Source organism: Corynebacterium sp. c3Ub_189, assembly GCF_039907195.1.
In the GTDB taxonomy this organism is placed as follows: Bacteria; Actinomycetota; Actinomycetes; order Mycobacteriales; family Mycobacteriaceae; genus Corynebacterium.
The window spans coordinates 1-115,343 of record NZ_JASBOF010000006.1 but is presented as its reverse complement, the minus strand read 5'-3'; the positions used below and the strand labels follow the sequence as shown (position 1 = coordinate 115,343).

Here is a 115,343-nt window from a genome sequence, read left to right as displayed (position 1 = left end):
CTCAGGGTCGATGTCATAGATGGTGATGTCCTCAATTCCCATAACGCCGCGGAAGCCAAGTGCCTGGAACTCGGACTGGGAGCCGGCTCCAACCATGGCCATGCGCTTGGAATCCTTGCGCGCCAAGTGCTTTGCCACCATGGCGGACGTCGCGGCGGTACGCAGGGCAGTAAGCAGCGTCATCTCGGCTTCGAAGGTGGGGTAACCATTGTCGACGTCGGCAAGCACGCCAAAGGCAGTGACGGTCTGGAAACCGCGAGCCGGGTTGGAGGGGTGACCGTTGACGTACTTGAAGGAGTACTCCTTGCCATTGGAGGTAGGCATGAGCTCGATAACGCCGAACGGGGTGTGGGAGGCAACGCGCGGAATCTTGTCGAAGCGCTCCCACTCGCGGTAGTCGGCCTCGAGGTAGTCCACCATTCCGGTAATGATGTTTTCTACGCCTTCGCGCTGAATCCAGCGCGCCATATTCTCTACATCTACGAACTTAACTGCGTGGTTCATAAAAGTTCCTTTCTATTTCTTTGGGTGAAGGTCTGTTTGCGGTGCGGCCGGGAAGCTGGAGGTTGGCAGGTGCTTGGCCTTCTTCTCTTCCGCGATGGCGCGAATGCGGTCGCGCCATGCGTACCACATTGCCATAAAGACCGGAACGAGGAGCAGGGTCGACGCAAGTGCAAAAGTACCGATTGGATAATCAAAGGCCATCAAGATAATGACTAGGCCAATGAAGATGAGCACTGCCCAGTCTCCGCCTTCGCCAAACGGCGAGCGGTATCCCGGTCGGGTGTAGCTTCCACTCTTAGCCAGGCGCACAAATTTGAGGTGCGAGAGCGCAACTGCCGCCCAGGACGCCAATGTACCCAAGGCTGCCAGGTTGAGCACGATTTCAAACGCCATCTCCGGCACCACATAGTTGAGGAAAACGCCTACCAAGCCCACCATGGCCGCCATGACGATGCCTCCGTAGGGCACGCCAGACTTGGACATTCGAGCGCCAAACTTCGGGCCGGAGCCGGAAGTGGACATGTTGTACATAATGCGGCCGGTGGAATACAGGCCGGCGTTGAGCGAGGAAATCGCAGCGGTGATAACGACAAGCTGGAAAATCGGGGCCGCCGCACCTACACCGAGGGACTCAAAGAAGGTCACAAATGGCGATACGTCAGCGACGTAATTGGTGTACGGCAGCACGAGCGTAAGCAGCAGCACGGAACCGAAGTAGAAAATCAGGATGCGCAGCAGCACGTTGTTGACTGCACGCGGAATGTGCTTTTCTACGTTCTTGGTCTCGCCGGAGGTGGTGCCGACAAGCTCAATGCCGGCATAGGCGAAGACGACGCCTTGGATGACGATCACGGCAGGCATCAAGCCATTAGGCAGCCAGCCGCCGGTATCAGAAATGAGGCTAAAGCCGGTCGGATCGCCACTCGGGTGGCCAAAGATGAGGACGCCGATGGCCACAAACATGAAGATGAGCAGCGCGACGATCTTAATCAAGGAGAACCAGTACTCCAGCTCGCCGAAGATCTTCACCGAGAGCATATTGAACAGGAGGATGCCGCAGATGACCACGAGCGCAAGTGTCCACTGCGGGACGGAGTCGAGCCACGACGTGTACTGACTAAACCACTTTATGTAGATGGCGACGGCTGTGCCATCCGCCACAAGGGTCATGGCCCAGTTTCCCCAGTACAACCAGCCGGTGACGAAAGCGGTCTTCTCGCCATAAAACTCGCGAGCATAAGACACGAATGAGCCGGAGCTGGGGCGATAGACGATGAGCTCGCCAAGTGAACGCAAGATGATGTAGCCAAAGAAGCCACATACGAGGTACAGCACGGCGAGGAAGGGGCCCGCGTCTTGCAGGCGGCTGCCGGTGCCCAGGAGAAGGCCAGTACCGATTGCGGAACCGATGGCGATCATCTGTAACTGGCGATTGCCCATTCCCTTTTGCAGGCCGTGGTCTTCCGAGGCGTAGACCGCCTTTTCATTCTCGTGTGGCCCATCTGGGGACGGGGGAGAATTTACTGTCATAGGAGAGATCGTCCTTTCATTACGGTGAACGAGTCTGTTAGGTCACATTCCCTGCAAGAATACTAACGCACCACACTGTTACCCATGTCACCGGTACCCCCATTGTGTTCAACAACGCAGTTGAAGGGTTGGGAATGGGGGTCAATCTCCCACCCCCGCAGCGAGACAAAAAAGAACCGCATGGCCAAAGACGATGCGGTTTTTAAAGCGCACTGAGAATTAGCGCAGCGGCTTCTGTGCCCACGCGCGAGCAGCCGCGGCACGCTCACGGACAGTCTCGCGCTGCTCAGCCACACGGACACCAGCGGTGCCGCCCTTGGTGGCACGAGAGGCCACTGCCCCGTCGATAGTGAGTACTTCACGGACGCTAGGCTTCAGCCGCTTGTCGACGTCCGCCAATTCCTCATCGGTGAGCTCCACCAGGTCAACTCCCCGCTCCTCAGCGATGCGCACGCAGGCGCCGGACGCTTCGTGCGCCTCACGGAAAGGAACGCCTTGGCGGACCATCCATTCGGCCAAGTCGGTAGCCAGCGTGAACCCGCGCGGGGCAAGTTCGCGCATGCGGTCCTCGTGGAAAGTCAGCGTGGACACCAGCCCCGTCATTGCCGGCAGCAGCAGGTTAAGCTGCGCCACCGAATCAACGATGGGCTCCTTATCTTCCTGCAGGTCGCGGTTATAGGCCAGCGGCTGTGCCTTTAGCGTGGACAGGAGACCGGTGAGGTTACCAATAAGGCGGCCGGTCTTGCCGCGGGTAAGCTCTGGCACGTCCGGATTTTTCTTTTGCGGCATGATGGACGAGCCGGTCGACCATGCATCATCGAGCGTGACGTAGCCGTATTCGGGCGTGCACCAGTAGATAATCTCTTCCGAAAGTCGGGACATGTCGACGGCAATCTGCGCCAAGACAAATGCCGTTTCAGAGGCGAAGTCACGAGCCGCAGTACCATCCAAGGAGTTCTCAGCGGCGGCATCAAAGCCGAGCTCTTCCGCAATGGCTTCCGGATCTAGCTGCAAAGAGGAGCCGGCTAGAGCGCCGGAACCGTAGGGCGATACAGCCAAGCGCTTATCCAGGTCCTGCAGACGCTCAATATCGCGCAGAAGTGGCTGCGCATGGCCCAGTAGCTCATGCGCCAAAAGAACTGGCTGTGCCGCCTGCGAGTGAGTTTTGCCCGGCATAATGGCGTCCGGATGTGCTGCTGCCTGATCAGCCAAGGCATCCACCAAGTCGCTCACCTGAGCCGCGGTATCGCGAATGGCATCGCGCACCCACATGCGAAACAGCGTCGCGACCTGGTCATTACGGGAACGGCCGGCGCGCAGGCGACCGCCTACCTCTGGACCCACAATCTCGATGAGCCCGCGCTCCATCGCACCGTGGACGTCCTCGTCCGTGGGCGCTGGGCGGAACTCACCGGAGGCCACTTTCTCCCCTAGCTCGGTGAGACCGGAGAGCATCGTGTCCAAGTCGACGTCGGAAAGCAAGCCAGCTTTGTGCAGCACCTTGGCATGCGCCTTGGAGGCTAGTACGTCATATGGTGCCAGCACCCAGTCAAAGTGAGTAGATACAGAGAGGGCAAACATCGCCTCAGATGGACCACCCGAGAAGCGGCCGCCCCATAGGGCACCCTCATTAGTCTTATGCGGTTCCATGTGCTCCTACTTCTGCGCGCTCGTAGGGAAACCGCCGTCGCGGTCGCGCTGGTTGGAGATCTGGGTGGACAGGCCGTGTAGCTGCACAAAGCCCTTAGCAGCGGTCTGATCGAAGGTATCGCCAGTGTCATAAGTAGCCAAGTCAAAGGAGTACAGCGACTGGCCGGAACGGCGGCCGGTGACTGTGGCGGTACCGGCATGCATGCTCAGGCGAATATCACCGGTGACGTTTTCCTGGGACTCCTCAACGAAGGCATCCAGAGAACGCTTCAGCGGCGAGTGCCAGAGACCGTCATAGACCTCCTCGGACCAGCGGGCATCGGTCAAGCGCTTGTAGCGAGCCAACTCGCGCTCCACGGTGACATCCTCCAGCGCCTCGTGGGCCTGGATGAGGACCATAGCGCCTGGAGCCTCATAGACCTCACGGGACTTAATGCCTACCAAGCGGTCCTCCACCATATCCAGACGGCCAATACCCTGCGCACCAGCGCGGCGGTTGACCTCTTCAATAATCTGCAGCGGGGACATCTTCTGGCCATCGACCGCCGCCGGGATGCCCTTCTCAAAGGAGATGATGATTTCATCCGGGGCATTACCCAGGCCCGGGTCCTCGGTATAGGCGTAGAGATCCTTTGTTGGCGGGTTCCACAGATCCTCAAGAAAACCGGTCTCTACCGCGCGGCCCCACAGGTTCTGATCGATGGAAAATGGCGAGGAAGCGGACTGCTCAATCGGCAGGTTAATCTCTTCCGCGAAGGCAATGGCCTTATCGCGGGTCCAGGCATAATCGCGTGCAGGGGCGATGATTTCGAGGGAAGGATCCTGGGCGCGGAAGGAAACCTCGAAGCGTACCTGATCATTACCCTTGCCGGTGCAACCGTGGGAGACGTGGGTTCCGCCGAATTCCTGGGCTGCTTTCACCAAGTGCTTGGTAATGAGGGGGCGAGAAATAGCCGATACCAGCGGGTACTGCTTCATGTACATGCCGTTTGCCTTGATGGTGGGAACGCAGTATTCCTCCGCAAACTCATCCTTGGCGTCGATAACGATGGACTCTACGGCACCGCAGTCAAGTGCACGCTGGCGAACCGATTCCATATCTTCGCCGCCCTGGCCCAAGTCCAGGGAAACGGCGACTACGTCACCACCGGTCATTTTTGCCAGGTATGGGATGGCAACGGAAGTATCAAGGCCACCAGAGTAAGCCAAGACTACGCGTGCGGACATGGTTAATCTCCTTGTTCTATTGGAAACAATTCATCTAAGTACATAATATACGATGGTGGTCTGGATTGCCACCACCGCCGTCTAAATATTCCGCGTGGTAAGTGTCACTGCCAGATCTGCTCCCGTGACGCCCTCGCGCGCCAAGACGAAGATGGTGTCATCGCCGGCGATGCAACCAATGACATCGTGTAGGCCCACCCTGTCAATAAAGCTGGCAAGGTACTGGGCCGCACCGGCTGGGGTGCGCAGCATGGCTATATTGCCGGAAGAATCATGGGAAACCACGAGCTCATCGAGCATGCGGCGCAGCTTTTCACGGGGACCGCCCACCTGGTCTTCAAATTGCTCCAGCTCACCGCCGACCACGTAGTAGGAACGGCCACCATCGCGCTTTACCTTCTTCGCTCCCAACTCATCCAAGTCACGGGACAAAGTGGCTTGCGTGATGTCGATGCCGTCTGCGAGAAGAAGCTCGGATAGTTGCACCTGGCTGGTGACGCGATTGCGATCTAAAATCTCCAAGATCTTGGCCTGCCGAGCATTGCGGGTGGTCGGGGTGTTCATTACTTAGTTGGTCTCCTTATTTATTTCGAGCAACCAGACAAGAAGCGCTTTCTGCGCATGCAGGCGGTTTTCCGCTTCATCAAAGACGCGCGACTGTGGTCCATCAATTACCTCAGCCGTGACCTCATTTCCACGGTACGCCGGCAAACAATGTAAGAATATTGCATCCTTATGCGCCTTGCTCATTATGGTCGAATCAACCTGATATGGCAGAAACGGCGTACGCCTATCGCGGCCATCGTTTTCCTGCCCCATAGAGATCCAAGTATCTGTGATGACTACGTCTGCGCCTTCAACTTCATCGACGTCATCAGTAATGGTGATGTTGCCCCGCTTGCGCGCGCGGTCGACGAATTCCTGCCGCGGCTGGAATCCTTCGGGCGCGATAATAGAGACGTCCATGCCGGCCGTGGCGAAACCAATCATGTAGGAGTTAGCCATATTATTATCACCATCGCCCAGGTAGACGGCCTTTTTACCTTCAAGGTCACCCAAATTCTCGCGACAGGTCAGCAGGTCAGCCAAAATCTGGCAGGGATGCAGGTCGTCAGAAAGCGCATTCACCAGAGGAACGGTAGCAGTCTCCGCCATCTGGAGGAGATTGTCATGGTCAAAGGTGCGCCACACGATTGCCTCCACGTACCGCGAAAGCACCGCGGCCGTGTCTTGGTAGGACTCCCCTTTGCCCATCTGAGTCGTAGAAGTATCGACGGTAATGCCCTTGCCGCCCATATTCGCTACTGCGGTTTCAAAGGAAAAACGGGTCCGCGTAGACGTTTTATCAAAGAGCACCGCCACGGTCTTAGGCCCCTCTAGTGGGCGCTCTGCAAAGGGATCCTTCTTGAGCCTTTCAGCTAGATCCAAAACGGTTGCTTGTTCTTGTGGGCTGAGATCGTCGTCAGCCAGAAAGTGTCGCAGGCTCATGCCAGTTCCTCTACTATCGTCCGGAGTGTTGTCAGTGCTGTGTCTAGTTCATCGTGGGAAATAACCAAGGGTGGGGTGACGCGGAGTACATTCTCACTGGGCGCGTTGAGGATGAGCCCCTGTGCAAGCCCATCGCGCACGACCTGCTTAGCCACCGGTTTTGCTAATACAATGCCGAGCATCAGACCGCGGCCGCGTACGCGTTCTACAAGCGGCAGTTTTTCAATCTCTTGCCGCAGATAGTCACCCTTACGGGTAACTTCCGCAAGAAAGTCCGCATCCACGGTGTCAAGTACTACGTTTGCTGCAGCACAGGCCACGGGGTTTCCGCCAAAGGTGGTGCCATGGGAGCCAGGTTTAAACAAATCCTTGGCGCGACCTCGGGCAATGGTCGCACCGATGGGTACTCCGGCGCCCAAACCCTTTGCCATAGTGATGACATCCGGTTGAACGCCTTCTACCTCGTGGGCGAAAAAGGTACCCGTACGGCCCACGCCCGTCTGCACTTCATCCACCATGAGCAAAATGCCGTATTCATCGCACAGCTCGCTTACCTTCTGCATGAATCCCGCAGGGGCCGGAATGACGCCGGTCTCTCCCTGAATGGGCTCAAGGATGATAGCCGCAGTATCGGTGGGATCTTGCTCTACCACCTGACGCAGGTAGTTCGCGTCCCCGAACGGGTAGAATTCGACCCCGCCCGGTAGTGGGTGGAAGGCGCGCTGCTTATCGGGCTGGCCGGTCAGGGCAAGCGCACCCATGGTGCGGCCATGGAAGCCGTGTTCTGCCGCGAGGATTCGGCGCCTGCCAGTCAAGCGGGCAAGCTTAAATGCGGCCTCGTTCGCTTCGGCGCCAGAGTTGCAGAAGAAGACGCGGGCACCGCTATCCCCTACCCGCCTAATCAACTTCTCCCCGGCGTCGAGCACCGGCTGCGTGGCAAAGAGGTTCGAGGTATGCGCCAAGGTGCGGGCCTGGTGCGAAACCGCCTGCGCCACCTGCTCATTGCCATAGCCCAAAGAATTGACAGCAATCCCAGCGAGAAGGTCGATATAGCTCTTCCCCTCCTCATCAGTCAGCGTTGCTCCTTGGCCGGAGACGAAGCCTATCGGTGGCGTGCCGTAGGTATCTACAATCGTCTCCGACCACCGTGTGGTCAAGCTCGGTGGCTTGTTCATGCTGCATCGTCCTTCCTGAAGATGGTCCCTTCGGGGTAGTCGTGTTTGTCATAGTCATCTGGCAGCACCATGGTTCCGACGCCGCCAGGGGTAAATAGTTCTAAAAGCACCGAGTGACCAATCCGGCCATCAATAACGTGGGCGGCCGATACCCCAGCTTTTACCGCCTTAAGGCAGGACTCCATTTTGGGAATCATGCCGGAGTCCAAGTGCGGCAATAGATGGGATAGCCGGCCACATTCAATCTTTGATACCAAGGACTCACGGTTCGGCCAGTCCGTATATAGCCCTTCTACGTTGGTAAGGATGATTAATCGCTCAGCCCCAATCGCGCTGGCCAAGGCGCCAGCCGCACTATCGGCGTTGATGTTATAAATAGCGCCATCCTCTCCCGGTGCAATGGTCGAGACCACAGGGATGCGTCCGGCCTGGATAATATCCATGACGGCTGCAGGGTTGACCTCTACGATGTCGCCGACCATGCCAATATCGGTAGGTTGTCCATCGATCTCCACCAGCCGTTTCGTAGCCCGAAATAGTCCTGCATCTTCTCCTGAGGTCCCCACTGCATAAGGACCATGGGAATTGATGAGGTTGACCAATCCGCGGCCCACCTGCCCAAACAGCACCATGCGCACGACGTCCATGACTTCCGGCGGGGTCACGCGGAAGCCGCCTCGAAACTCCCCTTCAATGCCGAGCTTCTGCAGCATAGAGTTGATCTGTGGCCCGCCACCGTGGACCACCACGGGATGGACACCGACGGTGCGCAAAAAGACCATATCCGCCGCAAAGGCCGCCTTGAGCTCCTCATCCACCATGGCATTTCCGCCATATTTCACCACCACTATGGTGTCCCGATAGTGCTGGAGCCACGGCAGTGCATCTGCCAAGACAGTGGCCCGCTCGTGGTCCCTAAGTCCGTTAATCATTCTCATCTCCTCCCTAGGAGCTATACGCCGAATTGATTTCCACGTAGGCATGGGAGAGATCCGTCGTGCGCACGAATGCCGACCCCGCGCCTCCCGTGCCCAGATCCACGCGAACATCAATATCGGCGCCGCTCAGGTCCACCTCGCGTGCCCCCGGCGTGCCCGTTGATGCTAAACAGACCGGCTGGTCATTGAAATAAACGGAGATGTTGTCCGGATCCATTTCTGCGTCTGCCATTCCCACAGCGGCGAGGACACGTCCCCAATTAGGATCGGAACCAAACATGGCGCACTTAAATAGGTTGTCGCGGCCCAAGGTGCGCGCGGCATTGAGGGCCTGATCATCCGTGGCCGTGCCCTCTACCGTGATTGTGACGCGCTTAGTCACGCCTTCCGCATCCGCTTGCAATTGGTCCGCAATGTCCGCGCACACCGCGAGCACCGCCGCGTCAAGGTCTTCTTGGCTGGGTGCAATCCCCGATGCCCCAGAGGCCATGAGGATTACCGTGTCATTGGTGGAGGTAGACCCATCTACGTCGAGGGTGTTAAAAGTCTTGGCCGCGGCCTTGTCTAGGGCGCTGTGGAGTGCGGGAGCACTCGCGGCGGCGTCGGTAGTAAGGCATACCAGCATCGTTGCGAGAGAAGGAGCCATCATGCCTACTCCCTTGCCCATGGCCCCTACCGACCAGCCGTCCGTAGTATAGGTGGCTTCTTTGGTCACGGTATCGGTGGTCATAATGGCTGCGGCTGCCGCGTGTGCGTGTTCCGCACTCGTGCCAAGGCCCTTCACTACGTCGGCCGCACCAGCCAACACCTTGTGCATTGGCATGGGCTCACCGATAAGTCCCGTCGAACAGGCGGCAATGTCTCCCTCGGGAAGGCGCAGGGAGTGAGCGACCTCGGCTACCAGCGCAGCGGCGTCCTTGTCGCCCTGCGCACCATTGCACGCATTGGCGTTTCCAGAATTGAAGATGACCGCAGCCAATTGACCATCGCTGATCGCCTTGTGGGAGAGTTTCACCGGCGAGGCCACCACGCGGTTACGGGTAAAGACTGCCGCCGCGTCGAAGCGAGGTCCGTTATTGACCACCAAAGCCATATCGGGCGTGCCGGAGGGCTTAATCCCCGCTGTAGTTGCGCCGGCGCTAAAGCCGGCGGGGCCGGTGATCCCAGCTGTACTCATTGTATTCTCCTAGTGTTATGGGGCTACGGCCGCTTGCGGCAGGCCCGAGGTTTCATCCCAGTCAAGTGCCAGGTTCATGCATTGCAACGCGGCGCCAGCCGTTCCCTTGCACAGGTTGTCTAGCGCTGATGTGACAACGAGCCGTTGGGCGCGTTCGTCCACGTGAGCTTGGATATGGACCATGTTGGTGCCCACGACGTTCTGGGTTTCGGGTTGCTGCCCGGTGGCAAGGACGTGGCAAAAGGGCTCTTGGGCATAAAAGTCACGGAATGCTGTCTCCACGTCACGCTTGCCGACGCCCCCTTTAAGCCCCGCCGTAGTCGTCGCCAAAATCCCACGGGGCAAGGGCGCGAGAACCGGTGTAAAGCTAACGGAGAGCTTCTCCTTGGCAAAAGGCTGCAGGTTTTGCAGGATCTCTGGGGTGTGTCGGTGCGTCCCGCCAGGCTTATATGCTTTGAGGTTTCCCATGGTCTCCGCGCCAAGCTGCGCTACAGAAGCTTTCTTCCCGGCACCAGAGACTCCGGTGATAGCAATGACCGAAAGGTTCGGCTCAACGAGCTTGTGCGCCACGGCCGGCAGAACCCCAAGCGTGACCGCCGTAGGAAAACATCCCGGTACTGCTATTCGGTGAGCACGCCGCAGCGCTTCTCTATTGCCGGGCACCTCCGGAATTCCATAGGGCCAGCTTCCGGCATAGTCGCCGCCGTAGAAAGCATCCCAGTCGGACTTGCTACGAAGGCGAAAATCGGCGGCACAATCGATCACGGTGGTCTGCTGGCCTAGTTGTTGGGCGATGTCAGCAGAGTACCCGTGCGGTAGGCCGAAAAAGACAACATCATGCCCACGGAGATTTTCAACGGTCGTCTCTTCAATAACGCGACCCGCCAACTGAGGCAAGTGCGGCATGAGCTCACCTACCGTCTTCCCAGCGGTGGAATGCGCTGTGAGTGCACCAATGCGCAGGCGCCCACAAAGATAGGCCGGGTGAGATAGCAACAAGCGAAGGATCTCGCTTCCCGCGTATCCGGTGGCGCCTGCTATTGCTACTGAAATCGTCATAAGCGAGACTATAGCAATAAATACACTCGGCCGTATGTTATTCACACAAAAAGTGGAAATACCCTGGTTATTGCATCTCCAATAATGAAAAATGTATGAAAAAAAGGGGCGGTGAGCTAAATCTCACCGCCCCTTCCTAGGGCCTAGCTATGCGCGCATCTCTGCGCCCAAGCGCTGCTTAGCCAGCTCCGCTGCCGCCGTGCGGTGCTCATTGACTTCCTCATCGGTCAACGTGCGATCCGCTGCACGGAACAGCAGCTGGAAGGCCAGGGACTTCTTGCCCTCGCCCAATTGCTCGCCACGGAAAATGTCGAAGAGCTCAACGGACTCGATGAGCTCTCCCGCTCCCTCTTCCACCGTGGCGCGGACGCGCTCGGCTGGGACGTCTTCATCCACCACGAGCGCAATGTCCTGGTGCAACGCTGGGAAGGAGGACAATACCGGCGCCGGGAACTTCTCTTCCAATGGCATAGCGGTAACGTCCAGTTCCATAGCGCAGGTACGCGCCGGCAAGTTCAGCGCCTCCAAAACCTGCGGGTGAAGCTCACCGGCATGGCCCAGAACGATGTCAGTGCCAGCCACCTTCACGGCAGCACAACGGCCCGGATGCCAGGGAAGAGCCTGCGCTGCCTCCAGCTCGATATCCACACCGGCGGCGCGGGCGACCTGGCGGGCGGATTCGATAGCGTCGGCATAGCTATATGCGCGACCCTCGCCCCACGGTCCCTCATGCTCAATATTGCCGGTGGCCACCGTTGCAACGTGCAGCGGTTGCTCAGGAAGAGTATCCAGAAGTTCGCAAACAACCTGCTCAGAAGGTCGTTGCTCTACGGAAGGCATGGGCGATGCCTCAGCGCGCTTAAACGCCACCTGCTGCAGCCCGTACAGAGCAAGGTCGCTGCGGCCGCGAGCAACATTGCGCCCGATGGCCTCCAGCATGTTCGGGAGCAGAGTCGTGGACAAGATGGCCTTATCTGCCTCAAGCGGATTCTGCACCTCTACAGTGCGGCGGCGAGGATCATCCTTGTCCAGGCCCCACACATCAAAGGTGTCGTTCGCCACGAACGGGGCCGGCAATACCTCTGCATAACCGGCATAGGCCAAGCCGTGACCAATAGCGCGGCGACGCTTCTGCGCTGGGGTGAGACCGCGACCGCCGGCCGGAGTAGGTAGGACGGTAGGAATGTCCTCCAAGCCCTCAAGACGTAGGACTTCCTCAATGAGGTCAACATCCATAGAGATATCGGTGCGCCACGATGCAGGCGTTACCTGCAGCATGTCGCCCTCATCGGCGACAGTGCAGCCGACTTCCTCAAGGCGGGAAATCACGGTCTCACGGGGGTAGTCAACGCCGGCATACTCGCTGGCCTTTGCGGTGCGCAGGGCAATGGGCTCGCGCTTGGCGACGTCCCCGATTAGCGTCCGGCCTTCCTCAATGGTGCCGCCCGCCAGCTGCTGCAAGAGCGCACATGCGGTGTCTAGAGCGACCTCGACAATCGCAGGGTCCACGCCGCGCTCGAAGCGGCGGGAGGACTCGGACGACAACTTATGGCGGCGGGAGGTGCGCGCCACGGTGATCGGATCCCAGATAGCGGATTCGAAGACCACATCAGTGGTCTCCGCGGAGATTTCGGAGGTGGTACCGCCCATGACACCGGCCAGCGACTGGATGCCGTTGTCATCGCAGATGACCACATCTTCTGCAGAAAGCTCACGCTTTACGTGATCCAAGGTCTCAAACTTCTCGCCTTCGTCCGCATTACGGACAACGAGACTTCCTTGGATAACGTTGGCGTCAAATGCATGCATCGGGGCACCCAAAAGCAACATCACATAGTTAGTAATGTCCGTGGGCAGGTTCACGCTGCGCTGGCCGCAGAGCATGAGCTCGCGCTCCAGCCAGAACGGGGTGCGCGCCTGCGGGTCGATGCCAGAGACCTTGCGCAGGCCGAAACGCTGCGCCTTGGTCGCGGGGTCTAGAGTGACGTCGATAAGCGAGCCCTGCGCCTCCGGAACAGCAGAGGTATCAATGCCAGCAACCGACGGCTCCTCGGCAATATCGGCAAATTCCAGATCGAAAGCCGAGGCAATCTCACGACTCAAACCGCGCGCGGACAGGGCGTAGCCGCGATCCGGGGTGATGTTGACGTCAAAGTCGGTATCGTGCAGCCCAATAATCGGGCGAGCGTCCTCGCCCACCTTATCGGCGACGTCATCGCCCAAGACGATGATGCCGTTCGCTTGTGCACCTAGACCGAGCTCAGCGCCGGAGCATAGCATGCCATTGGAGATGTGGTCGTAGGTCTCGCGAGCCGCAATTTTGAAGCCACCTGGCAGTTCCGATCCAGGAAGAGCTACGACGACATAGTCATTCAGGCGGAAGTTGCGGGCACCGCAAATGATTCCCTGCAGCTCGCCCGTACCATTAGCCTGGCCCACGTTGACTTGGCAGTAGCGGATGGGCTTTTTGAACTGAGTAAGTTCCTCGATCTCTACCACCTGGCCGATGACCAGCGGACCGGTGCTCTCCGGAACGGCAGCATAACCTTCGGTTTCAAAACCGACGCGCACGAATCCGGAGTCCATATCGGCAGCGGAAACATTCCAACCAGGATTCTTAGCGCCCAGGATGCGGGTGACCCAGTCTTGGGAAATAAGCATTAGTGTGTCTATCCTTTCTGGGTTTTAAGCCTGCACGCCAAACGGCAGGGTGAAGCGGACATCGCCTTCGACCATGTCGCGCATATCGGTCAAGCCATTGCGGAACTGCAGCGTGCGCTCGAGGCCCATACCGAAGGCAAAGCCCGTGTATTCCTCTGGGTCAACGCCTACGGCGCGCAGCACATTGGGATTCACCATGCCGCAGCCGCCCCACTCGATCCAGCCGGCCCCGCCCTTCTTATTAGGGAACCACACATCAACCTCGGCAGAGGGCTCAGTGAACGGGAAGTAATTCACGCGCATGCGCGTCGTGGTCTCCGGGCCGAACAGCACCTTGGCCAAGTGCTCAAGGGTGCCGCGCAGGTGAGCCATGGTCAGGCCCTTATCCACGGCCAAACCCTCTACCTGGTGGAAAACCGGGGTATGGGTGGCATCCAGTTCATCGGTGCGGAATACGCGACCTGGGCAAGCGATATACAGCGGCACATCGCGCTCCAGCATCGTGCGCACCTGTACCGGAGAGGTGTGCGTGCGTAGCACCTGCTTAGAGCCCTCGCCGGAGACGTGGAACGTATCCTGCAGGGTACGTGCTGGGTGATCGGGCTTAAAGTTCAGGGCGTCGAAGTTAAAGTACTCCGCCTCAACCTCGGGGCCATCCGCGATTTCCCAGCCCATGCCGACGAAAATATCCGCAATGCGTTCCGACAATGCGGTAATCGGGTGAAGGGCACCAGTCTGAGTGCGGGTGGTAGGGATCGTGACATCTACAGTCTCTGCTCGCAATTGCTCTTCGCGAGCCTTCTGCTCCAAGACGTCCTTAACCTGGGCAAAGCGCTTTTCCATCTTCCCGCGGGCCATGTTGACAGCCTTGCCAGCGCTCTTGCGCTGATCCTTGGGCAACTGCCCCAAAGACTGGCGCGCCTGCGGAATATAGCCGCCATCTCCTAGGTGCTCGCGGCGGGCTGCAGCAAGCTCATCGAGCGTTTCGGCTGCGTCGAAGGCTGCGATAGCCTTATCGGCCGCGGCCCCGAGAGCCTCTTCGGTCAATTCGATCTGCGGTGTATCGGACACGTACTTCGTACCTTCTTCTCGCGCGAAAACTAACGCGTGCAATCTTACTCTGTCCCGGCTAGTCCAACCGCCCCAGGGACCCCCTTTTCATTCGGGGTTCTGCTTAACTGTGCTCTTGGGCCTTTGCTGACTCATAGAGACAGATACTTGCGGCGGTCGCTAGGTTGAGTGACTCTGCGCGCCCGCGTAGCGGAATACGCACCCGCATGTCGGCTTCTTCCAGTAGCTCCCCCAACCCATGGGCCTCGTTGCCAAAAAGCCACGCCGTTGGCTGTGATAGATCTGCCTCTGCGAGGTCTACTTCCCCATCGGCGGCCGTCGCCACAATCTGCATGCCCGATTTACGCAGCTGCCCCAAAACGTCTTTGATATTGGGATCCCGCGCTACCGGGACATGAAAGAGCGAACCGGCTGAAGCGCGCGCTACCTTGCAGCTGAGCGGATCGACCGTCTCGCCCGCAAAAATTACTCCATCCGCGCCCATGGCGTCGGAAGTTCTAATCAACGTGCCTGCGTTGCCCGGCTCCGAGGTGAGCACGGGAACAGAAACCAAACTTGGCTTGCCGTTAAGGATTTTACCCGCGGACCACAGCACTGGCTTGCATAGCGCGAAAAGCCCCGTGGTGGTGGCGGTATCAGATAAATGCTTAGCCGCCCTATCGGTGATGGGATGTACGTAGACCCCCATGTATCCACACGCGGTAATAATGTCACCGAAGCGCTCTGCTGCCTTTTCAGTGACGAAAACATCGACAGCAGCGCCAGTAGACACTGCGGCATCTACGGCGTTTTCTCCCTCAATCAGGAATTGCTTCGCCTTTTTCCGGTTAGCCGCGCGGTGCAGCTTGGCTGCGTTAACAATGCGCGGAGTGCGTTCAGTAAAGGCAGAGTCAAAATCCAAATTCATGGCTCCTACCCTACCTACTAGTTGCCTCGCCCCAGACTCAGCCCCAGCTGCGTAGGCAAAACAAAAAATCCTGTTGCCGGTAGGGCAACAGGATCACAATGTTCGGTGCTACTTAGCTAGTGGCACGCCGCGGGCGTCCTTATCGTAATCACCGGCGCCGGCAATGCTCATGATGAACTCAATGAAGACCCAGATTCCGACGATGGCCCAAAACGCGAATCCGAGCAAAAACCAGAAAGTAGCCCAGCCCAGGATATTAAGCACCAGCTGCGCTACGCCGAAGGTCGTGCGGCCGGTATAGAAGTTATGCGCGCCAAAGGAGCCCAAGAAGAAGCACAGAAGCAAAGTAGCGATCCAAGACTTTTGCTGTCCCTGCGCCACATACTGCTGCTGCACCGGATAGGAACCCATATTCGGTTGTGGTGCATAGCCTTGGTTGTATTGCGGCTGGTAACCGGCCTGCTGGTTATAGGGGTTGTACTGCTGGCCCTGGTTGTTGTCATAGGACTGGCCAGAATACTCGCCGTTTTCTGGCTGGTAGCCGCCATTCGGGTTTGTCACAGGAAATCTGCTCCTCGGTCTCGGGGTCACTCGGGGTCTGGACTCAATGTAACATGCGAGTCCGAGATCACTGGACAGATAGATGCAAAACGAACAAAGCCCGCTTCGCCCGGCACATAAGCCGGAGAAACGGGCGTTGTATTCCTAGTAATTAGGCAGCCTTAGGAGCGTTAACGTCCTCAGGCAGGGCAGCCTTAGCAGCCTCGCACAGTGCGGAGAATGCCTCGAAGTCATTGACAGCAAGCTCAGCGAGGATCTTACGGTCAACCTCGATCTCAGCCAGGCGCAGGCCGTGGATGAGACGGTTGTAAGTGATGTCGTTCATGCGGGCAGCAGCGTTGATGCGCTGGATCCACAGCTTACGGAACTCAGACTTACGAGCGCGACGATCGCGGTAAGCGTAAGTCATGGAGTGCAGCCACTGCTCCTTCGCCTTACGGTACAGGCGGGAACGCTGGCCGCGGTAGCCCTTAGCGGACTTCAGAATCGCGCGACGCTTCTTCTTTGCGTTAACTGAGCGCTTTACTCGTGCCACAGTGATACTTCCTTAATTCAGATTGTGATGGCGGATGTGGGTTGATTCGGCGCTATTATGCGCGGCCGAGCAGGCGCTTGACGCGCTTGGTGTCAGGCTGTGCGACTGCCTCGGTGCCCTTCAGGCGACGGGTACGCTTGGACGGCTTGCCCTCCAGCAGGTGGCGGCGGCCAGCCTGCTCACGGCGCAGCTTGCCGGAACCGGTCACCTTGATACGCTTTGCGGTGCCCTTGTGGGTCTTCTGCTTCATGAGTATTAAGTCCTTAAATCCTACGTGGAATCTGGTCTACTTCTTGCCCTTGCGAACCGGACCCAAAACCATGGTCATATTGCGACCATCCTGCTTGGGGCGGGACTCAACAACGCCAACTTCAGCGACGTCATCAGCCAAACGCTCCAAGAGGCGGAAACCCAGCTCCGGACGCGATTGCTCACGACCACGGAACATGATGGTCACCTTGACCTTGGATCCCTTCTCGAGGAAGCGAACTACGTTACCCTTCTTGGTCTCATAATCGTGATCATCGATCTTCGGGCGGAACTTCTGTTCCTTAACCACGGTCTGCTGCTGGTTCTTACGGGCTTCGCGAGCCTTCTGAGCCTGCTCGTACTTGAACTTGCCGTAGTCCATGATCTTGGCCACTGGGGGCTTTGCCTTCGGGGCTACCTCAACCAAGTCAAGGTCAGCCTCGTACGCAAGCTTGCGAGCATCATCGGTACGGACGATGCCCACCTGTTCACCACCGGGGCCTACCAAACGGACCTCGGGTACTCGGATACGCTCATTGATGCGAGCTTCAGCGCTGATTGTGGTTCTCCTCGATTAGGGGGTGTATGAGTAAGTAGTTCACCTACCGGGACCACAAACGAATCAAACCCGGTCTGCCAAAGACAGCCGGGAGTTCTCACAGTGCCAAGCACAAGTGCTTGGTTACCTTTACCTTTATCCTACGAAACATGTTCGCGGCATCGGGTGGGAGAGACTCCGCTTGTGACCCACGAACCTTGAAAAGGCGTCATGGGCGGTAGTGGCTTTGAGGATAGCAGTTTCTACCCTTTCCACCAAATCGCAACTCGCCTAGCGATCCTTGCATTGGGCTGCTGGCTCAATGTTTCCCTTCTCTACCTCAGCATCAACAATGTCGACCAGCTGATGTGCAAGGTCCTTTACTGCAGGTTCGGCTTTGGGATAGTCCTCGCCATCGGTAACCACAGATAACGCGACGCCGATGCGCTTGCCGGCCACCTCGTGGACGCCAAATTGGCGGTAGGTGTACTCATTGTCGTCCTCATCCAAGCCCCAGCCGCTCTTGGCGCGGGTTCGCTTCTCTTTCGACAGGCCAATCTTCTGCCAAGCCACAATGTCTTTGAGCACCTTGTGGACGTAGTCCGCCTCCTCAATGCAGGGCAATTCAGCACCGAAGACTGCTTGGTCTTTCAATGACCACGTGGAGTAGCCGAAGGCGGTGTCATGGATATCCGCGTGCGATCCATAGTCTTCGAGCAATTCCTCGACTGCCTTATCGGCGGAGCCTTCGCGCCATTGCACCTGGGACCACAAGGAGTAGGCGGCATCGTTATCGGATTCCTTGATTGCCAAGTCAACCAGGCTTTTATCCGCGCCGTCTTTCAGCGCCGCGATGGCGATTGGCACCTTAATGGTGGACCAGACAGGGCCCTTGCCCTTATCGCCCACCGCAATGGTGTCATCGCCGGCCGAAATAGCGACCCCCACCTTGGCGTGGTACTTCCTTGCGGAATTGTCTACTGCACGGTCAAGCTGAGTGCGCACTGAGTCCGGGTCAGGTGCCGGAGAGCTAGTCGACGGCGCTGGGACGTTCTCAGTTTCAGGATCGCCGGAGCAGGCGCTCACCGTAAACAGGGTGAGCGCTGCCAGCAGGCTAACGCCGAGGCGGCATCTATTCACAGTGTCCCTACTTCAACATGTCCTTTAGGTACCTTCCGGTATAGGAGCCTTCCACCTGCGCAACATCTTCCGGGGTGCCCTGCGCGACTACGGTGCCGCCGCCGGCTCCTCCTTCCGGCCCCATATCTACAATCCAGTCCGCAGCCTTGATGACATCGAGGTTGTGCTCGATGACGAGCACCGAATTTCCCTTGTCTACGAGGCCTTGGATAACCAACATCAGCTTGCGGATGTCCTCAAAGTGCAGACCAGTAGTCGGCTCGTCCAAGATGTAGATGGTCCTGCCGTTGGTGCGCTTTTGCAGCTCCGAGGCGAGCTTAACGCGTTGCGCCTCACCGCCAGACAGCGTGGTAGCGGCTTGGCCGAGGCGAACGTAGCCCAAGCCGACGTCGACAAGCGTGGCAAGGTAGCGGTGAATCGAGTTGATGGGCTCGAAGAAGTCCGCTGCCTCAGAAATTGGCATGTCAAGAACCTCGGCGATGTTCTTTCCCTTGTAGTGCACTTCCAGGGTCTCGCGGTTATAGCGAGCGCCCTCACACACCTCACATGGGACATACACGTCCGGCAGGAAGTTCATTTCGATCTTGATGGTGCCATCGCCTTGACATGCCTCGCAGCGTCCACCCTTGACGTTGAAGGAGAAGCGGCCGGCCTTGTAGCCGCGAACCTTGGCCTCCTGGGTTTCGGCAAAAAGGTTACGGATCTTGTCAAAGACGCCCGTATAGGTAGCCGGGTTGGAACGCGGGGTACGCCCAATCGGGCTCTGGTCTACCTGGACCAGCTTATCAAGGTGCTCCACGCCCTCGACTCGCTTGGCACGGCCGGGGACCTGGCGGGCACGGTTGAGCTTATTGGCCAAGGTCTTGGCCAAAATCTCATTGACCACGGTGGATTTACCCGAGCCGGAAACGCCGGTAATGCACGCCAGCACTCCCAGCGGGATTTCGACGTTTATGCCCTTGAGGTTATTCTCGCGTGCCCCCACGACTTTCAGGGTGCGGTCCTTGTCGATTTCGCGGCGATGATCCGGGACGGCGAGCACCTTTTTGCCAGATAGATACTGGCCAGTAAGTGATTGCTCTACCTTTTCAATTCCCGCCGGTTCGCCTTGGTAGACCACCTCGCCACCGTATTCACCGGCACGCGGGCCCACATCGACAAGCCAATCAGACTCCCGAATGGTGTCTTCATCATGCTCGACCACAATGAGGGTATTGCCAATATCGCGCAAACGCTGCAGGGTCTTAATAAGGCGCTGGTTATCGCGTTGGTGCAAACCAATGGAAGGCTCATCGAGCACGTACAGAACGCCGGCCAAACCGGAACCAATCTGCGTGGCTAGGCGAATACGCTGTGCCTCGCCGCCCGAAAGCGTGGACGCGCCGCGATCCAGGGTCAGGTAATTCAGGCCGACGTCCAGAAGGAAGCGCAGCCGGGCCTGGGTTTCCTTGAGTACCGCACCGGCAATGATTTCCTCGCGGTGCCCCAGCACCAAGGAGTCCAAGAATTCGGAGGCGTCTTCAATCGAAAGCGCACATAGACCCGCAATGGACTGCTCACCGTGAGTAGTAGAAGCCAGGCGGACGGCCAAGATCTCCGGCTTCAAGCGCGTGCCCTTACAGGTGCTGCACGGCACGCGGCGGGTGTATTGCAGCAGGCGATCCTTTTGGGACTGCGAATCGGTCGTTTCCAACTTGCGGTGAATGAAACCGGTCGCACCCTCAAACGGCGCGGTCCAATTGCGCTGCCGCCCGTAGCGGTTCTTGTACCGAACCTGCACCTCCTCATCCGTGCCATAGACGAGTGCATGGCGCTGTTCCTTGGTCAATTCACTCACTGGGGTCTTAGGGTCAAAGCCCATTGCCTTACCCAGACCCTCCACTAGCTTGACAAAGTAGCGGGAGTTGGGAGAGGAGTGCCACGGCTGAATCGCATCAACCGCCGGCGCATCCGGATCCGGGATAAGCAGGTCAACATCGACTTCCAGCTTGGTACCCAAACCATCACACACCGGGCAAGAACCAAACGGGGCATTGAAGGAAAAGGCACGGGGTTCATACTCTTCAATGGTCAACGTGTGGCCATTAGGGCAGGCGGCCTTCTCCGAGTACGTGTGGGTGAGCTCTTCCCTATCCACAAACTCGATGGTGACTAGGCCATCCGCTAGGCGCAGAGCCGTTTCCACCGAATCCGTTAAGCGTTGCTTCTGCGAGGCTTTGACCTGCAGGCGGTCAACCACTACCTCAATATTGTGCTTGATCTGCTTCTTGAGCTTGGGAGGATCGCTGAGCTGATGGGTCTCTCCATCCACTCGCACGCGGGAATAACCCTGAGCCGACAGGTCTTGGAAAAGATCCACAAACTCGCCTTTGCGCTTACGCACTACCGGTGCAAGCACCTGGAATTTCAGCTTTTCTTCCAGATCCAGCACCGCATCCACAATCTGCTGCGGCGTTTGGCGCTCAATCACCGCATCGCACTTTGGGCAGTGCGGCGTACCAGCACGGGAAAAGAGCAAGCGCAGGTAGTCGTAGATCTCCGTGATCGTGCCCACCGTAGAACGTGGATTATGGTTGGTGGATTTTTGATCAATGGACACCGCGGGTGACAGGCCATCAATAAATTCCACGTTGGGCTTATCCATCTGCCCTAAGAACATGCGGGCATAAGAGCTCAAGGATTCCACGTAGCGGCGCTGGCCTTCAGCGAAGATGGTGTCAAAGGCCAGTGAAGATTTACCGGAGCCGGATAGGCCGGTAAAAACAACCATTTTATCGCGGGGGATATCGATATCCACGCCCTTGAGGTTGTGCTCGCGGGCACCGCGCACCACCAAACGATCAGCCACTGTGCTCAGACCTCCAGTACTAGGGATTGCAATCTTCCCTCGAATGTACCCGTAGGCTAGGACACATGACTAACGAGCTTCAGCTACATCAGATTTCCGTGTCTGAAATGGACAACAACTGCTACCTCCTCCAGGTGGGCGAAGAGGGCTTGCTTGTCGACGCCGCCGATGACGCCCCCGCAATCCTCGACATAGCCCGCAAAGCCGGCGTGAAAACCACCGCGGTGCTTACTACCCACCGCCACTGGGACCACGTGCGCGCACTCGAGGAGATTTTGTCCGAAACGGGTGCCACTCACTACGCCTCCTTCCTTGATTCCCCCGCCATCCCGGCCAAGGTAGACGTGGAGCTGCGCGAGGGCGATTCCATCGAGTTCGCGGGTCTTCAGCTGCCCGTCATCATCTTGCGCGGCCATACCCCCGGCGGGGCGGCTCTGGTTGCAAGCATCGATGGCGTCACCAACCTCTTCGTAGGCGATTCCCTCTTCCCCGGCGGCTTGGGCAAGACCACCTCTGAGGGCGACTTCGTACGCCTATATAAGGACGTCACCGCGCGCATCTTTGATGAGTTCCCCGACAATACGATCGTGCGCCCGGGACACGGCAAGTCCACGACCTTGGGCGAGGAGCGCCCCAAGCTTGGTGACTGGTGGGAACGCCGCTGGTGATCCAACGGCGAATTTCCGCGTACAATGGTCTAGCACACGATAGGTCTAGAACAACGAGCTAAGGAGCTTTAAGGACTATGATTCGCAAGCTTGCCCGCCCCATGCTGGCATCCGTATTTGTATGGGAAGGCGTAGACAACCTGCGCAACGCGTCCGAGCATGTCAAGGAAACCGAGGGTTTCCTCAAGACCGTGCGCAAGGCCGTTCCTTCTGAGTACCAGGGCTACATCCCCAATGACCCAGAACTAGTTACCCGCGCCATTGGCGGCGCTAAGGTAGGCGCCGGCTCCACCTTGGCTCTGGGCAAGGCACCGCGCACTTCCGCTGCGGTACTGGCCGCCGCTACCCTGCCCAACTTGATTGGCAAGAACAACTTCTGGGCTGCGGACAATAAGGAAGACAAGGAATCCCGCCGCAACGGATTCGTTACCAATACCGCTTTGCTCGGCGCCCTGTTTATCGCTACCCAGGACACCGAGGGCAAGCCTTCCCTGCGTTGGCGCGCACAGAAGGCCGGCAAGCGCACGAATAAGAAGATTCAGCAGGCACTGCCTACCAAGTCTGAGTCCGAGCAGAAGCGCGAAGAGCTCTCTGCCCGTGCTAACGAGCTGTCTTCCAAGGCCGGCGACTGGATCAATGAGACCTCTGCCAAGGCACAGGCTTATGTAGACGACAACAAGGATGACTGGCAGTCCACCGGCCGCGGTCTGCTGGATACTGCAAAGTCCTATGTTGACGATGCCAAGACCTACGTAGAGGACAACAAGGACGATTGGCAGGAGTCTGGCCGCGGCTTGCTGGGCAACGCCAAGTCCTTCATCGAGGACTCGGTCGACAACGCCAAGACGTACGTTGAAGACAATAAGGGTGACTGGCTCGAGACCGCACAGGCTAATCGCGAGATCGCCCGTACCCGTGCTGTGAAGGCAGCTACCAAGGCTCAGGCACGTGCCGACAAGGCCGTCGCCAAGCTGGATGGCGCCAAGTCCAAGCGCGCAAACAAGAAGGCCTCCAAGCACGCTGACAAGCTGCAGCAGGAGGCAAATAAGAAGATTGAGGCAGCTATCAAGAAGCTGGAAAAGCGCTCTAAGTAGCCACATCTTCCTTGGCCGAGTATCTCGGCGATGACTCAACGGCCCAGCCTTATGCTGGGCCGTTGTTCTTTGTCACAGCAGGGTCTAAACTCATCTCTCCCCCTCGCCGGACAGCGTGCCCGGCACCTTCCACCCCATCAACGTCCAATCACCAAGGAGTCACGTGAACTCAGCATCCCAAAAGCACGCGGCGGCCGCAGGTTCCTCGGAGCGCGAAGCCATCGCTACGGAGCAAGATTATGTGGACGGCCTTTTCGCCCGCCTCGACGATGAGGTGGCTGCAGCAAATGAACGGCTCAATGAGGTGCAGGCGGACGTTGATCCCTCCACCCCGGACGCGGATGCTTTGGTGCGCCGCGAAACGGAATACCACGGGCTCCAAGCCAAGCTGGATCGTCTCAATGTGGCCCAAATGGGTTTGGTCTTTGGCCGCATCGACATCGATGCCCCAGGGGACAATCCCACCTCGGAAGGCCTAGATCGCCGCTACATCGGCCGCATGGGACTCGATGCGCGTGAAGATGACTATCGCACGCTCCTTCTAGATTGGCGTGCCCCCATGGCACGGCCCTTCTATCTCGCTACCACCGCCCAACCAGAAGGCGTACACACCCGCCGCCAAATCCGGACCAAAGGGCGCACCGTTACCGGCATTCATGATGAGGTTCTGTCCGGCCCTGGCGTGCGTGAAGAAGAGACCGGCGTAGCGAGCGAATCCGCTCTCTATCACGCTATGCAGCGAGCCCGCACGGGCCACATGGCCTCCATTGTGGAGACCATTCAGCGGGAGCAGGACGAGATTATCCGCGATAACACCCGCGGCGTGATGGTGGTAGAAGGCGGCCCCGGCACCGGTAAGACCGCAGTTGCGCTGCACCGCGTTGCGTATCTGCTCTATACCCACCGCGAGCTGCTTTCTGCCACGGGCGTACTCATCGTTGGTCCCAATAGCAGCTTCTTGGACTATATTTCGCGCGTGCTCCCCGAACTGGGCGAGACCGGCGTGGTGCTCTCAACCATTGGCGGACTCTTCCCTGGAATTGAACCAAGCCACGAGGAAGACCTCGTGGCTCGGGAAATCAAGGGTAGCGACGCCATGGTGGAAATCCTCTCCGCCGCGGTCAAGGACTACCAGCTGCTTCCCGACGCCCCCCGTGAGCTAGCAGTCGACGGCCTTACCCTAAGCGTCACACCACACATGGTGAAAAGCGCCCGTACACGTGCACGGCGCTCGCGAAAGCCACACAATGAGGCGCGTGGTGCCTTCATTGAGCACCTCGTAGAAGACCTAGCCCAGCAGATGGCAGACACGGTAGGTGCCGATCCGCTTGGCGGAAAGAATCTTCTTTCGCGCGCCGATGTCGATCAGTTCCACGATGACCTTGCTGAGGACGCAGCCGTCACTGCCTTGATCGATGAGTTTTGGCCCGAACTACACCCCACAGATGTACTTGCTGCTCTAGTCTCCTCGCGCGAGCGCATCGCTTCTGCCGCGCACGGATATGACGAAGAAACCCAAGAAGCGCTCTACCGGGCAGAGGGACGAGCATGGACGGATTCGGATGCGGCCTTGTTAGACGAGCTTGCCGTCCTCATCGGCCTGCCCAACCCTGAAGAAAAGAAGGCAGCCGATGATGCCGCGTGGCGCGAGCAGGTGGCGGATGCGGAAGACGCATTGGATATCTTGTCCTCCTCCGAGTCCACAGATAATGACGATGACATGTTTGAAGCAGAAATCCTCTCTGCCCACGATGTCATCGACGCCGAAACCTTGGCGCACCGCCAGGAGGTACGCGATAAACGCACCACTGCCCAACGCGCCCGCGAAGACCATACATGGGCTTATGGTCACATCATCGTGGACGAAGCCCAGGAATTAACTCCTATGGAGTGGCGAATGCTCTTCCGCCGCTGTCCATCACGGTGGATGACTTTGGTGGGTGATACCTCCCAGACCGGCTCCCCGGCAGGTGTTGATGACTGGGGCGAGGCCCTCGAGCCTTTCGTGGCTCAACGATTCCGTCACCACTTCTTAACCGTCAACTATCGCACCCCACAGCCCATTACGGAATTGGCCAATGGACTTTTGGAAATGATTAACCCTGATGCCATCCCGGCGACAGCCATCCGTGATGGAGTGCAGGTGCGCCGGCTTGAGCAGGGTACCTACACCCCTGGAGTGCACAGCGAAGAGGACGGCAGGCTCACAGCGGTTATTGACGCCGCCACGGCGGAGCGCTATAAGGGCCTGGAGTTTGATCACGTGATTGTGCTCGATCCGCAGCGCATCGTGGATGCCTCCCCACAGGGATTGCAGAACCTCTATGTCTGCATCACTCGTGCCACCCAATCGCTCACGCTCGTCGGTGACTGCGGCGAAGTTCTTTAGGCTCCCGTAAGCTTTGTGCCATGGCCTTATCTGACATCATGCGCAAAGCTGAAAGCTCACTAAACTCCTTTACTTTGAAGCGCTCTCAACGGCGTGGATGGCAGCCCCTGATCGTGGGATATACCGGTTATGGCACCACCGATCAGGTGAGAATCTTCGGCCGCGTACTCATGCATGATCCTGATGAAGGCAAGAGGGATACGTGGGGTGAGCGCGGCTACCAGCAGTTTCTTACCATTCAAGTAGGACACCACGACGTTTCGGTAACTATTGGGGAAAAGACTGTCGCCGGCACCACCGATCGAAACGGATACATTGACTTACTAGTCCATGACCACGAATTAGAGCCTGGATGGCATACGGCAACAATCGAGGCCGCAAACGCGAATGCCGTGGAAGTCCAACTACTTATCGTTGATCCGGCGGCCAAGATCGGCATCGTTAGCGATATCGATGACACGGTGCTTGTCACGTGGCTGCCCCGCGCGCTAACGGCGGCGTGGAATTCCTGGGCCAAGCGCCCTAGTAAGCGACAGGCCGTTCCCGGAATGGCCGAATTCTATGCTCAGCTGCAGCAGCGCTTCCCCCAAGCCCCAGTGTTTTATCTTTCTACAGGCGCTTGGAATACCTTTGGCTCGCTCAAGAAATTCCTGTCCCACCATGGTTTCCCCGCGGGTCCCATGCTGCTGACGGACTGGGGCCCTACGGAAACGGGGCTTTTCCGCAGTGGTCAGGAGCACAAGCGTGTTCAGCTGCGCAATCTACTCATCGCCTACCCGGATATGCAATGGATTCTCATTGGCGATGACGGACAACATGATCCATTGACCTACGGCGATGTGGCTAATGAGCATCCGGACCGGATTCACTCTGTGCTTATCCGCAATCTGAGCCCGCAGGAGCAGTTGCTCTCCCACGGCTCCCTTAGCCCTTTGGCCGATGCCAATGAGGAGGGCCACTTCTCTATCCCCTTGATTCAGGGCGCAAACGGCAACGCCATTGCCGCCGCATTCAACGCTGCACACCCTACGGAGTAAGCTGCGCTTAACGACGAAACCCGCCTTGGTCTTTTCAAAGCAAGACCAAGGCGGGTTTTAATTGCCGTTCTTAGCTGACGGTGTGAACAATCATTACGTCGCAGTCGGACTGGCGAGCAACGTCTGCCGGCACGGAGCCCAGCAGGCGGCCGGTGAGAGAGTTGATGCCGCGGTTGCCCACGATGAGTAGGTCAGCATCGTTGTCGTTGACGATGGACATCAGGGCCTGTACCGGGGTGCCCGGGCGAACAGCGGTTTCGACCTTGGAAGCACCGAACTTCTCAGCGTGTGCCTTAGCGTCCTTGAGGTTTGCCTCGGCCTTCTCATCGCCCAAGATGGTTACGGAATCCTGGCGCAGGGTCTTGGAAGCCTGCTCCTGGTTCTCGTAGTAAGCACAACCGATAATCAGAGTGGAATCGAATGCGGCGGCGATCTTAGCTGCTCGCTCTACAGCGAGGAGAGAAGACTTAGAACCGTCAGTACCGACAACGATCGTGTTGTAGTCGCTCATGATGACCTTTCTTTGTGGGTGTGTACCCAGAGTGTTTATTTAGCCTACAAAGGCTTTACTGCCAGTGTAACAACGAAAAATGTTTAACGTTTCTCGCTGGTATTAACTACGACGACGTCTACCTTTGACTTGTGGGTTAGTTCTGTTGGCACAGAACCGAAGACTCGACCACGAACGGAGTTCACGCCGCGGTTGCCCACCACGAACAGGTCCACATCATAGTCCTGGCCTACCTCCAACAAGGCTTTTACTGGGTCTCCAGATTTGCCTACGATTTCAATGTGTTCCGCACCCTCCGACTCGGCGATACGGGTGGCATTGGTCAGGTAGGTACCGGCCATGTCCTCACTTACAACGGGCAGACCGGCTTCGTCGCCCCGCGGAGCACCAAGCATGGATCCAGCGTGGTTATAAAAGGCTGAAATGATAATCAGCTTGGCGTCGTACGCCCGTGCCATGGACGCCGCAGCGCGGACCGCGCGCAGGGAGGTTTCAGAGCCATCGGTGCCGACGGCAATGTTTTTATAAGTAAGCATTATTCTCCTTGCAGTTGAACTATTCCACAGTGACAACTAAACGGCGCTTCTGGCACTTATCCAGTATAACTAGCGCAGCTCTTGAGAGAAGCACCCGCGGAGCCATTCATCACTTTCAGGGGGAGAAAACTAAATTCCCGCTTCCTTCAATCCACGCAATTCCTTCTTTAGATCAGCGATTTCATCACGTAGTCGACCAGCCAACTCGAATTTGAGCTCGCGCGCGGCAGCCCCCATTTGGGCCGAGAGGTCGTCGATAAGCGCCTGCACCTCATCGGTAGCCATGCTGGAAATATCCCGCTTCTCCACCACTGCAGAGGGATCGGAGTTGGACTCCTCTTCCCCGCCGTCTTCATAGACCTGGTCAAGAATATCGGCAATCTTCTTTCGCAAAGGCTGCGGGTCAATGCCGTGTTCCTTGTTATAGGCAATCTGCTTTTCGCGGCGTCGCTCCGTCTCCTCGATTGCCTCTTGCATCGAATCGGTGATTTTATCGGCATACATAATCACCTCGCCAGAGACGTTACGGGCAGCACGGCCAATGGTCTGGATGAGCGACGTGGTAGAGCGCAAGAAACCTTCCTTGTCCGCATCCAAGATGGCAACGAGCGATACCTCGGGGAGGTCAAGGCCCTCACGCAGAAGGTTAATGCCCACCAGCACATCAAACTCACCCAAGCGCAATTGCCGCAAAAGCTCGACGCGCTGCAAGGTATCGATATCCGAGTGCAGGTAGCGCACCTTAATGCCTTGCTCCAGGAGGTAATCGGTGAGGTCTTCTGCCATGCGCTTGGTCAGCGTGGTCACCAGTACGCGCTCTTGCTGCGAAATGCGGGTGCGTACCTCATCGATAAGATCATCAATCTGGCCCTTAGTGGGTTTGACGGTAACCTTCGGATCCACCAGACCAGTTGGGCGAATAACCTGCTCCACGTATTCACCGTCCGAGGACGTAAGTTCGAAGTCACCCGGGGTGGCGGACATGTAGACGGTTTGTCCCACGCGTTGTTCAAACTCATCAAAGGTCAGCGGGCGGTTATCCACTGCGGAGGGCAGCCGGAAACCGAATTCCACCAGGTTGCGCTTGCGGGACATATCGCCCTCGAACATGCCGCCAATCTGTGGGACAGTGACGTGAGACTCGTCAATAATGGTGAGAAAATCCTCGGGGAAGTAATCCAGTAGCGTTGCCGGTGCGGAGCCGGCTGGGCGGCCATCTACGTGGCGGGAGTAGTTCTCGATGCCGGAGCAAAAACCTACCTGCTCGATCATTTCTAGATCGTATTCGGTGCGCATGCGAAGCCGTTGTGCCTCCAGCAGTTTGCCGCGGTTTTCCAGATCCTCCAGGCGCTCGGCCAATTCCTCTTTGATGGCAGCCACAGCTTTTTCCATGCGTTCGGGCCCTGCCACGTAGTGGGTCGCGGGGAAGATGCGCACCTCGTCTACTTCCTCGATGACATCACCAGTGACGGGGTGAATGTAGTAAAGGGAATCGATATCATCGCCGAAGAATTCAATGCGCACCGCGCGCTCCTCATAAGCCGGAATGATATCGACCGTGTCACCCTTGGCGCGGAAGGTACCGCGGGTAAATCCCACGTCATTGCGTTCGTATTGGATATCCACCAGCAAACGGAGGAAGCGGTCACGATCCAGCTCCTCGTCCACGGAAATGATGACTGAGCGATCCAAGTAGGACTGCGGGGTACCCAAGCCATAAATGCAGGACACGGAGGACACAACCACCACATCCCGGCGGGACAGCAGCGCCGAGGTGGCCGAGTGGCGCAGGCGCTCTACGTCCTCGTTGATGGACGAGTCCTTTTCAATATAGGTATCCGTCTGCGCAATATAAGCCTCTGGCTGGTAGTAGTCATAATAAGACACGAAGTACTCCACCGCGTTATGCGGCAGGAGCTGGCGCAGCTCGTTCGCTAGCTGCGCTGCCAGGGTCTTATTTGGTGCCATCACCAGCGTGGGGCGCTGCTGTTTTTCAATCAACCAAGCGGCAGTAGCGGATTTACCAGTACCGGTAGCACCCATGAGTACTACATCGCGCTCATCGCGGTTGAGGCGTTCGTTGAGCTCTGCAATAGCAGCGGGCTGGTCGCCGGCCGGTTCGTATTCAGAGACAACCTGAAACTCACCTGGGGTGCGCTCGACCTCGCTGACGACGCGGTGCTCGGAATCTGGAATAAGAGGATGTTCAGCAGCAAAAGCCATGCCCACTACTCTACTGCTTATATGGCGCGGCTAGCTATGTTCACGGCAAGGAGTCCTGCGCGGTGCGCAGCCACTCTTCCAGCTCGCCGGTGGTCTCCCACAGCGCATAGACAGAAGACGTCTCTGGGCACATTGCACTATTAATGCGGCGACGCAACCATGCTTTAGACTGCGGTGTATACAGGGGTGCAAGTTCCTCGCGGTGAATGCCTTCCGGCAGTGCATCAGCCTTCAGCTTTAACAGAGCGCCCAGCGCGATCATGGTTTCCGCGTCATCAGAGTCTAAGGGCTCCACGGCGCATGACTTCTGAAAGGCTGTGAGATCGAAAGAACCATCACGCAGGCTAGCGAGCAGTTCTCGCGCAGCGTGATTATCAAAAGGTCCAGTATCCCACGTTCCCACGGCGAGTAGCTTAAGACGCGAAAGTTAACACAACTTCTAAACTGCGTAAACTCTAACCGCCCAACGGTTAAAGTTTGGGTGACTCCGCATCTAAGAGTCCGCTTCTATGCGGTCCATGACCTCGGCCGCTCGCGCGCGCAACTGCTCCAACGTCCCATTGTTGTCAATGACGTGCGTAGCCGCGGCCAATCGCACCTCATCAGGTACCTGCGCTGCAATGCGACGGCGCGCGTCTTCCTCTTCCAACCCGCGTGAAGCTACGAGACGACGGACGCGCTCTTCTACCGCCACGTCCACCACGATGACGTAGTCCATGTCTTTGTCTAAGCCATTATCTACCAAAAGCGGCATATCGTAAACCGCAAAATCATAGCCATCTTCACGTGCCGCCGCGAATTGGCGCTGCGTTTCCGCTTGGATGCGTGGATGGGTAATGGAATTCAACAACTCGGTGCGTTCGTTGTCCGCAAAGGCTCGCCGAGCCAATTCCTTGCGGTTAAGGCTGCCATCTGCCAGCAAAATATCTTCTCCAAATGCTGACGCCAGCTCCGCTAACGCAGGCCGCCCGGGCTTGACGACGTCGCGCGCAATGCTATCGGCATCGACCACTTCCCATCCGCGTTCGCGGCAGATCCTCGCGACTGTTGACTTGCCACTGCCAATACCACCTGTAAGCCCAATGAGTTTCATGGCAGCCACCCTACGCGAAAAGGAACCCCACCATACGCGATGATGTGAGGTTCCTCTGTCGCTATAGGTGTCAGCGATCCCTTATTCCGCTGCTTCCTCTGGCTTCGGTGGAATGCGGAGCAAATCATCATTCAGGGTAACCTGGCCGGCTTCGCCGGAGACCGCGCCGAACTTAGTGGCGTTAGTGACCACAACTGGAGTAATCAAGTTATAGCCCTTGGAACGAATGAACTCTGGGTCAAAGCTAATCAATTTGTCGCCTGCGGATATGCGTTGCTTCTTTTCCACGTGCACATCGAAGCCTTCGCCTCCCAGCTCAACGGTATCGAGACCTACGTGAATGAGTAGCTGCACGCCATTGTCGAGGCTTAGGCCTACCGCATGGCCGGACTTTTGAACGGTGAGCACCTTGCCGTCGGCAGGCGCATAGACGGTATTGCCAGTTGGCAGCACAGCCATGCCAGGTCCCAGCTTTGCTCCAGCAAAGATCGGATCCGGAACCTCCGAAAGATCTACTGCCTCGCCTTCCAGAGGGGAATCCAGCACGATGTCGTCCTTGCCAGCCTGCTTGGCGGCAACACCAGTAGCAGCAGCGCCCGCAGCGCTGGCAGCAACTGCGCCACCCGCATTCGAGGACTCTTCCTTCCCAGCATTGGTGGGCTTAAACTCCGAACGAGCAGCTACGTCCTCCACAGATTCGCCCTGTTCGCGGGCGATGCGCTCCAAGTCTGCCTGCTTTTCCTCTGCAGTGCGGTAGCCGAAGAACAAGGTCAGGAAGAAAGAGGTAAGGAACGCAGCCGTGATACCAAGTACGTAACCCAGCTGCGGGGTCATAGCGCCAGTGGTCAACGCAGAGGTAAAGACGAAGGCCTCAGCGCGGACATCGAAGAGACCGATGATGGCGCCGCCTATCGCACAACCTGGCAGCAACCGGTAGTAGCTGCGGCGGAAGCGCAACAAGATACCGTAGAGGGAAGGCTCCGACACGCCACCAAGCATGCCCGCAGCGAAGGCACCGATAGAAACCTGGCGCATGGCATTGTTCTTCTCCCTGAAGGAGATAACCATGACCGCGCCTACGACGCCGAAGCAAGCGAAATTCCATGCGCCCATCGGGCCCTGAATGAAGTCGTAGCCGTAGGTTGCGATGTTCTGAATCATGATGACGTTCAGCGGCCAGTGCAAGCCCATCGGAACGAGGAACGGGTACAGCAGCGGAATAACGATAGCCAGGATGAACGGCGAGAAATCATTGATCTGGTACAGGATCCAGGAAATGCCGTTTCCCACGCCAATGCCGAACGGGCCGAGTAAGAAGGCCGTTGCCGGAATCATAATGAGCAGAGAGAAGAACGGCACGAAGACCATATGAACCGCGCTAGGAATAATCTTCTTTAGCCCCTTTTCCACCCAGTACAGGCCGATTGCGGCCAAAATGGGCGGGAAAACCTGGGAACCATAAGAGTTAATAACCAGCGGCAGGCCAAATACGTTGACCGTATCGCCTTGCTCACCCAGCGACATAAATTCAGGAGTCAGCAGAGCTGCGGGAATAGCCGCGGAGACCCACATATTCGCACCCAACTTTTGGGCCGCGGTCGCACCGACCATCACCGGCAAGAAGTAGAAGACCGACTGGTACATGGCGTGAGCCAAGCGGAAGCCTTCCGGCTGCTCCTCCAGCGGAGCGCGGAAATCCTGAATGTGCGCGGTGTCTGCCAGGATCAGCAACATGATGATGAGCGAGGCACCAAGCAACGCCCACAAAACAGGGCGGAACGTATCAGAAAGGAACTCGAAGCAGTAATCCACCCAGTCGTACTTACCGCGAACCCCGTCATATTCCTTCTTCGAGGACGCCTCTTTGTCGCCGGAGGAATGCACACCGGGCTGTTTGATGATCTCGTTGTAGTAGTCAGCAACGCCGCCGCCCATGACTACCTGGTAGCCGTGAGCGCCCTGCGGCACGGTGCCAAGCACCGCTGGATCGCTATCGAGCTTTTCTTGATCAACTCTCCCCGCATCAGCAAGTTGAAAGCGCAAGCGCGTCGCACAGTGCGTCAGCGACGTGATGTTGTCGGCGCCGCCAATACTTTCAACGATGTGGGCGGAAGTGTCCTTGATAGATGCCACTTCTTACTCCTCAATTCGATACCACTTATAACCAGTACTGCACTGGCTATAACGTCACCTTTGAGTATAAGAAGATTCCCACATGAACAAAAGCCCGTTTTGTGGACTTGCCAGGAAGTTTTTCTATTTGTCTTTACTTCGTCGCTGGTCAACCACCTAGCGGCATTAAACAATCTGGCAAACGTTTGCACAAATTGTCTATAAGATCACAAAAGCCGCGCCCACCTCATCTAGGTGATGAAGTGGGCGCGGCGGTGAGCAAAGCCCTAAGGCTTAGCGGAAACTAAGCGGAAGCTTTAGTTGCCAGCCAGCTTATCGCGCAGTGCGGCGAGCTGCTCGTCGGAAGCCAGGGAGCCGCCAACCTCTGCCTGAGTCTCGGATGCCGGAGCTGCATCGGAGGAATCAGAGGAGTAGTTGGAGGACTCTGCAGACTCAGCAGCCTCAGCGGCTGCGGCGCGGTTGCGCTCGATCTGAGCGGTGTGCAGGTTGAAGCGACGCTCGGACTCTGCGTAGCGTGCTTCCCAAGCCTGACGCTGCTCGTCGAAGCCTTCCTTCCACTCGTTGGTCTCAGGGTCGAAGCCCTCAGGGAAGACGTAGTTGCCCTGCTCGTCGTAGGAGTCAGCCATGCCGTACTTGGACGGATCGAACTCTTCGGTGTAGTCCTCGTCTGCCTGCTTAACGGACAGAGAGATACGACGACGCTCGAGATCGATGTCGATGACCTTGACCATAACTTCCTGGCCAACGGTGACAACCTGATCCGGAACCTCGACGTGGCGCTGAGCCAGCTCGGAGATGTGAACCAGGCCCTCGATGCCCTCCTCGACGCGAACGAAGGCGCCGAACGGAACGAGCTTGGTGACCTTGCCCGGAACGATCTGGCCCACAGCGTGGGTACGGGCGAATACGCGCCACGGATCTTCCTGGGTAGCCTTCAGGGACAGGGAAACGCGCTCGCGGTCCAGATCGACGTCCAGAACCTCAACGGTTACCTCGTCACCAACGGTGACAACCTCAGATGGGTGGTCGATGTGCTTCCAAGACAGCTCGGAAACGTGAACCAGGCCGTCGACACCGCCGAGATCGACGAAGGCGCCGAAGTTGACGATGGAGGAAACAACGCCCTTGCGGACCTGGCCCTTCTGCAGCTGGTGCAGGAACTCGGAGCGAACCTCGGACTGGGTCTGCTCGAGGTATGCACGGCGGGAGAGGACAACGTTGTTGCGCTGCTTGTCCAGCTCGATGATCTTTGCTTCCAGCTCCTGGCCGATGTACGGCTCCAGGTCACGGACGCGACGCATCTCAACGAGGGATGCAGGCAGGAAGCCACGCAGGCCGATATCCAGAATGAGGCCGCCCTTGACAACCTCGATAACGGTACCGGTAACAGGCTCTTCCTTGGCCTGCAGCTCCTCGATGGCGCCCCATGCACGCTCGTACTGCGCACGCTTCTTGGACAGGATCAGACGACCTTCCTTGTCCTCCTTGGTGAGAACAAGTGCGTCAACCTCATCGCCGACCTCAACAACCTCGTCCGGGTTGACGTCGTGCTTGATGGACAGCTCGCGGGAAGGGATAACACCTTCGGTCTTGTATCCGATGTCCAGCAGTACCTCGTCGTGGTCAACCTTGACGACAGTACCCTCGACAATGTCACCATCGTTGAAGTACTTGATGGTGGCGTCTACAGCTGCGAGGAAGTCCTCTGCGGTTCCGATATCGTTAATCGCAACCTGCGGGGTGTTAGAAGATGGCATATTGAAAAATGCTCCGAATAAATGTAGGAAATCGAAATTGGACAACTGCGCGTCTCTCGAAAAAAGCTTGCTAAGCTGCACAAATGCAGCTAAAAAGAGAAATAATCGATCCCGCCTCGTGATTGCTTAAAGCCTTCCTACAGGGGCTTAGAACAACCCGCGGCATAGACACGCCCGTTTAACACTACATCTGTCCAGCTAAAAGGGCAAATACGCGGACCAACTATTTCGCAAAGGAATTTCTTCCACCGTGACTTCCCCCTCGCACGCAAACCAGGCCTACTGGGATAGCGACGCCGCCAACTACCACGCCGAGCACCCCGACTACCTATCTTCCTTTTACTGGTGCCCAGAAATGCTGCACGAAGACCAAGCGCACTTGCTAGGCGACGTCTCGGCTTCCTCCGTCCTCGAAATTGGCTGCGGCTCCGCCCCGTGCACCGAATGGCTGCAGTCGCGCGCACACTTCGCCACCGGCTTCGATATCTCCCGCGGCATGCTTAACCACGCTGCACCCGGACTCCCCTTAACGCAGGCCGATGCACTGTCACTCCCCTACGCCACCGGCTCCTTCGACGCCGCATTTTCGGCGTTCGGAGCCTTTCCCTTCCTTGCCAACCTTGACTTAGCCTTAGGTGAAGTCTCCCGCGTTCTTAAACCATCCGGTCGCTTTGTCCTTTCGGCCAACCACCCGATGCGCTGGATTTTCCCCGACGACCCCACCGATCTCACCGCCGGTATCAGCTATTTCAACCGCGCCTATGTGGAACAAGACCGCGATGGCAACCTCACCTATGCGGAGTTCCACCGCACCATCGCCGACTGGTTTAAGGCCTTACAGGGCGAAGGCCCCTACCTGATAGAGGACATCATCGAGCCCGAATGGCCAAGGGAGCTCACCACTACGTGGGGCCAATGGTCACCACAGCGAGGCGAAATCTTTCCCGGCACGATTATTTTCGTCTGCCGCAATTCCCGCTAACCTATAGACATGGTTTTGGACCGGATTGGCTTATTGATACGACGTGGCATTGCCTGGTGGATTGATAGTTTCCTAGCCGCTGCCATCGTCATGGTAATGCGATGGGTAGTAAACGCGGTAGCCGACCATCCACTCACGGGAGAGACCTTAGAACTCTATAATGCCATTGCCGCCGCCGTGGTCTTTTACGCCTATCGAGTATGGGTGGAAGCCACGAAATCCACCTCGCTAGGTAAATGGTCCCTGCAGCTAGAAATCATTGCTACCCACCCAGGATTCTTCACCGCTTGCCTGCGCAATTCCTGGCTATTGCTAACAATGCTTACGCTGACAGGCTGGCCCGGAGTCATGCCGCTACTTTTAGCAATTCTCAGCATAAGCATGCTCGCTTTTGGTCAAACCCCTTTCGACATGCTGGCCAATTGCCTAGTGGAGCGCCGACCTCAGATGGATACGCCTTCTTTGCGTGGCCAGAGGTAATAAGCAAGTGCGAAAATAACCAACGCGGCAAACATCCACGCGGACGGAAAGAGAAACGCAAGCGCCGTGGATACGACCATCACCCCAGCAGCCGTTAATCTCCTAACCTTAGGGTTTGGCGCCACGCGCGCTATGATCATGGCCATCAAAAAGTAAGACCCGGCAAAAACCGGGTACGAAATTGCAGAGGCTTTATGCTCTTCAAGAAATTGGGCTAGCCCGAGGTCATTAATATCGGCTGCAAGAAGATTCACTTGAATGGCCCACAGGCTTTCAAAAAAGCGGAGATTCCATTTATTCATTTTCTCTTCCAGAGTCACTGAACAATATTTCCCTTCTTAGTTTCTCCATTTGCACGCATAAATTCCTCCGCACAGAAAAGGCTACCTAAAAAACTTAGCGCGCATTCCGCCACAGTTTCTGAACTTTCCGCTCAGCATAGCCCGGTATGCCCAAATCCTCGATAGCTTGCTTATTCCACGTCCCACAAACTTGGCTGTCCACCACAATGGCGCGGCGAAATACACCGCGGTTTCCAGGGGCAAGTATCTCGTGAACCTCTGAAGTCATTGCGAATAACCGATCTCGGTATCCCAAGATGTACTCGTCGAAAGCCCCCAACAAGAACACCGAACGCTTTCTTCGCGCCTCGGCCATATCTATTACTTCTAACGAGACAAAGTCCTGGGATTCTTCCCCACACCGCACGATATCCGGCGGAAGGTTTTCAGCTGCTGGCTTTATTAGTCTTTGCGGTAGCTTTGTCCACCAAGCAAAGTCCGGCAGCGTCGCTGGGCCATGAGTGCGGAAATACCGGACCATTAGGTCAGCGGTAGCTGCGACCTTGTCTCCATTGAAAGCTTCGTCTATCCCCGGCAGCTCCACTGGTGTGATGAGCTGCTCGGCTCCACAGTAGACGGCGTGACCGCTTTCCATTGCTACGCGCACAACGTGCCAGAAGGGCACTTCAGGCAACGCTGTGGTCGCCCGTTCCTTAAGCTCGGCACGCGAAAGCGGACGATCGATGAGCTCGGCCACCTTTGCTCGCAACTCTGCGTCCCCCTTGCGCCCTTTAGCGCACAGTTCAGTTATCCAGCCTATGTCCTTGACAGAAGCCGCGAAAAGGGTATTGCGCATGGGATATCCACGCACAATATTCCCAGCATCCGAGTGGTCTTCCGCCCGCAAAGCAAGTGAGCGCCGTATGGAATGCAGGTCTTGGCCTTGCATGACGCCGAAGGAACGGACTACTTCCTCAGCGCTCTTCCACCGCTGAACGGTTAGGCCTTGAGAGGCAAGCCTAAGGCGCGCCTTTTCTCGGCGGGAGAAAGAAACCGCGCTAGTGGGCCGCGGCATCCCAATCCTTGCCGGCACCAGCCGAGACCTCTAGAGGCACGTTGAGCTCGATGGCAGAGTCCATCTCACGCTCGAGAATCTCTCGAACCGTGTCGGCCTCACCGGGGGCGACTTCGACTACCAATTCATCGTGCACCTGAAGCAACACGCGAGACTTCATTCCATGCAGTGCGCGGTCCACGCGAATCATCGCCACCTTAATAATGTCTGCGGCAGTGCCCTGAATCGGTGCATTAAGCGCTGCGCGCTCCGCGTTCTCGCGCGCTAGGCGGTTATCGGAGTTGAGCTCTGGCAAGTAGCGGCGACGGCCAAAGAGCGTTGCCGTGTAGCCATCCTTGCGGGCTTGGACCACGACTTCATCGAGGTACTTCTTCACGCCGCCAAAGCGCTCAAAGTAGCTTTCCATGATGGACTTTGCCTCCCCCGCCGGAATGCCTAATTGCTGGGATAGACCGAAAGCGGAAAGACCGTAAACCAACCCATAGGACATGGCCTTGACTCGGCGGCGCAGCTCGGGTGTCACTTGGTCAACGGGAACGTCAAAGACTCGAGAGCCAACATAGTTGTGCAGGTCTTCGCCTTCCTTGTAGGCCTCGATGAGGCCCGGGTCAGCGGAGAGGTGCGCCATGACACGCATCTCAATCTGGGAGTAGTCCGCAGTCATGAGTTCATCGAAGCCCTCGCCCACGATGAAGGCAGAACGAATCTGGCGGCCTGCTTCGGTGCGCACGGGGATGTTTTGCAGGTTGGGTTCGGTGGATGACAAGCGGCCGGTAGAGGCCACGGTTTGGTTAAACGTGGTGTGAATGCGGCCGTCAGGCTGCACGGTCTTGATGAGACCTTCCAAGGTGGTCTTCATCTTCTGGTACTCGCGGTGTGCCAAGAGATGATCGAGGAAAGGGTGAGGGTTCTTAGCCGCGAGCTGTTCAATCTCCTTGGCCGCGGTGGAATAGCCCGTCTTCGTCTTCTTGGTCTTGGGCAGCTCAAATGTCTCAAAGAGCACGGTTTGCAACTGCTTTGGCGAGTTGAGGTTGAGCTTGTCATCGCCGGCAAGCTCGCGGGCGGCACGTTCTTGTTCGGCAACCTGCTCTACAAAGGCATCCTTTTGCGTTTCGAGAATGTCAACGTCAACGGCAATTCCGGTAGCCTCCATGCGCGCCAGAATGGTTACCAGCGGCAGCTCGAGGTCGGTATAGAGTTCGAAAGAGTCAATCTCCTGTAGCTCTGCGGTGAGCCTTTCTGCAAGCTCCATAATTGCTGCGGCCTGGTCCACTAGAGAGGAATCATCCAGCAGGGAAAGCTGTTCCGTGGCGGCGCCGAGGGTCTTTTGGAGGTGGCGCTGGTAGACGTCGGCAAGCGCGTAAGTGCGCTGACCGGGGCGTAACAGGTAAGCGGCAAGGGCCGTGTCATGAGCGATGCCTGCCAGCTCAATCCCGCGGCCGGCGAGCATATGGAAAGCGGCCTTCGCTTCGTGGAAATACTTCGGCGCATCGGAGGCCAACCACTGCGCAAGGGCCTTATCATCCTCGGCAGTAAGATCGCCCAGCTCCACTTGCAGGCCGTGGCGTTGTTGGTCCACGAAAGCAATCGCCGAAGCATCACCCTGCCCCGGGTTTCCCTCGCCTTGGACATAAACTGCAACGTGCTTACGGCCAGGCAGCCACTGAGACAATGGCTCATCGTCGATGACTGTTTCTAGCTCTTGGACTTCCTCGGCTTGCTGCGCTGCCTCAGCACCATCATTGGGAATGGCGGCGAGTACGCGATCGCGCAGGTTGGTACCGAACTCTAGGTCATCGAACTTGGCGGCAACGTCGGCGACCTTGGCTTCCTTAAACGCCAAATCGTCGGGACCGACTTCTAAGTCCATGTCCGTGATCATCTGGGTGAGCTTGCGGTTCATCTGCACCTGCTCGATGCGCTCGCGGAAGTTATTGCCCACCACGCCCTTAATTTCCTCGGCGTGCTCTACCAAGGATGCCAAGTCTCCATACTTGACAATCCACTTGGTGGCCGTCTTCTCGCCTACCTTTGGGATGCCCGGCAAATTATCGGAAGGATCGCCGCGCAGGGCGGCAAAGTCTGGGTACTGCGCGGGGGTGAGACCGTATTTTTCTTCTACCGCGGATGGGGTAAAGCGGTGGAGCGTGGATACGCCCTTCATGGGATAGAGCACCGTCGTGGACTCATTAACTAACTGCAGGTAGTCACGGTCTCCGGTGACGATGAGAGTCTCATAGTCCTGTGCCTCGGTTGCGAGAGTAGCCAGAATGTCATCGGCCTCGTAGTTCTCACGAGAGAGGGTGGTAATGCCTAGTACCTCGAGCACCTCGCGAATGAGGTCTACCTGACCCTTGAATTCCTCCGGCGCGGCCTCGCGCTGGGCCTTATAGTCCGGGAACATCTCAGTGCGGAAGGTCTTGCGCCCCACGTCGAATGCCACCGCAATGGCGTCGGGGGCCTCTTCCGCCACGATATTAGAGAGCATCGATAAGAAGCCATACACGGCATTGGTGTGCTGACCTCCTGAGGTGGAGAAATTATCCACCGGCAGGGCATAGAAGGCGCGAAAGGCCATAGAGTGGCCGTCAATGAGCAGAAGTCGAGGCTGATTAGTAGTCACCTGCCCCATCCTAGAGAAGCACGCCGACATCCGAACACCCCGGTGCAGATTTTGTGAATGACGTGGGCATTCCCCCGCTGCCCCTACCCAATTAGGAATTCGCCTAGTGCCTGCGCTACTATTTTCACAGTCAAAGGCAGTCCGCCTTTACACTGTGCGCCCCTGTAGCCCAATTGGCAGAGGCAACGGATTCAAAACCCGTCCAGTGTGAGTTCGAGTCTCACCAGGGGCACTTTTCGTAACAACCCTCTGACCGGGAACTTCCTGGTAGGGGGTTGTTTTTTCATGTTACGAAACTGCAGTCATTGCGGGTTAAACGACAAAAAGTGTGTCTGGTTCGGCGTGTCGTGGGGTTAGATCTGGCCTTTTTGGATGCCGATTGAGTGGGTGTACTCGGTATCGATACCGTTGTCGTAGAGGGCTGGTCGTCCTGTTTGGTGGTCGGCTTGGTTCTCGTTTTGGGTCAGGGTTGTTACTTTGGCGAGTTGGTCCTGGCCCCAGTTGGACTGCCTGGCGATTCGTACTGGATCGTCAGGCAGTTCCGTTTTAAGGTAGAGCCACCAATCCAGCATTCGGCGTTGTCGTTCACCTGATCTGCCGCGGTGAGTCCTGGCGAGCAGTTTGAGCTGGGCGTTGATACCGCCTTCCAGACTGTTTGTGGTGGATTTGATCCGGTCAGGTTCAAGGACTGTTTCTGGGGGCTTGAGGTAGACAAACAGCAGGTCGCTTCGCCAGAGGTGGTTGAGACTGTTGTAGGCCTTGCGCACGTTGTGGTGTGTCCACACGCGAGTCCACGTACCAGTTTTGGGGTCTTTGACCGTGGTTTTCTCATCCATCCAGGCTTGGTAGATCGTAGAGAATTCGTGCAGTTGCGTGCCCCATTTTGCCGCTTCATCCAAGGTGGTGATCCGAGTCAGTTTCAGTGCAAGTTGGTAGATGGTGCGCCCGGCATCTGTGCGCGGGCGTGAGGTGGTGTAGCGCCGCACGACGCGTTGGGCGTGGACGAGGCAGCGTTGGATTTTTGTGGTCGGCCAGCACTTTCTAATCGCGCTAAATGCTCCTTGGCCGCCGTCGATGACAGCAATCAGTGGTGCTTCGATGCGTTCGAGCAGTCGCTGGTAGTCGCGGGTGGTTTCGTGTTTGCACCAGTGCCAGGCAATGACGTGATCGATGGTGGCAGCGACGATCAAACAGCCGCCGGCGGTGTAGGTGCCGTCTAAAAACACCTGGTCGTAAACTCGTCCACAATGTGCATTGGTGGGGTTGGGCACATCAATGAGCCAGAACGGTTCAAACCGGCGTTGCAGCGTACGGGGCGAACATCCCACGCGGTGGGCAACAACATCGAGACTGGCACCGGTGGTGAGATGATCAATGAAAGCGGTAAACACCGCTGCATTGGTGATGTCGCCGCGGTGCTTCACGCTGGATGCGCCGCATTGTTTGCATCGCCATCTGGTGGTGCCTTTGCTGGTGGTGCCGTTGCGTTTCATTTCACCGCCGCAGTAGCAGCGTGGTTGGTTCTTTGGCATTGCGCCACCACACCACGGCGTACATAGCACACAGCGCTAGCCCCTTCGTGGATTTGCCGTCTGAGAGCCAGATATATGCCCCAGGAGCATATATTTTCCTGAAACCTAGAGGTTACGCCCGGGAAATCGGCAATTCCGGACACACTTTTTGTCGTTTAACCCGTCATTGCAATCATTACGATCAGGACGCTCACAAAATGTTGTCAAATGTTGTCACGGAATCAGGCCCACAGATCCGCCATTTTCGCAGACACAGACCCTAGGTCGTCGTCAAAAAGATCCGCATACGTGTTTATTGTCATGGCTGCGTCCTCGTGCCCCAGCTGCCTGCTCACCACCAAAACAGTGGCCCCGCACTGATAAGCAGAGACGCCGCGGTGTGCCGGAGTCCGTGTGGGGTGATGTGCGGGAATGTGGGGTCTTCGGACTGTAGACGCGCCACAGCTTCTGTGAACCACGATCCTGAGCTGGGCAAACGCATAGGGGTAGTTGGGTCTCCGGGGCTGTGGAATAGGTATTCTCCTGGCCCTACTGCTGCTACACGTGCTCGAAGATCGTCAGCCACAACGTCAGAGAACGCTACTGTTCTGGTTTTGCGTGTTTTTGGTGGGCCTACGACGATTTTCCCACCCACGGTAGTGGCAGAACGCCGTACGACAAGACGTCGGGTGGAAAAACTAACATCCTCGGGGGTAAGGCCAGCCAGCTCCCCGAAACGCAGCCCTGTGGTCGCCAGTACCCGCACCGCGTCCCCATGCCGAGAACACTCGTCAGCGAGGCGTCTAACCTGGTCAACAGTCAAATACACTTTTCGGGGAGGGTTTTTCTTGGGAAGCACAATCCCCTGACACGGTGATTTAGGGATATACCACCCTGACACACCCTCACCACGTAAGCTATGACTATGGGAAAGCTGATTGGGGAGCGACATGTTTCCGTCATCCTTTTTGAAGGATTCGAGGTGTTAGACGTCTTTGGGCCGGTGGAGCTTTTGAGTCAGGTTCCGGACATACGTATAAGTTTTTTAGGAAAGGAAAAAGAGCCCGTCCAGAGCACCCAGGGCGTACGTGTCTTGACAGATCTGCCTTACACAAACCTCGAGAATCCGGATATTCTCCTGATCCCCGGGGGTGCGGGGACGCGAACCCTAGTTCAAGACACCACTTTCCTGTCCTGGTTAAAGGAAACGGGACAGCGCGCCGAGATAGTGGCATCGGTCTGTACTGGTTCAGCCCTACTGGCAGCCGCGGGTCTCCTTAAAGGGCGCCGAGCAACGAGCAACAAGAGGGCATTCGGTTGGGTTTCTTCCTTGGATGATGATGTTGAATGGCAATCTCAAGCCCGCTGGGTGGAGGATGGAAAAATATGGACATCCTCGGGCGTTGCGGCGGGTTTGGACATGACTGCCTCGCTGATCCAGCACCTCTTCGGCGCAGAAGCTTTTGAAGAAGCGACCACGCTAGCGGAATATCAGCCACAAACAGACAGCACTGTCGACCCCTTCGCCCATATTTATGGCCTCATCTAGTTCACCTTATAAAAAGCCCCAGCTGGCCTACCCGACCCCCGCAGACACACCTCATCCCAAACCAGACAGTCGACGACGCCCAAGATAGACCACGGACTACGGGCAGGTGCACGAAAAACGCCCGGGCAGTGGTGTTGTTGTGCATCGTGGGAGTCATCGGTGCCGCCATCGACTTCGGCACCATGCACTTCCTTGAAACCTCCGAGGAAAACGCCCTGATCAGCCGGGCAAACAGTTACATCCTGGGCAGCCTGTTCGCCTACTACGCCAATAGCGTTGTCACTTTCTCCGGCAACCGGTCCACCACCGAGAAGCTGAGGGCCTTCATCGTCTACACCGCGTGTTTGATCAAGGCGGTGCTGGGCAACAAGCTCGCCCGTACCCCGCTGGCGGATTTCGAACACACGGTTTTACTCTCGTGGGTGATTTCGCAGGCAACAGCCACCACCCTCAACTTCATCCTGCAGAGCAAGTGGCTGTTCACCAGCGAAAACACCTCGCGGTGAGCGCATTCCGCTCCGCCAAGCCCCTGCCGAGTAAGCGATAACCCGGCAATCAACCCTCATCCTGCCCGGCAGGGCAAGGTGGGAGAAGGACTGTCGGGTTAGACGTCCATCTCGTTCGAGGTGGGAGTTCCATCCCTCTTCGTCTTCACCGTCACGGGGTGCCCACCGAACATGTACCCGTCGTCGAACTCGACGCCAATGTTTCCCCTGTGGGGAATGTTCACCGCAGTCGGAGTCAGCTTGGCGTAGACGTCCTCCACCCCAAGCTTCGGGGCGGGTGTCGGCCTCCCTTCCGCCTCGGCCACATCGTGGCGCCACCGGTTCGCGGCCGGAAGGGTGTTGTTGCAAAGTTCGGGAGACAGGAAGACCTGCGCGAAATAATCACAGCCATGGGTATCTTCTCTGGTCGTCATTTCCCCTCGTGACATCATCCTGCGGGCAGTGCGGTGGTACTGCCGCTACGGGCTCAGCTACCGCGATCTGGAAGAAATGATGATCGAGCGGGGCGTGCCAGTCGATCACACCACGATCTACCGCTGGGTCCAGAAATACGCCCCTGAGCTGGACAAGCAAACACGGCGGTCCCGGCAGGTACCCGACTGACAGGCCACTTCCTGGCGAGTGGATAAGACCTATATCCGGGTCGGCGGCAGGTGGTGCTACCTCTATCGGGCGATCACCGCCGGTGGTCAGACCCTGGACTTTTACCTCTCTCCGAAGCGGAACGTGGCCGCAGCGAAGCGTTTCCTGGCCAAGGCCCTCAGATCCAATGCATCAGCCGGGTATCCCAGAGTGATCAACACCGATAAAGCACCCTCCCTAGCCAGGGCAATCGCCGAGTTGAAGTCAGAGGGAATCTGCCCGCCAACAGTGGAACACCGGCAGGTGAAATACCTCAACAACATCCTGGAAGGCGACCATGGTCGGCTGAAGCGGATCCTCGGGCCGAAAGGCGCGTTTAAGAACCGGACATCTGCATATCGGACGTTGAAAGGGATGGAGGCGATGCACTCATTGCGGAAAGGGCAAGGCACGATGTTTGCCTACGGGCAACCGAACCCGGACGCGGTGATCGTCAACCGGGTGTTCGAGGCTGCCTGAGAACGCCGACCCGCAGCGAGCATCAGAGGATGAAGACTGGGTCGTCACGGCTCTCCGCCTGAAGTTTGCAACAGCACCATGCGGGTTAGGTACCCACACACAAACCATCAGACACTCTCATCATAGTTGTCAAATCGTTGTCACAAACCGGGTCATCGTAAATTATCCCCTGGTCAGACTATTAAATTACGACAGGCCGTGTGAGTTCGAGTCTCACCAGGGGCACAACGAGAAAAGACCTCGGTTTCCACTAAGTCAGGGAAACCGAGGTCTTTGCTTTAGCCCAGATCAGGCAGGGTTGGCAGGTGGTACTTGCGCAGCACTGCGTTGATCTGAGGGATGGAAGCCTTCAGCTGCGGTAGCGCTAGACCGATGAGTCCGGCCACGCCTGCGATGCCGAGGATTGCTCCCAAGATGGCGGGCTTCGAGCTCGTACTGGAGCTCAACTCGGAGCTTCCCATGGCAGGCTGCGTGGTATCGACCGGTTTGCCGTCCCCGTGCGCACGGGCGGTAAGCCATTCGTCCTTGCCCAGAACACCCTGGGTCAGGCGGGTCTCACCAATCCAGCCGTACCACGGGTCCTGCGGGCGCTGGTCATCAAAGCCGCCGCCCATGACCCACTGTAGGTCGCGCGGGAGAAGTCCTTCGGCACCTACCGCGTTGCGCAAGATAGGCGCGCCGTTGATGAACATCTCCACGCTATCGCTTTGTGGATCATTGACCACGGCAATGTGCATCCACTCATCCTTGGGTACTTCGTGGGACCATACGGTAGAACCGCTTCCCTGCTTTGGCTCCGCCCACCAGCGCAGCTCGCGGAGATTGGAGATACCAAACATGACGGTAGGGTCCGTGTCTTCGGAGCCGTCGACCAACTTATTGATGGCAGAGTCGCGGCTAAGCGCACTTCCCCAGCCATGTTGGGCACCATTGAAGTCCTTTGGAATCTTGACGAAGGATTCGAAAGTGTACCCCTTGGTGGTATCCACGTTATTAGCCGCCGCGCCCTTGTCGGTGCGGAACTCGGCATTTCCTACCTTGCCCGCTGGGTCGGACCAGAAGAGTGAGCCGGAATCAGAGGAAAGCGGGTGGTGATCGGAGCTATAGGTCACCCGATCACCTAACATGGCGCCAGAGCGGTGCAGGTCACTGCCGGAATCGCTGGAAACGTCGGGGATGGTGGTGCCACGGCCGGCAGGGGCGCCGTCGGCAAGCACATGCCCGTCCTTGTCTTGGGCCTGGCCCGGGCGCCAGTGGAATACCGTGTGGTCGTTCTTGGCAAAGTCATCCGCGCCCTTGGGCAGCTCATCCTCCGCGATGGTATAGGGCCTATAGCCTTCCGCGGCGATGTCGCGCGCACGCTGTGCCAGGTCCGGCTGGTGGCCCTCACCCACGGTGAAATCCGGGGAAAAGGAGGAAAAGCGCTGCTCAAAGTCGAACGGGATGGCGTAGCTATCGCCCTTGTCATCTAGGGTGAGCTTGTCGAACTGCGTCAGTTCTTCGTGCGGCTTCTGCGCCACCCACGGCGAGAGCGCGGTCATCTCCAGCTGCTTGCCGGAAAGGTCGAACTCGAGCACTCCCAGCAGACCATTTCCGCCCTGGTAGGCCATCTGATAGTCCTGCAAGATGGAAACGACGTCGTGCCCGGCATCGTTCTTATCCACTCGGTAGCCCGCGCCGTGGTGATGGCCACCCATCACCAGGAAGATCTGGTCGTTGCTCTTGATGAACGTATCCCACAGGCCCTTGCCATAGTCATCGGAATAGAAAACGTTGCCCTCCCCGTCGATGTTGAGGGCCTCATGGGTGGTCACAATGACCGGAAGATCTGGATGCTGATCAATGATGCCTTGCGCCCATGCAATGGCCTTCTCGTCGGCGCGCCACCCCAAGGCTAGGTTCAGGTATTTCTGGCCTTCTGCTTCAAAGATGTGGGCCTCGGAGTCATTATTGATGGCCGAGTAGCGCTCTTGGAAGGTCTCCGGATTAGCGGCCTTGGCGCGACCGGCGCTAAACCACTTGTCATACGGGTGAGCCGCCGCACCCTCCACGTCCATGTCGTGATTGCCGGGCAGGATGGAGTAGTTCAGATCCGAATCGTCGAGGACCTGCATGGCCTTATCGGCTACCTGCCATTCGCCCTCCACGTTCCACTGGTCTACAACGTCACCCAGGTGGGTGACGAAGTCCATGTTCAGCTCGTCTTGGTGGTCTACCAACCATTGAGTTTGGGCCAAGTAGGGTTCGCTTCCGTAGCGAGCTTGGGCCAAGTTGCCCGTCTCCGGGGTGGAATAGCGCGAATAGAACTGGGTATCCGGTAGGACGCCGATGCTAAAGCGAGAACCCTCGCTGGACGACGCCCCCTCAGCCCCAACCTCCGCAGCGCCTGCTGCCGGTACAACAACGAGGTTGCCCACCACCGCGGTTGCAGTTAGCGCTGGCAGGACAAATCGATTTTTCATAGAGAGTCCTTTAAGACTGGAAAGGAATGCTTGCACAGGGGAAATGGCGGGAATACGCGAGGGATTCTAGGGGGCGAACCTTTCAGTTAGTTGACACCCGCGTAAACAGGAGACTGAATAATAGGAAACTTATGGTTGCCTCTGAAAAAGACATCTTCTCGTGTGAGATTCCGTATAACCTGCCCCAAACTGCATAGTTGCATTGGGGTGCATTAAACTGACAGAATATTCATGAATACGGTTTTACCTCTACGGTTAGGGAGAAGATCCTCCCCTTCCGCGGTAGGTAGTCCACCGCCCTCTAATGAAAGATATGCATTACGCTTCACGGCGGTTCGCCTAGCCTCCCTCTTCGGCACTTTTCTCCCGGCTCGCTAGGCCAGTCGCCCTCCGCACCAGTCCCCTCCCAGGTAGATTTTTAATTTATGCAATACATTTTGAACGCAATCCGCGGCGCCCTCATCGGCATGGCCGAGCTTGTACCGGGCATCTCCGGTGGCACCGTGGCGCTCATCGTGGGCATTTATGAACGCGCAGTCCACAACGCCAACGATCTCATCTCCGGCCGCTTCAAGAAGGTGGAATGGAGCTTCCTCATCTCCGTAGCGATCGGCATGTTCATCGCCGTCTTCGGAATGTCCACCGTGCTTTCTAACTTCGTAGATAATCACGTATCGGCTTCCGGAGCGCTCTTTTTGGGCATGGTTGCCGTGTCCATTTTTGTACCGCTATCCATGCTTTCTAAGCAGGAGAGGCTACGCCCCTCGTCCATCATCGCGTTCGTCGTTGCCACGATTGCCATCTTCTTTATCACCGGATTCACCTCCGAACCGCACGAGAACCCCAGCCTTATTGTGGTCTTCTTCGCCGCCGCCATCGCGGTATGCGCACTCATCCTGCCTGGCATCTCCGGCTCGCTCATCCTGCTGACCATGGGCCTCTACCAGCCCATCATTGGTGCCGTTTCAGATCGTGACCTAGGCACTATCGCCGTTTTCGCGCTGGGTGCCCTGTGTGGTCTTGCGGCGTTTATCAAGGTATTGAACTTCCTGCTGGATCACCACCGCGCCCCTACGCTGATGACTATGGCAGGTTTCATGCTCGGTTCTCTGCGCGCACTGTGGCCCTGGGGAGCTGACCAAGATGCCTCTAGCGGCATCATCATCGGCATGTTCATCCTCGGTGCACTCATCGTCTCCGCCTTCATCTTCGTAGATATGAAGAAGGCCCGCGCTATAGATGAAAGGACGGCGCAAAAATAATGCCGCGCTCGTTTTCTCGCCGCGCAACTATCGCCGCGGTCCTCGTCCCCACGCTGAGCCTGGGCGCCTGCGTCACCAACGAGGAAGATTCCACTCCGGACGGCTGGGAAGAACCCCATTCCGCAATGGTGCCGGAAATTGCCGCCATGTATGACGACAACGATGGCGTCCTCACTGCCGGTACTAACCCGCCCTATGCCCCATTTCAGCTTAAGGATTCCCACGGGGCGCTCCAGGGCGTTGAACTCGATCTTGCTCGCGCCGTTGCCGGTGTCTTGGGACTCGATTTCCAGCCCATGGAACAGGACTTCTCCATGATCTTGCCCGCCGTGCAATCGGGCCAGATTGATATGGGCGCATCCGGGTTCACGGATAACCCCGAGCGCCGCAATGAATTCGACTTTGTAGATCACCTCTACGCCGGCATCCAGTGGGCCGAGCGAGTAGATGGACCTAAGAAGGTTGACCCGGATAATCCTTGCGGCTTGACCGTTGCGGTGCAGCGCACCACGGTATCTGAAACCGACGATGTGCGCCCCAAGAAGGATGCGTGCAACGGCGATCTCACAGTCTTGTCTTATGACACCGGTGACAACGCCGCGCTGGCGGTCCTCATGGGACGCGCAGATGCCCTGTCCGCAGACTCCCCAGTAACGGCGTGGGCTGTCAATCGCTCCGAAGGAAAGATGCGGCAGGTAGGCGATATGTTCCAAGCATCGCCCTATGGCTTTGCTGTACCCAAGGATTCCGATTTGGGCAAGGCCTCGGCTGCAGCACTGCAACACCTCATCGAGACCGGAGAGTATGCAGAAATTTTGTCCCGTTGGGGCATCGAGGATGGCTTAATAGACCAGGCAATGATTAATGAAAGGCCGATCAATGGTTAATGAAAATGCGGCGACGCCAGCTACGGCAGAGCCTAAGGAAAAGCCCGCCAAGATCGAGGCGCGACCTCTACGCCACCCGTGGCGCTGGGTCTTCGCCGGCCTGCTTATCGTGCTCGGCGTGTGGTTTATCATTGCTTCCGCCCGCAACGAGGCATTTGGCTGGGACACTTACTTCCAGTACCTCTTTGATAAGCGCATCGCGCTTGCTTCCTTGCACACCATCGCCATCACCATTTTGTCCATGATCATCGGCGTTGTCGGTGGTGCCATCCTTGCGGTTATGCGCATGTCCCCGAACCCGGTGCTGCGCAGCGTCTCCTGGGTATTCCTCTGGGTCTTCCGTGGCACGCCGATCTATGTACAGCTGGTGTTCTGGGGCCTGCTCTCCGCCATCTATCAATCCATCAACTTGGGCTTTACCGAGGTATCTTTGCAGACGATCCTCACTAACGCCTTCTTCCTTGCGGTGATGGGCCTGGGGCTCAATGAAGCCGCCTATATGGCCGAGATTGTGCGCTCCGGTATCACCTCCGTTCCTGAGGGCCAGAAGGAAGCCTCCAAGGCACTCGGCATGTCCTGGTGGATGACCATGCGCCGCACCGTCCTTCCGCAGGCCATGCGCATTATCATTCCGCCCACGGGCAATGAATTCATTTCCTTGCTCAAGACCTCTTCCCTCGTGGTAGCCATTCCTTATACCGAGGAAATCTTCGGCCGCACCACGGATATTTCCGCCGCCCTCTTCCAGCCCATCCCGCTGCTGCTGGTCGCAGCTTCCTGGTACCTCGTAGTTACGTCCCTGCTGATGGTGGGTCAGTACTTCCTGGAGCGCCGCTTTGAGCGCGGTGCGACCCGCGAACTTACCGGCCGCCAACTTGCTGCGCTGGCAGACGCTGAAGGCACCATCCCCCGCAACGTATCCGTGATTTCGGAGGCTAAAAACTAATGGCTACTCCCATGATTTCCGCCCAGAACGTCCATAAGTCCTTCGGACAGCTCGAGGTCCTCAAAGGCATTGACCTTGAGGTCCAGCCCGGCGAAGTGGCCTGCCTGTTGGGCCCCTCGGGCTCCGGCAAGTCCACCTTCCTGCGCTGCGTCAACCACCTTGATAAGGCAACGGCGGGCCGACTCTATGTCGACGGCGAGCTCATCGGCTACCGCGAAAAGAACGGCACCCTTTATGAGATCAGCGAAAAGGAAGCCGCAGAGCAGCGCTCCGATATCGGCATGGTCTTTCAGTCTTTCAACCTCTTCCCCCACCGCACGGTGATTGAAAACATCATCGAGGCACCGGTGCAGGTGAAAAAGATTCCGGAAGAGACCGCCCGCGCCCGCGCTATGGAGCTGCTGGAAGACGTTGGCTTGGCGTCCAAGGCCAATAACTACCCGGTACAGCTCTCTGGCGGCCAGCAACAGCGCGTTGCCATCGCTCGTGCGGTGGCCATGGACCCTAAGCTCATGCTTTTCGACGAACCTACGTCCGCCCTCGATCCAGAGCTCGTCGGCGAAGTGCTGCGCGTTATGAAGGACCTCGCAGCCGAAGGCATGACCATGCTCGTGGTCACCCACGAGATGGGTTTTGCGCGCGAGGTAGCCGATAAGGTCTTCTTTATGGACGGCGGCGTGGTCATCGAGTCCGGCAGCCCAGCTGAAGTTTTGGATAACCCGCAACAACCACGCACCAAGGACTTTTTGGCTTCACTGCTCTAAACCCAACACACTCCGCAGGGTGCCTTTAGCCCGCCGCCTTTTCAGCAAAGAGGACCGGCGGGCTTTGTTGTGGCTTACTCGTCTACGAAAGCGTCAAAATGCCCCGAATCAGTGCGCTGGCCGCGCCCACCCCGGCAACGCTCAGTGAGAGCACGCGGGCCTTTTCTCGTGGAACACGCTGGGCAATGCGGGTGCCGGCCCAAATGCCGACGAACATACCTAAGACTCCGGCGGGCCACATCACCCAAGGCAGGCCATCAAAATGCGCCGCACCGGTAAGCGTCTTGGTCGTCACGGAAAAGAATCCGCCTACGACAAAAATCGGCTGCAGCGTCGCGGCGTATACGTGCTGGGGCCACTTTGCCGCTTGGGCGTAGACGGTAATAACCGGGCCGGCAACGCCGGCCAAGGTATTGGTAAAGCCACCGAGAATACCGGCGGAGATGGCAGGGCCTTTGCCCTCCATCGGCGGGACAAATTTCTTTCCAAATGTCACTACGGCTAATGCGGCCAGAAGCGCAGCGCCCACTACGATCATGAGCCCTGCCGTGTCCATGCGCCTAATGAGCAGCGCCGCGGCCAAGGAACCGATCACCATAACTGGAGCTATTAGTCCGAACTTCTTCCAACTCACATTCTCACGCACGGAATACGTGGTCAGAATCGCATTTATGCAGGCCAGAACGTTAATGACGAGAATTCCTTCAACCGGCCCCATAATGAGCATGAGGATGGGACCGCCGATGAGACCGAGCCCCATTCCAGATACCCGTTGCAGAGTCGAACCAACAACAACGACGAGGAAAATAATCAGCGCGAGGCTCACTGACGGTATTTCTCCTTTACCGCACGACCTACAGGCTCGGGGAACATCCCCGTCACGTCGCCGCCAAACTTGGCTACCTGCTTACACAGCGAGGAGCTGATATAGCCGTACTTCTCGTCCGTGAGTAGGAAGACAGTATCGATTCCCGAAAGGCGCCGGTTCATCTGCGCCATGGGCAGCTCATATTCATAATCCAGTGAGCTACGCAGTCCCTTCACTAGGACGTCTGCCCCATGCTCCGTGGTGTAATCCACCAACAGCCCGGAACAATAATCCACTTTGATGGAAGAATCCACGCTCTGGCGGATAAGTTCCATACGCTCCTCCACGCTAAAAAGCCCAGAGGGCTTGTCGGGATTACCGGTAACCAACACAGTGACCTCATCGAACATCTGGTTAGCGCGATTGATGATATCGACGTGACCTAAGGTGACGGGGTCGAAGGATCCAGGGCAGACGGCCTTAGTCATGCTACTTTCGCTTTCCTTTCAGGGGTTTAGCCTTCGGCGTCCTCGCTGCCGGGGCGGGTATAGACCGCCATATCCATGCGGGCAATGCCAAAGGTGCGCTTCTTCAGCTTCTGGCCGGTGGGCTCAAAACCAGCAGGCCACACAGTATCCGCGGAATCAACATGGCGCTCAATTACTACCATTGCGCGGTCGGTAAGCACCGGTTCGATGGCAGCAATGAGTTCATTCACCTCGTCGAATGCGTACGGCGGGTCTGCAAGCACCAGGTCAAAGTGTTTGCGCGGGGCACTAGCCAGGTAGGTGCCTACCTTCATCTCTTGCACGAGCACGCCGGGATGCTTGACGACGCCCATGTTATGCCGGATGATCTTCACCGCATCGGCCGAAGATTCCACCAGTACTGCTTCCTCTGCCCCTCGGCTCGCCGCCTCTAGGCCCAGGGCACCAGAGCCAGCAAAAAGATCGAGCACCGAAGATCCAGCAAAGCCCCACCGTGCAGTGAGGGATGAAAAAAGCCCTTCCCGGGCGCGATCTGCGGTAGGCCGGGTTCCTTCTGCGGGCACTTTAATGGTGCGTCCGCGAGCTTCGCCGGCAATAATGCGCGTCATTTATGCTTCTCCAATCTCCATCAATAAGTCTCCGCCGACCACGTCACTAAAGTCAGAGACCATAATACGGTGGACCTTTCCTGGTCCCGGGCTTTCTACGGGAGCCTCGAGCTTCGTGGCTTCGACAGTCGCAAGCGGGACTCCGGTATCAACAGTGTCTCCCACATTCACATGGCAGCGGACGATGCCCGCGAAGGGGGCGTAAATTTTCATGCTTCTAGGTTAACCCGTCTTAGTTCTTCTCCAAGTATTCCTGTTCGCTTTCGCTCAAATTGCGCGTGAGTTTCTCAGCCAACTCGGGATTGCGCACCACCATGGCGCGCGCATCCGTGTGGGTGCGCTCCACAATGTCTTGGTCATCCGCCAAGTTCAGTAGCCGCAGTGTGCGGTGCGTTCCGGACTGCATGGTGCCCAAGATGTCGCCCTCTTGGCGCTGGCGCAAATCAAGCTCGGCCAGTTCAAAACCCGAGGAAGTTTGGGCGATCTGAGTAATACGCCGGAAGGACGGAGTGTTATCGGCTGCCGTCGTGTGCAAAAGGCAGACGGAGGCATTGCCACCTCGTCCCACACGCCCACGCAACTGGTGCAACTGGGAAACGCCGAAATGCTCGGACTCGCGAATGAGCATTACCGTGGCATTGGGGACATCCACGCCCACCTCAATGACCGTGGTAGAGACCAGGATATCTATCTCTCCCCTGGCAAATGACGTCATTACCTCGTCTTTATTGGGCATCTTCCCATGCAAAATGGCGATCCGTAGTCCCTTGAAGGGACCGTTTTCTAACTGCTGTGCAAGCTCTAGAACTCCGCCTTTGCCTTCAATGCGCGGGCAAACGATATAGGCCTGATGGCCGTGGGCAACCTCCTCGCGTATCCGCTCGAGTGCGCGCAGCACCCAGGTCGGCCGCCACTCGGCCACCACTGCTGACTGAATAGGTTTGCGACCACCGGGCAGCTCGGTCAGCGTTGATACGGCGAGGTCGCCAAAGACGGTCATCGCAATGGTGCGCGGAATCGGTGTTGCTGTCATCACCAGCACGTGGGGGCTGAGGCCTTCACGTGCCTTTAACCGCAGGCTATCGCGCTGCTCTACACCGAACCGGTGTTGCTCATCTACGACGACCAATCCAAGGTTAAAGAACTCCACGGTGTCTTGGATAATCGCATGGGTTCCAATGATGATGTCCGCGTCACCGGAGACAATCTCCAATAAAGCCTGCCGCTTGTCCGCCGTTCGCATGGAGCCGGTCAGGAGTACGACCTTGACGCCTTCGGGAACCGAGGTCCCAATGGAGGCAGCGTGTTGGGAGGCGAGTACTTCCGTCGGCGCCAGCAGTGCTGCCTGCGTTCCTGCGTCGACAGCCTGCAGCATAGCGCAGGTAGCCACCATGGTTTTGCCTGAGCCAACCTCGCCTTGCAGCAACCTCATCATGGGCAGCGGACGAGCCAGATCGTCTTCAATCTCGCTAATGACGCGACGCTGCCCTTCGGTCAGATCAAAGGGCAGATGGCTCAGCAATTCTTCGCGATAGCCGCCTAGGGTGGCCGGCATGGTAGAAGCGGTCCGGGCTTCGGCATCTCGCTGGCGCAATGCCATCACCAAACCTATGGACAGCGCCTCGTTGTATTTTAGCCGCTGAATCGCACGGTACGGGCCCGCTTTCCCGGGCTCGTGGATTTCCCGCACTGCCTTATCGAGGCTGATGATCATCTGATAATCCAGCGGTTCCGCAATCGGCGGGGTCTTAGATAGGACGTAGTGGATGGCGCCCATGATGTACCACGAGGTCACCTTGGACGTGGCTGGGTACACCGGTATCCATTCACGTTCCAAGAGGAGCTGGTCGAGCCTGCCAAACTGCGACAGGTTCCGCAGCGAGCCGGTGGCCTTTGGGCGGTGCTTCTTGCCGGATTCGGCCGCTGACTGGCGGTAATCATCCAGTTCGCCATCGGGACGGCCAAACGCATCGATCTCTACAAAGTCCGGTTGCTGCAACTGCGGCTGGTTGCGAAAGAACTTAAGCTTGCCGCTCATCATGACGCGCTGTCCGCGGTGCAACATCCGCATCACGTAATTGGCATTGAAAAAAGTCGCAACGATGCTGCCATCGAGCTGCACATTGATGATGGTGGTCTTGCCCGAATCATGGCGGGTGAATCCGGTAATGGTTCCGGTAACCGTGACGATATCGCCCTCCGCAGCGTCTCCTAGTCCGACGTCCTTGTTGTGGCGGATATAGTCTCGCGGATAGTGAGCTAAGAGCTCGCCGCAGGTTTCATACCCCAGTGCTTTGGTAATCTTCGCGGCGTCCTTCGCCGCAAGCACCTCTGTCAAAGGGCGGTTGTCCTGCCAGCCGAGCATTGCTATTCCACTCCGATTTCGGTTGCGATATCCGGTACCTTCAGTGCCATGACGTCCACGCGAAGCTGTTGAGCTAGATCCTCCTGGTCTAGGTCAAGGGCGCTTAGGACCGTGACCTGCTCGCCGCCTTCTGCCAAGAGACCGCGGCAGGTGGCAATGATTGACTGCAGGGTTTCCTGGCTGGGGTAAGCCACTCGCATGGACTTGGCAGCATCGCGCATGGCAGCAACGACGGCACCAGTATCTGGGTTATCCGGTTCATAGACGGAAATCGCAGCCAGAGCTGCAGCCAAAGACTGCGCGGGCACTACTCGCCCGGCGCTGGTCTCCGAACTCAAACCGGTAGCAAGGACGATGTCCTCCTCTTCCGCCGCAATGGGATCATCCGGTGACACAACGCTCACCCCCGCAGATGCCAGAAGATCGCTGATAGGCCCGGCCGGTGCGGCAGCAATTACCCGGCGAGCGATCGGTGCTTCGGAGGCAGATTCGGTGTGAGCAGGCAACACCTCAAGGTGCAGGTTGGATACCTTTCCTATACCAAAGGCGGTTTCAATGACCCTGCCTGCCCGCCAGGAGTGGATATGTACATTAGCGCTGTCCTCGGTGGCCCGAGCGATAACGAGGCTGTCTCCCAACGGTTCAATTGCTACCTGCAGCGTGTCTAAATCTCCCTCGAAGAAAAAGACCACTTCCAGTTCAGTTTCCGGCTCCGTTTCGGGCAGGCCTGTGTGCCCGGTGGATCCTTCGATTTCTGCGAGCAGAGACTCTAAGAGGATGACGAGGCCGGCGCCGCCAGCATCCACCACTCCTGCCTCGCGCAGGGCTGGCAATTGCGAAGGAGTGCGCTCGAGGGCCGCTTCCGCGGCAGCGATTGCGGCGCTGACAATACTGTGCAAGGTTGCGCCTGTGTGCGCTTCAGCGTCATCGGCGGCCTCAGCTGCTGCCTTCAAGACCGTGACAACTGTGCCTTCCACCGGCTCGACAATGGCTCGGTCCACCAGCTCCACGGCCTGCTGCAGGGAGCGGGCAAAGACAGCACCGTCGATAACTGAGTCCACAGTTGACTCGGCCACGCCGCGCAGAACCTGGGACAGTACCATTCCCGAGTTCCCGCGGGCACCACGCACCGCCCCGAGTGCAAGGGAGTCGGCGACATCGCCGCCATTGTCGAGCTCCGCAACCGCTGCCTCCATGGTGTGCGCCATATTCGAGCCCGTATCGGAATCCGGTACAGGAAAGACATTGAGCGCGTTGATCTCATCGCGGCGATGGGCTAATTCCCCCACGGCGCGGGTAGCCCAATTGCGCATTCCGTGGGAATCCAGCGTGCTGGGGTAGGACATGCGCAATAGTTTACAAGCGCCAGTCTATTTCCTGTGCGCCTTGGTCCCGCAAAAGGGCGTTTGCCCGGGAAAAGGGCTTCGAGCCAAAGAAGCCGCGGCTGGCAGAAAGCGGTGAGGGGTGCGGGGACTTGATACAGGGGACGTCGGGAAGAAAGCGCTCACACGCCTGCGCATCCCGGCCCCAGAGAATCGCGACCATGGGGCTGCGGTTGAGCGCGCGAATGGCAGCCTCGGTGATCTCTTCCCAGCCAATTCGGCGGTGCGAACCGGCTTGGCCTGGGGCTACGGTAAGTACTCTGTTAAGCAACAGCACTCCCTGGTCCGCCCAGGCGCTCAGGTCACCATCCTCCCGGCCGTTGATACCCAGATCATCGTGCAGCTCGCGGTAAATATTGACCAAGGAACGCGGTGGTTTCACGCCTGGACGGGTAGAAAAGGCCATGCCCATGGCGTGTCCTGGGGTGGGATAAGGGTCTTGACCCACGATGAGCACGCGGACCTCATCCAGCGGCATCTGTAACGCGCGGCAGACGTCCTCAGCCGGGGGCAAATAGTCCTGCCCCTCAAGAGCATGGGAGATCTGTGGCCATTGCTCTTCTACTACCGGCGCCAGCACCGGTTCCCAGGAAGGGTGGTAAGTGGGATGCATGGTTAAAAGCTCAGCCAGCCTTTCTGATAGCTCGGTGTCGTGCCGCCCAGCGTAACCCCGCAGCCGCGGGTTACGGTGCCAATCTTTCGGAATCCGGAGGGCGCTTCCTTTGCCGTCGTGCCGATGAGGGTGTGGTCTTCTCCACCGCTGAGTACCCATTCCCACGGGTCGCAGTCGAGTAGATCCGCGGCTTGGCACAGCAATTCTTCCGGTTGCAAGGCCTGTGGATCCAAGTCCATGTGTACGCAGGAGTGCTCGGCCATCGTCGTGCAGTCTTGAATCAGCCCGTCTGAGTTATCGGTCATGGCGGTGACCCCCGCGGCACGGGCAATGACGCCGCGGCCGGGGTTGAGCCAGGGGGCACAGTGGGCGTCGATAAGCGGCTGCAGGTGCTCATGTCCTGCAGGAAGGTTCCGGCCGAAGCGCTCCAACAAGGCCAAGCCGGCGGCCGAGTGGCCGATCTTGCCGTGCGCTACCACCTGCTGGCCGGCCCGCGCCCCGTCCAAGGTCAAGGCGGGAAGGCTGCCGCCGAGGAAGCCTACGGCCGTGATATTGATGACCAAGAGATCGGACTTCGTAAGGTCGCCGCCTACCAACTCGGCGTTATAGAAAGAGCTATGCTCCGCGATTCCCTCGGCAATGCCGCGCACGAAGGGCACCGGGGTATCGCCTGGCGCGGCGATTGCAAGGAGGGCGGCAACCGGTCGAGCACCCATAGCTTCCACATCGGCAAAGTTGCGCAAGATGGCCTTCTTGCCAATCTCGCGCGGGGAAGACCACTCGCGCAGGAAATGACGTCCCTCCACCATCAAGTCGGTGGCCGCGACGGTGCGGGAATTCGGTGGTGCACTGGGCAGTACCGCGGCATCGTCTCCATTGAGCCCACTGGAGGCCACGGAGGTAATTTCCCGGATGGCGGCGCGTTCTCCCACATCTGCGAGAGTCTGAGTTAAGTTCACCAGCTTCCTTTCGATACTATGAACCCTTATGACATCCCAATTTAACCGCACCGCGATCTTCATTTCACTTGGGTTGTCCATAGTGATGGTTCTGGCGGTCCTTTTCGGCGCAAAATACGTATTCAATAACGTCGCCAAAGCACCCGTGGCGGTCTCCCCCGTGGAGTCTAAGGAGGCAGACTCGCAAGCCTGCCGCAGCTTTATCGACGCCCTTCCGGATCAGGTCATGGATAAGCCACGTGCCGATATTGCCGAGCCCGTGCCTTCGGGCGTCGCGGCCTGGGCCACTACCTCAGACGATAAGGTCACCGTGCGCTGTGGCGTGGATATGCCTTTCCAATACACTGAGTACTCCCAGACCCAGGACCTAGAGGGCGAACAGTGGTTCCAGGTGCGCGATGCCACCCCTGGCTCGAACCTCACCACTTGGTATACGCCGCAGCGCTTCCCCATTGTCGCGGTCACTGCCTCCACTGACGCAGAGCCGGGCGAGCTTAACGACGCCCTCTCGTCCCTCGAAGAAAAGCCTGCCACCGCCCACGAGGCACCACTCAAGACGCTCAAGGCGGGCAATGACCAAATGTGCGCCGAAGTAGAAAAGGCCCTGCCCGATTCGGTGGCTGAGGGATACAACCGCCGCACGGTAGAGGAAAAGAATACCTATGTGTGGAGCGCCGATGGCCGCGAAGACATCGTCGCGCGATGCGGCGTAGCCAAGCCGGAGAACTATCGCGCCGGAGTCAAGCTCCAGCAGGTTAACGATATTCCGTGGTTCGAGGACACCACCTTGGCCCATGGCACGACCGCAGGCACGTGGTTTGCCCTCGGCCGCGAGGACTACCTGGCGCTACACGCCCCACAAGATGCCGCGCAGGCGGCACTGGTGGAAATCGGCGACGTGCTCGCAGAGCACACGACCGAAAAGTAGGCAGCGCTTAGGCCTACTTGGCTAGGGCCTGCTCGATAAGCGCCTCAAGTAGTGCCGGGTATTCCACCCCGGAAGCCGCGAGCACCTGCGGGTACATGGAGATCGGGGTAAAGCCCGGCAGGGTATTGATCTCGTTGATGTACACGGAGTCCTCGGTGACGAAGAAGTCGACTCGGGACAGGCCCTCACAGTTGAGGGCCTCGAAGGCGCGGATTGCCATGTCGCGCAGTTTCTCGGTCAACTCAGGTGCGAACGGCGCAGGGATTTCGGCGGTGACCACGTTGTCGAGGTACTTTGTGTCAAAGCCATAAAAGCCCTCGTCAGAATCATCGATACCGGCAAGCAGCGCCGGGACGGAGGCCAGCAAGGTGCCATCGGCATAGTGGAGTACGCCGATTTCTACCTCTTGGCCTACGATTTCCGGCTCCACCAGGATCTTTTCGTCATCTTCTAACGCCAGGTCGACGGCTGCGGGGAATTCTTCCCAGCTATTCACTTTGGATACGCCGATTGATGATCCGCCCCGGGCGGGCTTTACAAAGACGGGCAACCCTAGGTGCTGCTTTTCTTCCTCGCTGAGCTCGGTACGACCCTTCAGAATGACCTCGGGCGCTACTGGTAGGTCCGCGGCCGCCAGCACCTTCTTGGTAAATTCCTTATCCATACCCACCGAGGAAGCCAAGACCCCTGGGCCTACATAGGGCAGGCCGGAAAGCTCAAAGAGTCCTTGAACTGTACCGTCCTCACCAAAGGGGCCATGCAGAATGGGAAATACCACGTCGACCTCTGCGAAGAGCGTGCCGTCGGTGACGTTGTGGAACTGTCCCCTGGCATTGGGATCAAGAGAAAGGGTCAGTTCCGCACCTGGGCTGACCTCCGGCATAACGCCATCGACAATTTCTAAACCCTCAGTGGTGCCGGGCGTCCACGTGCCCTCACGGGTAATGCCGATGGGCGCCACATCGAATTTCTCTGGGTCCAGGTGGTTCATGATCGCGCCTGCGGATACGCAGGATACGGAGTGCTCAGTGCTACGGCCGCCATAGATAACGGCCACGCGGGTCTTTTCAGTCATGCCCGCAGATTTTACCCTCGACCTACTCCGACTTCTTGGACCGACCCATCAAAGCGATGATCATATCTTCCACCGCCATACCCTCGTAGCACACGCCATAAACCGCGTGCGTGATAGGCATCTCAACTCCGGCCTGCTGGGCGAGGCGATAGATGGAGTCACAGGAGTAGACGCCCTCCGCGACCTGGCCATTGGTCGCAGCCTTGGCCTCTTCAATCGTGCCGCCTTGGCCCAAGCGGTAGCCAAAGGTGCGGTTGCGCGAGAGTGTCGAGGTGCATGTTGCCACCAAGTCGCCCATGCCTGCGAGGCCGGAGAAAGTAAATGGATCCGCCCCCAACTCCACGCCCAGGCGAGTAATTTCCGCCAGACCGCGGGTGATGATGGTGGCCATGGTGTTATTGCCTAGCCCCTTGCCGGAGGCGATACCACAGGCCAAGGCGATGACGTTTTTGCAGGCGCCGCCGATTTCCGCGCCTATAACATCGTTATTGGTGTAGGGCCGCAGGTACGGCGCGGCGACCGCTGCTTGCACGCGCTGAGCGCGGTCTTCATCGGAGCAGGCAATCACCGTGGCGGCCACTTGGCCGGCAGCGATCTCCTTGGCCAAGTTCGGGCCAGACAGTACCGCCACGCGGTCTGCTGGCACGCCGGCCGCATCCATAATGACCTCGCTCATGCGCTTGAGCGTGGCGGTCTCTACACCCTTAGAAATGGAGACCAAGGTGGCGTCTTCCGGCAAGTGCGGCGCCCACTTTTCCACGTTGGCGCGCAAGGTTTGGGAGGGAACGCCGAACACGACGACGTCGGCAAGCGCCAGCGCTTCCACATCATTGTCGGTGGCTCTCACTGCGGCCGGCAGCCGGGTATCCGGCAAATAGTCCGGATTGGTGTGGGTCTCGTTGATGGCCTGCGCCAATTCCGCGCGGCGCGCCCACAGGCGAACGTCATTTCCGGCGTCCGCAAAGACCTTGGCCAAGGTAGTGCCCCAAGAACCAGCACCCATCACGGCAACATTAACCATGGTGTCTCCTCCAAACGTGCAAATCTATAACCCCAACCTTAAAGCATGCCCGTCCCCCGTGGGGCGAGGATGCACAACGCGCCTTACCCGTGGGACAATGGGCCCTTAGACGTTGTTCTTATAAACCCAATTACTGTGGAAAGGCCCCGTGGAGGCAGACGATGCCCAATATTAAAAAGATGCACGAAACCGACAAGGATCAGCAGCACGAGGAGTTTATTTCCGGCCGCCACCAGGAAATCCCGGTGGACCCCGCCAAGGAATTCCACCGCACTACGCTTGCGGCCGGCGCCGTAATCTGGCGCGGGTCCCCGCAGGACCCAGAGATCGCGCTCATCCACCGCCCCCATTACGATGATTGGTCCCTGCCCAAGGGCAAGGTCGATCCCGGCGAGTCCCTGCCCACGACCGCAGCCCGGGAAATCCTGGAGGAAACCGGATTTAGCGTGCGTCTGGGCAAGCTCATTGGCAAGGTAACTTACCCAGTCCAGGGCCGCACTAAGGTGGTCTACTACTGGGTGGCCAAGTACCTGGGCGGAACCTATTCCGCCAATAGTGAAACCGATGAGTTGCGCTGGCTGCCTATCGACGAGGCGCAAGACCTACTGTCCTACGACGTTGATACCGCGGTAGTGGCCAAGGCGGCTAAGCGCCTACGCATCGCGCCCGCTACCCGCGTGCTCTATGTGCGCCACGCACGCGCGCATGAGAGGGTGAGCTGGCAAGGCGATGACAACCTGCGGCCACTGGATAAGAAGGGCCGCCGCCAAGCAGAGATGCTGGTGCCGATGCTGAGTGCTTTCCACCCCACCGCGATTTACTCAGCCTTGCCCCAGCGCTGCCAGCAGACGGCTGCCCCGCTCGCCGACGAACTAGGCAAGGACATTTCCATCAACAAAAACTTTGGCGACGAGGCCTGGGAGAACGACCCAGAAGCAGCCAAGAAAGCTTTCCGCCGCGTGGTCAACGAAGGCGGCGTTCCCGTCATCGTAAGCCAGGGCGCCACCATTCCTGGCATCATCGAGGACCTCGCCCCAAAGTTCCTGAAAAAGCCGGTGGACAAGCTGAAGTTTAAGAAGGCTTCTGTGTGGGTCTTGTCTTTCAACAATGGCGAGCTCACCGGTGCCGATTACCTGGCTAGCCCACTGCCGGTGCGCTAGTTTCCTGGTTCCTCGCCGACCAACAATTAAGGCCCTGCCTTCCATCTCATGCGGTGGACGAGCAGGGCCTTACTTGCGCAACTATCGTGCGGCTGCGGGGTTTTCTAACCGCGCAAGCCGAGCGTGCGACGGACGAAGAGGACCAAAATGAGGGTGTTCAGTGCTGGGTACACAAACATGCCGACTAGGGTAAAGCTCAACACTACGTACAGGACGGCACTCAGGACGACTACCAAGATGGTCACTCCGACATTCTTCTTCGCTACCTCGATGGAAGCCCCAAAGGTCTCGCCAACGGATAGCTCAGGACGTACGGCCTTAACAGCCGGCATCCAAGTAAAGAAGAAGGCGGCGAAGAGTCCCGGAATAATCAGGAGAATGAAGCCCAGGGAAATAACCAGCCACGAAAGCACATTCACCGCCATGAGACCGGCGACATTTTTAAAGCTCAGAAAGTCCTTTATCTCCAGCATCCCGGTATCAACCTGTTTATTAGCAGCCTTGTACCAGGTGCTAATGGACCAAATAAACACTAGGAACATGGCGATAATAGCTAAGAACATTACCGCAATTAACCCACCAGTAAGTGCGGCATCGGAACCCGAGCCACTATTGGCTAGGGCATCAATGGATGTACCGCTGCCTGCTAGGACGAGGGTCAACAGCAAATAGAGAATGGAGACAATTACGATCTGCACCAGTGGACCGAAAATCCACTGCGCCCAATTGCGGCCGAAGTAGCGGAAGCTATCCGCGATTACCTGAATGGCGTCTACGTCACGACCAAAAAGGGAATCTTCTCCTTGGTAGGTGCTTCCGGCGTATCCGGGTTGCCCGAACTGTTGCTGACCGTACTGCTGCCCGTAGCCTGGTTGGCCGTTCGCGCCGTTTCCGTAGGGCGCAGATTCACTGGCAGGTCCGGGAGTACCTCGACCATTGTTTCCTGAATTAAAGGAATTATTATTCGAATAGGGATTGCTCATAGATTTAAAGCTAGGGGCATACTTTGTTACAGGAAACTGGAGCAGGTGATTGTTACTCTTACGTTACCAATTTTTACCCCCGCAGCTCCCCCAAGGTTTGTACTCAAGACTCATACCCAAATGCAAAACACCCCCACCGCCCCCTTGAACTGCTCCCCATTAGTTGGACTGAGAAATCAGTTTCCGATTAGTGGGGAGTAGTTTTCATTGAGAGCTCGAAGTTTGGTGAGTGAGCATCAGCGGGAGCAGTTGGTTGAACTATTTGAGCAAGGCGTGGGCTATCGTGCCGCCGCTACTGCTCTTGGTGTCTCCACATACGCCGCCCGTATGCTTTGTCGTCGGTTTAAGCTGCATGGCAGACTATGTCTTGTGGAAAAACCGACTAAGCAGCAGTATTCGTTCGAAATCAAGAAGGAAGTTGTCCAACGCCACCTTGCTGGTGAGACAGCGATGAATCTTGCGCGCGAGTTTGGCCTGTCATCAGAGAAGCTGGTCAGCGGATGGTCGAGGAAATGGCGTAAAGGTGGCGATGAGGCACTAAAACCGAAGCCGAAGGGCAGGCCCAAAGGCTCGGTCACGCCGAAGCCGCTCTCGGAGGAAGCGAAGCTGCGTCGCCAGATCGCGCGGTTGGAAGCGGAAAACGCATATCTAAAAAAATTGCGGGACTTGAGGAATCAGGGACACGCCTGAAGGTCCAGGCGATTGTCATCCTCAAGTCACGGCATCGTCTGCAATACCTTTTGGATGCGGCCGGCATGGCACGGTCGACATTCTTCTACCACCAGAAACGACTCAGCGAGCCGGATAAGCACGCTGCGCTCAAAGACGCGATCTTAGAAAGCTTCGAGCGTAACAAGCATCGCTACGGCTACCGACGAGTGCTACTTGACCTGCGCAACCAGGGGTGGGTGGTCAACCACAAGCTCGTCTACAAACTCATGAGCGAAATGGGGCTTCGAGCCAAGGTCCGCCGGCGCAGGCCATATGTTTCTTATAACGGGACGATCAGCCACATTGCCGACAACACGCTTGACCGCAAGTTCACCCCAGATAAGCCAAATACCGTCTTTGTTAGCGACGTCACCGAGTTCAGGGTCGCAGGCCGCAAGGTCTACCTGTCACCGGTGATGGATCTGTTCGACCGTTCAATCGTTGCCCACACCGTGGCTACATCGCCGTCGACAGCGTTTACCGCCGATTCTTTAACTAAGACAATTAAAACGTGTACGCCTGAGCCTGGGTGGATGATGCATACCGATCAAGGTTTCCAGTACCAGCATTCGTCCTGGCGCAACCTGATTCATGACAACGGTGGTGTTCAGTCAATGTCGCGTAAAGCCAACTGTTACGACAACGCGGTCATGGAGAATTTCTTCGGGCACTTGAAAACCGAGATGTACCACGGAGAAGTCTTCGACACCGTCGCAGAGTTCAACCAGGCCATCGACGAGTACATCCAGTGGTACAACACCGAACGCATCCAACAACGACTCAAGGGCCTGACCCCGATGCAATATCGAAATCAGACCCTTGAAGCCCTAACCGCCTAGAATTAAACCAGTCCAACTTTCGGGGGCCAGTTCACCTTCTTTAGAAAGAACTGTAGGGGTGTTGGCGCAAGTTCATCCCCAACCGCGCTCCCATTTATGGGGCGATAACAGAGGGCTTAAAGCCGGGGCGTCGCTTTTCATAGTCAGCAATATTGTCCTCGTTACGGAGGGTGATACCAATGTCATCGAGTCCCTCCATCAACCGCCAACGGGTGTAGTCATCGATGTCAAAGCGGTAGGTATTTTCTCCCACCGTGACCGTTCGCGCCTCCAAGTCAACGGTGACCTGGGTTTCTCCTGCCTCCAGCTGCTTCCAGATAAGCTCTATGTCTTCTTGTTCCATCAAGCCGGTAAGAAGGCCGGACTTTCCTGCGTTGCCGCGGAAGATATCTGCAAAGCGGGACGAAAACACGGCACGGAACCCGTATTCACTCAACGCCCATACTGCATGTTCGCGGGAGGATCCGGTGCCAAAATCACTGCCTGCAAAAAGCACCGACCCATCTTTAAATTGCGCTTGGTTGAGCACGAAGCTGTCATCGGAGCGCCAATTAGAAAACAACCCTTCAGAAAAGCCTGTACGCTTAACCGACTTCAAGTAACGCGCGGGGATGATTTGATCGGTATCCACATTGGAAGCGCGCAGGGGCACGCCCGTTCCCGTATAGGTAATAAACTTCTCCATTGTCAATGCCTTTCTTAGCGCTCAATTCAAGTCAGCAGGACTAGACAGGTATCCGGTCACGGCTGTAGCGGCAGCCACCTGGGGTGACACTAGGTGTGTGCGCCCACCAGGACCTTGACGGCCCTCGAAATTGCGGTTGGAGGTGGAGGCGGAGCGCTCGCCCGGCGCCAATTGGTCTGGATTCATCCCCAAGCACATCGAGCAACCAGCGGTACGCCATTCAGCGCCAAACTGGCGGAAGATTTCATCTAGGCCTTCTTCCTCCGCTTGAGCCTTGACGGCTGCTGAAGACGGCACTACCAGCATCCGCGTATCTTCAGCGATGGTACGGCCCTTGACTACGCCGGCTGCGGCGCGCAAATCTTCAATGCGAGCATTGGTGCATGAGCCGACAAAGACGGTATCTATTTTGATATCGCGCAGGGCAGTTCCCGGCTGCAGGTCCATATATTGTAGGGCCTTTTCTACGGTAGCCTTTTCATTATCGTCACCGCAGTCTTCTGGATCTGGAACGCTCTCACCTAATGGCAGGCCTTGTCCAGGATTGGTTCCCCAGGTAACGAATGGGGTCAGCGAGGAGCCATCGATTTCCACAACGGTATCGAATTCTGCTCCTTCGTCCGTGGGAAGCGTTTTCCAATACTCAACCGCAGCATCCCAGTCTGCTCCTGTGGGAGCGAACTCGCGGCCCTTGACATACTCGAAGGTCGTCCCATCGGGAGCAACCATGCCGGCGCGGGCTCCTGCCTCAATAGACATATTGCATATCGTCATGCGCGCCTCCATGGACATCTTGCGTATGGCCTCACCGCGATATTCAATGATGTGACCTTGTCCGCCACCAGTACCGATTTTGGCGATAATGGCCAAGATGAGGTCCTTGGCAGATACCCCCTCTTGCAGCTCGCCAGTCACTTCGATAGCCATAGTTTTGAATGGCTTTAAAGAAAGCGTCTGCGTAGCCATGACGTGTTCTACCTCAGAGGTGCCAATACCCATGGCGATAGAACCAAAGGCACCGTGCGTGGAGGTATGCGAGTCGCCACACACGATTGTCATACCCGGCTGGGTGATTCCCAGCTGCGGGCCAACTGTGTGCACAATGCCCTGCTGGGCATCACCCATAGAGTGCAAGCGCACTCCAAATCCCTCGCAATTTTTGCGCAGGGTCGATACCTGGGTGCGCGAAACCACATCCTTGATTTCCAAGAGGTTGCCGGACTTGATGCCTTGCGTGGGAACGTTATGGTCCTCGGTGGCCAAGTGCAGCTCAGGGTGGCGCAACGTGCGGCCGGCCAGCCGCAAGCTATCAAATGCCTGCGGACTGGTAACTTCATGTAGTAGCTGAAAGTCAATAAAGATAAGGTCTGGCGCCCCAGCATCGCCGTGTTGGACGACGTGATCGCGCCACACTTTTTCTGCCAATGTCAGCTTCTGGTTCATAAACATCTCTCCACACTTGAAATCTCATAAGTTGGGACGTAGATTTCATTGTATGGGAGAGTATAGCGCAGTTTCCGGAATCAAGGTGTTGGATCGAGCAATGGCCATTATGATGGCCGCCGCCAACCACCCCTCCACCCTCAATGAATTATGCGAAACCACGGGCCTACCTCGAGCGACAGCACACCGATTGGCCACCGCACTCGAAGCGCACCGCATTCTCGTTCGCACCCCCGATGGGAAGTGGAAGGCCGGCCCTGCCCTTCCCGGCAACCGCGATCACCTCCTCGAGGCAGCCGGGCCAATCATGGAGAAACTGCGCGAAGATACCGGAGAATCCATCCAGCTCTACGAGGTCACCGGAAATACCCGTACCTGCATTGCCTCCAGGGAGCCGGAATCCGGACTCCACAACGTCGTGCCGGTCGGGCGCCAGCTACCGCTTAGCTCCGGCTCTGCCGCGCGCATCATTGCCGCACATGTAGACATCAATACCGATAACGCCTCGTTTACCCAAGGAGACATTGAGGCGGCCAGAAACCAAGGCTATTCCGAGTCTATTGAGGAACGCGAAGCCGGCTTAGCCTCCATCTCCGCGCCGGTTTTCGATAGTTCCGGAACCTTTCTCGCGGTGTTGTCGATTTCCGGATCTGCCGAGCGCTTCCGCCCCTCCCCGGCCCAGAAATACGCCGACATTCTCACTTTCGCCGCACGCGAATTGAGCAACCACCTCTAAGGCCCTCCCTAGCTTTACGACGCCCGCCTCCACCTAGCCCCAAGGAGGCGGACCCTTTTATTTCCCGAACCAGAAAATTCAGTAAAACGCGCTCGCACCTATTGAAACCGAAATGAAAATACGGTTTAATGAAAACACACTGAAAACAACGGGGAACGTCCCCCACCAGAGAGGATCAAACATCATGACCCACACCACCCACGAAGACCACACCCACACCCATGGCGCCGATTGCGGCCACGTTTCCTTCCCACACGGCGACCACACCGACTACCTCCACGAGGGCCACATTCACCGTGAGCATGATGGCCACTGGGATGAGTGCGAAACCACCGAGCACGTTGAAGCCGAGGCCCACGCCGACCACACCCATGGTGAAGGCTGCGGCCACGTAGCGATCCCGCACGGCGACCACGTGGACTACCTGCACGACGGCCACCGCCACGCCGCACACGGCGATCACTACGACGAGCACTAAGCACCTATCGGGGCCCAGCCCCACGTGCTTGCCGCCTAGGTCCCTTGAACTGAGGGCCCAGGCGGCCTTTTCTATGCCCACCTCTACCGCTGAAATCGTCCCCGAAATTCACACCAGAAACATATCTGCAAGCTCGACAGGACGCGCTCTCTCATTTCTGTTAAAACTGACAGTCAGACTATTAGTTCTTTCCGGTTGGGTGCTACGGTTCTTCGAGTGATTACTAGTTGGAAGATTTTTCTCCAAGATTTTGTCCGCTTGTGGCGGACCCCTCAGGTCTGGGTGATCCTCATCGGTTTGATGATCACCCCAGCCCTGTATTCCTGGGTAAACATCTCCGGTTTCTGGGACCCATACGGAAACACAGAACACCTCAAGGTCGCCGTAGTTAATGAAGACAAAGGCGCATCCTCGGAGATGACCGGCCACTTAGACGTTGGCGGGCAGATGATTGACAAGCTGCACGACAATGACAAGCTGGGCTGGCAGTTCATGGACAGGCAGGAAGCCGAAGACGCCGTTAAGAAGGGCGACGTCTTCGCCTCGGTGATTGTCCCCGAGGACTTCTCAGCCGATTTCGTGAGCCTTTTTAAAGGTACCTATTCTCAGCCCACGCTGGAGTATCACGTCAATGAGAAGCTCAATGCCATTGCACCGAAGATTACTGATACTGGCGCTTCGACACTAGACACCACCATCAGCTCGACCTTCAATGAGCAGGTAGCGGATTCGGTGGCTACGGAGCTAAAGAACTCCGGTGGCGATTTGAGCCAGAAGATTAACAGTACCGCAAGCAAGACCGCGGATTCTTTTTCGGAGACCGCGGATACGGTAGCTAACTCCCGCAGCCAGCTTGCTGACGTACATTCCACCATCGAGGATGCGCGCCCTACGATCGCGCAAGCCCGCGAGTCTTTGGGCACGGTACAAAAGACCGTCGACGATGCGCAGACTGCCCTGGATGAACTTAACTCCATTACTGCAGAGGTCCAGCGAGAAGTCACTTCTTTCTCGGATGATGCCACCGCCGCCTATGTAGAAGGCACGACCGCCATGGCGGACGGCACTGCCTCCGCCAATGCCACCGTAGGCTCAGTCTCCGGCAAACTACGCGGCGCACTCAATCGCGTAGGTGCCGCATCTGCGGGCGCGTCAGGAATCGTCGGTGAAGCTGACCGGGCTATCGATCAGCTTGAAAAGCTTGCGTCTTCACCGGCCCTGCCACCACAGGTTTCCCAGCAGATTAAGGATCAGGTGGGAGACCTCCGCGAACGCAACGATCAAAATAAGGCCGTTCTCGGTGACTTAGATACTCTCAACGGCGATACGAACGACACCATCGATTCGCTCAATAAGACCACGGGCATGTTGGAAAAGATGGCCGCCCAAACGCGCGATGATTCCCATGCGCTACGCGATGATGTAGCCGAAGGCCTGCCTAAGCTCAATGCTGCGCTTTCCGACGTCACCGCTACCACCGGCAAGCTATCCGCCTCACTCGAAAGCCAGCAGGCACTAGTCGGGCAAACCGATGGGCTCTTGGGCGGCGTCGACGAGCAGCTAAGCCAGGCCCAGCAAGTAGTTGAGCGTTTTTCTGTGGACCTCGACGGTATTGAGGAGGGGCTTCGTGCCTCCCGCAGCGACGTGATTGCGCTGAGCAATACCGCCAATAACAATTCCATCCTGCAGTCTGTCAAGGGCCTTAACACCGATGAGGTGTCTTCCTTCCTTGCCTCCCCTGCGGAGATGGAAAGCCACGCCGTCTTCCCTGTAAAGCACTATGGTTCCGGCATGTCCTCGCTCTTTATCAACCTCACGCTGTGGATCGGCGCGTTCATGCTGCTCATCATCTTCCGCGCTGAGGTAGACCCGCAGGGCCGCAAGAACCTCACCATTACCAAGGCTTACCTTGCCCGCTTCCTGTTGCTTTCCTTCTTTGCCATCGCACAGGCACTCATCGTGTCCATCGGCAACCTGGCCATTGGAGTTGAACATGCCAACGCACTGGCCTACGTCGCTACCGCGGTCATCGTGGGCCTGTGCTACCTGAGCATTACCTATAGCTTGGTTTCTACGTTTGGACACGTAGGCCGCGGCATCGCGGTGGTCTTCGCCTTCATCCAGATTCCTGGCGCATCTGGCCTCTACCCCATTGAAATGACGCCGGACTTCTTCCGCGCGGTACATCCATTCCTGCCCTTTACCTACGGCATCGATGCTATGCGCGAGACCGTTGGTGGTTTCTACGGCAACCACTATGCACGCGACCTTGCCGCGCTCATCGGCATGGCCGCGATCGCATACCTCATCGGTACGGTGATGCGCCGCGGCTTGTCCAACGTCAACATGCTGGTCAATGACGAACTGCATAAGGGCGGTCTCGTTATCAATGAGCAGGTCCATCTGGTCGGCAGCCGGTACCGCTTTACTGACCTCCTCTATGCCTTGAATGACCGCGAGGCGTATCAACAGAGCTTGGAGGATAAGTGGAGCATGGCGCGCAGGAATTACTCCCAGCTGATGAAGATTACGGTTGCGGTAGGCCTAGTGTTGATTGTCGCCCTGGGCATTTACTCACGCATTAACCCTGAAGAAAAGGCCATCATCTTCGGCTTGGCCTGCCTGGTGACGCTCATTGCGGTGGGGGTTATCTGCTCCCTTGAGTACGTCAAGCAGAGCATCGCGCACGATAACCGCCTGGCGGATCTCAGCGATGAGGAAATCCAGGAGCACCTCGAGCACCAACAGGAAAATCCAAACCGCTACCTCCTCGAGGACTTAGACGAGGAATCCACGCCTTCTAATGCCAGCGAGACCAAGGAAATGCCCGCCGTTGATGGCGATGACTCCGGAAAGGGAGGCGAGTAAGTCATGAAAAACATCCTGACCATTCTCCGCGATGACCTCCACGCCATTCGCACCAATGTAATGACCGCGGTCATCATCTTTGGCCTTGCCATCATCCCGTTGCTTTTCACCTCCTTCAACGTGCTGGCTAGCTGGGATCCCTTTGCTAATACCAACCAGCTCAAGATTGCTGTGGCCAGCGAGGATGAAGGCCACGAAAGCGACCTCGCCTCCCTGAAGCTTAATTTGGGCGATGAGGTACTCTCACAGCTCAGCCGCAATCACGATATCGATTGGGTCATTACTGATAGCGCCGATGCAGTTGAAGGAACAAAGTCTGGCGAATACTATGCCGGCATTGTTCTGCCCAAGGACTTCAGCGCGGACTTGCTCACGTTTTATGTAGAAGGAACCGAGCCAAGCAAGCTCAACCTCTATACCAATGAGAAGAAGAACGCGCTGTCTACCACCATCACGCAAAAGAGTGCGGACGGCGTCATCCAGAAAATCGACGAGTCCTTCACCCGTGTGGTATCCAATGTCGGCCTTGGCGTCGTCTCGGATTTTGATAAATACCTCAATGAGGACGATACCCAGACTGCACTCAATAACCTGCACAATCGCGTCAATAACGTCAGCACTCGCCTCGATGCTGCGGCTGGCACCGTAGGTGCACTAAGCAATCTGGTCGATTCCACCCTGCCGCTTACGCAGGCTGCGGACAATATCCTCGCCGAGGCTGGCCGCCAGGCTACGGAGACCGACAATGCCCAAGGCGAAAACCCCATCGACGTTCTGCGCTCTACCCTCAATGACTCGGCTGGTTCGCTAGACGCTTCCTTGGCGGCTACAACGCAAAGCTACGATGCACTCTCTGCTCAAGTCGATGAGTTGCTCACTAATGCAAGCACCACCAGCGCACAAACGGCACAGACTTACCGCACCGCAGCTGAGCGTGTAGACGAGCAGACAAAGGCCTTTGAGGGAGTTCGCGCTTCCATCAAGGACCAAGCCGATAAGGTAGCTCTACCAGCTCCAGTCGCGGGTGGATATAAGGCGATGATGGGCCAGATTGATGCCTCCATTGCGCAGAGCAACGCACTGCATGATTCATTGGCATCTACCGCCGCTGACCTTGAGCAAGGCCGTGGCACGTCCCAAGACTCCCGCCAGCGCACCAAGGACGCCATCGCCAATGCCAAGCAGGCTGCTGAAAAGGCACGCAATTCCTATAACGAGAACCTCAAACCGCAGCTAGATCAGCTCAACCAGAGCGTCTCGGTGGTCGCGGACGATATTGATGCTGTCAAGCAGGACATCGCAGGCATTCGCTCTTCGGTTTCCCAGGATGAGGGGTCGCCACAGCAAAGCCTGGCGCGCGCCCGCGATACCACTGCCGGCCTTGCCGGCACCCTGCGGGAGCAAAGCGGCCGCTTTGCAGACATGGGCCGCAAGATCGACGAGGCGCGCCGTGGCGGCGATTTGGACAAGCTAGCGGATATCGTCGGCAACGATCCAGAACTGCTTGCCTCTCGCATCGCCGCTCCCGTGACTGTAGACCGCCAGCCGGTCTACCCTGTCGCTGCCTTTGGCGTGGGTATGACGCCGTTCTACCTCACCTTGTCGCTATGGGTAGGCGCCCTTCTGGCATGCGTGTTGGTGCATACCAACGCCGAGCGTAAATACTTGCGCAAGGACGAAAACGGAAAGTACGACGAGAGCGAATTCACCCGTGGTCAGGCGTTCTTCGGCCGCTTTGCCACACTCGGCCTGGTCGGCCTCGCGCAGGCCACCTTGGTGGTTCTCAGCCTCATCTTCTTCGTCCAGATCGAGCCCGCTCACCCATTCATGCTCATGTTTGCCGCATGGATAGTCTCGCTGGTGTTTATGTTGATCATCTATTCACTTGTCATCACACTCGATAGTGCCGGCAAGGCCTTGGCGGTGTTGTTGCTCGTGATACAAGTCTCTGGCTCCGGCGGCGCGTACCCGCTGCCTCTGCTGCCTGAATGGTTCCAGAACGTGAGCCCGTGGCTGCCAGCGACGTACGCCATTGATGCTTTCCGCAGCGCCATTGCGGGCATCTACCACGGCGATATATGGCGCGAGTTGGGCATGCTATTGCTATTTACCATCCCTGCACTCATCGTCGGCCTCATTCTCCGCCGCGCCATGGATGCCTATCACAAGCGCCTCAAGAAGGCGATTAAGAAGACGAAGGTAATGGCGTAGCCGCGCTTGGCGACGTCTCCCCTTCCGCCCTTCCTACACCGCCCACCAAGCCCTTTTCACGGCTTGGTGGGCTTCTTTCATGGTCGGGTCCCACGCTAGTGCCCGAAAGACCTAGAAGCGGCTGAGAAAGCCGCATATCCATCCGCTAACAAGGACTCGGATGCCCTTCCTATCGCTAGGTCTAGATTCCTGCTTAAGGGATTCCCTCGAATGCTGCTTTCGGGCGCGTAGCCACTTACGGCCCACCTGAGCCCTTACTGAAGGACCGCTACGGGAGTCTGCGTCCCGCTTTACCTCAGCTCCCATACCGTCCCGTCGGTAGGACGGTTAACCTTCGGACATCGAGGCCTGTCCTACATGCCGCTAGACCGCACAGGTCTTAGGCAAAGAAAAAGCTGCGAGCCATGTGGCTCGCAGCTTTCCGTTGGTACCCCGTACGGGATTTGAACCCGTGTTACCGGCGTGAGAGGCCGGCGTCCTAGGCCGCTAGACGAACGGGGCGCGTTCGCAGCAATCGCACACTGTGCGTTGCGGACTTGTTAAGAGTAAACGATGGGTTAATTCAGCACAAATCGCGCGGTCAAGGCCGGTTTTGAGGGCAGGCGAAGGAAAACGCAAAAATTCCCGAGTCCGGTACTACAGTGAGGGTTCTTCGTGGCCGAGGTGCGGATCGAATCAGTGGCTATTCCGCAAGCAATCTGTGGATAGTCAGTGGCCGAGAACGCTGTGCTAGTAGGACTCGGGATGGCGCTGTGCGTCGAAGTGCATATGCTGCAGGCTCCTATACTTCGTACAAACGTTGATGGGAAGGAAGTTGTGGATTATAGCGTTACTACCTGGCTGTGCTTTCGGGCTGTGCGCCTTGGCTGTGGTGCGTTTCGCTTTCTGTCACCCGCTCTCCTTTCTGTTTGTTTTTTGCTGTACTTTCAGTCTATGCCTGCACGTGCAGGACAGGAAGGGTTTTGCACAACTTCGCGGCGGTCTTAACCCTGGTCTCATTGGCAGCAGGCTGCGGCCTGCGCAGATAAGGCTAATGGTCTGGAGGTAGGTTATAACCAGTTACGCTTGCGCCGTGGCCCCACCCCATACTGACGCCAAAAAAGATGACGCAAGAAAAAGACATTGCCCCAGATATGAAAAATCCTCCAGCCTTTAGGCTGGAGGTCTTTGTACCCCGTACGGGATTTGAACCCGTGTTACCGGCGTGAGAGGCCGGCGTCCTAGGCCGCTAGACGAACGGGGCATAGAACTAGTGAGCCTGCCATTTAAAGCATTTTCACTGCTGGCCTACCAGGACTCGAACCTAGAATGGCGGTACCAGAAACCGCTGTGTTGCCAATTACACCATAGGCCATTTGCTAACTTGCTTTGGAAGCTTACTGCCTTTCGGCCGTTCTCCCTTGCTCGCTGCAACGTGTAATAACTATAATGATCATCGCGTAAACTGCCAAATCGCCAGCACACAACGCATTTTCAGGCCAGTAGAAGGTTAATAAAATGCGGCGAATGACAGCGCTGTAGTTCAGCTGTCATTCGCCGCATCGAAGGGCGGGACTAAATATCTATCGCCGCCTTACGGGAGGCACTCCTCCTACTGTGCCGCCGGCACGTAGGGAGTCACCTCACGGGCCGCACGAAGGCGGGCCAGGGTGGACTCCTTACCCAGCAGCTCCATGGACTCAAAGAGCGGTGGGGAAACCTGGGCGCCGGAAATAGCTACGCGCAGTGCACCGTAGGCCTTACGGGGCTTCAGCTCGAGATCTTCAATAAGGGACTTGGATAGTGCCGCCTCGATATTCTCGGTCTTCCACTCCGCAACGCCCTCGAGGGTCTCGATACCCACCTCGAGCGGCTGAATGGCCTCTTCCTTGAGGTTCTTCTTCGCCGCCTTCTCATCGAGCTTTAGGTCGGCATCCGGGGTCACCAAAAAGCTCATGAGGCCATAGGCATCAGACAGAGTCTTGATGCGGGTTTGTACAAGGTCAGCGGCGAAGGCGAACTTCTCACCGTCATAGTCAGCCGGGAAATCCGTGTACTCGGTCAAGTAGTTGCGCAGACGGAAGGCGAATTCTTCTGGGTCCAGCTGGCGGATGTGGTCCGCGTTGATGGCCTCGAGCTTCTTTTGGTCAAAGCGCGCGGGGTTACCCAGCACGTCGTGGACGTCGAAGTTTTCTACCAAGTCATCCATGCTGAAGATGTCCTGGTCCGCGGACAGGGACCAGCCCAACAGGGACAGGTAGTTGAGCATGCCCTCAGGGATGATGCCGTTATCGCGGTGATTAAACAGGTTGGACTGCGGGTCGCGCTTAGACAGCTTCTTATTGCCCTCGCCCATCACGAAGGGCAGGTGGCCAAACTCTGGGGTGAACTCGGCAACGCCAATCTTCTTAAGGGCGTCGTAAAGCGCGAGCTGACGCGGAGTAGAAGAAAGCAGGTCCTCACCACGCAACACGTGGGTGATGCGCATCAGGGCGTCATCGACCGGGTTAACCAGAGTGTAGAGGGGCGCACCATTGGAGCGAGCCACCACATAGTCCGGCTGAGTCTCAGACTTGAAGGTCATCTCCCCGCGCACCAGGTCGGTCCAGGTCCAATCCTGCTCCGGCATGCGCAGGCGCCAGACAGGCTTGCGACCTTCGGCCTCAAAAGCGTCGATCTGCTCCTTAGTGAGATCGCGGTCAAAGTTGTCATAGCCCAGCTTCGGGTCACGGCCGGCCGCCTTGTGGCGCTCCTCTACCTCTTCAGCCGTGGAGTATGCCGGGTAGACAAATCCGCCGTCGATAAGCTTGTCTAGGACCTCCTTGTAGATGTCCATGCGCTGGGACTGTCGGTAAGGCTCGTGCGGGCCGCCAACATTGATGCCTTCATCCCAGCCCAGGCCAAGCCAGGTCAGGGAATCAATGATGGCCTGGTAGGACTCCTCGGAGTCACGGGCGGCATCGGTGTCTTCGATGCGGAATACCAGCTTGCCGCCGGTATGGCGGGCGTAGGCCCAGTTGAACAACGCGGTGCGCACCATGCCGACGTGCGGCGTACCGGTTGGGGACGGACAGAATCTAACGCGTACTTCAGTCATGCCCACCATCGTAGTGGAGGTCGCAATCCCAGTCCGCACCAGCCCAAAGCGACCCCACACCACCCCGGCGCGCGGGGACACTTTCCGTGTGCACCTACACACAAATAGGGGTAGATGGAAATGAATTTCAGCAGAAATACACAGGTCAGTGAAAACCGCTTCCATTACCACTAACAGTTTATGAAATTCATTTTCTATAGTTTCTGATGGACTTATGAGAACTGTAGAAAGGCCTCCCCAACAGTGGCTTCCCCACACATCCGCTTCCTTGCCGCGCTCAGCACTCTAGCGCTTATCACGCCCGCCACGGCCGTCGCCGGCCCCGATGATGGCAAGCACATTGCCACCGATACCCATGTTGACTCCCCTAAGTCTTTCTGGGAAAACAACGACTTCGTGCTGAAGTCTGAATTTGGCGGCCAGGAACCGCCGATCGCAGACACCGTCGCCTGGGTGGGCAGGGGCTACAGCGCTATGGACGGCCACAACCAGTTCCTCTATACGCTGCCGAAAAATGGCACTCAGGACTATATTGGGGCGCCCGGCACCACGTACTACACCGCACCGCACCAAGTGTCCGGCAATACTTCACCCATCTGGTTGGGCTTTGGCGCCGATACCTCCCTGCCCACTGACAAATTCCGCGATGGCATAGCCTTCCTCGACTTGCTAAGCGTTGATGGCCCCGGCGAGGTCGAGCTTTTCACCAATAAAGATGATGAGGACGGAACCCAGCTGCACCGTATGCTCGGCTCCTTCCCTGATTCACCGCATTCGGCCTATCTCGTTGCCGGCACGCACACTCACAACTCCACGCTGTTTACCAAGCCCGGCCGTTACCGCCTGACCTACCGCACCAGTGCGCGCGGCAAAGACGGCCGGCTCATCGCCAATGAACCGCAGACCACAACGGTTCAAGTAGGCGGCCAGAAGCCCAAGAATGAGAAGACTCCAAGCCTGCAGGAACGCTTTGCCCAGTCCGCGACTGGCGACGCCGCCGCTGCCGGCTACAGCCTACGCATGGCCCCTAAGCGCAATACCGAAAAAGACGGCGATGACAAGCTCACCACTATTTCCTTCGACGCTAAAAATAAGGCGCAGGGTACCCTGACGCTGCTTATCGACGGCTACTTCCTCACCGACCTCCCCGTTAAGAACGGCCGCGCGCAGTGGGACGAGTACATGGGGCCAGAGCCTTCCCAGGTGCAGGCCGTATTTACCCCGGAGGGTGATGCCCCGCGCTGGATTTCTAGCCCCCTTGATGTCCAGCCCGGCGCGTCCGTCCAGACAGATTCTTCTTCTGCCGCCGAGATGTGGCAGGAAGCCTCCCACCCGCGCCAGCTTGCCCCTACCCAGGAAACCGAGCTGCAGGAACTGGGCTATACCATCCGGATGCGCAAGCAGGGCAAGGGTGGCACCAAGATCGTGGTCGATACCGAGGATAAGAACTTCAACGGCCTTCTCACCGGCGGTCTTTATGATGCCAAGGATTCTAAATACCCCACCGTGGATCTTGAAACTCCCATTACCAATGGGCACGGCGAGGTTGCCTTTGACGAGGGCGAATACTTCACGGGCTCCTATGCAAAGGTCAATCTCTTTCCTCATTCCACCGTGAAGGCCGGGCATGCAAGCAGCGTGATTACCGAGTCCTTTGCCTTCGACGAAAACTACGAAACCACGGGGCGGTTCTCCACTTCCAATGAGGAACCGGACACCACTCCCGGCAAGGAAGACTCGCCTTCGCAGGCGCCGCAGCCTGGCGCAAATGAAGCGGAAGCCGACGCGCACCAGTGCAGCGAGAAATACCTACTGGACCGTGGGCACGTGGACATCAAGGCTCAACCTGCCGAGGGCGGCTTTAGTACCGTTCTGCGCGATGACACGGCACAGGTGGATAAGAAGTCTGTCGACCGCAAACTTGATGACGTGGTGCTCGGCGTACACGATAATGCGCTCACCCGGCGCAACGAGAAGCTTGCGGGCAAGGAGTTCGACTTCCTCGGAAAACCCGGTGAGCGCTTCTATCACCTGCCGCAGACACAGAATCAACACATTATCTGGCCGGGTTATAACACTCAGGACTTGGATTATTCCGCGACCAAAGACAATGCCGTCAACCTCAACCTGAAGCCCACCTCTACCCCAGACGGGGCCGAGTGGGGCGCCTTTATCGACGCCTCCCATGGCAAGGGCTTTTCGGTCTTGGCGAACTCCGCAGCCGAGGACTACACCATCGAAACCAACTTTCCGGCCCACACCCACACGCACTGGGCCTTTTCCAAGCCCGGTGTCTATACCTTCGAGGCCACCTATACGGCCACGGGGAAGGACGGCAAGGAACTTAAGTCCGAGCCGCAAACTCTGACCTTTGCCGTGGGCGATAAAACCCTAGATTCTTGTTCCTCCCGCAGGCCGAGCGAGTCCGAGGGCGAGACCCCCAGCGAGAGGCCGACCGAGAAGCCGGACGATGCCGCTAAGCCCGAAGAGCCAACGGGATCCTCGTTAAGCCCGTGGAGCTTAGTCCTCCCAGCGGTCCTCGTGGTGGTCTTCAAGGCCTTCTATAACTTCTTCCGCGATAACGAAGACCTCATCCGCCGGCGCTTCGGCCTCAAGTTCTAACCCACCCCAACCCAACTGACTAGACGGGACACCACAATGCATCAATCCCACACTTCCGCCTCCCGGCGCGCTCTACAGCGGCGTCGGTTCATGTCGGTACTTGCTGCTGTCTTTGCCGCAGCTTTAGCCTTCTTCTCCCCCGGCGCAGCGTTGGCCTTCGATGAGGTCTTTGATTCCGGGCACGTCGACGCCTTCTACGTCACGGCCCCTGATGGCACGCTGCACCTTTCTATGAAGGAAGACATCACGGGGTCTGCCGTTCCGCGCTCTGGCGATGACGTAGTGCTCAAAGTCGTCGAGGATGCCTGGTCCGATGCCACCGAGGGCGTGCCAGAAATCGGCCAACCCACCTATTTCCTGCCACAGGCCCAAGACCAGCGCATCATCTGGCCGGGCTGGGATACCCAACCCGTCCGCGATGGCGGCTTCGAAAGCGTTGATCTGGAATTTGCCGAGGTCTCCGGCCCGGGCTCCGTGTATGTCTTTGAAACCAGCAGTTTTGGTGGCATCAATGCCGTGACTGATTCCGGTTCCATGGAGCTCACCAGCGGTGAGGTCATCAACCAGCCCCATCCTGCCCACAAGCACGTCAATTGGGCTTTTAGCGAGGCCGGCACCTACACCATGACGGTGCGCGCCCATTCCAATGGCGAGTCCAGCAATGCGGTGACCTACACCTGGGAGGTAGGCGACGGCGGCGATGCCTCCACCGCGGATCGCGCGGCTGATTCCGGCGACGCCACCACTGACCAGGAAGCAGCAAGTACACAGCGATCTGCAGGCAAGAGCGACGCAGCAGGCTCGGGCACGTCCGGCGCAGCAACAGGCGAAGAATGCACCCCGGGCATGACCCCGCAAATCAAGGACGATACGGTCTCGCCCTCCGAGTGGCGCGATGCCGATGGTGCCACCTTCTACCTCTCCGATAAATCCAGCGTGGATCTCCCCCAAGAAGTAGGACCAGTGCCAGCAGGAAAGGCCTGGATGATTGGTTCTACCCAGGTCGACGGTGTTCCGTGGTTAGGGGCGAATACCCAAAGCCCATCGATGCGCGAGAATATCCCCGGCGATGTCACCTGGGAGTTGGTGGGCTTTAAAGGGCCCGGCCCGATGATGGTCTACTCCCAAGGCGGGCTGGGCAAGGTCGTTGGCGAGGAATGGTTCCGCGGCAATGCTGATGCGGCGGAAGGCACCCATTCCATCGCCCCGAATACTCACGTGCACCCCAACTGGGTCTTTGGCGCCCAGGGAACCTATGACGTCACCATCCGCCAAGTGGCTCAAACCGGTGAGGGAAAGCAGGTTGCCGGTGAGGCAACTCTCCATTTCGTCGTCGGCGGCGATGAACCGGCCAAGGCGTTTGATAACGGGCACTTCGACCTGGGAGCTGCCGTGAATCCAGACGGCGGCGACTGTGGGAATGGCGCGGCGGCAGGTGGGTCGTCGGCAAGCGCTAGCGGCTCTACCTCACACACCGGATCCAGCAACGGTCAGTCGGCGCAGGCACAAGGCACGGGCGGTTCTTTAGCCAATACTGGGACCCCCATCGTGCCCCTCGGCATCGGGGTGTTGGGCCTAGGCATGCTCTTCCTCGGCCTGGGCATTGCGCGGCTGGCCGTAGCTAAGGCAGCGGACTAATGGGGAGTTCATGTTCCCACAATCGCCGGCGCCTTACCGTAGGGGCACTTTTGGCCAGTTGCCTGCTCACCGCTGGTTGTGCGTCCTCGGCCGCTCGTGACGCCGGAACCGGAGAAGGATTCAGCGTGGTGGCCACCACCCCAATCCTGGCAGACCTAGCGCGCAACGTGGCAGGAGAAGATGCCCAGGTAAAAAGCCTCATTCCCAGCGGCAAGGATCCGCATACCTTCGAGCCAACGCTGCGCACGGTGCGCGATATTGCCAATGCCAACCTGGCGCTAAGCAACGGTTACCTGCTGGAGCCGCAGGCCCTCATCGATACGCTGCACGAGTCCACCGACGCTCCCGTGGTGGAGGTCGCCGACGCTGCCTCTACCCGCGGTGCCACCCTGGTGCCGCTGGTAGAAGATGTCTCCTTGGATGCCATTTGGCTAGGACTGCGCATCAGCGGCGCCGCGCAACACTCCTCCGGGGTGGACTTTCGCATGGTCTCAGCCGACGGGCCGGGCGACGTGGCGGCCTACGTGGTCTCCGCCTTCGGTACCCCGGAGGTCCTCTTTAACTCGGCCGATGGCGTCGATGGCAAGGAAGATGCAGTAGCCCTTCCTGCCAACGCCCACACCCACGTCTCTTGGGGTTTTTCCCAACCTGGGATCTACCACCTTGGGTTTCAGGCCGAGGGCACCGAAGTCCAGCACCTCACCGTGGCCGTGGGCGTCAACCCGCCTAAAGGTATGCAGGCCATTGATTCCGGGCACCTGGATATTGAGGCCAACCTGGCCCAGCACCGCATCGACCTGCGCGACCAAGACAAACGCTTTGACCCCGCCACCACCGCGGTATCTATCCCCTCGTCAGTACTGCAGCCCATCCCGCCGGATCCGGCCTACCGCTTCCTCGGCGCGCCGGGCTCGGATACCTATCTCTTGCCGCAGGCCGTGCTGGGCAAGCACATCCATGGCGAGGTGGATCCGCACTTGTGGCACAACGTGGACAACGCTATCGCCTACGTGGATGTCATTGCGGAGGAGATGGCGCAAGCAGATCCCTCCCACGGGGCCGCCTACCGGCAGCGGGCAGCGGCCTATACCAAGCGCCTGCGGGACACGGATTCCTATGTGGACCGCGCCATTGCCTCTATCCCTGCTGAAAACCGGCACCTAGTGACCACGCACCATGGCTACGCCTACCTCGAGCAGGGCTATGACATCTCGGTGGCGGGCTTTGTCACGCCCAACCCGGCCATCGAGCCTTCCCCGCGGGAGGTTATAGCCTTGCGCCGCACGCTGGAGAACCTGCATCTGCCTGCTGTTTTTGTCGAGCCCGTACAACAGGCCAGCGCCGACACCCTTACCCAGGCCGCCGCGGAACAAGGCGTGGCGCTGTGCCCCATTTATGGCGACACACTGGACGGCACCGTCGGCTCCTATATCGACCTCATGAAGTTCAACGCTGATTCACTCCAGCGTTGCCTGAACCCCAATTCCACTGATGGAGAAAACAATGCTTAAATTCGCTACCCGTACCGCTATCCGCACCGCCGCCTGCGCCCTTACTGCCGGCCTTGCTTTTTCTACGAGCCCTGCCTGGGCCGGCGACCTCGCACAAGTCGTCGGCGCCGAGGAACAGATCGCCCCACAGGGCGAGGACAAGGTCATCGACACCGGCCACGTTGACGTTGGCGCTTTGCTCGACGGCACCGATTCCGAACTCATGGCCCGCGATGATGCCGGCGACAAGCCCGTCTGGCGCCACCTGGATGACCTTGTCTTTGCCGTGGGCGATAAGGCGCAGCAAACCCTACCGGAGACCGATGACTTTGGCTTTGTAGGCGCCGATTCCGGCGAAAAGGTCTGGGTGGTTCCCCAAACCGAGCAGGTCGGGGTTCCCTGGCTGGGTTGGAATACCCAAGCGCCCTCGCTTGTCGATGCCGCCGATCGCGGAGTCACCATGGAATTCCTCGGCCACTCCGGTCCTGGCGACTTCTCCCTTTTCCTGCAAAACGGCGGCTTTGAAGCACCACAGCTGTTGTGGTCTACCGCGCAAAAGAGCGACGAAGACTTCTGGGTGGACCTCAATACCCACACCCATGCCAATTGGACGTTTACAGAGCCAGGCACCCATCAGGTAGGTATCAGGGTCAAAGGCAAGACCAAAGATGGCGCCGATTTCAGCACCGATGGCGTGCTCACCTTTGCCGTGGGCGATGATGCCGACGTCCAAGCGGCCCAAGATACTACTTGGAATCCAGACGATGCCCAGACCACAGGCTCTTCCATCCCCACTTGGGTCTTTATCCTCGCCGGCGTGGGTGCCGTCGTACTCCTGCTGGCCCTTGGCCTAGTACTGCGCTCTTCCAAGCGGGGCGATAGCCGTGGCTAAACCGCTCATTTCCGTTGCCGACCTGGACGTATCGCTATCCCACCGGCGCGTAATCACAGGTGCGAACCTAGAGGTCCGATCGGGCGAATTCATTGGGCTCTTAGGCCCCAACGGCGCGGGCAAGACCACGCTTATGCGTGCCATCTTAGGGCTCATCCCCTCCTCCGGTACCCGAGAGATCGGGGGAATCGTGGGCTACGTTCCCCAGCGGCACGAGGTGGAATGGGGCTTTCCCATTAATGTGTACCGCACCGTGCTCAGCGGGCGCACCGGCATCATTGGCTGGCTCAAACGGCCGCGCGCCGCGGACCACGCCGCGGCGGCAGAAGCTCTTCGCTTGGTAAACATGGAAGATTTTTCCACCCGCCCCATCGAAGAGCTCTCTGGTGGTCAGCGCCAACGCGTCCTCATCGCCCGAGCGCTCGCCACGCAACCAGACGTGCTGCTGCTCGACGAGCCCTTCACCGGCCTCGACGCCCCCAATACCGAGTCACTACTCGAGCTATTTGAGGAGCTTTCCCAGCGCGGCAAGGCCATCCTCATGTCCACCCACAACCTGTCTGAAGCGGCGCACTCCTGCCACCGCTTGGTCCTCTTTAACGGCACCGTGGTAGCCGATGACTCCGCTCCGCGCCTTCTTCACCAGACCGCTCCGTGGACGCAAACCTTTGGCGTACGCGCCGGTTCTCCCCTGCTTTCTGCCATTGGAGTCTCCGCATGATAGAAATTTCCTTCCTCGATTTCCTCCGCGACCTAGCTAACCCCCACCTCGACTTTCTCGCCCGCGCGGTAGGTATTTCTGTGCTTGCGGCCATCGTCTGCGGCGTCGTCGGCTGCTACGTGGTGCTGCGCGGCATGGCCTTTATCGGCGACGCCGTCTCCCACGCGGTTTTTCCCGGCTTGGCCATAGCCTTCGCTTTGCAAGCCTCCGTGCTCGTCGGTGGCGCGGTGGCCGGAGCGGTTGTGGCGTTGCTCATCGCCGCCTTTTCGCAGCGCCGCCACGTACGGGCAGATTCCATCATCGGCATTTTCTTCGCCGCTGCCTTTGCCTTAGGCATGGTGATCATCTCGCGCACCGATGGCTATAGTGCTTCGCTGACCAGCTTTCTCTTCGGCTCGCTCACCGGCGTATCCCGCAGCGATATCATCGTCGCGGCCAGCGTGTGCGCACTGGTTATCGCCGTCGTCGTAGCTTTTGGCCCCCAACTCAACGCCACCTGCCTGGACCGGGAAACCGCCCGCGCCATGGGGCTTCCCGTTGTTGTGCTCGACATCATGTTGTACCTGTGTGTCACCGCCGCCGTGGTCATTTCTGTGAGCACCATTGGCAATATCTTGGTCCTCGCACTTCTCATCACCCCGGCCGCGACGGCACGCCTGCTTACCACGCATCTTGCGACCATGATGTGGCTTTCCGCCCTCATCGGCGCGCTGTCCAGCTTCTTCGGCATCTACCTGGCATGGGCCATTGATCTTCCGGCCGGCGCCACGATCGTGCTCACTCTCACCGTCATTTTCTTAAGCGTTTGGGCCATCCATCCACTCCTCGGCGCCCGCAAGCACGCCGGTGCCTCGCTTTCCGACGCCCCACGTCCCGACACCCCACGAAAGGAATCCGTTACCTCATGAAACCAGTCTGCCGCACCACGGTGGCCCTAGGCGCTGCCAGTCTCATCGGCCTCGGCTCACTTTCAGGGACGGGCGTAGCCGGCATAGCCCCCACCTCCGCCCACGCAGAAGAGTCCGCCACGGCCTGCTCCGCCAGCGACTTCGATCTCATTACCAAGGGCCACCAAGACATGGCGCTTAGCGGCGATTCCGGCGACCTCAGCTTCACCGTCAAAGACGATGACAAGGGAATCAAGCATGACTCTGAGACCTTTGCTATTGAGGTGTCCGATGGCTTGAAACAGCCGCTATCTGGGCTCGGCGATAGTTCCCTTCCTGAAGAAGGCTGGGTGCTGCCTCAAACCCAAGACCCCACCGCTCCCTGGCTGGGCTTTAACACCCAGGAGCTATCCGAAGACCTACTCGCCGCTGATGACACCGCAACCTTAAGCATGGCGATCGCACAGGGCCCAGAAGATGGGCGCATTGTGGCCTACCAGGCGGAGCTAGGCGAAGCCACGGTGCTCATGGACACTGAAGATGGATCCGCCTGGGATTACCCAGGCAATTCGCATTCCCACCCGGCATTTGCGTTTACCAAGCCCGGAACCTACGCGGTGAGCTTTACCTTTGAGCTTCCTGACGGCTCCCGCCACCACCTCCATGCCGGCTTCCTCGTAGGAAAGCAAGCTGAGGCGAAGGACCTGTGCGGCGTGGACTATTCCGAAGCGGATGCGGCCACTGGTTCTGGCAACGGCGCGAATAGCCGCCCCAAGCAACTGGAAAAGGACATCAAAGATGTAGACAAATCCATTGCCGGGTTGGACAAGGAATTGGAGAAGACCCTGCAGGAAGGCCAAAAATTCCTTGACGGCGGCGCACCTGACGAAGCGGAAAAGGGCAAGCACTCAACGCACAAGAAGCCGGAGAATACTGAAAAGTCTGGAGCGCCACAAAAATCCCACGCTCCGACATCAACCCGATCCACTGCCCCTGCGCAAAAATCCAGTTCTGGTTCACAAACTACGACCCACCACTCGGCTAGCCGTGTCAACGACTCTGCCTCCACCGCAAAATCAGGCAAGAGCACGTCATCTGGCTCGCACCGCTCCGCTTCCACCAGCGGTTCTTCCCACTCGACTGCGAAGAAGTCCGCCAGTACGAAGGGCACAAAATCCTCGTCCCGTGCGAAAGCAAAATCCGCCGACGCACCCCGTGCACAGCACGTTCCAGATGCAACAGACACAGAGAACAAGGACAGCAAGAATGTGCTGACCGATGCCGCTGCCTATACCTCTACCCTCGCAAAAAGCAGCTTCTGGGCGGGGATCCTGGCCGGACTGGGCGCATTCGCCTTAGCGCTCGGCATCGGGCTGTTGGTCTATGTCCAGTTCTTCCGCAAAAAGAAGACACCACACCAGCACCAGACCAATGATGCCACGGCGAACATACCGGGCGTCGATTAGCGCAGGCCCGGCTTAAAAAGCAAAAGCCCAGAGGATCTCTCCTCTGGGCTTTAGCGGTGGCTAAGAGCTACTGCTTTTATACCCGGGTCTTGGACGACAGGAAGTCCCAGACCACGTTCGGCGTATCTGGCTGCCAGAACCAGGTGTGGTCTTGCGGAACCTTAACCAGTTGCACATTCTTTTGGCAGCCGTTAAAGCTCAAGCGTTCCGAGCCGCCTGCTTCCGGAGTGGACTGGAAGGTCATATCGCAGCGATTGCGCTTCAGGTAGCCGCCGAGCACCGTACGAACCGGGAGGTATCCAGCCTCGTGCCGGTCACCGCCCTCATAGGTCATCATCTTGTCGTTAACGCCGTGCATGATGAGGGTATTCATCGGCGCATCGGCACAGTTGACCTCAACCGGGTTGTAGAAGGCACCCGAAACCATAGCTACGGCAGCAAAGGTGTCCTGTGCGTGGCAGCCAAGCACCGAGGTAAAGCCGCCTCCATTAGACATGCCCATGGCATACACGCGGTTTCGATCAACGTGGTAGTCCTTGTCTACCGAGTCAAGAATGCGCTTGATAAAGCGGATATCCTCCCCATCGCGCGTCTTAGCATAAGGCGCCGCCTCCCAGGCGCGCTCGAATCCCTCTGGATAGACGATGATGGCCTCGTTATTGGCCTCAGTGGTCTGCATGCGTGCATAGTTGGAGTAGTTCTCCGGGGAATCTCCCCACCCACCAAAGCCGAAGAGAACGGGGGCCGCCTTTTCCCGCGAATAGTGGTTAGGAATGCGCAACAAGTACCTGCGGGTCTTACCCTCGTGCTCCATCTCTAGGGACTGCATGGAACCCGGCGCAAACGGCGGGTTCGGATTGATGCTGGTATCAACCATTGCCGGCCGCGGCGCTGGCTCGGGAAGAGATGATCCCTCCGGAGCAGGGGCCGCATTGTCATCGCTGCTGCCACCTTCTACTGGTGCCGGGGTAGATTCCTTAACACCTTCTGGAACTAGGTGGGACCCATCGGGTTGCGGGGTAACCGGCTTTGCATTTTCGGGAGCCGGTGCTGGAGCTGGGGCCGGTGCAGGAGCGGGGGTTGGCCCTTCTTGTGCATGGGCAGGCGCAGCACACACAAGCGCAGCGCTAGCCAGCGCAGCAGCGAGGATCAGGTATAGGGAACGATAAAGAAACTTAGTAACATTAGCCACAAGGTTAAAATTAACCACATTATTCACTTGATTCACTGTTTACACGCCCAGTGCACACTCAATTCTGTAAGAAAAGCCCAAGGCATTAAGCTAGATCCCCATGCACGAAGACAGACCAAGCACCGCCCCCGATTTTTTGCTTTCGCGAGCAACGGGGTCTGTCCGTACCCAAGGTGCGCGCCACACTTTTAATGACACCGACGCGGCGATTTCTGCCCTGCGCAGCAAAGATGTTGACATGGTCGTCGGTGCGATTCCGTTCGACTCTGACACGCCCGCCGCGCTAACGGTGCCGGAGGCCATCATCCGCGAAGAGGGTCCGCTGGAACCGCACGCCTACTACCGCAATAAGAGTTTGAGCTCCCGCGTGGTTGGCTTCGATCCAGAGCCCGAGGAGCACCTGCGCCGAGTTGAAGCGGCCATCGGCACGATCGAAACCTCCAAACTGGAAAAGGTGGTTTTGGCCCGCGCCGTAGATATCGAATTCCCTGAGGCTATTGATCCGCGCCTCGTGGCGGCTCGCCTTATCGACCTTTCCGCCAACCGCGATGGCTTCATTGCCGATCTCTCCCCCGCTGGGCGGCCGGGCGCGATGCTGGTTGGTTCTTCTCCAGAAGTTTTGGTCAAGCGTCAGGGCTCGACCGTTTCTGCCTTCCCCTTGGCCGGATCGTCACCGCGCCGCAGCGCAGCAGCTGAGGACCACATCGCAGGTCAAGATCTCTTGCATTCCGCCAAGGATCTCCATGAGCATTCCTTCGTAGTGGAACACCTGCGCCGAGTGCTTAGCCCGCTATGCGAGCAGCTAGACATTCCGGACGCCCCGCAACTCATTAGCACCAATGAGATGTGGCACCTTGGCACGCCAATTTCCGGGACACTCAAGGATAAAGGCTTGACCGCTCTTGAGCTTGCCCTGGCGACACACCCCACACCGGCCATCTGTGGCACCCCTGCGGAGGCCGCCCAAGCCCTCATTGAGACTGCAGAAACGGACCGTGGATTCTACGCCGGAGCGGTCGGTTGGTGTGATAGCTCCGGCGACGGCGAGTACATGGTAGCCATTCGCTGCGCAGAAGTGGCCGGCGATGGACTATCGGCGCGTGCTTGGGCCGGCGGTGGCATTGTGGGCGATTCCGATGCCCACGCCGAGTTGGAAGAAACCACGGCCAAGCTGCGCACCATTTTGAAGGCGCTTAGCCTCTAAGCTGCACGCTTGGCGACGAGCACAACATCGCTTTGGTGGTGCGCCCCCGCGCCTTCAGTCAAGTGGCGTTCACGACGAGTTAGCTCGACCGTTTCCAGCTCACGCAGGTTTTCCGCGAGCCATTCCGGCATCGCTGCCTCTGCCGACTCCATATCGTGATGGACATAGAGCAGTGTTCCGCCTGGAGCCACCAATCGCTCTAGCTTTTCCACCTCTTCTGGCGTGGCGCGTACCCCGCCATAGTGGACGCTGACCAAGTCAAAGGGCTCATGGCTAAAGTCACTAAACGTTGCGACCTGCGCCGCGACACCGCGGGCCCTAGTGCGTGCGACGGCAGTCGGGGCGAAATCAATGCCCAACACATCCCAGCCGTGGTTCTTTAGCCAGAGCGCATCCGCGCCTTCTCCACACCCGATATCAAGGGCAGTACCAGGGGTCAGCTTCGCAGCATAATCAACAAGGGTCTCATTGGGATTGCCCGACCACACCCGTTCAGAACTCTGGTAGCGTTCCTCCATTTCCTCGGAGGTGGGTACGCAGGCGCGGTGTTCTTGGTGGCTCGGGTTATGCACGGTGGATGGTATTGCGCAGGGTGCCGAGGCCCGGGATCTCGATTTCGATGGTGTCACCTGGGACCATAGGAGCGGTGCCAGCCGGGGAGCCGGTGGTGATGACATCGCCGGGCAGCAAGGTATAGGCAGCGGAGATCTCCTCCAAAATGCCGCCCATCTTCACAATCATCTGGTCAGTATTGGAATCCTGCTTTTGCTCGCGAGAACCCTCGTGCGTCAGATAAGCATTAATCTTCTGATCGTCTAGATTCAAGCTGTCCAGATCGGTTTCGATCCACGGGCCGAGCGGGCAGAAGGTGTCAATACCCTTGGCCCGAGCCCATTGACCATCCTTAAACTGCAGGTCGCGGGAGGAAACGTCGTTACAGATGGTGTATCCCAGCACGTGGTCTTTCCAGTTCTCGGCCTTGATGTTTTTCGACGGCTTAGAAATGACCACGGCAAGCTCGCCTTCAAACTCGACATTGGTGGCGTAGTCCGGGATCTTGATCGCGGCGTCCGGGCCAATCACCGCGGTAGATGGCTTGATGAAGATGGTGGGAGGAAGGCTATCTGCAGACTTTTTGAAAACCTCGGCAACGTGGTCCGCATAGTTGCGTCCAAGCGCTACCACCTTGGTGGGAAGGGTCGGTGCCAAGAGGCGAACCTCGTTAAGTTTCCACTCGCGGCCGGTCGGCTCCGGTGGGGTGAAGGGCGTGCCGGCAATTTCCTTTGCTACTAGCTCTTCCTTTGGGGCATCTTTTGGCCCATCGATAATGGCGAAACAGATTCCTTCTGGGTGTGCAATTCGTCCTAAACGCATAGCGGTAATCCTACTCAATAGCCACCTTCACATGTGTGCAAAGGATACGGTGTTAATTAGTTAATTTGAGTAAATTCCCATTGTCCTTTAATCACCGTTGCTAACCCCAGTGCGGACTACGCCAGGACGCGGGGGTTGGGGACGTCGGCAAGCGCCCAGCGCAAAAAGCCCGCTTCTATTCGACGAGCAGCTTGGCGATTCGGTCACCGACTTCGACGGTGTTTATTGGTTCGGCACCGCGGTCCGCCACATCCTGTGCCACCGCATCCTCAATACGCCGCGCATTGGACTCATCGCCCAGGTGACGAAGAAGCATGGCGGCGGACAAGATTGCCGCCGTTGGGTCTGCTATCCCCTTACCTGCAATATCTGGCGCAGAACCATGCACCGGCTCGAACATGGAAGGATTCGCGCCTGAGGCATCGATGTTTCCGGATGCAGCAAGGCCAATACCGCCAGTTACCGCGCCCGCCAAATCGGTGAGAATGTCTCCAAAAAGGTTATCGGTGACAATGACGTCATAGCGCGCCGGATCGGTCACCATATAAATGGTTGCAGCATCAATATGCTGGTAATCCACCCGAACCTCTGGAAACTCGGCGGCGACTTCATCAACGGTGCGCTGCCACAACCCACCAGCATTGACCAAGACATTTGTCTTATGCACCAAGGTCAGATGCTTACTGCGCTGCGCTGCCCGCGCAAACGCATCGCGCACCACACGCTCCACACCGAAACGAGTATTTTGCGATACCTCGCTGGCCACCTCGTGCTCAGTTCCCTCTCGCAAGGTACCGCCGTTTCCGCAGTACAACCCCTCGGTACCTTCGCGCACCACAACGAAATCGATATCACCCGGTTCAGCGAGCGGCGAGGAAGCGGTGGGATAGAGCTTGGACGGGCGCAGGTTCACGTGATGATCCAGCGCAAACCGCATCTTAAGCAACAGCCCTCGCTCCAGCACGCCTGGTGGCACCTCACCGGGGGCGCCGATCGCCCCCAACAGGATCGCATCGTGTTCGCGCAGACTCTTCAAGTCAGCGTCCGTGAGAAGCTCCCCATTGCGCAGATAACGGCGCGCGCCGAGATCATAATCAGTGGTCTCGATATCGGAGCGAACGGCTCGCAGCACCTTGAGCGCCTCGGCCGTCACTTCTGGCCCAATTCCGTCGCCGCCAATCACCGCAAGTTTCATTATGTAGGATTCCTTTCTCACAGAGTGGATATGGACTTACCCTACCAAAAGAAACCCGCGTGGCGCAGGAAATTACCTAACACCACGCGGGTTGAGACTCTGTTGCAGTCCGCAGCCTTATGCTTCCATGTCCAGCTGTTCGCATTCAGCTCCCAAGGCCGCATTAATGTCGGCGATGAGATGCTCTGGCACCTCGGCCTCCACGCGCAGAATCAGCACAGCATCAGATTCCTGTTTACCGTGCGTAAGAGCGGCTGCCACGATGTTGATTCCCGCAGCACCCAACTTGGTTCCTACCGTCCCCAATGCACCTGGGGCGTCCGCGTAGCGGAAGAAGAGGTTGCGGCCGGTCGCACGCATATCTACGCCGCGGCCGTTGATGCGAATAAACTTTTCGGTTCCATCGATGCCGATAAGTGCGCCGGTGAGCGAGGAGCTCTCGCCATCGGCGCCAATAACCTTCACCTGCAGGGAAGAACGATGCCCCTTGGACTCCGTATTAGTAGTTACCTCCACCTCTACCCCGCGACTTTTTGCGATCTGCATTGCATTGACAAAGGTCACCGGCTCCGAAGTAACGCCGCTAAACAGGCCTCGGACAGCAGAAAGTCCTAGCACTTCTACGTCTTCGGTAGACAACTCGCCGCAGGCCTCCACTTCAACGGCAACGGGGGCCTGACCCAAAAGGCGGCCAGCAGTAAGTCCTAGCTTGCGGGCGAGGTCCAACCAACCAGCAACCTCTTCTCCCACTGTCCCGCCAGAGACGTTGACAGCATCCGGCACAAACTCTCCTTCGAGAGCCTTCAAGACCGACTCCGCTACATCTGTTCCCGCGCGGTCCTGGGCCTCTACAGTGGATGCGCCTAGGTGCGGGGACACGGTGACTTGCGGCAGCTTAAAGAGCGGAGAATCAGTGCACGGTTCCGTGGAATAAACGTCAAAGCCCGCACCTCGATGATGTCCCGACTCGATAGACTCAGCCAGGGCCGCCTCGTCTACCAAACCGCCTCGCGCTGCGTTAATGAGAATCTGTCCTCGCTTCGCCTTGGCCAAAAGTTCTCTATCAAACATTCCTGCAGTCTCGGGAGTCTTTGGCAGGTGAATGGTCACGAAATCGGAACGCGACATCAGTTCTTCCAGCTCAACCAATTCCACGCCCAGCGCCGCCGCGCGAGCCGGGTTGGCATAGGGATCGTGCGCGACAATGGTCGTCTCAAAGGACTTCAGACGCTGGGCAAAGAGCTGGCCAATGTGTCCGAAGCCGACAATGCCGATGGTCTTTCCGTAGACCTCTACGCCCTTGAAAGAAGAGCGCTTCCACTCCCCTTCGCGCAGGGACTGGTCGGCCGCTGGTATCTGGCGCGCCGTCGCTAAGAGCAGTGCAACTGCCTGTTCACACGCAGAGTGAATATTCGATGTTGGCGCATTGACCACCATGACGCCCTTGTCTGTGGCCGTCGGAATATCGACATTGTCCAGTCCTACCCCGGCACGGCCCACAATCTTGAGCTTTGTGGCCGCTTCCAATACCTCTGCATCAACGGTTGTGGCAGAGCGCACCAGCAAAGCCTCTGCATCCGGAACCGCAGCGAGGAGCTCCGCACGGTTCGGCCCATCTACCCAACGAACCTCAACGGAATCCCCCAGGGCCGCAACTGTAGATTGAGCTAATTTATCGGCAATGAGAACTACCGGCTTCGACATATCTTCCTTCGCTTAAGTGAAATGCGGTGCACGCGGGATGTCCGCGTGTCAAGGAAGTGTAGTTCAGTCGGGGTTGCCCTGCTTGATTTTTGCCTTAAATTCTTTCACTCGACCGAATTCCGGCCCCAGGGCCACTAGGGCGCCATCCTCTAGGCCGGCAACAGCGGCCATACTGTGTTTATCCTGCAACGGATCGGCAGTCGGCATCACCAAAACCCTTCCACCGTAGGCCGCCGCCGTAATGACGTTTGCGATGGGGCTATCTTTAGTTGCGACGATATTCGGCGCCATTTGGCCGTCCCTGCGGGACTGCGCTGGTATGGGGTTCTTCTTTTTCTCATCAGTGCGCGCCTCGCCTTCATACGGCACCCACGCAGGGCGCAGCTCCACTTGGGGAGTCTTATCCAAACGCGCGATATCCTTCACCATCTGTTCTGGGGAAGCAACCACCTTGGAGCCGTACTGGAATGCCGTGAACTCCCCCAATGCTTTATGCGTTCCCGGATCCTTGATCACGTTGAAGTCCCCAGATGTTTCCGTCCACGGCACGTCTCCAATAACCACCAAGCGACTTACCCCTAAGTCCGTGAGCAGCTTATGGATTTCCAAACGCCTATCATCGTCATACTGCACCGCCGGCAAATGCTGGTTTACCGCCAAAGTCGCTGCTCGAAGGGTTGATTTATCATCCCCTGCGAAAAGGACCAGGGAATCCGAGTCTTCAAAAAATAGGCGGCTGGCTTCAATCCCAATGGTGTCATCGACAATGACAAACCTTTGATCAAATTTCGGGTCAATGAGCCGATTTTGGTTTTCCGCCTTGGCCTTGTTGAGGTCAATTTCAGACTCGTCCAAATCGGACAAACCACGTTTGACCAGCCTGGATTCTGTGACCGAAGTGCCACAGGCTGATAGCGCTAGTGCAGCAACCAGCACTGTGGCTGCCAAGCGCACAGATTTAGCGATCAAAAGCTTGCGGACCTTCCTCTCCACCACAAAGGTTTGTTTCATCCACATCACGAATAACGGGTTTACCTAAAGCATATTCCACGATGTCCAAGAACCTATGGCGGCGATCCGCAAGGAATTCACGCGGCTGTGATGCGCGCAGATAATCCAGATTCATTTCGTGAGATGCTAGCACCTCATCAAATTGCACATCTTCCATGATGGACTTGGACTGAACGCGGGGAAGGTAGCGGTTAGGAGCGAAACCGTCGAGCACCACCTCGGTACGCTTGCCCATCGGGGTGTAGTTCATGACTGACTCTGCCAAAACGGGATCAACTCCGTGGCGCTTGCACCAGTTCAGAGGAAACACGGGGAAGAATCCTGGCTTCAGCTCTTCAAACGTATGGCGATTGAAGGCCTTTCCGGTGCGCCAGTCCTTCGCGCCGCGCGCCATGAGAAGGGCGTAAAGGCCATGCCAGACACCGTCTTTGTCATCTACGGAAAGCAGACGAGATTCACGGAAGGCGGCATCGGTGACAGTTTTCGGAGCCTCATCCGTAGCACCGGCTACCCATTCGGTGACCTCATCGACGTCGCGAGCAGCGCGCAGCTGCACCGCAGAAGAACCGTAGAGCTCGCCAAAGACACCACACCAGAACCACTGGTTGATGCGGTCCCACGACTGCTGGGTAGACAGCGCTCCCCCGCGCTTAGCCAACCGGGCGATGATGACTGCCAGGGGAACGATCTGCTCATTAAACGGAACTTGGTCCATGCTAAGGATGCAGCGCTGCGCGAGGAACTCGGAGACTTCGCGGAAAGTAATGCGCAGATCGTTGGCCGCCGACTTGTACTCCGCCAAAGACAACTTCAAAATATCCTCGCGCTGGCCACCGGCACAGCCCTTTTCGCCGGAGACCAGAAGCGATACTGCGGAAAGAAACTCGGTGCGCCCAATTCCATCCAAGGCTGGGGACTTACGCAGGTCCTTTTCCACTTCCTGCCAATCAGCGGCCAAGTGAAAGCTGGGGTCCTCAGAGGCGAAAACGGCAGTAAGAAGGTCAAATACGTCCATCTGCAGACCAGCCGAGTTTGCTTGGGCAAAAATCGAGCCGATGCCGGCTCGCTCCGTCTCGCGGGAAAGTCGAATCATTGGCAGGTCATAACCGGACAATGGCCGAATGATGCGATTATTAAAAGCCGCCAGTTCTGCACTGTATTCCTGCTTGGTTGCTGCAAGTTCAAAGAGCATGCTGACGCCGTTTTCGCTCAACAACGAAGCTACGGGAATGCACATATTCTCTAGTGCATCTTCACGCGATAGGATGTCGCCCTCAATTGCCGGTGCGAAGTGCGAACGAATCTTACCGTCTTGATTGACCGCGAAGATGGCGTCATCCGGCATGAGATCACCGCGCACGGCCGCGCGAATATCGATGAAAAAGCGGCGGTGAATCTTCTTCTTGCGGAAGTCAGTGGTGTCTACGAAGCCTTCGCCGTTGAAGCAGTGATACAGGGTGGTCAGGCGTTGTTGCCCGTCCAACAGGAGCAAGCCGGGGTCGACGCCAGTGTCAGGTGCGCCCGCAAGGGCACGGGGACGAAAGCGCATCTTTTCGTTTCGGGTGTCAAGAGCCATGAGCGCGCCGATGGGATAGCCGCGCAGCACGGAAACAATAAGAGATCGAATACGATCTTCATCCCAGGCATAGCTGCGCTGGAAGTCAGGTAGCTGGATATCCCCGCGATCAATTCGTGCAAAAAGGTCTTTGAGATCATAGCTTGGCGTCGTAAAACCCATGGCCCTCATCCTACTCCCCGCACCGGAGTTTTACCTGACACAAATAAAGCAAAACCCACGGTAAACATGCCTGTTCACCGTGGGTGTGCGCCACAGACGCCGCCTGTTATTCCTAGGCAGTAGCATCCAGCGGGTTCTTGACCCAGCTCATCAAATCGCGCAGCTTGGTGCCGGTCTTTTCAATTTCGTGCTGCGCAAATTCCTCACGCAGACTCTCCAGCTCCTTGTTGCCGCCCTCAATATTGGCCAGCAGGCGCTTGGTGAAGGTGCCGTCCTGGATATCGGACAAGATATCCTTCATGCGCTGCTTGGCATCGGCATCAATAACACGAGGGCCAGAAATGTAGCCGCCAAACTCGGCGGTATCAGATACCGAGTAGTTCATGTTGGCGATGCCGCCCTCAAACATCAGGTCCACGATGAGCTTCATCTCGTGCAGTACCTCAAAGTAGGCCATTTCCGGCTCGTAGCCAGCCTCAGTCAGAACCTCGAAGCCGGTACGAATCAGGAACTCTACGCCACCGCACAGGACGGCCTGCTCGCCAAAGAGGTCAGTAACCGTCTCTGCTTCGAAGGTAGTCGGGATAACGCCGGCACGCGCACCACCGATAGCTGCTGCATAAGACAGGGTCAGATCATGGCCTTCGCCCTTAGGATCCTGTTCGGTAGCAATCAGGCACGGAACGCCCTTGCCGTCAACGAACTGGCGGCGAACCAGATGTCCAGGGCCCTTAGGGGCAACCATGCCGACAGTGACATTGGCCTGTGGTTCAATCAGCTTGAAGTGAATATTCAAGCCGTGTCCGAACAGCAGCGCATTGCCATCTTCCAGATTGGGGGCAATTTCATCTTCAAAGATCTGCTTCTGAGAGGTATCTGGTGCCAGCAGCATGATTACATCCGCCCACTTGGCAGCCTCTGCAACGGTCTTGACCGCAAAGCCTGCCTCCTCAGCCTTTTCGGCCGACTTGGAGCCTTCACGCAGACCAATAACAACCTCCACGCCGGAATCGCGCAGGTTCTGCGAGTGCGCGTGCCCCTGGGAGCCGTATCCGATAACGGCTACCTTACGACCCTGAATGATAGACAGATCCGCATCATCGTCGTAAAAGGTTTCAATAGCCATGTTGTAGTCCTCAATTCTGTAGTGATTGTAAGTTCAATGAATCAACGTCCCACCTAGCACTGTACCACTGCATGAGACGCTATGCCCATATGATGGGATATAATTTCGCGGGGGTGCCATCGCCTTGGGACCACGCCCCAAGGCCACGTCACCAGACTGCACCAGCTCGAGCACACCGAATGGCTCCAGGACATCGAGAAGCGCCGCCAGCTTTCCAGGGGTGCCGGTAGCCTCCACGACCACCGATTCTTGTGCCACGTCTACCACGCGGGCACGGAAGATATTAACGGCATCGACCACCTGCGGCCGGTTGGCATTATTCGCAGCCACCTTGACCAGCATCAGGGCTCGCGCCACGGTCGAGTCCGTTTCGAGCTCCACCACCTTGATGACCGGCACAATCTTGTTGAGCTGCTTGGTCACCTGTTCCATAATCCTTTCGGAAGCATCGACCACGATGGTCAGCCGGTTAATCCCTGGATTTTCCGTTTGGGCAGAAACCAGCGAAATGATGCTGTATCCACGTCGGGAAAACATGCCCGTCACGCGCGACAAAATTCCCTCTACGTCTTCTACCAGGACCGACAGGGTATGCCGGGAAACGTCACTGGGGGCCATGCCTATACCTCCTGGATAGTCTCGTCGATATCGGCAGGAGTTTCTGCTGCCGATTCATTTTCATCAAACAGCGGGCGCAAGCCGCGGGCATACTGAATTTCCTCGTTAGACGCCCCACCACCGATCATTGGCCAGACTTGGGCATCCTCACCAACGATGAAGTCAATGACCACGGGGCGGTCATTGATTGCGCGGGCCCGTTCAATGGCCGGCACCACTTCTTCCTCACAGGTGACGCGGATGGCCTCGCACCCCAGCGCCTCTGCTAGTCGTACGAAGTCTGGGGTATAGACATCCCGTTCTCGCAGCTTGGTATTGGAGTAGTTCTCATTAAAAAACAGTGTCTGCCACTGACGGACCATGCCGAGGTTGCCGTTATTAATGACGGCAACCTTAAACGGAAAGCCCTCCAATGCCGCGGTGGTGAGCTCCTGGTTGGTCATTTGGAAGCAACCGTCACCGTCAATCGCCCACACCTCCTTATCCGGGCATGCTGCCTTGGCACCGAGGGCCGCCGGCACGGCATAGCCCATAGTTCCGGCACCGCCGGAGTTGATCCAGGAGCGTGGGTGTTCAAAGTCAATGAACTGTGCCGACCACATCTGGTGCTGCCCCACACCGGCACAGTAGATAGCCTCAGGACCTACGGTTTCACTCAGCTTTTCCAACACAAATTGGGGATTGAGCTGCCCATCCGGAGTGGGATCATAGCCACGGGGGAACCGTTTCTTGAGCCTATCGAGGTAATCTCGCCATGGGCCTACCTGCGGAGAATTCACCGCGGAGTTTTTGCGGTACTCCTTTAAGAGACCTGCCAACACGTTGCGGGCATCACCCACGATTGGCACGGCAACGTCGCGGATTTTCCCAATTTCAGCCGGGTCAATATCAGCATGAATTACCTGGGCCCCAGGGGCAAAAGTGGAGGTATCACCGGTTACTCGATCATCAAATCGCGCGCCGATAGTAATCAACAGGTCAGCTCGCTGCATGGCCGCAACTGCAGGGACGGTGCCATGCATGCCCGGCATCCCCATGTGCAGCGGATGAGATTCCGGAAAGGCACCTAAGGCCATGAGCGTAGTCACGACGGGGATTCCGGAAAATTCCGCAAACTCGCGCAGCTCCTTGGCCGCCTCAGCCTTGATGACACCGCCACCGGCATAGATGACCGGCTTTTCTGCCTGTGCAATGAGCTCAACCGCTTGCACGATCTGGCGATGATGCGGCTTGGTCGTCGGTTTATATCCAGGCAGATCAAACGTAGCCGGGAAGGAATATTCCAATTCATCGTTTTGCACGTCCTTTGGGATATCCACCAAGACCGGCCCCGGACGGCCCGTAGAAGCCAGATGGAATGCGGCTGCAATGGCAGCTGGAATCTGGCTGGGTTCTGTCACGATGTAGTTGTGCTTGGTAATCGGCATCGTCACGCCGCGGATATCGGCCTCTTGGAAGGCATCGGTTCCCAATAGGTTGCTGCCCACCTGGCCGGTGATGGCGACGATGGGAACGGAGTCCAGGTTTGCGTCGGCAAGCGCTGTCACTAAGTTGGTCGCACCCGGCCCGGAGGTGGCAATGCATACGCCTACCTTGCCGGAAGCTTGGGCATAGCCTTCGGCAGCGTGGCCGGCACCCTGTTCATGGCGGGTGAGCACGTGCCGCAGCTTGGTCGAGGTGTGCAAAGCATCGTAAAGAGGAAGCACGGCACCGCCTGGAATGCCGAAGACGAGATCGGTTCCCAAGTCTTCGAGAGTGCGGACAATGGCGTGGGCACCACTCATCCGCTCCGGAGCGTGGGCGCGTGAGGCCGCAGCCACCGAAGCGGGCGTGGGCGAAGTTGTCGTAACCACGGTTAATGTGCTCCTTGAATTGGTCTTTTACAGGTCCTGATCATCATCGATACCGGCCCCAGATATGAACAAAGCCCCCGCGGGCTTGTCTGTCTGCGGGGGCGAAATGCGTCGACGTCATCGGTCGTCGCGGTCACCACCGCGTTGGTACTACCTGAAGTCGAATAATGATCATGGGCATGACTATACACTGATAGGTATTGCGCACGTGCCGATTACCCCCTTTTGGGATCACATTCCCATGTGATGGGACACGCCTGAAAAATAGGTTCGCCCTTGCCCGCCTAAGTGAATTAGGCTTGCACACTATGACTCCACCACCTAAGGACAATAAACCTCGTCAGTCCACCACCCAGGCAGAGGTTTTCAAGCCATCCCGCGACCATATCCTGGGCATCCTCATCCTGTCCGCCATTGCTCTGCTGAGCATCGGATGGGCCCCCAAATACCTCGCATGGCTGTTCATTATCCCCATCCTCGGATTGTGGTGGGTCATAAAATCCCGCACCAAAGTCTCCGAATCCGGAATCGCTATCTCCTACGCCTTCCGGAAGAATATCCAGATCGCATGGGACGATTTTGCCGGAATCGGCTTCCAACGCGCCCGCGCCTTCGCTCGCACCACGGCCGGCGCGGAGCACAGCTTGCCCGGCGTTACCTTTAACTCGCTCCCGCGACTTTCGGAGGCCTCCCGCGGCCGCATCCCTGATGCCCTTACCCAGGGCCGTGAAGCGGCAGATGACAAGGTGGTCATTGTCCACCGTGACGGCCAACAAGTCCTCCTCAGCAAAGAAGAGTATGAGGACTACCTCGAGCGCCACCCCGAGCTCAAGCCTTCGGCCGAAAACTAAATACGCCGCCTACACTCCCCCACATCCCTTGAAGGAATGGTGACTGAAAACCATGTTCCCGCTGCGTTCAAAAGTAACTACCGTCGGCCGCCAAGCCTCTGGCGCCCGCGCCCTCTGGCGGGCCACCGGCACCAAGGAAAATGACTTTGGCAAACCGATCGTCGCCATCGCCAACTCCTACACCCAATTCGTCCCCGGCCACGTACACCTTAAAAACGTTGGCGATATCGTCGCCGACGCCGTGCGCGCGGCCGGCGGCGTACCCAAGGAATTCAATACCATCGCCGTCGATGATGGCATCGCCATGGGACATAGCGGCATGCTCTACTCGCTGCCTTCACGCGAAATCATCTCCGATTCCATCGAGTACATGGCCAATGCCCACACTGCCGACGCCCTGGTATGTATCTCTAATTGCGATAAAATCACCCCGGGCATGCTCAATGCGGCGCTGCGCCTGAACATTCCCACTATCTTCGTCTCTGGTGGACCGATGGAGGCCGGCAAAGCCGTCGTGGTTGATGGCGTCGCCCACGCCCCCACCGACCTCATCACCGCCATTACCGCCTCGGCCAACGACGCGGTATCTGATGAAGACTTAACCCAGGTAGAGGAATCCGCCTGCCCCACCTGCGGCTCCTGTTCTGGCATGTTTACCGCCAATTCCATGAACTGCCTGACCGAGGCACTCGGCTTGGCACTGCCTGGCAACGGCACCACCCTGGCTACCCACACGGCCCGCCGCAGCCTATTTGAAAAGGCTGGCTCCACCATCGTCGATATGTGCCGCCGCTATTACGGCGAGGAGGACGAGTCCGTTCTCCCCCGCAATATCGCCACCAAGGAAGCCTTCACCAATGCCATGGCGCTAGACATGGCCATGGGCGGCTCCACCAACACCATCCTGCACACGCTCGCAGCCGCACAGGAGGGCGAGGTGGATTTCACCCTCGATGACATTAATGACATCTCCTACCGCGTGCCCTGCCTGTCCAAGGTCGCGCCCAATGGCACCTACCACATTGAGGATGTCCACCGCGCTGGCGGCATCCCCGCCATCTTGGGCGAGCTTCGCCGCGCCGGACACCTGAACTTGAAGGTGCATACGGCGCTCTATGACAACGCCGAGCAGTGGCTCGATGCCTGGGATATCCGCAACCCGAACGCCACCGATGAGGCCCGCGAACTGTACTACGCCGCACCGGGCGGCGTGCGCACTACCGAACCATTTTCCCAATCCAACCGCTGGGACGAGCTCGATACTGACGCCACTAATGGCTGCATTCACGACGCCGATCATGCCTTTTCTTCCGACGGCGGCCTGGTTGTCCTGCGCGGAAACCTGGCTCCAGACGGTGCCATTGTGAAGGCAGCGGGCGTTGAAGAAGAGCTGTGGACCTTCTCCGGACCTGCCCGAGTGGTGGAATCCCAGGAGGAGGCCGTATCGATAATCCTGAATAAGGAAGTCCAACCCGGCGACGTGGTGGTCATTCGCTATGAAGGCCCGTCCGGCGGCCCTGGCATGCAGGAAATGCTCCACCCAACCTCCTTCCTCAAGGGCGCCGGTTTAGGCAAGGCATGCGCCTTGATTACCGACGGCCGCTTTTCCGGCGGCACCTCCGGCCTGTCCATCGGCCATATCTCCCCGGAGGCAGCCCACCAGGGCCTTATCGGGCTCATCGAAAATGGCGACACCGTCACCATCAATATCCACGAGCGCCAACTCACCCTCGATGTGGACGAGGACGTGCTGGAGCGCCGCAGAGCCGCCCAGGAACAGCGCGAGCAACCGTGGACTCCAGTGAACCGCAACCGCCCCATCACCAAGGCACTGCGTGCGTATGCAGCCATGGCCACCTCTGCCGATCGCGGCGCGGTGCGCGTGGTCGATGGCCATGTGAATTAGCCAGTATTAACTGCTAAATCCCTGTGAGCCTCGGTGGGGTGCACGCCCGTTTACCTGCAGATCGCATAAAGTGTACTGCGATGAAACTCGCGCGCACCCCATTTTTCCGTTATGCCTTAGCTCTGCTGGGCCTCATTTTTGGCGCCAGGAAGGTTGTTCAAGACACCCGCATCACGGACTTTCCCATTGACATGGTGGTCTACCGCGAGGGTGTCAAGGCCTTCCTTGAGCACCGCTCCGTCTATAGCGAACCCATGTTAGCCGGGGACATTGAACTTCCCTTCATTTATCCACCCTTTGGCGCGCTCGTCATGGTTCCGCTCACGGCCTTTGACGGCATTGACCACGATATGGCGGGCGACATCATGGTCGTCCTGTCCGATCTGCTCCTGCTCGTCTGCCTCTACTTTGTCTTCAAGGCGGTGCTGAAGAAGCCGGAGTTCCTCTTACCCATTACCGCCATTGCCTGGGCCATTGCCTTGCGCTTTGAGCCGGTTGACCTCAACAATGGTTTTGCGCAGATCAATATCGTGGTGATGACGCTGGTTATCCTCGACCTGGTTCCACGCAAGCGCTTCTTGCCCCAAGGTATCTTGATTGGCCTAGCCGCCGCTATCAAAATTACCCCGCTGGCAATGCTGCTCTACTTCCTCGTGCGCAAGGAATGGAAGCAGATTGCCACGGCCTTCCTTTCCGCAGTCGCTGCCACGCTGCTTGCCGCAGCCTTCCGCTGGGACGCGTTCGTGGAGTTCTTCAGCTCTAAATTGCTCGATATGGGCTCTGGCGGCGATTTCGGCGTGGCAACCGACTACCAGTCCAATAGTTCCATCAAGGGCGCTATTCAGCGCATGTATTCCTCTTCGGAAGCCATGGAGGCCAATGGACTGACCATCAACCTTGCGTGGCTCGCAGCCTCCCTCGTGGTTGTTGCTATCTCGGCGTGGCTTATCAAGCGACTGTGCGAGGAGCATCTGCTTGTCGACGCCCAATTGGTCACCGCCCTCACCCTCCTCCTCATCTCCCCTGTTTCCTGGTCGCACCACTGGGTCTGGCTCACGCTCATCATCCCGGTCTTTGTCTACCGCGCCTGGACCTGGCTGCCGTCAGGTTGGGCCGCGGGCAGCCTCCTGACCGTCCTTATCGCCTGGGCAGCCATGCTACTGACAGTTCCACCTAAGTGGTGGTGGGGCGATCAAGTCGATGTCCACGCCATGGAGCGCTACCAAAAGTTCTGGGTGGATGACTTTGTCTGGCTCACCGTGCTTACCGTCGCACTTTTCGCAGCCGCTTTCTATGCCTCCCAGCGCATTACCCAGAACTCGAGTACCGCTACTCCTGCCCCGCTAGTGTCTTAAGCGCTGCAAGGTGCGAATCGAATGCGGCCTTACCTTTTGCCGTGAGCATCACCCATACCGTGTCCTTGCCACGCGAGGACCCGTACTCGCGAAAGCGACTGATATACCCCTCTTTTTCCAGTGCGCTTAGCTGCTTAGACAGCGTGGCATCGGATTGATTCACCTTGTCTCGAATCGCGGCAAAGCGCATCTCTTTGTTGATGGCGCCTTCCACTGCTCCAGCCGCGTTGAGCACCGCACAAATTTTAAAGCGATTAAGCGGGTGGATTACTGGATCGAGCTCATTCATCGCCGCTTGCCCGCTTGCCACTTGCACTGTCCCGCGTGGACAGATCCATCGCACCGGAATTGAAAACCCAAAATACAGCGATGCCCCACAGCGTGAATACTACAGCCGCAGTGGCCAGGTGTCCTTCGAGGAAGATCTGGGGGAACGTAGGGCAAAATATCAGAATGATTCCGAAATAGTATTTCTTATCCGGCTGCGGCTGGGCGAAGGGATCTTGCCTATAACCTGCGCGCACGTTGCGCTTCTGAGCGCCAACCCAGAGAGCCACTCCCACGCAGACCACCACTAAACCAAGGGACAACCACCACGGTATGCCATTCCCCCATTGGCTCAAGATAAACCAAAGTACCGCCAACGCTGCAGCAAACAAGGCATTAAGCGCAGTCTTCCGTCCGTCGCTTTGCTCCTTCTCCACTTCCTCGTTGAAGGACAGTGCCTCGTGCACGCTTTCATCCATTCTCGCCGTTCCTTTCACCTTCGACTTTTCGTTGTTTTCCACTTTAGAAAGTATCATACTTTCCGCCATGGAAAGCAAGAGCAAAAGAAAATCCGCCGCTATTGCGACGGACAATCTATTAGCGCCTAGTTCAACGGATTAACGCCTGCGCCGAAGAACCAGAGTGCGGCGAGGATGGCGATGCCGATGAGAACAAAGGCCCAGGAAGTACCCAGCGGGCGGCGTGCCCAGGAACGCTTGAAGTCTAGGGAGATAAAGCCTGGGCCAGTAAACTGCAGGCCCACTGCTATGACAAAGAGGACCAAGGAAAGCCATACGGATTCCGGCCAGCTAAAGACATCCAGGCCGGCATCGGTCTGGGCGAGCTCGTGGACGGCGGTAAAGCCGGTCACCACCAGACCAAGCATGGCAGCCAGCGGCGTAATGAGGCCGAGCAGCAAGAAGACACCAGCGATAAGCTGCATGGTCGGCACCGCGATAGACAGTGCGGTATCCCATGCATAGTTGGCAAAATCGCCTTCCAGGCCGGACAATCCCTCACTATCGCCAAGGGTAAAGAAAGCCTTTGCACCGGCGACGATAAGGTAAGCGCTCAGCGCCAAGCGGATGAATAGAAGGCCGAAGTCGATGGTGCCGCGGCGACCATAGCGCTGATAGCCTTCCTTTTCTTCTTGTCCCGCCTGTAGGCGTGCCTCGCGCTCCTCTGCGGTTTCGGTGCTGAGGGTGCTCTCCACGGGGGCGTCGGCAGTAGCAAGTTCCGTCTCTTGCTCTGTGCTAGCCTGCGTGGTGGACTCCGGCTGCGCGAAGGCTACGGTCTCCTCGCCTGCACCGCTGTCCTGACGTGCGGCTTCATTTGCACTGGAATAGGACAGTACCTCGGTTTCCGGGTGGTCCTGCTGCGCCTGGGAAGGCTTGATCTCCTGCGGCTCGGCGCGGCCGGCGCGCTCGAAGAGGCCCGGCTTAGATTTCTCCTGGCCGGAGACAGAATCCTTGCTAGCGGGCTTCGCGTTGTATGTAGGCACGTCCATATCCTCATCAAACGGGGTGGCTTTATCCGGTTGCTGCTTATCGCTCATAGCTCCAACTTAGGGCACGTGCCTGCACTTTTGTGGTACCCACCACGGCGCGCCGCACGAGCTTGCGCGCTATGTGGCCACCAAGCCGCTCGCAGCTTCGATGACCGAACGCGTAAGTTCACCCAATACCTCCGATTCCAATCGCCAACGCTGCCAGTAAAGGTCGATATCGAGCGGGGAGTCGTCGAGAAGCACCAGCTCTTTTGCCGCCAGTAGGGGCAGCGCTTGAGCTTGGGGCAGCAATCCCCACCCCAGGCCAACGCGAACGGCCTCGAGGTAGCCCTCGGACGAAGGGATCTGTGACACCCGGGCACGCACCACGGACGAATCAATGAAGCGCTCCCGCATCGCATCGTCCAAAACCTGGTCGTTAGGCCCATATCCCACCAGCGGCATGGTTTCCCAGGTCAAGCGGCCACTATGAAAGCTTTCTGCAATATGCGGCGCCGCGACTGGGAAGTAACGCATCGTACCCAAAAAGCTAGACTCACACCCTGAGACCGGTGTGGCTTCCCTCGTTACCGCGCCAAGCACATCTCCACGCCGCAACATGGCCAGGGTGCGGGCCTCATCCTCAATCCGGATGCGCAGGGCGACATCACCTCGCCGCGCGGTATCGCTAAGCACCCTGCGGAACCATGTCGCTAGGGAATCCGAGTTCACAGCGACTGAGAGCGGGACCCGGGCCAGGCGGTGGCCTAGGCGGGCATCCGTCTCTGCCTGTACCAACGCCATGCGGCGTGCGGATTGCACCAAGATCTCCCCCGCTTCTGTCGCGGTTACCGGGGTAGCACGGCGAAGGAGCACTCGACCGGTGCTCGACTCTAGGGCCTTAATTCTTTGGCTTACCGCAGACGGCGATATACCGAGTACGGCAGCGGCAACATCGAAGCTGCCTTCGTCCACGATGGCAAGCAAAGTTTCTAAGTGCACCGGGTTCATGAAGCTATTCTAAACCAACTGTAGATTCATTAACTGGACTAATTCAGGCCAGGAATTCACACTGGAAGGCATGTCCATCGTGCTTGCTGGTTTCTTCCTGGGATTATCACTCATCGTGGCCGTCGGCCCGCAAAATGCCATGCTGCTCAAGTACGGCATTCGCCGCGACCACATTGGCCTCATCATTGTCGTCTGCGCGCTTTCCGACGTCATCCTGATCACCTCCGGCACGGCCGGCGTGGGCTATTTGGTAGAAAAGTTCCCCAACGCCCTGCAGGTTTTGAAATATGTTGGCGCCGCTTACCTGGCGTATTTCACCTTTACCTGCTTCCGCGATGCGTTCAAGACCAAAGGCGAGGCCATCGAGGTGGAATCCACGCAGCCGAAGGCACCGCAGGAAGTCGCTTCCTTCGATGGCTCTAGGGCGCGCAGCACGACCAAGACTGCAACTCGCGTCGAGATCAAGCGCTCCCCTTCATGGGTTAAGCCGCTATTGACCGCCCTGGCCTTAACATGGCTCAACCCAGGCGCCTACGTAGACGTAGTGGTCATGCTCGGCAGCATTGCTAATCAATATGGTGAATCGGGGCGCTGGCTTTTCGCCGTGGGTGCAATCTGCGCCAGCTTCACCTGGTTCCCCTTCATCGGCTTTGGCGCGGCGCGCTTCTCCCACGTGCTGTCCCGACCCACAGTGTGGCGCTGGATCAACTTCGGCATCGGCGTCATCATGATTGGCCTAACGCTCAAGTTGCTCCTGCTCTAGGGAACGAGCACCACTGCGCCTAGTCGCCGCGAACGCGGGAGGCGGTGGCGCCTGCCCAGCGGTTGATGCCGGCGTCATGGGCGGCGTCGTCAATCGCAGCCAGCTCCTCCGCGCTGAAGTCAAGCTTGTCCAGCGCGCCCAGGTTGTGCTCGAGCTGCTCCACAGAAGAAGCACCCAACAGCGCCGAGGTAAGCGTGCGATCGCCCTGATCACGCAGCACCCACGAGATGGCCATCTGAGCCAGAGACTGCCCGCGCTCGCCTGCAATATCGTTGAACGAGCGGATCATGGAAAGGTTTTCCTCATTGAGCCAGTCCTTTTCCAGGGTCTTATTCTTCGCCGCACGCGAATCTGCAGGGATGCCGTCGATATAGCGGTCCGTCAGCATGCCCTGTGCCAACGGGCCGAAGCCGATAACGCCCAGGCCAGTGCGCGCCGTAACATCAAGCAGCGACTCGCCGTCTTCGCCCGGGCGCTCAATCCAACGATTCAGAATGGAATAGCTGGGCTGATGAATCAGCAGCGGGCAGCCCTCATCTTCCATAAACTCCACGGCCTCATCGGTGAGCTCCGGGCCATAGGAAGAAATGCCCACATACAGGGCCTTGCCGGAGGCTACGATATCGCGCAGTGCATACAGGGTCTCCTCCAGCGGGGTATCCGGGTCCGGACGGTGGTGGTAGAAGATGTCCACGTAATCCAAGCCCATGCGCTTCAGAGAAGCGTCCAAGGAGCTCACCAGGTACTTGCGGGAGCCGCCGAAACCGTAGGGCGAATCATTCATTACCCAGCCGGCCTTGGAGGAGATGATCATTTCATCGCGGAAGGGACGAAAATCACGGGCGAAGATGCGTCCGAAGTTGTCCTCTGCGGCGCCTGGTTCAGGGCCATAGTTATTGGCCAAATCGAAATGAGTAATCCCCCGGTCATACGCCGCGCGCAGGATGTCGCGCTGCGTGGCCAGGGGACGGTCGTCACCGAAGTTCTGCCATAGGCCAAGGGAAATGGCCGGCAGCTTCAGCCCAGAGTTGCCTACTCGGCGGTACTCCATCGAATCATAACGGTCAGATGCGGGTGCATAGATACTCATGGCACCCCATTGTCCGCTTAATTCTTGGAATTGTCAGCCTTTGGCAGCTCCTCATCTTCCTCAGGGTCGCCGGATGCGCCGGTTTCTTCGACCCACTTTTCAATTTCTTCCGGGGTGCGGTCAGTTTCTACCGCATCACGCTCGGTGTAGTAAGAGTGATCGTGGCGATTTTCTTCGTACTTTTCCTTGTCAAAGTCCACGTCGTCGTCGCCATCGAGCTCTTCGGTGACTTCCTCCACCAGCTCATCATAGAGGGCCTCATTGTCCATATTGGAGTCCTCGATGTGCTGGCCAATTTCATCGTCGTAGCGCTCGGCGTCGTAGTCCTTGTCTGGGTGCAGCTTCAGGTGCATGAGGGCACGTACGCGCTCACGGCGCACGGCCTCATCCTGGATCTGAGACTGGCTGCGGAACCAAGCAAAGACCAAGATGGCCACCATCAGAATGCCCATGTAGCCGATGACTGGGTAGATGTAGTTCATCAGGGTCTTAAAGCCGGCGAAGGACACGGCAAAACCGGCCAAGCAGCCAACGATAAAGATAACCGGGAAGCGCTTCTCATGACCGGCAGATAGGCGCTTGCCCAAAGCGTAGAACATGCCGATAGCAGTATTGAAGATCATCAAGTAGATGATGACCGCCATGATGGAGCCGAGCGTCGGGTTAACGCTATCTACCAGAGACAGCATCGGAATATCGGAGCCCTGTGCCTTGTCCGAGTTCATCAGCAAGGAGAATCCGGCAAGGCCCATCATGATGGAGTAGATGACGCCGCCTACAACGCCGCCCCAACCGGCCTCGCGCGGACTAATATTATCGCCACCGATAACCAGGGACATGGACACGGCGAGCATCAGGGCAAGGCCGTTGTAGTTGAGTGCGGAAATGAGCCAGTTACCAATCGGGGTGTCGATCTGGCTGGAGGCATCCATAGCTGCGCCGATGTCATCCGGCATATTGAGGCCGGTGTAGATGGCCACGCCGATGACCGCAATGATGATGGTCGGCGTTACGGCACCAATAACCTTGGATACCTTGTCCACGTCGAGCATGCCGACAATCAAAACCAAGACCAGCATGAGCGTGGAGCCGATCCAAGTCTTCCAGCCAAATTGCTGCTCCATATTGGAACCCGCGCCAGCCAACATCACAAAGCCAATAGCAAAGAGGGTGATGATGACCGCGATGTCCAGCAACTTGGAGACGATCGGGTGGGTGACATTGCGAAAAACGGTGTTGTGCTCAGAAGCGTGGAAGTAACTGCCCAGCTGCAAGAACACGGTACCGGCAAGGGTCATGATGAGTGCGGCGATAATGATGCCGGGAATACCCCAGGAACCGAAGGCGGTGAAGTACTGCACCACCTCTTGGCCTGTGGCAAAGCCGGCGCCGACCAGCAAGCCCACGAAGGACATAGCGATGGCGATAATGTTTTTAGAAGACACAGTTGCCTAACTTTTGTAGCGAATATCTCTCGCATACTAGTGTGCGCGGCCCCTTGTCCCCCACTCCCCCAGCACGTGGGCAACACAACACCGATATGCGTTCCTTAAGGAATGGTACGTAAGTGACCCGTTAAACACCTACTGGCACATACCGATGTTGTGATAAATCACATTTGGGGATGCAGCGAAATCAACCTAACGCTTTAGTCGTCGAAGGTCGCGGTATCAATCACGAAGCGGAACTTTACATCGCCTGCCACCACGCGCTCATAAGCGTCGTCAACATCGTTAACGCCGATCTTTTCAATGACGGCGCCGATACCGTGCTCGGCACAGAAGTCCAGCATCTCCTGGGTCTCTGCAATGCCGCCGATGTTATTGCCCGTAAGCACCTTGCCGCCGCCGACGAGGCTGCTCATGTGTACTCCCAGCTCCTCCGGCGGAAGTCCCACAACGGACATGATGCCGCGCGGCTTCAGCAGCTGTAGATAGTCATTGAGGGAGTACTGGGCAGAAATGGTGGACAAGATGACATCGAATTCGCCACGGTGGTTGGCAAAGAAGTCTTCGTCCTCACCGGTGGCCAGAATGTGCTTCGCACCCAGCTCATAGGCTTCCTTTTCCTTGCGCAGGGAGCGGGAAATCACGGTTACTTCCGCGCCCTTTGCCGCAGCGATCTGCACACCCATGTGGCCCAAGCCGCCAAGGCCTACTACGGCAACCTTATCGCCTTCCTTGACCTGCCAGCGGGCCAGCGGCGAATAGGTGGTGATTCCGGCGCACAGCAGCGGGGCTGCGACGTCAAAGTCGATGCCCTCCGGGATGGTGCACACAAAGTTTTCGTTGACTACCACCTTCTGAGCATAGCCGCCTTGAGTAATGGTGCCGTCTACATCTTCGGAGTTATAGGTGCCCACATTGCCGTTCAGGCAGTTCTGCTCCTGGCCGTTGCGGCACTGTTCGCACTCGCCACAGGAGTTCACCAGGCAGCCCACGCCAACGCGGTCGCCCACCTTGAACTTGGTGACCTTATCGCCCACAGCTTCCACAACGCCGGCGATCTCATGGCCCACCGTCAGGGGGAAGTGGGCCTGGCCCCACTCGTTGCGGATCGTGTGAATATCGGAGTGGCAGATGCCTGCAGCCTTGATATCAATGACCACGTCGTCTTCTCGCGGATCGCGGCGCTCGATTTCTACGACCTTGAATGGTGCTTCAGGGCTTTCCTTTTGCAATACTTTGCTCTTAATTGTCATGCCCACGACCCTACGCGTAACCCCACTGACCTCGCCTAACGAAAATAGTCACCAACTCTAACGGGGAAGGAAAACCAAAAAGGCCAGCCACGCCCCTCTCGTTGAGGAGGGATAGACGCGGCTGGCTATGTGGGGGTCTTAGTTCAGCTTCTCTGCGATGAGCTTATTGACCTGGCCCGGATCGGCCTTGCCCTGGGTGGCCTTCATGACCGCACCCACGATGGCACCGGTGACCTTCTTATTGCCGGCACGGTACTTTTCCACAATGTCCGGGTTGGCGGCCAGCGCGTCATCTACGGCCTTCTCGATGGCGCCGTCATCGCGCACGACCTCCAAGCCGCGCTTTTCGACGACCTCGTCGACGTCACCCTCGCCCGCCAACACACCGTCAACGGCCTTGCGCGCGAGCTTGGTGGTCAGCTTGCCCTCATTGACGAGCGCGATAACGCGCGCCACGTGCTGCGGGGTAATGGACAGACCAGCAAGATCGGTCTCCTGCTCGTTGGCCTTGCCGGCCAGGTAGGAAACCCACCAGGAGCGCGCCTCGTCCGGCTTCGCGCCGGCCTCAACGGTATCCACGATGAGGTCGAGGGCGCCGGCGTTGACCAAGTCGCGCATCTCCTCATCCTTGATGCCCCACTCTTCCTGGATGCGCGCACGGCGAACCCATGGCAGCTCCGGAAGGGTCTGGCGCAGCTCTTCTACCCACTCGCGCGGTGCGATGACCGGCGGCAGGTCCGGATCGTTGAAGTAACGGTAGTCCTCCGCCGTCTCCTTTGGACGACCCTTGGCGGTGGTGCCGTCGGTCTCTTGATAGTGGCGGGTTTCCTGATCAATGGTGCCGCCATCTTCAAGCACCTGCGCCTGGCGCTGCATTTCGAAGCGAACCGCCTGCTCCACGGAACGCAGGGAGTTAATGTTCTTGGTCTCGGTGCGGGTACCAAACTCTTCCTGGCCCACCGGGCGCAGGGATAGGTTGGAGTCCACACGCATGGAGCCTTGATCCATGCGGGCGTCGGAAACGCCCAAGGCTGCAACGAGCTCACGCAGCGCGGAAACGTAGGCCTTAGCCACCTCGGGCGCGCGCTCACCGGCGCCAATGATCGGCTTGGTAACGATCTCAATGAGAGGAATGCCCGCACGGTTACAATCCACCAGGGATGCCGTGGCGCCGTGAATACGGCCGTCTGCACCACCGAGGTGGGTCAGCTTGCCGGTGTCTTCCTCCATGTGGGCACGCTCGATTTCCACGCGCCACTCGGTGCCGTCTTCCAGTACAACGTCCAGGTAGCCGTCATAGGCAATCGGCTCGTCGTACTGGGAAATCTGATAGTTCTTCGGCTGGTCCGGGTAAAAGTAATTCTTGCGGGCAAAGCGGGAGGACTCCGCAATGGAGCAATTAAGCGCCAGGCCAATCTTGATGGCGCCCTCCACGCCCTTGGAGTTAACTACCGGCAGCGCACCGGGCAGACCCAGGGAGACCGGGTCAACGTTGGAATTAGGCGCTGCGTTGAAGTTCGTAGGAGAGGTAGAAAACATCTTGGTTTCCGTATCCAGCTCTACGTGGACTTCCATGCCCATTACCGGTTCGAACTTTTCTAGGACCTCATCGAAGTCCATCAGGTCATACATCGCAGCAGTCATGCGTGCCATCTTAATACGTCCATGCGCCCGCGCGCTCACGCCCCTAAGCTGAATATTATGACTACACCACATAGCGTTGATGCCGCGCTTATCGATGCCCCATTGATCAACATCGCAGTCTTCCGCACTGCCCCTACCCCTGAGGAGGTAAGCGAACGCCTGACCACCACTTTTGGCGATCGCCTGGGAGATATCATGCCGGGCAAGAATCCGGGAAGCATCATGGTCGAGCTTGATGATTCCTTCCTATTGCACTACCAAGCCGTCGATACCCCTCCCACTCGCGATAGCTATGGCCTCCACCCCATTTTGAGCGCGGATTCCCGCGGCCTCGATTCCGCCACCGCACAAATCCTCGTATCCGTGCTTCCCCAAGAGACCGAAGATGATCGCGCGAAGCAATTCCGCGAGGCCCGCCGCGATCACCTTGAGCTACTCTCCAAGGCCACTGCGGTGGTAGCCGAGCACCCCGACTGCCTGATAGTCCATAACCCGCGCGGCAACGTTTCTATCGCGCCGAATACTTTCCTCGAGGCTTTTCGGGATAACCTTGCCCCAATGCACATCGCTCCGGTGTGGCTTACCCAAAAAGAAAACAAAATCTTGGGTTATACCGTTGGGCTGGTCCAAGCCGGACACCCTGAAGTCCAGGCGGCCACCGAATCCATGGATCCCACCGATCTCTATTACAAGCTGGCCAATATCGCAGACCATGTTCTGCAAGGCGCCACCGTCAAAGACGGCGACACCCTATCTTTCGAGCAAGACCAGCCCCCTCTGACCGTGCAGAAAGAGCCCTGGTTTGTAGACGAGTCCTATCCTGCGGTCACGATTAATTTTTAGGAGTTCTTCCGCCCTACTTCCGGGAATCCGAATAGCGGCAGATGGCTGCCAGCACCGCACCAGAGAGGTTGTGCCACACCGAAAAGACGGCACCTGGCAGGGCGGCCAATGGGTTCATATAGGTCGATGCCAGGGAGGTGGCCAAGCCGGAGTTTTGCATTCCCACCTCGACGGCCATGGTGCGCCGTGCGGCGACCGGCTGCTTGGCCAACTTTCCGGCTAGGTAGCCCAAGCCGTAGCCGCAGCCATTGTGGATTACCACTGCGGCAAAGACGAGTGCGCCGGCGGTAGCGATGGTGTCGTGCGCGCCGCTGACCACGATGCACACAATGGCGGAAATGGCCGCAACCGAGATCCACGGCAATGCCGCGTTAATCTTTGCCACCACTCGGGGAATCATCATGCCGATGAGAATGCCGGCGACAACCGGAATGAGCACGACCTTCACAATGGACCACGCCATGGCGGAGGCGGAGACCGGCATGTACTCCCCTGCCAGCCACAAGGTCAGCAATGGGGTAAGAACCGGCGCCAACAGGGTGGAAATGGACGTCATGGTCACCGACAGAGCCACATCACCGCGCGCAAGGTAAGACACCACGTTGGAACTCGTACCGCCGGGCGCGCAGCCCACCAAGATAACGCCAGCCGCTACAGCATCGGGTAGATCCATCACCGCGACCACCAGCAGCGCCACCAGCGGCATGATGACGAACTGCGCTACTACTCCGATGAGAACGGGCAGCGGACGGCGTGCCACCAAGGCAAAATCCACCGGCTTGAGGGTTAGGCCCATACCGAACATGACAATACCCAGCAATGGGGTGACCTGCGGGGCGAAGGAAGCTGCGGTCTCTGGCGCGAGGTATCCCACCACGCCACCGATAATCACGAGCACGGGAAAGCCTAGCGCTGCAATGAGCGCTTGGCGGTCTTGCGCTGAGGAGGGCGCAGCAGGCGCCTCCACCCGATTATCTGTCATGCTATCGATACTCATGGGCAAAAGAATACGCTCCCACCCAGTGGGAGCGCTATCTTAATATTCGAAAAGAAAGGGCTTCTCTAGCCAAAGAGCGCTTGGGCGTTGCGGTAACGCGTTTCCGGCACCGTCTTCAACGTGCCCACGGCATCTTCCAGCGGGACGAGGTCAATATCCTCACCATGGAGGGCAACGCACATGCCAGACTTGCCTTCGTGGATGGCGCGCGCTGCGTGCACGCCGTAGCGAGTAGCAAGCACGCGGTCATATGCCGTCGGCGTGCCGCCGCGCTGGATATGCCCCAGCACGGTCGTACGTACGTCATACCCGGTGCGAGCCTTGATTTCATCGCCGATTACCTGGCCGATGCCATTGAAAGTCTGGTGCCCAAACTGATCGACGCCACCGGCCTCGAAGTCCATCGTCCCTTCCTTTGGCAGGGCGCCTTCTGCCACGCAGATAATGCCGTACTTCTCGCCCATCTGGAAGCGGCGTTCCATCGCCTTCGTAATCTCCGCGATATCGAAAGGCTCCTCCGGTACCACGGTGTAGTGCGCACCACCGGCCATGCCCGCATGCAGGGCAATCCATCCCACGTGGCGGCCCATAACCTCCACGATCAGGATGCGGTTATGGGACTCTGCGGTGGTGTGCAGACGGTCGATAGCATCGGTGGCCACAGAAACGGCGGTATCGAAACCAAAGGTGTAGTCGGTGGCATTGACGTCATTATCGATGGTCTTCGGCACGCCCACTACCGGCACGCCGTTATCAGAAAGCCACTTTGCGCCCTTGAGGGTACCTTCACCACCGATGGCGACAAGGGCATCCACCCCGGCATCCGCCATGTTGGACTTAATCTGGTCAAGGCCTGCTTTAAACTTATCCGGATGCAGGCGGCCGGTGCCCAGGATGGTGCCGCCGCGCAACAGAATACGGTCGATTTCCGCATCGTCATAAAGATCACGCCGGCGGTCTTCCATCAGGCCCACCCAGCCGTCTTCATAACCTACAACGGTATCTCCAAATTCATTGGACGCGGTACGCACTACCGCACGGATTACAGCATTGAGGCCGGGGCAATCGCCGCCGGACGTTAAAACACCTAGACGCATATCTACCAATCTAGCGCGCGATTTTTAGGCCTGCAG

Annotated in this window: 97 protein-coding genes, 4 tRNA genes and 2 pseudogenes (1 of these 103 running past the window's edge); 34 read left to right on the top strand and 69 right to left on the bottom strand. The window is 57.9% G+C overall.

The features are described 5' to 3' along the window. From QKD99_RS04735 to uvrA, 19 genes are all read right to left on the bottom strand, one after another. Positions 1–504: the beginning of an ornithine cyclodeaminase gene (locus QKD99_RS04735; RefSeq protein ID WP_005323253.1), read on the bottom strand. Its footprint begins 534 nt before the window's first position; only the first 504 of its 1,038 coding nucleotides appear in the window; the start codon lies at positions 502–504; the stop codon falls past the left edge of the window. Between the two features lie 12 nt (positions 505–516). Beyond that, complete coding sequence (locus QKD99_RS04730) at positions 517–2,034, bottom strand: amino acid permease (protein WP_284767341.1); 1,518 nt, start codon at positions 2,032–2,034, stop codon at positions 517–519. 219 nt (positions 2,035–2,253) lie between these two features. Then, the gene (gene argH, locus QKD99_RS04725; protein WP_284766173.1) at positions 2,254–3,684 is read right to left on the bottom strand and encodes an argininosuccinate lyase; all 1,431 of its coding nucleotides are present in this window, start codon (positions 3,682–3,684) and stop codon (positions 2,254–2,256) included. A 6-nt stretch (positions 3,685–3,690) separates the two neighbouring features. Continuing rightward, the gene (locus tag QKD99_RS04720; RefSeq protein ID WP_284767343.1) at positions 3,691–4,911 is read right to left on the bottom strand and encodes an argininosuccinate synthase; all 1,221 of its coding nucleotides are present in this window, start codon (positions 4,909–4,911) and stop codon (positions 3,691–3,693) included. 81 nt (positions 4,912–4,992) lie between these two features. Next, positions 4,993–5,475 (bottom strand): arginine repressor, encoded by a 483-nt coding sequence (locus QKD99_RS04715; RefSeq protein ID WP_005323257.1) that lies wholly within the window; start codon positions 5,473–5,475, stop codon positions 4,993–4,995. A 3-nt stretch (positions 5,476–5,478) separates the two neighbouring features. Continuing rightward, positions 5,479–6,399 (bottom strand): ornithine carbamoyltransferase, encoded by a 921-nt coding sequence (gene argF / locus QKD99_RS04710; protein ID WP_284766174.1) that lies wholly within the window; start codon positions 6,397–6,399, stop codon positions 5,479–5,481. Then, positions 6,396–7,574 (bottom strand): acetylornithine transaminase, encoded by a 1,179-nt coding sequence (locus QKD99_RS04705; protein ID WP_347950847.1) that lies wholly within the window; start codon positions 7,572–7,574, stop codon positions 6,396–6,398. Before QKD99_RS04705 ends, argF begins: the two co-directional genes overlap by 4 nt. Continuing rightward, positions 7,571–8,506 (bottom strand): acetylglutamate kinase, encoded by a 936-nt coding sequence (gene argB / locus QKD99_RS04700; protein WP_347950846.1) that lies wholly within the window; start codon positions 8,504–8,506, stop codon positions 7,571–7,573. Before argB ends, QKD99_RS04705 begins: the two co-directional genes overlap by 4 nt. 13 nt (positions 8,507–8,519) lie before the next feature. Then, positions 8,520–9,689 (bottom strand): bifunctional glutamate N-acetyltransferase/amino-acid acetyltransferase ArgJ, encoded by a 1,170-nt coding sequence (gene argJ / locus QKD99_RS04695; RefSeq protein ID WP_347950845.1) that lies wholly within the window; start codon positions 9,687–9,689, stop codon positions 8,520–8,522. A 15-nt stretch (positions 9,690–9,704) separates the two neighbouring features. Continuing rightward, positions 9,705–10,748 (bottom strand): N-acetyl-gamma-glutamyl-phosphate reductase, encoded by a 1,044-nt coding sequence (gene argC / locus QKD99_RS04690; RefSeq protein WP_347950844.1) that lies wholly within the window; start codon positions 10,746–10,748, stop codon positions 9,705–9,707. 147 nt (positions 10,749–10,895) lie between these two features. Next, positions 10,896–13,409: a phenylalanine--tRNA ligase subunit beta gene (pheT, locus tag QKD99_RS04685; protein ID WP_347950843.1), complete on the bottom strand. Its 2,514-nt coding sequence runs from the start codon at positions 13,407–13,409 to the stop codon at positions 10,896–10,898. 24 nt (positions 13,410–13,433) lie between these two features. Beyond that, complete coding sequence (pheS, locus tag QKD99_RS04680) at positions 13,434–14,480, bottom strand: phenylalanine--tRNA ligase subunit alpha (protein ID WP_005327862.1); 1,047 nt, start codon at positions 14,478–14,480, stop codon at positions 13,434–13,436. Between the two features lie 103 nt (positions 14,481–14,583). Continuing rightward, on the bottom strand, positions 14,584–15,387 hold the full coding sequence (locus QKD99_RS04675; RefSeq protein ID WP_239279288.1) for an RNA methyltransferase: 804 nt from the start codon (positions 15,385–15,387) through the stop codon (positions 14,584–14,586). 108 nt (positions 15,388–15,495) lie between these two features. Next, positions 15,496–15,948 carry a TM2 domain-containing protein gene (locus QKD99_RS04670; RefSeq protein ID WP_347950842.1) on the bottom strand — a complete coding sequence of 151 codons (453 nt, stop codon included), beginning with the start codon at positions 15,946–15,948 and terminating at the stop codon, positions 15,496–15,498. Positions 15,949–16,099: 151 nt separating this feature from the next. Then, entirely contained in the window at positions 16,100–16,483 is a 384-nt protein-coding gene (gene rplT, locus QKD99_RS04665) for a 50S ribosomal protein L20 (protein ID WP_005323264.1), read from the bottom strand. A gap of 55 nt (positions 16,484–16,538) precedes the next feature. After that, the gene (gene rpmI / locus QKD99_RS04660) at positions 16,539–16,733 is read right to left on the bottom strand and encodes a 50S ribosomal protein L35 (RefSeq protein WP_005323265.1); all 195 of its coding nucleotides are present in this window, start codon (positions 16,731–16,733) and stop codon (positions 16,539–16,541) included. 36 nt (positions 16,734–16,769) lie between these two features. Continuing rightward, positions 16,770–17,291: a translation initiation factor IF-3 gene (gene infC, locus QKD99_RS04655; protein WP_080970442.1), complete on the bottom strand. Its 522-nt coding sequence runs from the start codon at positions 17,289–17,291 to the stop codon at positions 16,770–16,772. Positions 17,292–17,561: 270 nt separating this feature from the next. Then, positions 17,562–18,410, bottom strand: a complete 849-nt coding sequence (locus QKD99_RS04650; protein WP_347950841.1) for a hypothetical protein — start codon at positions 18,408–18,410, stop codon at positions 17,562–17,564. Positions 18,411–18,417: 7 nt separating this feature from the next. Continuing rightward, positions 18,418–21,258, bottom strand: coding sequence for an excinuclease ABC subunit UvrA (gene uvrA, locus QKD99_RS04645; RefSeq protein ID WP_347950840.1), 2,841 nt, complete (start codon positions 21,256–21,258; stop codon positions 18,418–18,420). 65 nt (positions 21,259–21,323) lie between these two features. Between uvrA and QKD99_RS04640 the strand changes: the two genes are divergently transcribed. The 4 genes from QKD99_RS04640 to QKD99_RS04625 all read left to right on the top strand — a co-directional run bounded on the left by QKD99_RS04640 (position 21,324) and on the right by QKD99_RS04625 (position 26,446). Beyond that, positions 21,324–21,926 carry an MBL fold metallo-hydrolase gene (locus tag QKD99_RS04640; RefSeq protein WP_347950839.1) on the top strand — a complete coding sequence of 201 codons (603 nt, stop codon included), beginning with the start codon at positions 21,324–21,326 and terminating at the stop codon, positions 21,924–21,926. A 77-nt stretch (positions 21,927–22,003) separates the two neighbouring features. Continuing rightward, the gene (locus tag QKD99_RS04635; RefSeq protein WP_284766185.1) at positions 22,004–23,020 is read left to right on the top strand and encodes a DoxX family protein; all 1,017 of its coding nucleotides are present in this window, start codon (positions 22,004–22,006) and stop codon (positions 23,018–23,020) included. A gap of 163 nt (positions 23,021–23,183) precedes the next feature. After that, positions 23,184–25,409, top strand: coding sequence for a UvrD-helicase domain-containing protein (locus tag QKD99_RS04630; protein ID WP_347950838.1), 2,226 nt, complete (start codon positions 23,184–23,186; stop codon positions 25,407–25,409). A 20-nt stretch (positions 25,410–25,429) separates the two neighbouring features. Then, positions 25,430–26,446 carry a phosphatase domain-containing protein gene (locus tag QKD99_RS04625; RefSeq protein WP_347950837.1) on the top strand — a complete coding sequence of 339 codons (1,017 nt, stop codon included), beginning with the start codon at positions 25,430–25,432 and terminating at the stop codon, positions 26,444–26,446. 70 nt (positions 26,447–26,516) lie between these two features. Here the strand turns inward: QKD99_RS04625 and QKD99_RS04620 are convergent, their stop codons facing one another. From QKD99_RS04620 to rpsA, 7 genes are all read right to left on the bottom strand, one after another. Beyond that, a complete protein-coding gene (locus tag QKD99_RS04620; protein ID WP_239279280.1) occupies positions 26,517–26,957 on the bottom strand; it encodes a universal stress protein in 441 nt (146 codons plus the stop codon). Positions 26,958–27,040: 83 nt separating this feature from the next. Beyond that, positions 27,041–27,493, bottom strand: a complete 453-nt coding sequence (locus tag QKD99_RS04615) for a universal stress protein (protein ID WP_005323274.1) — start codon at positions 27,491–27,493, stop codon at positions 27,041–27,043. Positions 27,494–27,622: 129 nt separating this feature from the next. Next, the gene (uvrB, locus tag QKD99_RS04610) at positions 27,623–29,716 is read right to left on the bottom strand and encodes an excinuclease ABC subunit UvrB (RefSeq protein WP_284766189.1); all 2,094 of its coding nucleotides are present in this window, start codon (positions 29,714–29,716) and stop codon (positions 27,623–27,625) included. 40 nt (positions 29,717–29,756) lie between these two features. Beyond that, complete coding sequence (locus QKD99_RS04605; RefSeq protein ID WP_284810452.1) at positions 29,757–30,119, bottom strand: DUF4259 domain-containing protein; 363 nt, start codon at positions 30,117–30,119, stop codon at positions 29,757–29,759. A gap of 90 nt (positions 30,120–30,209) precedes the next feature. Further along, positions 30,210–30,809 (bottom strand): dephospho-CoA kinase, encoded by a 600-nt coding sequence (gene coaE, locus QKD99_RS04600; protein ID WP_284810453.1) that lies wholly within the window; start codon positions 30,807–30,809, stop codon positions 30,210–30,212. Between the two features lie 81 nt (positions 30,810–30,890). Beyond that, positions 30,891–32,942: a glucose PTS transporter subunit IIA gene (locus QKD99_RS04595; protein WP_284786764.1), complete on the bottom strand. Its 2,052-nt coding sequence runs from the start codon at positions 32,940–32,942 to the stop codon at positions 30,891–30,893. Between the two features lie 296 nt (positions 32,943–33,238). Next, positions 33,239–34,699 (bottom strand): 30S ribosomal protein S1, encoded by a 1,461-nt coding sequence (gene rpsA / locus QKD99_RS04590; protein ID WP_023021654.1) that lies wholly within the window; start codon positions 34,697–34,699, stop codon positions 33,239–33,241. Positions 34,700–34,949: 250 nt separating this feature from the next. On the opposite strand from rpsA, the gene QKD99_RS04585 reads away from it, so the two are divergent. After that, a complete protein-coding gene (locus QKD99_RS04585; RefSeq protein WP_284766194.1) occupies positions 34,950–35,681 on the top strand; it encodes a class I SAM-dependent methyltransferase in 732 nt (243 codons plus the stop codon). A gap of 9 nt (positions 35,682–35,690) precedes the next feature. Beyond that, complete coding sequence (locus QKD99_RS04580) at positions 35,691–36,161, top strand: RDD family protein (RefSeq protein ID WP_284766195.1); 471 nt, start codon at positions 35,691–35,693, stop codon at positions 36,159–36,161. On the opposite strand, the gene QKD99_RS04575 is transcribed toward QKD99_RS04580, so the two are convergent. The 3 genes from QKD99_RS04575 to polA all read right to left on the bottom strand — a co-directional run bounded on the left by QKD99_RS04575 (position 36,125) and on the right by polA (position 40,149). Next, positions 36,125–36,481 (bottom strand): hypothetical protein, encoded by a 357-nt coding sequence (locus QKD99_RS04575; RefSeq protein ID WP_284766196.1) that lies wholly within the window; start codon positions 36,479–36,481, stop codon positions 36,125–36,127. The genes QKD99_RS04580 and QKD99_RS04575 overlap by 37 nt on opposite strands. A gap of 76 nt (positions 36,482–36,557) precedes the next feature. Further along, positions 36,558–37,517, bottom strand: coding sequence for a crosslink repair DNA glycosylase YcaQ family protein (locus QKD99_RS04570; RefSeq protein WP_347950836.1), 960 nt, complete (start codon positions 37,515–37,517; stop codon positions 36,558–36,560). Beyond that, positions 37,501–40,149 (bottom strand): DNA polymerase I, encoded by a 2,649-nt coding sequence (gene polA / locus QKD99_RS04565; RefSeq protein ID WP_347950835.1) that lies wholly within the window; start codon positions 40,147–40,149, stop codon positions 37,501–37,503. The genes QKD99_RS04570 and polA overlap by 17 nt, the downstream gene beginning before the upstream one ends. Positions 40,150–40,298: 149 nt before the next feature. Between polA and QKD99_RS04560 the strand changes: the two genes are divergently transcribed. Continuing rightward, positions 40,299–40,372 (top strand) — tRNA-Leu (locus QKD99_RS04560). A gap of 121 nt (positions 40,373–40,493) precedes the next feature. On the opposite strand, the gene QKD99_RS04555 is transcribed toward QKD99_RS04560, so the two are convergent. Continuing rightward, entirely contained in the window at positions 40,494–41,672 is a 1,179-nt protein-coding gene (locus QKD99_RS04555; protein WP_347950834.1) for an IS1249 family transposase, read from the bottom strand. Between the two features lie 904 nt (positions 41,673–42,576). Between QKD99_RS04555 and QKD99_RS04550 the strand changes: the two genes are divergently transcribed. Beyond that, a complete protein-coding gene (locus tag QKD99_RS04550) occupies positions 42,577–43,200 on the top strand; it encodes a DJ-1/PfpI family protein (protein ID WP_347950833.1) in 624 nt (207 codons plus the stop codon). Positions 43,201–43,346: 146 nt separating this feature from the next. After that, a complete protein-coding gene (locus QKD99_RS04545; RefSeq protein ID WP_347950832.1) occupies positions 43,347–43,706 on the top strand; it encodes a GtrA family protein in 360 nt (119 codons plus the stop codon). A gap of 98 nt (positions 43,707–43,804) precedes the next feature. On the opposite strand, the gene QKD99_RS04540 is transcribed toward QKD99_RS04545, so the two are convergent. Then, entirely contained in the window at positions 43,805–44,119 is a 315-nt protein-coding gene (locus tag QKD99_RS04540; protein WP_284767371.1) for a DUF2262 domain-containing protein, read from the bottom strand. On the opposite strand from QKD99_RS04540, the pseudogene QKD99_RS04535 reads away from it, so the two are divergent. Beyond that, positions 44,096–44,807, top strand: a pseudogene (locus QKD99_RS04535) (IS6 family transposase). The gene QKD99_RS04540 and the pseudogene QKD99_RS04535 overlap by 24 nt on opposite strands. Positions 44,808–45,085: 278 nt before the next feature. On the opposite strand, the gene QKD99_RS04530 reads toward QKD99_RS04535, so the two are convergent. Continuing rightward, positions 45,086–47,269, bottom strand: a complete 2,184-nt coding sequence (locus QKD99_RS04530) for a LamG-like jellyroll fold domain-containing protein (protein WP_347950831.1) — start codon at positions 47,267–47,269, stop codon at positions 45,086–45,088. A gap of 425 nt (positions 47,270–47,694) precedes the next feature. Here QKD99_RS04530 and QKD99_RS04525 point away from each other — a divergent pair, with 425 nt between their 5' ends. The 4 genes from QKD99_RS04525 to QKD99_RS04510 are packed head-to-tail and all read left to right on the top strand — an operon-like array spanning position 47,695 to position 51,128. Continuing rightward, on the top strand, positions 47,695–48,531 hold the full coding sequence (locus QKD99_RS04525) for a DUF368 domain-containing protein (RefSeq protein ID WP_284815897.1): 837 nt from the start codon (positions 47,695–47,697) through the stop codon (positions 48,529–48,531). Beyond that, the gene (locus QKD99_RS04520; protein WP_239279351.1) at positions 48,531–49,418 is read left to right on the top strand and encodes an ABC transporter substrate-binding protein; all 888 of its coding nucleotides are present in this window, start codon (positions 48,531–48,533) and stop codon (positions 49,416–49,418) included. The genes QKD99_RS04525 and QKD99_RS04520 overlap by 1 nt, the downstream gene beginning before the upstream one ends. After that, complete coding sequence (locus tag QKD99_RS04515; RefSeq protein ID WP_347950830.1) at positions 49,411–50,364, top strand: amino acid ABC transporter permease; 954 nt, start codon at positions 49,411–49,413, stop codon at positions 50,362–50,364. Before QKD99_RS04520 ends, QKD99_RS04515 begins: the two co-directional genes overlap by 8 nt. Continuing rightward, positions 50,364–51,128 carry an amino acid ABC transporter ATP-binding protein gene (locus QKD99_RS04510; protein ID WP_005323289.1) on the top strand — a complete coding sequence of 255 codons (765 nt, stop codon included), beginning with the start codon at positions 50,364–50,366 and terminating at the stop codon, positions 51,126–51,128. Before QKD99_RS04515 ends, QKD99_RS04510 begins: the two co-directional genes overlap by 1 nt. A gap of 82 nt (positions 51,129–51,210) precedes the next feature. Here the strand turns inward: QKD99_RS04510 and QKD99_RS04505 are convergent, their stop codons facing one another. Genes QKD99_RS04505 through QKD99_RS04470 form a run of 8 tightly spaced genes read right to left on the bottom strand, consistent with a single transcriptional unit; the run spans position 51,211 to position 58,432 of the window. Then, complete coding sequence (locus QKD99_RS04505; RefSeq protein WP_347950829.1) at positions 51,211–51,954, bottom strand: sulfite exporter TauE/SafE family protein; 744 nt, start codon at positions 51,952–51,954, stop codon at positions 51,211–51,213. Then, a complete protein-coding gene (gene coaD / locus QKD99_RS04500; protein ID WP_204609255.1) occupies positions 51,951–52,424 on the bottom strand; it encodes a pantetheine-phosphate adenylyltransferase in 474 nt (157 codons plus the stop codon). The genes QKD99_RS04505 and coaD overlap by 4 nt, the downstream gene beginning before the upstream one ends. Before the next feature lie 26 nt (positions 52,425–52,450). Then, on the bottom strand, positions 52,451–53,032 hold the full coding sequence (gene rsmD / locus QKD99_RS04495) for a 16S rRNA (guanine(966)-N(2))-methyltransferase RsmD (RefSeq protein ID WP_347950828.1): 582 nt from the start codon (positions 53,030–53,032) through the stop codon (positions 52,451–52,453). Beyond that, entirely contained in the window at positions 53,033–53,245 is a 213-nt protein-coding gene (locus QKD99_RS04490; protein WP_347950827.1) for a biotin/lipoyl-containing protein, read from the bottom strand. Between the two features lie 19 nt (positions 53,246–53,264). After that, a complete protein-coding gene (locus QKD99_RS04485) occupies positions 53,265–55,397 on the bottom strand; it encodes an ATP-dependent DNA helicase RecG (RefSeq protein ID WP_347950826.1) in 2,133 nt (710 codons plus the stop codon). Between the two features lie 2 nt (positions 55,398–55,399). Then, positions 55,400–56,743: a DAK2 domain-containing protein gene (locus tag QKD99_RS04480; RefSeq protein WP_347950825.1), complete on the bottom strand. Its 1,344-nt coding sequence runs from the start codon at positions 56,741–56,743 to the stop codon at positions 55,400–55,402. A gap of 10 nt (positions 56,744–56,753) precedes the next feature. Continuing rightward, positions 56,754–57,392, bottom strand: coding sequence for a uracil-DNA glycosylase (locus tag QKD99_RS04475; protein WP_347950824.1), 639 nt, complete (start codon positions 57,390–57,392; stop codon positions 56,754–56,756). 2 nt (positions 57,393–57,394) lie between these two features. After that, entirely contained in the window at positions 57,395–58,432 is a 1,038-nt protein-coding gene (locus QKD99_RS04470; protein ID WP_347950823.1) for a thiamine-phosphate kinase, read from the bottom strand. Between QKD99_RS04470 and QKD99_RS04465 the strand changes: the two genes are divergently transcribed. Then, positions 58,380–59,279: a DUF3515 domain-containing protein gene (locus QKD99_RS04465; RefSeq protein WP_347950822.1), complete on the top strand. Its 900-nt coding sequence runs from the start codon at positions 58,380–58,382 to the stop codon at positions 59,277–59,279. The two genes, QKD99_RS04470 and QKD99_RS04465, sit on opposite strands and share 53 nt — an antisense overlap. Before the next feature lie 13 nt (positions 59,280–59,292). Here the strand turns inward: QKD99_RS04465 and QKD99_RS04460 are convergent, their stop codons facing one another. Both QKD99_RS04460 and QKD99_RS04455 read right to left on the bottom strand, forming a co-directional pair. Next, positions 59,293–60,354: a D-alanine--D-alanine ligase family protein gene (locus QKD99_RS04460; RefSeq protein ID WP_347950821.1), complete on the bottom strand. Its 1,062-nt coding sequence runs from the start codon at positions 60,352–60,354 to the stop codon at positions 59,293–59,295. 22 nt (positions 60,355–60,376) lie between these two features. Continuing rightward, on the bottom strand, positions 60,377–61,375 hold the full coding sequence (locus QKD99_RS04455) for an NAD(P)H-dependent glycerol-3-phosphate dehydrogenase (protein WP_347950820.1): 999 nt from the start codon (positions 61,373–61,375) through the stop codon (positions 60,377–60,379). 161 nt (positions 61,376–61,536) lie between these two features. Here QKD99_RS04455 and QKD99_RS04450 point away from each other — a divergent pair, with 161 nt between their 5' ends. Then, entirely contained in the window at positions 61,537–62,535 is a 999-nt protein-coding gene (locus QKD99_RS04450) for a bifunctional NUDIX hydrolase/histidine phosphatase family protein (protein WP_200435224.1), read from the top strand. Positions 62,536–62,639: 104 nt separating this feature from the next. Here QKD99_RS04450 and QKD99_RS04445 read toward each other — a convergent pair whose 3' ends face one another. Further along, positions 62,640–63,518: a hypothetical protein gene (locus tag QKD99_RS04445; RefSeq protein WP_347950819.1), complete on the bottom strand. Its 879-nt coding sequence runs from the start codon at positions 63,516–63,518 to the stop codon at positions 62,640–62,642. A 328-nt stretch (positions 63,519–63,846) separates the two neighbouring features. Here QKD99_RS04445 and QKD99_RS04440 point away from each other — a divergent pair. Then, positions 63,847–65,068 (top strand): annotated as a pseudogene (locus tag QKD99_RS04440) (IS3 family transposase); the annotation flags it as partial. Between the two features lie 94 nt (positions 65,069–65,162). Here the strand turns inward: QKD99_RS04440 and leuD are convergent. After that, positions 65,163–65,753 (bottom strand): 3-isopropylmalate dehydratase small subunit, encoded by a 591-nt coding sequence (gene leuD, locus QKD99_RS04435; RefSeq protein ID WP_005323303.1) that lies wholly within the window; start codon positions 65,751–65,753, stop codon positions 65,163–65,165. Between the two features lie 21 nt (positions 65,754–65,774). Next, positions 65,775–67,196, bottom strand: coding sequence for a 3-isopropylmalate dehydratase large subunit (leuC, locus tag QKD99_RS04430; protein ID WP_347950818.1), 1,422 nt, complete (start codon positions 67,194–67,196; stop codon positions 65,775–65,777). Between the two features lie 52 nt (positions 67,197–67,248). Between leuC and QKD99_RS04425 the strand changes: the two genes are divergently transcribed. From QKD99_RS04425 to QKD99_RS04410, 4 genes are all read left to right on the top strand, one after another. Beyond that, positions 67,249–67,932 (top strand): IclR family transcriptional regulator, encoded by a 684-nt coding sequence (locus tag QKD99_RS04425; RefSeq protein WP_347950817.1) that lies wholly within the window; start codon positions 67,249–67,251, stop codon positions 67,930–67,932. Positions 67,933–68,116: 184 nt separating this feature from the next. Next, positions 68,117–68,410, top strand: coding sequence for a hypothetical protein (locus QKD99_RS04420; RefSeq protein ID WP_234447205.1), 294 nt, complete (start codon positions 68,117–68,119; stop codon positions 68,408–68,410). 258 nt (positions 68,411–68,668) lie between these two features. After that, positions 68,669–71,278, top strand: a complete 2,610-nt coding sequence (locus tag QKD99_RS04415; RefSeq protein ID WP_347950816.1) for a YhgE/Pip domain-containing protein — start codon at positions 68,669–68,671, stop codon at positions 71,276–71,278. 3 nt (positions 71,279–71,281) lie between these two features. Then, entirely contained in the window at positions 71,282–73,489 is a 2,208-nt protein-coding gene (locus tag QKD99_RS04410; RefSeq protein ID WP_347950815.1) for a YhgE/Pip domain-containing protein, read from the top strand. Between the two features lie 425 nt (positions 73,490–73,914). Here the strand turns inward: QKD99_RS04410 and QKD99_RS04405 are convergent. The 4 genes from QKD99_RS04405 to gltX form a co-directional block, all read right to left on the bottom strand. Next, positions 73,915–73,990, bottom strand: a tRNA-Glu gene (locus QKD99_RS04405). A 669-nt stretch (positions 73,991–74,659) separates the two neighbouring features. Beyond that, positions 74,660–74,732, bottom strand: a tRNA-Glu gene (locus QKD99_RS04400). 39 nt (positions 74,733–74,771) lie between these two features. Then, a tRNA-Gln gene (locus QKD99_RS04395) sits at positions 74,772–74,843 on the bottom strand. A 237-nt stretch (positions 74,844–75,080) separates the two neighbouring features. Continuing rightward, positions 75,081–76,574: a glutamate--tRNA ligase gene (gene gltX, locus QKD99_RS04390; RefSeq protein WP_347950848.1), complete on the bottom strand. Its 1,494-nt coding sequence runs from the start codon at positions 76,572–76,574 to the stop codon at positions 75,081–75,083. A 234-nt stretch (positions 76,575–76,808) separates the two neighbouring features. Here gltX and QKD99_RS04385 point away from each other — a divergent pair, with 234 nt between their 5' ends. From QKD99_RS04385 to QKD99_RS04355, 7 genes are all read left to right on the top strand, one after another. Next, entirely contained in the window at positions 76,809–79,187 is a 2,379-nt protein-coding gene (locus QKD99_RS04385) for a choice-of-anchor M domain-containing protein (protein WP_347950814.1), read from the top strand. A 90-nt stretch (positions 79,188–79,277) separates the two neighbouring features. Continuing rightward, complete coding sequence (locus QKD99_RS04380) at positions 79,278–80,825, top strand: choice-of-anchor M domain-containing protein (RefSeq protein ID WP_347950813.1); 1,548 nt, start codon at positions 79,278–79,280, stop codon at positions 80,823–80,825. Beyond that, positions 80,825–82,336 carry an anchored repeat ABC transporter, substrate-binding protein gene (locus QKD99_RS04375; protein WP_347950812.1) on the top strand — a complete coding sequence of 504 codons (1,512 nt, stop codon included), beginning with the start codon at positions 80,825–80,827 and terminating at the stop codon, positions 82,334–82,336. The genes QKD99_RS04380 and QKD99_RS04375 overlap by 1 nt, the downstream gene beginning before the upstream one ends. Further along, positions 82,329–83,207, top strand: coding sequence for a choice-of-anchor M domain-containing protein (locus QKD99_RS04370; RefSeq protein WP_239278020.1), 879 nt, complete (start codon positions 82,329–82,331; stop codon positions 83,205–83,207). Before QKD99_RS04375 ends, QKD99_RS04370 begins: the two co-directional genes overlap by 8 nt. Then, positions 83,200–83,928, top strand: coding sequence for an anchored repeat-type ABC transporter ATP-binding subunit (locus QKD99_RS04365; RefSeq protein WP_239278018.1), 729 nt, complete (start codon positions 83,200–83,202; stop codon positions 83,926–83,928). The genes QKD99_RS04370 and QKD99_RS04365 overlap by 8 nt, the downstream gene beginning before the upstream one ends. Beyond that, on the top strand, positions 83,925–84,836 hold the full coding sequence (locus QKD99_RS04360) for an anchored repeat-type ABC transporter permease subunit (RefSeq protein ID WP_239278017.1): 912 nt from the start codon (positions 83,925–83,927) through the stop codon (positions 84,834–84,836). Before QKD99_RS04365 ends, QKD99_RS04360 begins: the two co-directional genes overlap by 4 nt. After that, positions 84,833–86,281, top strand: coding sequence for a choice-of-anchor M domain-containing protein (locus QKD99_RS04355; RefSeq protein WP_347950811.1), 1,449 nt, complete (start codon positions 84,833–84,835; stop codon positions 86,279–86,281). The genes QKD99_RS04360 and QKD99_RS04355 overlap by 4 nt, the downstream gene beginning before the upstream one ends. A 76-nt stretch (positions 86,282–86,357) precedes the next feature. Here the strand turns inward: QKD99_RS04355 and QKD99_RS04350 are convergent, their stop codons facing one another. After that, positions 86,358–87,473: a PHB depolymerase family esterase gene (locus QKD99_RS04350; RefSeq protein ID WP_347950810.1), complete on the bottom strand. Its 1,116-nt coding sequence runs from the start codon at positions 87,471–87,473 to the stop codon at positions 86,358–86,360. A 100-nt stretch (positions 87,474–87,573) separates the two neighbouring features. Between QKD99_RS04350 and QKD99_RS04345 the strand changes: the two genes are divergently transcribed. Beyond that, positions 87,574–88,677, top strand: a complete 1,104-nt coding sequence (locus tag QKD99_RS04345; protein WP_284813991.1) for an isochorismate synthase — start codon at positions 87,574–87,576, stop codon at positions 88,675–88,677. Here the strand turns inward: QKD99_RS04345 and QKD99_RS04340 are convergent. From QKD99_RS04340 to QKD99_RS04300, 9 genes are all read right to left on the bottom strand, one after another. After that, positions 88,674–89,249 carry a class I SAM-dependent methyltransferase gene (locus QKD99_RS04340; RefSeq protein WP_284813989.1) on the bottom strand — a complete coding sequence of 192 codons (576 nt, stop codon included), beginning with the start codon at positions 89,247–89,249 and terminating at the stop codon, positions 88,674–88,676. The genes QKD99_RS04345 and QKD99_RS04340 overlap by 4 nt on opposite strands. After that, positions 89,242–90,051: a fumarylacetoacetate hydrolase family protein gene (locus QKD99_RS04335; RefSeq protein WP_225747046.1), complete on the bottom strand. Its 810-nt coding sequence runs from the start codon at positions 90,049–90,051 to the stop codon at positions 89,242–89,244. The genes QKD99_RS04340 and QKD99_RS04335 overlap by 8 nt, the downstream gene beginning before the upstream one ends. A 175-nt stretch (positions 90,052–90,226) precedes the next feature. Further along, positions 90,227–91,246 (bottom strand): 3-isopropylmalate dehydrogenase, encoded by a 1,020-nt coding sequence (locus tag QKD99_RS04330; RefSeq protein ID WP_284766232.1) that lies wholly within the window; start codon positions 91,244–91,246, stop codon positions 90,227–90,229. A 117-nt stretch (positions 91,247–91,363) separates the two neighbouring features. Continuing rightward, positions 91,364–92,950 (bottom strand): phosphoglycerate dehydrogenase, encoded by a 1,587-nt coding sequence (gene serA, locus QKD99_RS04325; RefSeq protein ID WP_347950809.1) that lies wholly within the window; start codon positions 92,948–92,950, stop codon positions 91,364–91,366. A 63-nt stretch (positions 92,951–93,013) separates the two neighbouring features. Further along, the gene (locus QKD99_RS04320; protein ID WP_347950808.1) at positions 93,014–93,814 is read right to left on the bottom strand and encodes a hypothetical protein; all 801 of its coding nucleotides are present in this window, start codon (positions 93,812–93,814) and stop codon (positions 93,014–93,016) included. A 94-nt stretch (positions 93,815–93,908) separates the two neighbouring features. Then, positions 93,909–95,699, bottom strand: a complete 1,791-nt coding sequence (locus QKD99_RS04315; protein WP_284867805.1) for a DUF262 domain-containing protein — start codon at positions 95,697–95,699, stop codon at positions 93,909–93,911. A gap of 112 nt (positions 95,700–95,811) precedes the next feature. Beyond that, positions 95,812–96,825 (bottom strand): ketol-acid reductoisomerase, encoded by a 1,014-nt coding sequence (ilvC, locus tag QKD99_RS04310; RefSeq protein WP_239278007.1) that lies wholly within the window; start codon positions 96,823–96,825, stop codon positions 95,812–95,814. Between the two features lie 33 nt (positions 96,826–96,858). Next, positions 96,859–97,443 carry an acetolactate synthase small subunit gene (gene ilvN / locus QKD99_RS04305; protein ID WP_347950807.1) on the bottom strand — a complete coding sequence of 195 codons (585 nt, stop codon included), beginning with the start codon at positions 97,441–97,443 and terminating at the stop codon, positions 96,859–96,861. Between the two features lie 2 nt (positions 97,444–97,445). Beyond that, positions 97,446–99,296, bottom strand: coding sequence for an acetolactate synthase large subunit (locus QKD99_RS04300; protein WP_284867804.1), 1,851 nt, complete (start codon positions 99,294–99,296; stop codon positions 97,446–97,448). A 308-nt stretch (positions 99,297–99,604) separates the two neighbouring features. Between QKD99_RS04300 and QKD99_RS04295 the strand changes: the two genes are divergently transcribed. From QKD99_RS04295 to QKD99_RS04285, 3 genes are all read left to right on the top strand, one after another. Next, positions 99,605–100,147: a PH domain-containing protein gene (locus QKD99_RS04295; protein ID WP_347950806.1), complete on the top strand. Its 543-nt coding sequence runs from the start codon at positions 99,605–99,607 to the stop codon at positions 100,145–100,147. A 52-nt stretch (positions 100,148–100,199) separates the two neighbouring features. Beyond that, the gene (gene ilvD / locus QKD99_RS04290) at positions 100,200–102,053 is read left to right on the top strand and encodes a dihydroxy-acid dehydratase (RefSeq protein WP_347950805.1); all 1,854 of its coding nucleotides are present in this window, start codon (positions 100,200–100,202) and stop codon (positions 102,051–102,053) included. Positions 102,054–102,133: 80 nt separating this feature from the next. Next, positions 102,134–103,408 carry a glycosyltransferase family 87 protein gene (locus QKD99_RS04285; RefSeq protein WP_347950804.1) on the top strand — a complete coding sequence of 425 codons (1,275 nt, stop codon included), beginning with the start codon at positions 102,134–102,136 and terminating at the stop codon, positions 103,406–103,408. On the opposite strand, the gene QKD99_RS04280 is transcribed toward QKD99_RS04285, so the two are convergent. From QKD99_RS04280 to QKD99_RS04265, 4 genes are all read right to left on the bottom strand, one after another. Further along, a complete protein-coding gene (locus QKD99_RS04280) occupies positions 103,383–103,697 on the bottom strand; it encodes a transcriptional regulator (RefSeq protein ID WP_250410889.1) in 315 nt (104 codons plus the stop codon). The genes QKD99_RS04285 and QKD99_RS04280 overlap by 26 nt on opposite strands. Beyond that, positions 103,690–104,268, bottom strand: a complete 579-nt coding sequence (locus QKD99_RS04275) for a hypothetical protein (RefSeq protein WP_284766242.1) — start codon at positions 104,266–104,268, stop codon at positions 103,690–103,692. Before QKD99_RS04275 ends, QKD99_RS04280 begins: the two co-directional genes overlap by 8 nt. 11 nt (positions 104,269–104,279) lie before the next feature. Then, positions 104,280–105,230, bottom strand: a complete 951-nt coding sequence (locus QKD99_RS04270) for a DoxX family protein (protein WP_347950803.1) — start codon at positions 105,228–105,230, stop codon at positions 104,280–104,282. A gap of 69 nt (positions 105,231–105,299) precedes the next feature. Continuing rightward, positions 105,300–106,172, bottom strand: coding sequence for a LysR family transcriptional regulator ArgP (locus tag QKD99_RS04265; protein ID WP_284766244.1), 873 nt, complete (start codon positions 106,170–106,172; stop codon positions 105,300–105,302). 70 nt (positions 106,173–106,242) lie between these two features. Here QKD99_RS04265 and QKD99_RS04260 point away from each other — a divergent pair, with 70 nt between their 5' ends. Then, positions 106,243–106,935: a LysE family transporter gene (locus QKD99_RS04260; protein ID WP_284766245.1), complete on the top strand. Its 693-nt coding sequence runs from the start codon at positions 106,243–106,245 to the stop codon at positions 106,933–106,935. 19 nt (positions 106,936–106,954) lie between these two features. On the opposite strand, the gene QKD99_RS04255 is transcribed toward QKD99_RS04260, so the two are convergent. The 4 genes from QKD99_RS04255 to gatB all read right to left on the bottom strand — a co-directional run bounded on the left by QKD99_RS04255 (position 106,955) and on the right by gatB (position 112,370). After that, positions 106,955–108,025, bottom strand: coding sequence for an aldo/keto reductase (locus tag QKD99_RS04255; RefSeq protein ID WP_347950802.1), 1,071 nt, complete (start codon positions 108,023–108,025; stop codon positions 106,955–106,957). A 17-nt stretch (positions 108,026–108,042) separates the two neighbouring features. After that, positions 108,043–109,470, bottom strand: a complete 1,428-nt coding sequence (locus QKD99_RS04250; protein WP_347950801.1) for a hypothetical protein — start codon at positions 109,468–109,470, stop codon at positions 108,043–108,045. Between the two features lie 203 nt (positions 109,471–109,673). Then, entirely contained in the window at positions 109,674–110,726 is a 1,053-nt protein-coding gene (locus QKD99_RS04245; protein ID WP_347950800.1) for an NAD(P)-dependent alcohol dehydrogenase, read from the bottom strand. A gap of 138 nt (positions 110,727–110,864) precedes the next feature. After that, complete coding sequence (gene gatB, locus QKD99_RS04240) at positions 110,865–112,370, bottom strand: Asp-tRNA(Asn)/Glu-tRNA(Gln) amidotransferase subunit GatB (protein WP_250412317.1); 1,506 nt, start codon at positions 112,368–112,370, stop codon at positions 110,865–110,867. A gap of 57 nt (positions 112,371–112,427) precedes the next feature. Between gatB and QKD99_RS04235 the strand changes: the two genes are divergently transcribed. Next, a complete protein-coding gene (locus tag QKD99_RS04235; RefSeq protein ID WP_347950799.1) occupies positions 112,428–113,213 on the top strand; it encodes a DUF4261 domain-containing protein in 786 nt (261 codons plus the stop codon). A gap of 13 nt (positions 113,214–113,226) precedes the next feature. On the opposite strand, the gene QKD99_RS04230 is transcribed toward QKD99_RS04235, so the two are convergent. After that, positions 113,227–114,210, bottom strand: a complete 984-nt coding sequence (locus QKD99_RS04230; protein WP_347950798.1) for a bile acid:sodium symporter family protein — start codon at positions 114,208–114,210, stop codon at positions 113,227–113,229. 65 nt (positions 114,211–114,275) lie between these two features. Next, positions 114,276–115,307 carry an ATP-dependent 6-phosphofructokinase gene (locus QKD99_RS04225; RefSeq protein ID WP_284766251.1) on the bottom strand — a complete coding sequence of 344 codons (1,032 nt, stop codon included), beginning with the start codon at positions 115,305–115,307 and terminating at the stop codon, positions 114,276–114,278. Positions 115,308–115,343: the final 36 nt, after the last annotated feature.

What these genes read in the sequence shown, in the direction of transcription:
- QKD99_RS04360 (WP_239278017.1), top strand. Translation starts at nt 83,925, where the DNA reads ATGATAGAAATTTCCTTCCTCGATTTCCTCCGCGACCTAGCTAACCCC.
- QKD99_RS04230 (WP_347950798.1), bottom strand. Translation starts at nt 114,210, where the DNA reads ATGAGTATCGATAGCATGACAGATAATCGGGTGGAGGCGCCTGCTGCG.
- QKD99_RS04625 (WP_347950837.1), top strand. Translation starts at nt 25,430, where the DNA reads ATGGCCTTATCTGACATCATGCGCAAAGCTGAAAGCTCACTAAACTCC.
- QKD99_RS04295 (WP_347950806.1), top strand. Translation starts at nt 99,605, where the DNA reads ATGACTCCACCACCTAAGGACAATAAACCTCGTCAGTCCACCACCCAG.
- QKD99_RS04225 (WP_284766251.1), bottom strand. Translation starts at nt 115,307, where the DNA reads ATGCGTCTAGGTGTTTTAACGTCCGGCGGCGATTGCCCCGGCCTCAAT.
- QKD99_RS04420 (WP_234447205.1), top strand. Translation starts at nt 68,117, where the DNA reads ATGACCCACACCACCCACGAAGACCACACCCACACCCATGGCGCCGAT.
- QKD99_RS04705 (WP_347950847.1), bottom strand. Translation starts at nt 7,574, where the DNA reads ATGAACAAGCCACCGAGCTTGACCACACGGTGGTCGGAGACGATTGTA.
- QKD99_RS04475 (WP_347950824.1), bottom strand. Translation starts at nt 57,392, where the DNA reads ATGCATCCCACTTACCACCCTTCCTGGGAACCGGTGCTGGCGCCGGTA.
- QKD99_RS04730 (WP_284767341.1), bottom strand. Translation starts at nt 2,034, where the DNA reads ATGACAGTAAATTCTCCCCCGTCCCCAGATGGGCCACACGAGAATGAA.
- QKD99_RS04510 (WP_005323289.1), top strand. Translation starts at nt 50,364, where the DNA reads ATGGCTACTCCCATGATTTCCGCCCAGAACGTCCATAAGTCCTTCGGA.
- ilvD (WP_347950805.1), top strand. Translation starts at nt 100,200, where the DNA reads ATGTTCCCGCTGCGTTCAAAAGTAACTACCGTCGGCCGCCAAGCCTCT.
- QKD99_RS04460 (WP_347950821.1), bottom strand. Translation starts at nt 60,354, where the DNA reads ATGACTGAAAAGACCCGCGTGGCCGTTATCTATGGCGGCCGTAGCACT.
- QKD99_RS04335 (WP_225747046.1), bottom strand. Translation starts at nt 90,051, where the DNA reads ATGCGTTTAGGACGAATTGCACACCCAGAAGGAATCTGTTTCGCCATT.
- gatB (WP_250412317.1), bottom strand. Translation starts at nt 112,370, where the DNA reads ATGACTGCTGCGATGTATGACCTGATGGACTTCGATGAGGTCCTAGAA.
- QKD99_RS04280 (WP_250410889.1), bottom strand. Translation starts at nt 103,697, where the DNA reads ATGAATGAGCTCGATCCAGTAATCCACCCGCTTAATCGCTTTAAAATT.
- QKD99_RS04640 (WP_347950839.1), top strand. Translation starts at nt 21,324, where the DNA reads ATGACTAACGAGCTTCAGCTACATCAGATTTCCGTGTCTGAAATGGAC.
- QKD99_RS04235 (WP_347950799.1), top strand. Translation starts at nt 112,428, where the DNA reads ATGACTACACCACATAGCGTTGATGCCGCGCTTATCGATGCCCCATTG.
- QKD99_RS04520 (WP_239279351.1), top strand. Translation starts at nt 48,531, where the DNA reads ATGCCGCGCTCGTTTTCTCGCCGCGCAACTATCGCCGCGGTCCTCGTC.
- QKD99_RS04445 (WP_347950819.1), bottom strand. Translation starts at nt 63,518, where the DNA reads ATGAGCAATCCCTATTCGAATAATAATTCCTTTAATTCAGGAAACAAT.
- QKD99_RS04570 (WP_347950836.1), bottom strand. Translation starts at nt 37,517, where the DNA reads ATGCCGCGGCCCACTAGCGCGGTTTCTTTCTCCCGCCGAGAAAAGGCG.
- leuC (WP_347950818.1), bottom strand. Translation starts at nt 67,196, where the DNA reads ATGAACCAGAAGCTGACATTGGCAGAAAAAGTGTGGCGCGATCACGTC.
- QKD99_RS04355 (WP_347950811.1), top strand. Translation starts at nt 84,833, where the DNA reads ATGAAACCAGTCTGCCGCACCACGGTGGCCCTAGGCGCTGCCAGTCTC.
- QKD99_RS04315 (WP_284867805.1), bottom strand. Translation starts at nt 95,699, where the DNA reads ATGGGTTTTACGACGCCAAGCTATGATCTCAAAGACCTTTTTGCACGA.
- ilvC (WP_239278007.1), bottom strand. Translation starts at nt 96,825, where the DNA reads ATGGCTATTGAAACCTTTTACGACGATGATGCGGATCTGTCTATCATT.
- QKD99_RS04515 (WP_347950830.1), top strand. Translation starts at nt 49,411, where the DNA reads ATGGTTAATGAAAATGCGGCGACGCCAGCTACGGCAGAGCCTAAGGAA.
- QKD99_RS04255 (WP_347950802.1), bottom strand. Translation starts at nt 108,025, where the DNA reads ATGAGTATCTATGCACCCGCATCTGACCGTTATGATTCGATGGAGTAC.
- argJ (WP_347950845.1), bottom strand. Translation starts at nt 9,689, where the DNA reads ATGAGTACAGCTGGGATCACCGGCCCCGCCGGCTTTAGCGCCGGCGCA.
- gltX (WP_347950848.1), bottom strand. Translation starts at nt 76,574, where the DNA reads ATGGTGGGCATGACTGAAGTACGCGTTAGATTCTGTCCGTCCCCAACC.
- uvrB (WP_284766189.1), bottom strand. Translation starts at nt 29,716, where the DNA reads ATGGCTTTTGCTGCTGAACATCCTCTTATTCCAGATTCCGAGCACCGC.
- rpsA (WP_023021654.1), bottom strand. Translation starts at nt 34,699, where the DNA reads ATGCCATCTTCTAACACCCCGCAGGTTGCGATTAACGATATCGGAACC.
- coaE (WP_284810453.1), bottom strand. Translation starts at nt 30,809, where the DNA reads ATGAAACTCATTGGGCTTACAGGTGGTATTGGCAGTGGCAAGTCAACA.
- QKD99_RS04555 (WP_347950834.1), bottom strand. Translation starts at nt 41,672, where the DNA reads ATGCCAAAGAACCAACCACGCTGCTACTGCGGCGGTGAAATGAAACGC.
- QKD99_RS04470 (WP_347950823.1), bottom strand. Translation starts at nt 58,432, where the DNA reads ATGGACAACCCAAGTGAAATGAAGATCGCGGTGCGGTTAAATTGGGAT.
- QKD99_RS04380 (WP_347950813.1), top strand. Translation starts at nt 79,278, where the DNA reads ATGTCGGTACTTGCTGCTGTCTTTGCCGCAGCTTTAGCCTTCTTCTCC.
- QKD99_RS04375 (WP_347950812.1), top strand. Translation starts at nt 80,825, where the DNA reads ATGGGGAGTTCATGTTCCCACAATCGCCGGCGCCTTACCGTAGGGGCA.
- QKD99_RS04485 (WP_347950826.1), bottom strand. Translation starts at nt 55,397, where the DNA reads ATGCTCGGCTGGCAGGACAACCGCCCTTTGACAGAGGTGCTTGCGGCG.
- QKD99_RS04245 (WP_347950800.1), bottom strand. Translation starts at nt 110,726, where the DNA reads ATGACAATTAAGAGCAAAGTATTGCAAAAGGAAAGCCCTGAAGCACCA.
- serA (WP_347950809.1), bottom strand. Translation starts at nt 92,950, where the DNA reads ATGTCGAAGCCGGTAGTTCTCATTGCCGATAAATTAGCTCAATCTACA.
- rsmD (WP_347950828.1), bottom strand. Translation starts at nt 53,032, where the DNA reads ATGACGCGCATTATTGCCGGCGAAGCTCGCGGACGCACCATTAAAGTG.
- QKD99_RS04285 (WP_347950804.1), top strand. Translation starts at nt 102,134, where the DNA reads ATGAAACTCGCGCGCACCCCATTTTTCCGTTATGCCTTAGCTCTGCTG.
- QKD99_RS04450 (WP_200435224.1), top strand. Translation starts at nt 61,537, where the DNA reads ATGCCCAATATTAAAAAGATGCACGAAACCGACAAGGATCAGCAGCAC.
- QKD99_RS04540 (WP_284767371.1), bottom strand. Translation starts at nt 44,119, where the DNA reads ATGACGACCAGAGAAGATACCCATGGCTGTGATTATTTCGCGCAGGTC.
- QKD99_RS04465 (WP_347950822.1), top strand. Translation starts at nt 58,380, where the DNA reads ATGACATCCCAATTTAACCGCACCGCGATCTTCATTTCACTTGGGTTG.
- argF (WP_284766174.1), bottom strand. Translation starts at nt 6,399, where the DNA reads ATGAGCCTGCGACACTTTCTGGCTGACGACGATCTCAGCCCACAAGAA.
- argC (WP_347950844.1), bottom strand. Translation starts at nt 10,748, where the DNA reads ATGACGATTTCAGTAGCAATAGCAGGCGCCACCGGATACGCGGGAAGC.
- QKD99_RS04425 (WP_347950817.1), top strand. Translation starts at nt 67,249, where the DNA reads ATGGGAGAGTATAGCGCAGTTTCCGGAATCAAGGTGTTGGATCGAGCA.
- QKD99_RS04270 (WP_347950803.1), bottom strand. Translation starts at nt 105,230, where the DNA reads ATGAGCGATAAGCAGCAACCGGATAAAGCCACCCCGTTTGATGAGGAT.
- argB (WP_347950846.1), bottom strand. Translation starts at nt 8,506, where the DNA reads ATGATTAACGGACTTAGGGACCACGAGCGGGCCACTGTCTTGGCAGAT.
- QKD99_RS04715 (WP_005323257.1), bottom strand. Translation starts at nt 5,475, where the DNA reads ATGAACACCCCGACCACCCGCAATGCTCGGCAGGCCAAGATCTTGGAG.
- QKD99_RS04330 (WP_284766232.1), bottom strand. Translation starts at nt 91,246, where the DNA reads ATGAAACTTGCGGTGATTGGCGGCGACGGAATTGGGCCAGAAGTGACG.
- QKD99_RS04345 (WP_284813991.1), top strand. Translation starts at nt 87,574, where the DNA reads ATGCACGAAGACAGACCAAGCACCGCCCCCGATTTTTTGCTTTCGCGA.
- ilvN (WP_347950807.1), bottom strand. Translation starts at nt 97,443, where the DNA reads ATGGCCCCCAGTGACGTTTCCCGGCATACCCTGTCGGTCCTGGTAGAA.
- QKD99_RS04720 (WP_284767343.1), bottom strand. Translation starts at nt 4,911, where the DNA reads ATGTCCGCACGCGTAGTCTTGGCTTACTCTGGTGGCCTTGATACTTCC.
- QKD99_RS04490 (WP_347950827.1), bottom strand. Translation starts at nt 53,245, where the DNA reads ATGAAAATTTACGCCCCCTTCGCGGGCATCGTCCGCTGCCATGTGAAT.
- QKD99_RS04455 (WP_347950820.1), bottom strand. Translation starts at nt 61,375, where the DNA reads ATGGTTAATGTTGCCGTGATGGGTGCTGGTTCTTGGGGCACTACCTTG.
- coaD (WP_204609255.1), bottom strand. Translation starts at nt 52,424, where the DNA reads ATGACTAAGGCCGTCTGCCCTGGATCCTTCGACCCCGTCACCTTAGGT.
- QKD99_RS04525 (WP_284815897.1), top strand. Translation starts at nt 47,695, where the DNA reads ATGCAATACATTTTGAACGCAATCCGCGGCGCCCTCATCGGCATGGCC.
- QKD99_RS04620 (WP_239279280.1), bottom strand. Translation starts at nt 26,957, where the DNA reads ATGAGCGACTACAACACGATCGTTGTCGGTACTGACGGTTCTAAGTCT.
- rpmI (WP_005323265.1), bottom strand. Translation starts at nt 16,733, where the DNA reads ATGAAGCAGAAGACCCACAAGGGCACCGCAAAGCGTATCAAGGTGACC.
- QKD99_RS04675 (WP_239279288.1), bottom strand. Translation starts at nt 15,387, where the DNA reads ATGAATTTGGATTTTGACTCTGCCTTTACTGAACGCACTCCGCGCATT.
- pheT (WP_347950843.1), bottom strand. Translation starts at nt 13,409, where the DNA reads ATGCTTATTTCCCAAGACTGGGTCACCCGCATCCTGGGCGCTAAGAAT.
- QKD99_RS04370 (WP_239278020.1), top strand. Translation starts at nt 82,329, where the DNA reads ATGCTTAAATTCGCTACCCGTACCGCTATCCGCACCGCCGCCTGCGCC.
- QKD99_RS04265 (WP_284766244.1), bottom strand. Translation starts at nt 106,172, where the DNA reads ATGAACCCGGTGCACTTAGAAACTTTGCTTGCCATCGTGGACGAAGGC.
- QKD99_RS04480 (WP_347950825.1), bottom strand. Translation starts at nt 56,743, where the DNA reads ATGTCCTACCCCAGCACGCTGGATTCCCACGGAATGCGCAATTGGGCT.
- QKD99_RS04260 (WP_284766245.1), top strand. Translation starts at nt 106,243, where the DNA reads ATGTCCATCGTGCTTGCTGGTTTCTTCCTGGGATTATCACTCATCGTG.
- leuD (WP_005323303.1), bottom strand. Translation starts at nt 65,753, where the DNA reads ATGGAGAAGTTTATTACCTATACGGGAACGGGCGTGCCCCTGCGCGCT.
- QKD99_RS04530 (WP_347950831.1), bottom strand. Translation starts at nt 47,269, where the DNA reads ATGAAAAATCGATTTGTCCTGCCAGCGCTAACTGCAACCGCGGTGGTG.
- QKD99_RS04635 (WP_284766185.1), top strand. Translation starts at nt 22,004, where the DNA reads ATGATTCGCAAGCTTGCCCGCCCCATGCTGGCATCCGTATTTGTATGG.
- QKD99_RS04550 (WP_347950833.1), top strand. Translation starts at nt 42,577, where the DNA reads ATGGGAAAGCTGATTGGGGAGCGACATGTTTCCGTCATCCTTTTTGAA.
- polA (WP_347950835.1), bottom strand. Translation starts at nt 40,149, where the DNA reads ATGGGGCAGGTGACTACTAATCAGCCTCGACTTCTGCTCATTGACGGC.
- argH (WP_284766173.1), bottom strand. Translation starts at nt 3,684, where the DNA reads ATGGAACCGCATAAGACTAATGAGGGTGCCCTATGGGGCGGCCGCTTC.
- QKD99_RS04615 (WP_005323274.1), bottom strand. Translation starts at nt 27,493, where the DNA reads ATGCTTACTTATAAAAACATTGCCGTCGGCACCGATGGCTCTGAAACC.
- QKD99_RS04580 (WP_284766195.1), top strand. Translation starts at nt 35,691, where the DNA reads ATGGTTTTGGACCGGATTGGCTTATTGATACGACGTGGCATTGCCTGG.
- QKD99_RS04410 (WP_347950815.1), top strand. Translation starts at nt 71,282, where the DNA reads ATGAAAAACATCCTGACCATTCTCCGCGATGACCTCCACGCCATTCGC.